Source organism: Sneathiella sp. (genome assembly GCF_041689005.1).
Taxonomy (GTDB): domain Bacteria; phylum Pseudomonadota; class Alphaproteobacteria; order Sneathiellales; family Sneathiellaceae; genus Sneathiella.
Genome location: NZ_JBDNHC010000145.1, coordinates 1 through 86,501, shown reverse-complemented (window position 1 = coordinate 86,501; position 86,501 = coordinate 1). Strand labels below are relative to the sequence as shown.

Sequence of the window (86,501 nt, the reverse complement as noted above, 5' to 3'; positions counted from 1 at the left end):
TGGATGAGAAACACGAATATTCCCCTCGACATGCTGTTTTTGGATGAAGCGGGCAAAATTTTCTATATTAAGGAGCAGGCGGAACCCGGTTCGCTCAAGGTGATTACGCCCGGTGGGTTGGTGAGGGCGGTTCTTGAGGTAAATGGGGGGTTTGCGAGGGAACATTCAGTGGAGGTCGGTGATACTGTGCATCACCGGCTTTTTGGTAACGACTAACAGTTAAATAGCGGATCAGTGATGACAAAAATAATAACCGGTCAGCGGCCTGTTCCTGAGGGGTTTGTCCAAGTCGAGAGATCCGCTCATTTTACCGCCAATAATGGGCCATTTTTTGAAAAAATTGTTGATGAACATACGATTATCCGGGCCTTCCGGGCAGAGAAAAAGCATCTGAACAGCATGAGGTTCGTTCATGGTGGCATGCTGATGACTTTTGCCGATAATGCCCTGGCCCGGGCCGCGATATACGGAACAGGCCGCTATAGCGTAACAATCAAGATGAATTCGGAGTTTCTATCGCCGGCGCGGGAAGGCGACTGGATTGAAGCTCACACCGATGTCATTCGGCGTACGAAATCAGTAATTTTTGTGAGAGGGGATCTCAAAGTCGGCCAGAAAACGGTTTTCAAGGCCGATGCTCTCTTTCATTTTGTGCGTGCGGGCCGATAATCGTTTCCCTGCCTCCCCGATCCGGTAGTCACAAAGCTGCATTTTTTTTCGATCATTCGCTTGCAGCCGCTGCTCCGATAGTATAGATCATCACCTCACTGGACGGGGCGTAGCACAGCCTGGTAGTGCGCTCGCTTTGGGAGCGAGAGGTCGCAAGTTCGAATCTTGCCGCCCCGACCACAATCGAAACCTTTGCATGTCAGTATCTTGCGCGTTTTTTCCCATGCAAATACTCCGCATAAGTGCCAGCGTTCCTCGCGATAAATGCCGGACAATTGCCGCTTTCATTTGCCGTTACCGTTTTTTTCATTAAAATACGCCTATATTTCATCTTAAACAGGCTATTGGGGGCGATGAACGATGATTTCCGGGACAAAATTATTTGCAAAACGACACTCGGCGGCAATTTTGCTCGCCGCAGGCGTATTCTTTTCTGCACTCACGGGACATGCCGCGCCCTTTACCGATTTGACCCCGGCTTCCCCGCAGCCGGAGGCTGGTGAATTGGAACCGGGCCTTGCCGTGAAATATTACGGCGCGGAAATCAACAAGATGAGTGAATTTGATGAATGGATGAATTACAAGAAGGGGTTTGACGGAAAACCCATCCCGATGCTGAACTACCAGGTCGGGGCCGGTAATGTCCTGACTTCGGACAGCAGTGATTTCGTTGCCGCGGATATTCACGGGTTTATCAATCTTGAGAAACCGGGTCGTTATACCTTCATGGTTCAATCAAACGACGGCGTTTGGCTTTCTATCGGGGATAAACTGATCTTTGAGGACCCGACGGTTCACGGGGACAGTTTTTCTGATGAATTAGTGCTTGAGATTACGGAGCCGGGCTGGTATCCGATCCATATAAAATATTTCGAGAAAAGAAACAGCTCAACGCTTGAACTCTACTGGGAGGCTCCCGGTGGTGGGGATATGGATTACGTGCCGGCAGATGTTTTCAAACATATGAGAAAGTAAAGGCGTGATGGCTCTAAAAGCGAGAATATTCAAACCGACTAAAAATGCTATGCAGTCGGGCCGCAAGGGCACTCGGCACTGGCGCCTCGAATTCGCCCCGGAATGTCAGCGGTATATTGAACCATTGATGGGCTGGACCGGCTCACGCGATACGAACGCGCAGGTGACCATTGATTTTGACGATAAGGAAGGTGCAATCGCCTTCTGCGAAGCCAACAATATTGACTACACTGTGTTCGAGCCGAAACAACGAAAGCTGCATCTGAAAGCCTATGCAGAAAACTTCTCCTATTCGCGCGTGCGCGGCTAAACCGCCCGCCGCCCAAGGAACGGCCCCGTAGCTCAGTTGGATAGAGCAATTGACTTCTAATCAATAGGTCGCACGTTCGAATCGTGCCGGGGTCACCATAATTTTATTATTTAGTATAAATGGTTAGATAAATTTCCCCATTCTAGGGGGGCGGAATTTATGAGCGCTTATTTATAAAGGCAACATCTAGGCAGCATATAAATCTTACTCTCCACTCATTAGCGCTGCTCTCCCTCGCAAGGATATTGAAAAGGCAAGAGACGGGGAATGGAGGGCTCTATGTATCTGTCTTGATCGCGCGCTGTCTCGGCCACAGGTGCTGTCAACTATGGACGCTAATGGATAGAATCTAATGTTAGCCTTTTCAGCATCATAATCTAAAGGCCCAAGATTTAAATCCTCCATACAATTCAATCTTCCAGACCGGTCCCATGTGATCACATGTTTCCGTCATCACTAAAACTGAGCCGGAGTCTACTTAAAGAGTGGTAGACAAATTTATTGCAGTATGTTGTACTGAGAGAATAGAATTCTTTATATAGAACAAACGGAGGGATATAATGATAAAGAAAATAAAAGCGGTTTCATGGTTAGCTATCTTAAGTGCGGGCGTTCTTGGTACAGTATTTTCTCCGGCGGCGTTTGCTGAAGAGAAGGTCGTGTTGAAGGTTGCGGATATATTTCCAACAACACACTACATAATGTTACAGGGAACACAGATATGGATGGACAAGGCCGTTGAACTGAGCGACGGGCGTATTGAGTTTCAATATTTTCCTGCTCAGCAACTTGGCAAAGCCAAAGATGTCATGAGCCTCACCAAAGCTGGTGTTGCCGATATCGGAGTCATTATCCCTGCGTATGTCCCGGAGAAGCTGCCCCTATCTGCTGTAGGTGAGCTACCGGGTATGTTCAATACGGCTTGTTCCGGATCAAAAGCGCTCGCAGATTTGACAGCTCCAGGTGGTATTCTTTACGAGCAAGAGTATAAACCACAAGGGTTTCATGTACTATTTACGAATATGCTGGCACCTTATTCAGTTATGACCTCTGAAAAGGAACTAAATTCATACAAGGACCTTGCAGGATTAAAGCTTTATGCATCGGGTGATGCGAAGCATGAAACACTGACGAAGCTTGGCGCGACACCAATCCGGCTCAGTGGCCCGGAAATTTTCGAGGCTGTTCAACGGGGTACGCTAGACGGTGCCATGCTTGCCTATATTGGGTTGCCGCCGTACGGACTTGATGAATTAATGAAATATGGTCTGACGGGGGTAAACTTGGGGGGTACAACGGTTACCTATGGTATTACCACTGAAAAATGGAACGCGTTTGATCCTGAAATCAAAAAAGCACTTACAGATGCGGCTATATATGCAGGTGATGCACTTTGCAGTTATAGTGACAAAATGAATTCCGAAGCTCTGGAAGCGCTAAAAAGCAACGGTGCAAAAATTCATGTAATCGAGGGTGATGAAGCCACGGCCCTACATGCTGAGCTAGAGCCCGTTATTGATAATTGGGCGAAAGTTCTAGAAGAAAGAGGAAAGCCTGCGAAGGACGCTATCAAACAGTTCCGTGATGCAGTTTCCAAATACGAATAATTTGATGGTCGGGGGCAGGATCTGAGTAAGACCCTGTTCTCGACCAATTAAATTTACACCAGCAGTGTCTCTACTTATAAGGCCTCTAAATCAGATGGGAAGGTACCGCCGATCGCGAACGTGATCTCGTCAGCAGTATTGCGCAAAGCGTCACCAGATTGCTGAAGCCGTTCGTTGCTTAATGTGGAGGTAGTTGCGGCACTTGCAATAACTCCGACAGGCACGCCCATTGCATCGAAAACTGGAGCAGCTATGGCATCAATGCCTTCTTGATTTTCTCCGTGGCCAACGGCAAACCCTCGCGCTCGGATCTTGACCAGATCAGCAATGATTTCTTTAGGCGTTGTAATTGTGCGGGGGGTTAAGCGCTGAACCGGAACAGCTTCTACAAGTTCTTTAGATTCTTTTGATGGCAAAAAAGCAAGGAGCGCTCTTCCAGACGCGCTATGCGTAATTGGAATTCTGGTGCCTATCGAAATGATTACCCGCACGTCGTCGGCACAGTCCTGTCTATCAATAACCAGAAGACGTGTGAGGTTAACACGCTGTCCTAGTATGACACTAAGGCCCGTATTCTCTACATATCCCAACAGAAATGGCCTTGAGGCATGTATTAAGCTTAAATCCCGTGTAATGGTTCGAACAAATTCAAGAAAAATTGGTCCTAAAGAGTATTTTTTAGATTCGAAATCAAATAAAATAAAACTGTGTGCCTGCAAGGTTTTTAGAATAGCGTAGCAATTACTTCTCGTTATATTCAAATCATTAGCAATGTCTGAGACGCTGGCCCGCCGATGGGACTTCAGGTAGTGAAATATCCGAATAGTACGTTCAACAGCCGGAACCGAATACCGTTTGGGATTCTCTGTATCTTTATGAACCATATTATTCTCCAGTAAGAGCTGATTTACGCATAACTTCGTCAAGCCCATTGGGCAACAAATTTGTCACCGCATTAAGTTGACAGGTTTTTTAAGCGATGATAGATGTAGTATATATAGAATACTGTTCTTTATATAGAACAAAATAGACGATTTGTAAATATTTGGGAGGATTTTGTGGAAACTCGCTCCGTTAAATTGAGCTCGGTCGACGTTGCTCTTGAGGGCTTGGAAGATGGCCAGACACTCATCATTGGTGGCTCACTTTTTCATAATAAGCCCATGCATCTGGTTCGGGAGATTGCCCGTCGTCAGGTGAAAGATCTAACCGTAGTTTCCGTCCCCCAAGCTTCCCTAGACGTAGATTTGCTCATATCTGCCGGATGTGTCGCAGAGGTGAGGGTCCCTTATATGGGATTTGAATATCTTGGATTGGCGCCCGGCTTTCGCAAAGCTGCCAGCGAAGGCACAATTCGCGTTTGGGAATGTGATGAAACACATCTTCTCGCGGCTTTAGAGGCAACATCACGGAAACTCCCGTCCGGTGTTGCCAAAGCGGGTGTGGGCACAGACTTACACAAATTAAACCCGGATCTCAAATTGGTAAAAGACCATATCACGGGTGAGCCAATTATGGCTGTTGGCGCGTTGAAGCCGGATTTGGCAATTATTCACGCCGCCGCCGGCGATAAATACGGCAATCTCAGATATGCCGGTTACTCATTTGGGGATTTGATTATCGCCGAGGCAACAAGACAGGGGGGAGGTAAAATCATTGCGACTGTTGATGAGGTTATGCCTAATGTCAGTTTTACAAGTGATCCTTTCCGTACAGATATTTCCTGCATTTTGGTCGATCACGTAATTGAGGCACCTTACGGTGCTTATCCTTGTTCTTCGCACGGGAATTATCAATTCGATGAAGCAGCAATACTCGAATATGTAAATGCCGCAAAAAGTGAGCAGAGTATGCGCGACTATATAGAAAACCATATCATGTCGGTGCCTGATCACGAGGCCTATCTGGAAAAACATGTAAAATTAATGTCGGTAGTTGCAGCGAGGGCGAAAATTTATGTCTAGTAAGAATACTTCCGTTGCCTGGCCGGAGTTAGCGGCTTTTGTTCTCAGCAAAGAGCTAAATGACGGCGAAATAGGATCTCCTGGCGGGGCGCGGAGCGAAATTCCCCTTGCCGCAGCCCGTTTGGCCCAATTGACGCATGCCCCTAACCTTATGATTATCACCAGTGCAGCTGGCTTCGTCACAAACAATGTGGGTAGACCACCAGCACCTCTATTTCACTCAACGACCGATTACCGGAATATATACGCCGGCGCAGAATCAGTGCTACATTTCATGTCTATTTTTCGTACTCCGCGAGATTGGTTTTTCGCGGGCGGGATGCAGGTTGATAGTTATGGCAATCTCAATATGACGGCAATAGGAGATGTAAAGGCACCAAAGCTGAAGGGCCCTGGTGGAGCGGGTTTGTCCTACGCCGGCTCAGTAGCCCGTCGATATTTTATTTATATGCAACAGCATTCTCGGAGGTCATTCGTCAACAAGCTCGATTACGTAACCGCGATGGGCTACGGCAGCGGGCCGGGCGAACGCGAAGCTCTTGGCTTAGTTGGGGGAGGGCCGGCACTGGTATTCAGTCCCCTTGCCGTAATGGATTTTTGCGATGCAACAAAGCGCCTGCGTTTGCGATCGGTACATCCGGGACATACCGTTGAAGAGGTGCTTGATAATACGGGTGCCGAAATGATCGTGCCAGAAAATGTGCCAACCACAGCATTGCCGGATAATGACGTTTTGGAAATTTTACGCACTCAGGTTGATCCATCTGGCGTTTTGCAGAATTTGAAAGGATCAAGAAATGATTGATGTCGCGGAGCAACCTCTGCATGGGATAAAGGTCCTTGATCTTGGACGCGCCTTGGCCGGCCCCCTATGTTCGTTAATGCTCGGCGATTTGGGCGCGGATATTATCAAAATCGAACCTCCGGGACTGGGGGATGACAGCCGCGCATGGCCACCATTCAAAAATGGTGAAAGTACCTATTTTGCCAGTGCCAACCGAAATAAAAGAAGTATTGTGCTGGATTTGGGAAAGCCGGAAGGTCAGGACATCTTCCGGAAAATGGTGAAGTCCGCAGATGTCGTGCTAGAAAATTACCGACACGGAGTTATGGATCGCTGGGGCATTGGGTATGAAGCTCTCTGCGAACTAAACCCGTCGCTTGTATATTGTTCAATCACGGGGTTTGGCAGGACCGGTCCTTATGCAACCAAACCTGCAACAGATATATATATGCAGGCCTTTAGTGGCCTAATGAGCGTAACCGGCGAAGTAGGCGGTGGCCCCATCCGTACGGGCGTTAGCATATGCGATTTAACAGCGGGGATGTTTGCCTCGTTAGGGATTACGGCCGCATTGCAGGCCCGACAGAAAACGGGGAGAGGGCAACTTGTTGACACGTCGTTATTGGACGGTCAACTGGCATACCTTTCTTATCTTCTGACTGCATTTGGGGCGACAAAGGAAGTGCCCGGCAAGTCGGGATCGGGTCATCCCAGCGTTGTACCGTATCAGGCCTTTCAGGCAAGCGATGGCTGGGTAACACTCGCCGCATTTAATGACCGCATTTGGCAACGCGCTGCGGTGGCTATGGAATTGGGGCACCTGACAAGTGACCCACTTTTCATTACCAATGTTGAGCGTGTGAAAAATCGCGATGAACTTATTCCAATTATGCAAGAACGTTTTTCAACCAAAACAGTGGATGAGTGGGTCTCCCTCATGGAAGACAACGACGTGCCACTCGCGCCGGTCAATACGATTGAGCAAATCATGAGTCATCCTCAAGTTCTCCATCGTGACATGATACAGGAAATTGATCACCCGGTTGCCGGTAAACTATCTGTTTTTGGTTTTCCAATGAAGTTTTCGGAAACACCCTGTTCCAACAGGTACCCCCCGCCCACATTAGGGCAACATACCAACGAAATTCTCAATGAATTTGGCTTTTCAGATAGCGAAATATCGGAGCTGAAAAACCTGTTCGTGGTTTCTAGTGGAAAAATATAATCGCTAAACCACGATGAAAAGGCAGCTTCATCAATTTTGGTGAAGTATGTGACCAGATGAGCCGAAGGAAATAGAAAAATTTCCGCGGTCTAACCGAGAGAGGGGAGTGTGATGGGACAGGTGAACAAGATATTTTCCAGTGTGGAACGATTGCTGATGATCGGTGCGGCCGCGAGCCTTATCGCAATCATGGGCATTATGGTGTCTGACGTCATTATGCGCTATCTCTTCAATTCACCAATCCACTGGGCTTTCGAAGTTCTGACCAGGTATCTGATGGTAGGGTCTTTTTTCTTTGCGGTTTCGCATACCTTAGAACGCAACGAGCATCTATATGTTGAAATTTTCCATCGAATGATGCCTGCCCGTATTGGCCATTTATTGCTTGGTGTGGCCTATGCTTTTACCGCCGTTGTGTTGGCCGGCGCAAGCTGGATGAGCTATCTTGTCGTGCGCTCAAACTGGGTGAACAGTGAATATACTGCTGGGGGAATCAGTTGGCCGCTCTGGACATCGACCATCATTGTCTCAATCGGATTAACCTTGCTAACGGCCCGCATGATCCTTGTTTCCATAATGCGCATCTATATAGCGTCTGGTGCCGATAAAAATAACATCGTCTCCGGTGAATTCGGGGATATGCAATGACGACGGCCATCACTGTTGCATTACTTGTAATCCTGCTCGTTATCGGATTACCCGTTGCTTTCGCCCTTCTTTTGTCTGCCGCTGTTGGCTTGTTCCTGATCGGCGGCCCTGGCCTGGTTTTGGGCATTCTTCAAACCACGCCCAGCACTGCTGTATCAAGTTATGAGCTCATCACAATACCCATGTTTATTTTGATGGCGGAGTTCATGATCGTAAGCCGGGTTGCTGACGAAATGTTTGAATTGATCGGCAGATGGGTTCGTCGGCTGCCAGGGGGGCTCGCGATTGCAACGGCAATCTCTGGTGCCGCCTTTGGGGCAGTTTCTGGCTCAAGTACAGCCGCTGCGGCCACGCTATCCGCCAGTTCCGTTCCAACAATGATCAAGCATGGCTATGATCCACGGTTCGCGTCTGGAGTTGTTGCAATCTCGGGAACTCTCGCAATGCTCATTCCACCGAGTATCGCCTTGATCCTTTACGGCCTTCTAAGCGGAGAAAGCATCGCGGTTCTCTTGATCGCCGGGATTGTCCCCGGGCTTATGGTGCTGGCGGTCATTATCCTGACGGTATTCACGCTGATATGGATTCGACCTTCGTGGGCACCCAGGATGGATGACGAGTTTTCAAAGGAAAGCCATTCTGTCGCGGCTCTCTTGTTTCTACTGCTTTTCCTAATTGTGACCGGTGCCATCTATCTCGGCGTCGCAACACCAACCGAGGCCTCTGCTATCGGTGCATTTGGCGCCCTGTTAATAGCTGTAGGTCGAGGAACCACAAATTTAGGTATGTTAAGGCAAGCGGTTTACCGCGCGTTGCGAACGACAGCTATGATTGGAGCAATTATCATAGGGGCGCAGGTATTCGGCTATTTTTTGACCATTACACAAATACCTAATCTGATCATTAGCCATATTGGCGATATGGATGTTCCCTCTTGGGTTATCCTGATAGGTATCATATGTATATATCTCGTCCTCGGAATGTTTCTGGATCAGATCGCTATTCTCATATTGACAGTCCCGATCATGCTGCCCCTCATTGTCCATCTAGGGTATGATCCGGTGTGGTTTGGTGTCTTGATCGTCGTTTTGGCGGAGATAGGGCTGGTGACGCCTCCGGTCGGCATAAACGCCTTTGTTGTCTCACGGTACACTGGTGTGCCGTTAGAAGATGTGTTTATTGGCGTAATACCTCACATACTGGCGCATTTCGTGGTTATTATCCTGCTGGTCTTATTTCCTGCCCTTGTCCTTTGGCTGCCCAATACAATGTAAAAAGAGCATTGTCACATTAACTTCCAATAGACTCAGATATGGCCGCTGGCTGCCGAGCCCTTATTAATTGGGTTTTTCTAGCTTTTAAGGGCAACCTCAACCGGGACATAGTCGAGTTTGAGATCATGCGCCACCGGTTCGCAGGTGATTTTGCCATTCCAGACATTAAGGCCGCCGGCGAGGTGGCGATCATCGGCGAGGGCCTGTTTCCAGCCCTTGTCGGCGATTTTCAGTGCATGGGGCAGGGTAACATTATTCAGCGCATAGGTAGAGGTGCGGGCGACGCCACCCGGCATGTTGGCGACACAATAATGAACTACACCGTCGACCATATAGGTCGGGTCGGTATGGGTTGTCGCCTTGGAGGTTTCGAAGCAGCCGCCCTGATCGATCGCGACATCGACAATCACCGAGCCCTCCTGCATGGTCGAGAGCATTTTCCGTGTCACCATTTTCGGCGCCGCCGCACCGGGGATAAGTACGGCACCGATCACCAAATCAGCCTCGGCAACCAGCCGCTCGAGCAGGGCGGTGGTGGAATAGATAACCTTGGCAGAGGATTCAAAATGGTTCTCCAGCCGTTCTAGCGTCATCGGATTACGATCGAGGATGGTCACATCCGCATGCAGGCCAATGGCCATCTGCGCCGCATTGAACCCGACCACGCCGCCGCCGATGATAACGACCTTGCCCGGCGCTACGCCGGGAACACCGCCAAGCAGGACACCGCGACCGCCATGGGATTTTTCAAGCGCGGTTGCGCCCGCCTGAACTGACATACGCCCGGCAACCTGGCTCATCGGTTTGAGAAGCGGGAGACCGCCTGCCGCGTCGGTGACTGTTTCATAGGCAATGCAGACAGCGCCGGACTTGATCAGGTCCTGGGTCTGCTCTGGGTCCGGGGCGAGATGGAGATAGGTATAGAGAATCTGGCCTTCGCGAAGCTGCGCACGCTCATCGGCCTGCGGCTCTTTTACCTTAACGATCATATCCGCGGTCGAAAAAATCTCCGTCGCGGTTGAAACAATTCTTGCGCCAACGGCAAGGTAATGTTCATCAAGAGCGCCAATACCGCGACCGGCGTCGGTTTCGACAAGGACCTCATGCCCATGACTTATCAGTTCCCCGGCGCTTTCGGGCGTCAATCCGACCCGGTATTCATGGTTTTTAATTTCTTTCGGTGTTCCGATAATCATAGCGAAGGCCCCCCAGCGTCTATTATAAAAATTTTATCATATAAAATTTAGCATGAAAGCGGCCACATAAATTCCGAAATTTGTTCAGTTTTCTGGAAAATATGATATATTTTCCCGATAAAGCAGAGAAAACGGGAATATTTCCAATGGATGAATTTGACCGGCGAATTTTATCGGAGCTTCAACAGGATTCGAACCGTTCCATTTCAGAGATTGCCGAAAAGGTGAGCCTGTCCCTTTCTGCCTGTCACCGGCGTATAAAAATACTGGAAGAGGCGCGGATCATCAATGGCTATGCCGCCCGCCTGAACAAGCATGCGCTTGGACTGGAGGTCGATGTCTTCGTCGAGATTTCACTTACCTCGCAAAGCCAGGAAACTCTCGAGTCTTTTGAACGGGCGGTGACAAACTATGATGAGATTCTCGAGTGCCACCTGACGACGGGCAATGCGGATTATATCATGCGGGTGACCGCGCGGGACGTGCCGGATTTTGAGCGGATCCATCGGCATTGTCTGGCCAAGCTCCCGCATGTGGCAGCCATGCACTCGACATTCGCGCTCCGCTCAATCAAGCCATGGAATGGATATCCGATAGCCCATTCGGTCCTGTAAACGAGGTTAGAACTGGCCGTGGCGACCGTCACCAGCAGCAAATCGTGCCGCCCCTGACTGGGCTTCTTTCTGCTTGGCTTCTTCGGCGCAAACGGTCTCAAAATGGATCGCCTCGGCCTCGGATTTACCTTCCTGATGGTACAGGCTCTGGCGATCCGACAGCATCGCCGTTTGTGGAAATTGTGAGATTTTAAGGGCGAGCTCCTCGGCTTCTTTACGCGCGTTTCCGGCAGAGACGACCCGGCTTACAAGACCCATGGTGAGGGCTTCGTCCGCCGTGACTGCCCGACCGGTCAACATCATGTCGAGCGCCGGCCCCCGTCCAACAATGCGCGGCAAACGGACTGTGGTCCCATCGCTCATCGGCACGCCCCAGCGCCGCGAAAAAATACCAAAAATGGCGGTTTCCTCGGCAATGCGAATATCGCAGTAAAGCGCCAGCCCCAAGCCACCGGCGCAGGCATGCCCTGCTACGGCGGCAATCAGCGGTTTTGACAGCGGTGCATGAAAGGGCCCTTCAGGATGTCCGGCCCAAGCCTTGTAGTCCACCCGTGTCGCGGCCTCCTTCAAATCGGCGCCAGCGCAAAACGAGCCGCCCGCGCCAGTAACGACTGCCACCCGCTGTTCATCGTCCGCATCGAACGCCTTGAAAGCGGCGGCAAGCATCTCGGTACTTTCCTGATCGAGAGCGTTTTTCACCGCCGGCCGGTTCAGGATGATCGTGGTTACAGGGCCGTTTCTTTCTGTAATTATTTTTATCGTTGCCATGGCTTCCGTCCCGTCATGTATCAAAGCTTAGCCCCTGGGGAGGCAAGTTCTTATGATCTTAAGGGATAATCCGGATCAGCACGAAAGGATTTTTTGGCACACCACCGCGCAGGTGCCCTGAGAGAAAATGACAGAAAACTGCGGCATCTCCCTTTGGATGGGGAAATGCGGTCCGGCCGATATTGGACAGGCGTTTTGAGCCCGCGTCAGTTTAGCCGTTTAGTAATAAAGCCGTCTTCCGCCGGGTATTTCCTCTTTATAGAGGCCTCGGCGGCTTTGACGTCCTGGGCTTCGATCTCGAATAAACAGGGGGCTGCCCAGCGTTCCGAAATGAGAGGATGTTCCCGGTTGTCCTGAACTGCGTCCCGAACATCGGCGTTGTAGACGGAAAATATATATGCACTCATGGTAAACTCAGCTTTTAGTTACGTTTTTATTTCCGATAGCGTCGGCGACCCCAACAACCCGGTTGCCGCCGGACACCGCCATCAGAATTACCCAATAATGATATAATGGCTTTTCAGCAAAAATTGTATATTTCCGACCTTTTTTACCGGCATTTCCGCCATTTTATCCCGAATTCTCTTTTTTTCAGGCTATGCCGTCTTTCTGCTTTGGTAATCGGCAGTGATTTTGAGGGCATGCTTTATAACTTTTTCGGTGACGGGGTTGTAGGGTTCGCTCAGAAACGAGGCTGTGAATTTAAGGCTTGGCGGGGTCCATTCGCACTGGATTTCCAGAAGCTCCCCCCGGGCCAGTTCCCCGGCAATCATTTTCCGGGGCAGGGCCGCAACCCCAATGCCATCGAGTGTCATCCTGAGAATTGCGGCAAGACTGCTGCAGGGGAAAAGGCGTGGCGGAAATTCCGCGCTCTTGCGAAGTTCCCGCCGAAGACTGACATAGGGCCGGGTATTCTCTGCATAGGTAAGCAGCGGATAAACGGATAATTCGTTCAAGGTTATCTTGTGTTTCGGCGGGATGCCAATCACCGGCGAAGCCACCCAGATCAATTCAAATTCAATGAGATCATAATTTTCAATCTGCATATCTGATAGCGGACCCATCAGAAAGGCAAAATCGAGAGATCTGTCCGTAAGCCGTTCCTGTAAATTAAGCGAGGTATCAACGACAATCGAAATATCGATTTCAGGGAACTTTCCATGGACACCCGAAATAAATTCCGGCAGCCATGTATGAACGATTGCTTCCGTCACACCAAGGCGCAACAGGCCGGACAACTCCTCGTTACGGCCAATGCGGTCTACCAACAGGGTTGAGCTGCGCAGAAGTTTTTCAGCATAGGGAATTAACTCGAGACCCTTCGGGGTTAAGCGGATGAAACTGGTGTCGCGCTCAAACAGGCGAACGCCAAGGGTCTTTTCCAGTTTTGCAACGCGCGAGGAGATAGCCGGCTGGGTTGTATGCAATTTCTCAGCAGTTTTCCGGAAGTTGCGTAAAGACGCAACCCAAAGGAATGTTTCGAGCTGGACCAAGCTGATGTTTTTTGAGGTCATAAGTAAAGCATATTACTTTACCAGATAATATAAAGAATAATTTATGGGAAACGGGTTGAAAGGCCTCCTAAGTGACAGCATTAATTCCAGTGGTAGAAAAACTATTTCTTTCGTTGATGAGTAGCTTTCGTTATGCTTGCGCGAAGAATTCAACCTATTCGACATCATAAAATCAAGAAGGAAATAGTAATGTCCGCAGCTCCTGCTCCTACTCGCGAAGACTGGCTGAAACTGGAAGGGGAAATTTCCATCCGCAACAAGGCCTTTATCAATGGAGACTACGTCGACGCCGCTTCGGGCAAGACATTTGACTGTATCAGTCCGGTAGACGGCCGAATTTTAACGCAAGTTGCGGCCTGCGATGTTGAAGATGTCAATCGGGCGGTAACCTCCGCGCGCGCGGTATTCGAGAGTGGCGCCTGGTCTCGTGCGGCCCCGGCCAAGCGCAAAGCTGTCCTGCAGAAATTTGCCGGACTGATCATGAAAAACCGCGACGAGCTTGCGTTGCTGGAATGCCTTGATATGGGCAAACCGGTGAAATGGGCCGGCGCCGTTGATGTCCCGGGAGCGGCAGGGTGTATCTCCTGGTATGCCGAAGCGATTGACAAGCTCTATGACGAGATTGCGCCAACGGATCGGCGGCGTTCGCTCGCCCTGATTACCCGCGAACCGATCGGCGTTGTCGCCTGTGTTGTTCCGTGGAATTTTCCGCTGTTGATGGGGTCATGGAAGTTTGCCCCGGCTCTTGCCGCTGGCAACAGCGTTATCCTGAAACCCGCCGAACAGTCGCCGCTGACCGCGCTGCGCATTGCCGAACTCGCCATTGAGGCGGGTATTCCCGCCGGTGTTTTCAATGTGCTTCCCGGATATGGCGAAACCGCTGGTCAGGCGCTTGGACGTCATATGGATGTTGATGCGATAGCCTTTACCGGCTCAACGGAGGTCGGCAAGTTCTTCATGCGCTATTCCGGCGAAAGCAACTTAAAAGCGGTTGGTCTCGAATGCGGGGGGAAAAGCCCGAGCCTGGTGCTGGCCGATGCCGACCTCGATCTCGCGGCGAAAAAGATCGCCATGGGCATTTTCTTCAATCAGGGCGAAGTCTGCACGGCAGCGTCCCGTCTCGTGGTGCAGGACAGCATCAAGGATGAATTGATGGAAAAGATCGCTAATGTTGCCAAGACCCTGCAACCTGCCGATCCCCTGAATGCCAAAACCGTTGTCGGCGCCATGGTTGACAAGTCGCAGACGGACCGGGTGATGGGGTATATCAATAAAGGTCAGGAAGAGGGGGCCAAACTCTATTACGGCGGCAAGCAGGTTCTGCAGGAAACCGGCGGCTTCTATATTGAGCCGACGATTTTCGATAATGTCTCCAATGACATGACCATTGCGCGCGAGGAAATTTTTGGCCCCGTTATCAGTGCCATCACCTTCAAGGATATGGAGGATGGCCTCAAGATCGCCAATGACAGCATCTATGGACTGGCGGCGTCGGTCTGGACGCGGGATATCTCCAAGGCGCATCAGATGGCGCAGGCGTTGCGCGCCGGAACCGTCTGGGTCAACACCTATGATGACGTGGATATGTCAACGCCGTTTGGCGGCTACAAGCAGTCCGGAAATGGCCGCGACCGGTCGATCCACGCGCTTGATAAATATACCCAGTTGAAAACAACCTGGATCAATATTGCCTGATCGATGGCTGAATAAAAAAACAAAAACAGGGAATTAGAAAATGAAGAGCTACCAATTCGAGGAGTATGGCGCAGCGCTGGTTGAAAATACCGGCGAGGCGCCCAGCCCGAGTGGTGATGAAGTTCTTATGAACGTCACCGCCTGCGGGGTTTGCCATAGCGATATTCATATATGGGAGGGGCATTTTAATCTCGGCAATGACAAGCAGCTTGATATCCGGGGTAGCCGTGAGTTGCCATTCACCCTTGGCCATGAAATCGTCGGTACGGTGGAGGCCGTTGGCGAGAATGTGACCGATGTCAAAGTCGGGGACAAGCGCGTTGTCTATCCGTGGATCGGCTGCGGAAAATGCGCGATCTGTGCCTCGGGAGAGGAGCAGCTTTGCAGTCGGCCCCGTCAGCTTGGCATCGATGTGGCGGGCGGATATTCCGACACCCTGATTGTGCCGCATTCGCGCTATTTGCTCGATTATGGGTCCCTTCCGAAGGAACTGGCCTGCACCTATACCTGTTCGGGACTGACGGCCTATAGCGCGCTCAATAAAGTGAAATCTCGTAGCGACGGCGGCAAGCTACTCATCATTGGGGCAGGAGGCGTCGGACTGGCGGCGATGGCAATTGCCAAATCTGTCACTGATGCGAAAATCTATATTGCCGATATTGATCCGGCAAAACGCGAGGCCGGCATAAAGGCGGGCGCGGTTGATGCCATTGACCCGTCTGATCCGGCGGCCTTCAAGTCCTTCATGGGCATGACCGGCGGCGGCGTAAATGCCACCATCGATTTTGTCGGCGCTGAAAGCACCGCCGGTTTCGGAGCCAAGGTTCTGGCCAAGGGCGGGAAGCTGGTGATTGTTGGCTTGTTCGGGGGCAGTTTCTCAATGCCGCTGCCGATGTTCCCGATTAAGGCGATGTCGGTGGAGGGAAGCTACGTGGGCAATCTTCAGGAAATGGCGGACCTGATGGAACTGGCGAAAGCGGGCAAACTGAGCGAGCTTTCGATTACCCCGCGCGAGATGAAGGAGGCCAATAATACCCTCGAGGATCTTCGTGCCGGAAAAATCGTTGGGCGGGTCGTGCTGCAAAGCTGACATGATCCTCTGCAGGCAATAAAAAGGCGGCCCGGAAGCCACCTTTTTGTTTTTAACTTTTATGAAGTCTAGTGGACCGGACCACCGATTTCCATGTCGATCAGCTCATTGACGACACGTAGCAATTCGATACAGGCATAGAGGTCTTCTTCGGCCTGACTGTTGTCGCGGAGCAGCTGCGCTTCATTGCGGAGCATATCAACCGCATTTTCTCCTTGCTGCATAAGCAGGCTATGGGCCGTGCTGTATAGATCAATAGCCGTATCCGGGTGCAATTCGATTACATTCATCATGGTGCTGTTTCCTGGGGGCCTATGCCCTACATTTCCGATAAGCGCCAATTTTAGATAAAATGTCTTAAAAGATGATTAAGGCCGCCCGGAACGGAGGAAATTCCCTAAAACGGCAAATCGACGGCGTGGGTGAGGAACCGCATGAACGGGGTCGCCTTTTGAAAGGCATCATCGACTTCCTCGATAAACCCGGGAGTGGTGATTTTTGACACCAACCGGATCTGGTGTGTGATGAAATGGGTTTTCCGTTTCAGATCCACAATATTCGGATGATCGGTCGAATATCCCTTGGGGGGGCGTTTAAGGGTGTCTCCGCGGATATTGACAAAAGTTTTCACAAAATCCGGATCCTGCTTAATCGCGTTCCAGCGTTCGGGATCATCATTAATTGCATGGCGGATCTTGGCTAATACGGGAGCGGGGGCAAGATACACGCCGCCGCCAAAGCGGACTTCATCGGGGGCAATATGGACGTAAAAGCCCGGCGCATGCGCATCCCGTCCGGCCTGATGACGAAACTGGCAGGCGAGATGCTCCTTATAGGGGCGGGGGTCGCGCGAGAAGCGAACGTCGCGATAGATACGAAACATAGACCCGCCGTTGGGCCGTGGATCGGCAACAAAGGCTGGCGCAATTGCATCGAGCCGTGGTCCCATTGCCTCAATAAAATCCGCCATCGGATAAACAACGACGTCCTTATAGCGCTGCTTGTTTTTGGCGAACCAGTCCCGGCTGTTATTGGCCTTCAACTCCTCATAAAAGCGGAGCAGGTCTTTTGGGAATCCCGGAAAATTTGACGTCATTATTCCATCTTCGGCAGAGGGTTAGATGTTTCGCAGGTCGACAACGCGCTTGGCCTTGCCGAGAGAGCGTTCGACCGAACCGGGCTCACATATGTCTATAGCGGCGCTGATGCCAAGAATGCCCTTTATCCGATGTTGTAGTTCGGTTGCTATCGCGGGGCTCGCCTCAGCGGTGATCGCTCGCTCCACCCGGACCGAGAGGCTATCAAGCGCCCCTTCGCGCCGAACCTCCAGAACATAATGAGCGGTCAGGCCCTTGGTCTGAACAACCAGCTCTTCGACTTGTGACGGAAAGAGGTTGACGCCGCGGATGATTAGCATGTCATCTGTGCGTCCGGTGATTTTTTCCATCCGCCGCATGGATCGGGCGGTCCCGGGGAGTAGGCGGGACAGGTCGCCGGTTCGATAACGGATGACAGGAAAGGCCTCCTTCGTGAGGGTAGTAAAGACAAGCTCACCTTTCTCCCCGTCGGGCAGAACCGCTCCCGTTTCGGGATCAATGATTTCGGGGTAAAAGTGATCCTCCCAAAGGACAGGGCCATCCTTTGCCTCAAGGCACTCGCTGGCAACCCCGGGGCCCATCACTTCCGACAGCCCGTAAATATCGAGTGCGTCAATATCAAAGCGCTCCTCGATCTCGCGGCGCATGGCTTCCGACCAGGGTTCGGCCCCAAAGATACCTGCTTTCAGCGGTGAGGTTCGGGGATCAAGGCCCTGACGCTCAAATTCGTCGGCAATCGCCATCATGTATGACGGCGTGACCATGATGATGTCAGCACCGAAATCGTTTATGACTTGCACCTGCCGTTCGGTCTGGCCGCCAGACATGGGAACGACGGTGCAGCCGAGCCGCTCGGCGCCATAATGGGCGCCAAGCCCGCCGGTGAACAGGCCATAGCCATAGGTGACATGGATGGTATGGCCGCGGCGTCCGCCCGCCGCACGGATGGAGCGCGCGACCAGATCTGCCCAATTGTTGATATCCTTTTGCGTATAGCCGACCACGGTCGCCCGGCCCGTGGTGCCGGAGGACGCATGAAGCCGGACGACGTCCGATTTAGGAACCGCAAACATCCCGAACGGGTAATTATCGCGAAGATCCTGCTTTTCGCAAAACGGGAATTTACCCAGATCGTCAAGGGACTTGAAATCATCAGGATGAACGCCTGCTGCCTCAAAACGGGAGCGAAACAGAGGCACATTGCCATAGGCATGGGCAAGGCTCCATTTCAGGCGTTCAATTTGCAAAGCCGTAATTTCATCGCGGCTGGCGATCTCGATGGGGTCAAGTTCGTCCCTTGACGGTGGGTTCAGGCGCATTTCACCTCCCTGGACTATACGCGCTCGATCACAGTTGCAATGCCTTGGCCGACGCCGATGCACATGGTGCAAAGGGCGTAACGCCCACCGCTCCGGTGGAGCTGGTACATGGCGGTTGTGATCAGCCGGGCACCGGACATGCCAAGCGGATGGCCAAGGGCGATGGCACCGCCGAGGGGATTGACACGCGGATCGTCATCTTTCAACCCAAGCTCGCGCATGACGGCAAGGCCTTGGGCGGCGAAGGCTTCGTTAAGCTCGATCACATCCATATCATCAATACTGAGCCCAAGGCGGGCAAGCAGCTTCTGGCTGGCGGGGGCGGGACCCATTCCCATAATACGCGGAGGTACGCCGGCCGTCGCCGCGCCAAGAACACGGGCCTTGGCCGTTAAGCCATATTCCGCGATCGCCTCCTCGGACGCCAGCAGGAGGGCGCAGGCGCCGTCATTGACGCCGGAGGCATTGCCAGCGGTCACAGATCCGCCAGCCCGGAAAGGGGCCTTCAAGGCCGCGAGCTTTTCAAGGCTGGTTGCCCTTGGGTGCTCATCCCGGTCAACAATGATAGGATCGCCTTTACGCTGGGGAATGCTGACGGGGATAATCTCATCATCGAAGGAGCCATTGGCTTGCGCGGCGGCGGCCTTCTCCTGACTGCGGAGCGCGAACAGGTCCTGGTCCTCGCGCCGTATCTGGTAGTCCTCGGCGACATTCTCGGCGGTTTCCGGCATTGAATCCGTACCATATTCCTCCCGCATTTTCTTGTTCACGAAACGCCAGCCGATGGTGGTGTCGAAAATCTCGGCTTTGCGGTCAAACGGCGTTGTTGCCTTGCCCATGACGAAGGGCGCGCGGCTCATGCTCTCAACCCCGCCGGAGATACCAAGCATGGCCTCCCCGATCATGATCTGACGGGCGACAGTGGCGGTCGCATCCATGCCCGAGCCACAAAGCCGGTTGATGGTGGCACCAGAAACGGTATCCGGCAGGCCTGCGAGCAGTGAACTCATCCGCGCCACGTTGCGATTGTCTTCTCCCGCCTGATTGGCATTGCCGAAAATAACGTCATCGACCTTTTCCCAGTTGACGGACGGATTGCGCTCCATCAGCGCCCTTATCGGGATGGCGCCAAGATCATCCGGGCGGACCGCAGACAAGCTGCCGCCGTAGCGTCCGATGGGGGTTCTGATGGCATCACAAATATACGCGTTTTTCATTCTTCTTCTTTCTGTGTTAGTCCGGGGATCATCTGTCCCTTGATTGTGTGAGAATTGCCGCGGAATAAGGCAACCTTTTGTCCGCTTTCATTCTCGAGGGTGATATCGTAAATACCGGTCCGACCGGTCCTTGATACTTCAACAGCCGTTGCCGTCAATAGGGAATCGGGGGCGGTGGCCGCCAAAAAGCTGATCTGTGCGGCTTGCGCGACCGTATTTTGATTATAGGCATTACAGGCGTAGGCGAAGGCCGTATCCGCCAGCGTGAAAATATACCCGCCATGGCATATCCGGTGCCCGTTGAGCATATAATCCATGACGCGCATGCTCATGACTGCCCACCCGGGTCCGATATCCTTTAACGCGATGCCAAGATGCTGTGCCGCTGTGTCCTTTCGGTACATGGTTTCGGCAACGGTTCTGGCAATATAATCGGCCGACAGGCCGTCATCGTTATCTGCCATGTCAACGGCCCTTGAACTGTGCTTTCCGCTTGCCAAAAAAGGCGGAAACGCCTTCGGCAAAATCCTCCGTGCGGCCAGCTTCCCGCTGAAGGTCTCGCTCGATATCGAGTTGCTCCTGTAAATTATTTTCGAGGCTGGCATTCATCGCCTTTTTTATCAGGCCATAACCTTTAGTTGGGCCCGCCGCCATCCTTGCCGCCAGACTTTCCGCCGCGGGCATCAGCTCTTCATCGGGATAAACTTTCCAGATCAGGCCCATCCGCTCGGCCTCTTCCGCAGGAATTTTATCGCCCAGCATCGCGAGACCCATCGCCTTTCCCATACCCGCAAGACGCGGCAGGAAAAAGGTGCTGCCCGCATCGGGCACGAGTCCGATATGGCAGAAGGCCTGAAGGAAACTAGCCGATTTTGCCGCGAGAACAATATCTGCCGCGAGCGCCAGGCTCATACTGGCCCCGGCGGCAATGCCGTTGACGGCACAGATGACCGGTTTATCGAGATTTCTGATGAAGGTGATCAGGGGATTATAATCCTTCTGTAGTGTCTCGCCCGCATCGAATTCACCGTCCGCTGACATGCTGTCAGCAGATAAATCGGCTCCCGCGCCGAACGCCCGGCCCGCGCCAGTAATCAATATGCAACGCACGTCATCTTTTTTAAGGATCGGCATAATGTCCCGTATTTCACGGTGCATTTCATCACTGAAGCTGTTCAGCTTTTCCGGACGATTGAGGATGATCTTTGCAACACCGTTCTCAACAACAAAGTCGATTGTCGTATAAGCCATTTTCCCCGTTCTTTCTTTTAATCATTGACGGCATATCATTGCCCAAGATTAGCGGAATAACAAACGGGATGTTTATTTTTTTTGAGCATACGCAAAAAACTGACAACCAGTCAGAGGTAACACTCATTGGCAGAACGAAATTTGAGGAGACTGGTTAAAGCTATCCGGTGGCTTCAAGGCTTGACTGCATATGCTTTACTCGGTTGCGCCCGCTATTTTTCGCCAAATATAACGCTTCGTCCGCTCGATTGATGAGGGATCCTGCATCTTCACAAGGTGCATACAGCGCCACACCGAAGGACATTGTAATTTTTCCGACAGCATCACCGGTGGAGCGTTTTACAAGCTTTTTAGCGGAAACTGCGACGCGCAGGTCATTTGCGATATCGACCGCTGTACTAAGCTCCGTATTGGGAAGGATAATGCCGAATTCCTCACCGCCATATCTTGCAGCCGTAGCCATCCTGCCAATACCGCCATTCAATGTGTTTGCAACCAGTTTGAGCACTTGATCGCCAAAGGGATGGCCATGCTTGTCATTGAAATTTTTAAAATGATCTATATCCGACATAATCAGACAAAGTTGGGTATCTGTCTCCTGCGATTTCGTGATCCCCTTCGTAAGTTCGGTATCAAAGGCCTTGCGATTGGCAATTCCTGTCAATGTGTCCGTAAGCGCTTCTTTCTGGACGTCCTGCAGCCGCCGCTTTAGGGCCGCAATCTCCCTGGAGGCAACGTCGAGACCATTTTTAAGCGCATTCGCGCTGTCCGCCATTGCACTTGTCCGGTTGATCACTGCGCCGATTTCCGTTTGCAGTTCCGTCACACTGAGGGTTGCGGCCTTCTCGGAAAAGCCAGATAAATGTTCGCTATATTCCAGGAAATCGGTGGTCGAAATATTGAGGTCACCAATGACATTATCCATAGATTTCTGGACGAGCCGGTTGGTTTCCTGGATGGCCTTGCCTTCTTTTTCAAACGTGAAGAATTCACTATAGATCTGGCGGGCAATTTTTTCGGTGAATGTACCGTTTTCTGCGACGAGCTTGTTTACAGCTCTCATTAAATCAGGATTGGTATCCGTTAGATATTCATACCAGATGGTATAATTCTGTGGAATTTGGCGAATGCGTCGATCTTTCAGCAATGCCATTGCTTTTTCGGCATTTACCTGCACTTTGGCAAAGTCGTTGCTCTGCGTCACGGCTCATTTTCCTCCGGCATAATCAGTACTATTTACAAAATCCTGTTTAAAAACAATAGATAGTAAATGTTACCATAGTGTTAAATTGGTAATGATTATGCTGACCGTAAAATGATGATTATACGCCTAAATATCTGCGTTTGATGTCCTCATTATCCGCGAGAGACGCAGAATCGCCGTTCCAGACGATAGTCCCTTTTTCGATAATGTAATGACGGTCGGCGATGGCGCTGAGAGCCTGTATATTCTTGTCGATCACCAGGATCGACTGGCCTTCGCGCTTCAGGCCGAGAAGGCAGGTCCAGATTTCCTGCCGGATGAGCGGGGCAAGTCCTTCCGTCGCCTCATCCAGAACAAGGAGTTCGGGGTTTGTCATAAGCGCACGGGCAATAGCGAGCATTTGCTGTTCCCCGCCGGAAAGCTGATTGCCCATGCTGTCTTTACGTTCTCTCAATTTAGGAAAAAGTGTCCAGATGGCGGGGAGGGTCCAGCGCGCTGTTCCGGCTGGGCCTCTCGTTGCCGTGGCGATGAGATTTTCCTCAACGCTTAAATTGGGGGAAATCATGCGTCCTTCGGGCACAAGGCCGATTCCCAATTTTGCAATCTTGTAGGGAGGGAGCGCAGTGATATTGATATTTTTGAACTGGATTTCGCCCGCTAGTGCCGGCGTTAGTCCCATGATTGAGCGGACTGTCGTCGTCTTGCCCATTCCGTTTCGCCCCATCAGCGTAACGACCTCGCCTTGCCCAACCGACAATGACATATCAAAGAGAACCTGGCTTTGGCCATAGCAGGTATCAACGGACTTAAGCTCCAGCATCGCCTAGCCCTCCTCGCCGAGATAGGCCTGACGGACGTCGGCATTATTGCGGATTTCCTCAGGCGTTCCGGTGGCGATTGCCCGACCATAGACGAGCACGGTAATGCGATCGGCAAGGCTGAACACAACATCCATATCATGCTCGATCAGCAGAATGGTATAGTGGTTTTTAAGATCACGCAGCGTCGCCATAAGCTCGGTGCTGTCCTCGGTGGACATCCCGGCCATGGGCTCATCAAGAAGTAACAGGCGCGGGCGGGTGGCCAGCGCGACCGCAATCTCGAGCTGCCTCTGTTCGCCGTGGCTGAGAGATGAGACGCGACGGTCCTTGCTCGTCTCTAGCCCCATTTGTAGCAGGATATCCAGCGCTGGGTGGGTCAAGGCATCGTTCTCTGCGGCTTTTTTCCAGAAACGGAAGGAATGGCCCTTATGGGCCTGAACCGCCAGCATGACGTTCTCCAAAGCCGTAAAATCCTGAAACAGGGAGGTTATCTGGAAAGAGCGGGCAAGACCGATACGGGAGCGTCCTGCCTCGGTCAGCCGGCGGAGGTTTCTGTTATCGAACGACATCGAACCGCCATCCGACGAAATCTCTCCGGTCAACTGCTTGATGAGGGTTGTTTTGCCCGCCCCGTTGGGACCGATAATCGCATGCAATTCCCCCGTGCGGATCGTCAGTGACAGCTCATCGCTTGCCAGTATACCGTCATAGCGCTTAACCAGATTTTCGACGATGAGGAGATCAGGCGCCGTCATGGTTTTTCCTTGCGCCGGGAAGAAAACTGTCGATCCCGTTCCGGGCGTAGAGCACGACGAAAATCAAAAGCGGACCGAAAATGAGTTGCCAATATTCCCCGACGCTTAAACCCCCAATGGTCAGAGGAATAGAAGACAGCAATTCCTCCAGCATGACAAAGGCTATAGCGCCATAGAGAGGGCCGAACAAATTTCCGATGCCGCCGAGCACGATCATGATGATCAGATCACCGGAGCGGGTCCAGTGCAGGATGCTTGGACTGACAAAATCGCTGAGGTTGGCCATCAGAAAGCCAGCATATCCGGCGATGGTGCCGGCGATAACGAAAGCGACAAGCCGGTATTTATAGGGCGAAAAGCCAATGGCGCGCATGCGGGCTTCGTTGGATCTGCTGCCGCGGATGACGGCGCCAAATTCGGAGCCGATGAGCCGGTGCATGAAATACAGCACGAAAACAAGGGAAAAGAAAATGAGGTAATAAAGGCTTTTTTCGTCGTTCAAGTCGATCAGGCCAAGCATATCGCTCCGGGCGTAAATAGTGAGACCGTCATCCGCGCCGTAGGTCTCAATGCCGACCGCCGTGAAATACAGCATCTGTGAAAAGGCCATAGTGATCATGATGAAATAGACGCCGTGGGTTCGAAGACTGATAGCTCCAATAATCAAGGCAATCAGCGCGGACGCCAGCAACGCCGCAATGAGTTGGACATAGCCGTTTAACATCCAGTCGATACCGTCCTCGAACGCATGAAAGGCTCCGATGCCGACGACATAGGCACCGATGCCGATATAGGCGGCATGACCAAAGCTGACCATACCGCCATAGCCGATTAACAGGTTCAGGCTGGTCGCTGCTATCGCCAGGATCAGGATGCGGGAGGTGAGGCCGGTATAAAAACTGTCGCCCATCCAATCAGTAAGAAAGGGGAGGGAGCCGAGAAACACAAACAGGATGGTGTTAATAATGCCCCGCGTCGTCAATTTCATCTGCCCACTCCCTTTGGCGGAAATAGACCTTGCGGTTTGATCGCCAGAACCAGCGCCATGAGCAGGTATATCAGCATGGAAGAAATCGCCGGGGCCGCCGTTGCGGCACTGTCATCGGACAGAATTAATCTCAGGATCTCCGGCAGAAAGGACCGTCCGACCGTATCGATAAGCCCGACAATAATGGCAGCGATAAAAGCACCCTTGATAGAGCCGATGCCGCCGATCACAATCACTACCAGCGTCAGGATCAAAATGCTCTCGCCCATCCCGATTTCAACGGAGAGGATCGGCCCGGCCATCAACCCGGCGAGCCCGGCGAGTGCTGCCCCAAGCCCGAATACCAGCGTGAACAGCAGCTTGATATTGATGCCAAGTGCGCCGATCATTTCGCGGTTGCTGGCCCCCGCGCGGATGAGCATCCCGAGCCGCGTCTTCGAGACGATGTAGTAGAGGAGCGCCGCGACAAGACAGCCAACAACGATGATGGCAAGCCTGAATGTCGGGTAGGGGGCGCCCGGAATGATTTCGACGGTCTGGTTCAAAAAGGCGGGGAGCGGGATGCTGAGCCCGATCGGACCCCAGATCAGGCGCGTGGCCTCGTTGAAAAACAGGATCAGGCCGAAAGTCGCCAGCACCTGATCAAGATGATCGCGGGCGTAAAGACTGCGGAGCGCGATAACCTCGACAACGATGCCGAGCAGGAAGACAGCCGGAAGCGTCAGCACCGCCCCGATCAGGAACGATCCGGTCCAGCCAGTAAACGTCGCACAGAAATACGCTCCCATCATATAGAGCGATCCATGGGCGAGATTTATCATGTCCATTATACCGAACACCAGGGTCAGCCCGGCGGCCAGCAAAAACAGCAACAGGCCAAGCTGGAACCCGTTAAGCACCTGTTCCAGCATCAACAACCAGTTCATGGGATCGCCCTAAAAATCATAAGGATACTTATGGAAAGGCGCGTAACACCCCCGGCATTACGCGCCATCTCCCTTTTATCGAAGCGTGACGGAGACGCCAATTACTTCATGTTGCATTCGCTGGCGTATGGATCCTGATGGTTCTCATAAACCGTTGAAACGATCCTGGTGGTGTAATCACCGTTTTCGTCTTTAACCACTTCCCTCAGGTAAAAATTCTGGATGGGAAAGTGATTATTGCCAAACTTGAAGTCACCCCGAATGCTTTTGAAGTCTGCTTCCTTAAGGGCAGCGCGCACGGCGTCATGATCGCTGAGGTCTCCCTTGACCTTCTCGACGGCACTGTTGATCAGCATGATGGAATCATAGGATTGTGCACCGTAATGGCTTGGGTAATGACCATATTTCTTACGGAAGTCGGCGACGAATTGCTTGTTCGTCGGGTTATCCAGATCCGGCGACCAGAACAGGGTCATCAAGCTGCCTTCTGCCATTTTTCCAATACGGGGCAGGCTTATGCTGTCAACGGTGAAGGTGGTATATAGTGGCACCGTTGCGGCCAGATCGGATTGCGCATACTGGGTTAGAAACTGCGCGCCATGCTTGCCCGGATAGAAAACAAAAAGGGCGTCCGGCTTGGCCGCGCGGACCTTGGCAAGTTCCGCCGAAAAATCCAGTTGTCCCGGAAATTTCGTCATATCCTTGCCGATGATCTTGCCTTTAAACGTCCGCTCCACGCCGGAAACCATGTTCTTTCCGGCCGCGTAGTTCGGCGCCATGATATAAAGATTCTTGATTCCACGCTGATTCAGGACTTCCCCCATGGCCATGGTTGTCTGGTCATTCTGCCAGGAAGTGGAAAAGAAATTCTCGTTACAGAGTTTCCCGGCAAGCGCGCTCGGCCCGGCATTGGAGCTGATCAGAAAGGTATCATTGTCGACCGCACTTTTATAGGAGGCCATGAGGACATGGCTCCAGATATACCCGGCGACGAAATCGACATTGTCCTTTTTGACGAGCTTGTCGGTTTTCTGCTTGCCGATTTCCGGCTTGAACGCGTCATCTTCATAGATGACTTCAATATCCTTGCCGGCCATTTTGCCGCCAAGGTGTTCAACCGCGAGATCCACGGATTCTCGCATGTCCTTGCCGATGGCGCCTGCGCCCGTCGTTAATGTAGTGACAAAGCCGATTTTTATCGTATCCGCGGCGGTGGCCATTGCCGGCACGCCCAGCAAGGCGACGGCGGAAACGAGACTGATTAGTTTCCTGTTCACAATTAATACTCCCTGTGCTGTATCGAAGCGATGTTCACTCGCTTCGTTTTCAAAAGCAGCCGACAGATTAGGGAATTTTGAAGCGGGAGCAAAGGATTAGTTTCGCGAAAGCGGCATGTTTCATGGAAAAAGGAGGTAGCTATCCGAAGGCTTTGAAGGTTATCATGGTAAATGTATCCTTGATGTTGCCCAGCGTCTGAATCTGTTCATTGACGAAATGGCCAATGTCCTGATCATCATCAAGATAACATTTCATCATCAGGTCATATTGCCCGGAGATTGAATAGACCTCGGACACATGCTCCACCGTCTCAACCGCCTGCGCCGCCACGTCATAGGCCTTGCCAAGCTCGCATTTCACCATGACAAAAATTGTTTTCATAGATGATCCTTTCTTTTGCGCCGGACAGTTTCAAAAATCCGGAACAACCATGAGTCTACGAATTTAAAGGTCGATTGGAAACAAAAAAGGCTTCTAAAAAAGAAGCCTTGATGCCGGGTTACTTTTCCGCCGATTTTCGGAATGGTATCTTGAAAAAGGCAGGCACATTATCGCCAAGTCCGACGACCTGTGAATTGTCATCATCATTGGTATGGCGGGCACGATGCGGCTTTTGCGCTGTTTGCCGTCGATTATTCTGTGGTTCTGGCGTTTCAGAGGTATCAGGAGTGGGAGCCGGCTTTTTCTTCGGCCGCGCCGCGCGAGGTTCTTCCGTGCGAGCTGCCTCCCTTTTGGGAGCACTGCTGCGTGACCGGTTTTGCCGGGACCGCGGGCTCTTTTTCTCTCTTTCCTCAATCTGAGAGGCTTCCTCGGCAATCTTGTCCATGCCCTCAAGGGTCAGCTCGGGGATTTTCATCCCGACCAGTTTGTATATAGCCTCCAGATACTTGGAATCGCTTTTCGTGGCAATGGTATAGGCATGGCCCTCCATTCCGGCGCGTCCGGTCCGGCCGATCCGATGGATATAATCCTCGGCATGGGAAGGAACATCATAGTTGAAGACATGGCTGACCGAACTTACATCGATACCGCGGGCCGCAACATCTGAGCAGACGAGCAGCTTGATGTCACCATTCTTGAATTTTTCAAGGGTTTCCATACGGTGGCTCTGGCTCAAATCGCCATGTAAGGCACCGGCATTAAAGCCGTGTTTCTCCAGCGAGCCTAGAAGAATATCAACATCTTTCTTGCGGTTACAGAAAATGAAGGCGGTTTTAACCTCTTCGCGTTTCAGCAACTGGCGCAAAGCCGGTCGTTTCTCAGCCTTTTGAACCGTAATCATTCCCTGAGTCACGGTCGCCGCCATCGATGTGGGCGGAGACACGGCAACTTCTTTCGGGTTGATCAGGAATTTGTCAGCGAGCTTGCGCATTTCCTTCGACATGGTGGCCGAAAAGAACAGGGTCTGCCGGAGAGGAGGCATGAGGGAGACGATCCGCTCGACATCGGGAATGAAGCCCATGTCCATCATCCGGTCGGCCTCGTCGATCACCAGCGTCTTTACACCGTTAAGCAGGACCTTGCCGCGCTCGACATGATCAAGCAGCCGTCCCGGAGTTGCGATCAGGACATCCACGCCCTTGTCGAGTTTAGCATCCTGGTCGGAAAAGGAGACGCCACCGATGAGCAGCGCCATCGAGAGCTTGCTGTATTTTCCGTAATTTTCAAAATTGTCGGCAACCTGTGCCGCCAGTTCCCGCGTCGGCTCGAGAATGAGCGAGCGGGGCATTCTGGATTTCGCCTGTCCGGAGGCGAGAATGTCAATCATCGGCAGGGTAAAGCCAGCCGTTTTGCCAGTGCCCGTCTGCGCAGTCCCGAGGACATCGCGGCCCATAAGGACATAAGGAATGGCTTTTTCTTGTATGGGAGTGGGGGTGTCGTATCCGGAGTCCCCAACCGCTTTTAATACTTCCGGGCTCAAGCCGAGATCTGCAAAATTCATATAAAAAGAACTACCGTTCATAAAAAGGATAAATAATGTCCGTAAAAACAAAGCGCAATTTATTGAATTAAAGCACCCTGTCAAATGTTTCCTGCGATTTTTCTAATAATCCAGGAAGCTATTGGCGTATTACACATAATTAAAAGGTTTTCAAGTTACCAGTTCTCAAACCGGCGGCGAACCTGTAGAAATAATTAAAGTGTCACATACGTCTTGGCCGGTATTTTACAACAAACTGGATTAAAATGACAGAAAAACATTCGCTCGTTCTGGTTCCCGGTCTTTTATGTACACAGGATCTCTGGCGGGACCAGATTACAGGCCTTGCTGATACCGCCAATATCACGGTTGCCGATCATACGCAGGATGACGCCATGCCCGCAATCGCCCGGCGGATACTGGAAACAGCGCCGCCAAAATTTGCCCTCGCGGGATTGTCCATGGGCGGCTGCGTCGTGCTTGAAATGATGCGTCAGGCGCCGGAGAGGGTAACGCATCTTGCCATCCTGGATTCCCGCGCTCTTTCGGATTCTGAGGCTGAGCGCCAAAAACGGCTTGATTTTATTAATCTTGTCGAGCGGGGATCGGCCTTCAAGGGCGTGACCCGGAGCTTACTGCCGATCCTGATTCATCCCTCGCGTCTGACGGATGAGGATCTGGTCACGCGGATTTTCAAGATGGCCGAAGAGACCGGCAAAGGGGCCTTTATCCGTCAGGAACGGGCTTTACTTACACGGGAAAATCTTTGGGAAACGCTAAAGGATATCACCTGCCCGACCCTGGTACTGACGGGCGCCGAAGACCTGCTGATCCCGGCGTCGATCCAGCGCGAAATGGCGGTGGAAATCCCGACGGCACAATATGTCGAGATACCGGAATGCGGCCATCTTTCAACAATGGAAGTGCCGGACAAAACCACCGAATACCTGCGTCATTGGCTACAAAGACGCTAACAGGCCGCTAAACGTCGATATCCTCGACAAAGCGGGCATTTTCCTGAATGAAGGAGAATCGGAGCTCCGGTCGCTTGCCCATCAGGCTTTCAACACGGTCGGCGGTTTCGCCAAACTCCTCCATCGGAACCTCAACTTTCAGCAGAACGCGCTTATCTGGGTTCATGGTCGTTTCCTTCAGCTGTGCTGGCGGCATCTCGCCGAGCCCCTTGAAACGGCTGATGTCGATCTTTCCACGCCCTGAAAATTCACTTTCCATCAGCCGGTCCTTATGGGCGTCATCCATGGCATAGTGGGTCTTTCCACCCTGCGACAGACGATAGAGCGGGGGCTGCGCAAGATAGAGATGCCCATCGGTGATGAGCTGGCGCATTTCACGGTAGAAGAAGGTCATCAGGAGTGAGGCGATATGCGCCCCGTCGACATCGGCGTCAGTCATGATGATCACCTTGTCGTAGCGTAAATCTTCGTTCCTGTATTTGTCGCGGAGGCCACAGCCAAGCGCCTGAACCAGATCCTTCAGCTCCTGATTGGCCTTGATCTTGTCAGCCCCGGCGGAGGCGACGTTGAGAATTTTACCGCGTAAAGGAAGAATGGCCTGGGTTTTCCGGTTGCGTCCCTGCTTGGCCGAGCCACCGGCGCTGTCGCCTTCGACGATAAAGATTTCTGTACCCTCGCGGCCATTCTGGCTGCAATCAGCGAGCTTTCCGGGAAGGCGGAGCCGGCTGGTCGCGGTTTTTCGGCTTGTTTCCTTTTCCTGCCGGCGGCGGAGTCTTTCCTCGGATTTGTCAATCACCCAGCCAAGCAGGTTATTGGCCTGATCCGGCGCTCCAGCAAGCCAGTTGTCAAAATGATCCTTGATGGCGAGATCGACAATGCGGCTCGCCTCAGTCGTTGTCAGCCGTTCCTTGGTCTGGCCCTGAAACTGTGGATCTGGGATAAAGACCGAGAGTACCGCTGAGGCGCCCGAGAGAACATCCTCCGCAGTAATCTGGGAGGCCTTCTTGTTATTGATCAACTCCCCATAGGCCTTCAAGCCGCGCAGCAGTGCCCCGCGAAATCCAATTTCATGGGTGCCGCCTTCCGGTGTTGGCACGGTGTTGCAATAGGAATTCAGGAAGGCGATATTATCCGCGGGCCAGGCAATCGCCCATTCGACACGGCCCCGATCGCCATCAATTTCCACACGCCCGGCAAAGGGTTCCTGTGTGACGGTCTGACGGGCTTCCAGCGTTGCATCGAGGAAATCCCGGAGGCCTCCCGGAAAATGCAGGGTGGCTTCTGACGGAGTTTCGTCCTTGATAAGCTCCTCATCACATTTCCAGCGGATTTCGACCCCGCGAAACAGATAGGCCTTGGAGCGGACCATCTTATAGAGCTTGGCCGGGCGCAGGGCGGTTCCAGCCTCAAAAATATCCGGATCGGGATGGAAGCGGATGGAGGTTCCTCGCCGGTTTGGGGCGGCGCCGACTTTTTCGAGCCGGGTTTGGGGAACGCCGCGGGAATATTCCTGCCGCCACAGCTCCTTGTCCCGTGCCACCTCGACCGTCAGGCGGTCCGACAGGGCATTCACCACGGAAACCCCGACGCCATGCAGTCCGCCGGCGGTATGATAAACCTTGTTCGAGAACTTGCCGCCAGAATGGAGGGTGGTCAGGATAACCTCCAGCGCTGATTTGTCTTTAAACTTCGGATGACTGTCGATGGGAATGCCGCGGCCATTATCACGAACGGCGAGCGAGCCGTCGGCCATCAGTTCAACATCGATCCGCGTGGCGAAACCAGCGACGGCCTCGTCCATGGAGTTATCGAGAACCTCGGCCGCAAGATGGTGGCGTGCACGCTCATCGGTGCCGCCGATATACATGCCCGGCCGCATGCGGACCGGCTCCAGTCCTTCGAGGACCTCGATGTCTTTGGCAGAATAATCATTGCTATCGGATTTTGGCTGTTGAAACAGGTCGGACATAAAAATTCACTGACTCAATGGTAACATTTCTGGATAAATTTGATTTTCAGCGGACTGAAAGTGTATAGATTATACTCTTAATTTGCATTGTTTAGAAAGCCCAAAGATTATGACATCTGAATTCCGTGATCCCGTTATCCGTACCGCTCCGATGCCGCGTGAATGCAATAACAATGGCGATATTTTCGGCGGATGGGTGCTGTCGCAAATGGACGTGGCTGGGGGCATCCTGGCGGCAAGGGAGGCACGCGGACGGGTCGCCACCGTCGCGGTCGAGGCGATGACTTTCCATCAGCCTATCAAGGTCGGGGATGTTGTCAGTATTTATGGCGAGATCCAGAAAGTGGGCCGCACTTCGATTTCGGTCAAGCTGACCACAATCGTCGCCCGCAAGCTGGATTCCGAGGAAATCACGGTCACCGAGGGAACCTATATCTTCGTCGCCATCGACGATTTTGGTCGTCCGCGACCTGTCCACCCGGAATCGGCTCAGCCGAAATGAGCTTGGAGCAGTAGAGGTATTAAAAAAGGCTGCCAGTTTCCCGGCAGCCTTTTTTAGTTTCAGCGGCGTTAGTTTAGACGCTGTAATACATGTCGAACTCGACTGGATGCGGTGTATGCTCGTATTTAAAGATATCTTCCCATTTCATGGCGATATAGGCATCGAGCATATCGTCAGTGAAAACACCGCCCTTTTTCAGGAAATCACGGTCCGCATCGAGAGATTCCAGTGCTTCGCGGAAAGAACCGCATACCGTTGGGATGTCCTTCAATTCCTCCGGCGGCAGATCATACAGATCCTTGTCCATAGCGTCGCCCGGATGGATCTTGTTCTGGATACCGTCGAGGCCCGCCATCATCATGGCAGCAAAGGCGAGATAGGGGTTCGCCGTGCAGTCAGGAAAGCGGATTTCAACGCGCTTGCCGTTCGGGCTCGGGGAGTAGGGGATGCGGCAGGAAGCTGACCGGTTGCGCGCTGAATAGGCGAGCAGGACAGGGGCTTCAAATCCCGGGATCAGGCGCTTGTAGGAATTGGTGCTGGCATTGGTGAAGGCGTTGATGGCCTTCGCATGCTTGATAATGCCGCCAATATAGAAGAGCGCTGTTTCCGACAAGTCCGCATAGCCGGAACCGGCGAAAACGGGCTTGCCGCCTTTCCAGATCGACTGATGCGTATGCATGCCAGACCCATTGTCACCGGAGACTGGTTTCGGCATGAAGGTTACCGTCTTGCCATAGGCATGAGCGACATTATGAACGACATATTTCTGTTTCTGCATTTCGTCCGCGGCGGTGACCAGGGTCGCAAATTTCATGCCCAGTTCATGCTGGCTCGGTGCTACTTCATGATGATGCTTCTCGACGGAGAGGCCCATTTCCTTGCAGACGGAGACCATTTCACTACGGATGTCGGCACCGCTGTCGATCGGCTGAACCGGAAAATACCCGCCCTTGACCCGCGGACGGTGGCCGCTGTTACCGCCTTCAATATCTTCCGCCGACATGTAAGGTGCCTCGATATCGCCAAGCTGAAAGAAGGTATGGTGGCTATTGATCGAGAATTTCACATCATCGAACATGAAGAATTCAGCTTCCGGTCCAATATAGACTGTGTCGCCAATCCCGGTGCTGGCAAGATACGCTTCTGCCTTCTTGGCAACGGAGCGCGGATCGCGTTCATAGCTCTCGCCACTGAGCGGATCGAGAATATCGCAGAACACTATTAATGTCGGACGGGCGGCGAAAGGGTCCATGACCGCCGTGCCCGTGTCGGGCATCAATGTCATATCTGACTCGTTGATCGCCTTCCATCCGGTGATGGACGAGCCGTCGAACATGATGCCATCTTCGAACATGTCTTCATCGACGACATCCACATGCATGGCAAGATGGTGCCATTTGCCTTTAGGGTCGGTAAAACGAAGGTCTACATATTCGACTTCATTTTCCTTGATCATTTTAAGAACTTTAGCAACCATGACTACGTCTCTCTGTTTAGCGATTGAATAAAAGGTTAGACACGACCCCGTTGGCAGGGGCTGCGCGGGTTAGATAGCTTCCTGTCCTTTTTCTCCGGTCCGGATCCGGATGACTTCCTCGACGGAGGAAACGAAAATCTTTCCGTCCCCGATCCGGCCGGTCCGGGCGGCTTGTTGAATGGCTTCCAGGGCGCGCTCAACCAGATTGTCTTCAAGAACGATTTCGATTTTCACCTTGGGCAGAAAATCGACGACATATTCGGCGCCTCGATAAAGCTCCGTATGTCCTTTCTGGCGCCCGAAACCCTTGGCCTCGGTGACAGTGATCCCTTGCAGCCCTACTTCGTGAAGAGCTTCCTTCACTTCGTCCAGCTTGAATGGCTTGATAATCGCTTCAATTTTTTTCATGGGCAGGTCTCAAGTAATTAAGATGTGGATACAAGGTCTATCTCCCTTTCTATAGCATGAGCTGTGCCAGATTTGAGAGGCAAATTTCAGAACGTTAATCGGCTTAAAAACTGCCGATTTCCAGCAGCTTACCAGATATCGAAACCAAATGGCTAAAATTTAGCCGCCTAATAAACAGGCATATGCCTATATTATAGTCACTTTTTGATGGCGCGGAGTTTATATAGGCCCTTGAAGTCGTTCGGATTGGCAATTTCGCCTTTGCGGATAATGAGCAGACGGTCATTGCGCGCAAGATGGATCGCCTGCTGGCGTACGGCGGTCATATATTTCCGCCAAACATCCTTGGGCGCGGTTTCCTTGGCTCGGTCAGAAGCGATAGCCCGCGCAATATCCCTTGGCGCCACATCCTTGCCCGTGCTGACCGCGTTCAGAATATAACTGATCACTGGATCTTCGGGCGCTTCATCGTTGTCGCCATTTTCCGAAATTTTGTCGTCGTCTGCCATAATGGGCCACCGCTGAAATATGAAAAATCAGGTTGTAGGAGGGACCGTCCGAAAATGCAAGGGGAGTATGGCAGGGAGGGGAATAACCTTAAGTCAATAATGCGGTGGTTTTTGGGCGTCGGAACCGTCCGGGACGGAATCCTCCAGGGTCAGGATGCGGTCGTGGGCGCGGGTAAGTTTGCGCTTGAGCTGCTCGATTTCCTGCCACTGGCGATTGACCATGTCGCTGAGGTCATTGATCGTCTGTTCTTGCTCGGCAAACTTGACTTCGAGGTCGGTGAGGCGCTGGTCTGACATCTGGATTTCCATCTCTATTTAAGAAACGCATCGAAGCGATCCATGGCCTGCTCGATATTCTCCAGCGAGTTGGCATAGGAGAAGCGCACATAGCCCTCGCCCTCGGCGCCGAAGCTGGTGCCGGCGATGACGGCAACGCCTTTTTCCGCGAGCAAGCGGTCCTGCATCTCTTTGGCGCTGAGGCCGGTCCCTGAAATATTGGGAAAGGCATAGAAGGCACCCTTCGGCATCACGCAGCGCACACCCGTTGCCGCATTCAGTCGATCGTGGATCAGCTTGCGGCGGGTATCAAAGGCCGTCATCATCATGTCGACCGGGGACTGGTCGCCGGTCAGCGCCTCGATCCCCGCATATTGGGCGGCGGCATTGACGCAGGAATGAAAATTGACGCAGAGCCGCTGCGCATGCGGGACAAGCTCGGTCGGCCAGAGGCCCCAGCCCATGCGCCAGCCGGTCATGGCATAGGTTTTCGACCAGCCGTCGAGGACGATCAACCGGTCGCGCAGGCCCTCGAATTCCAGCATGCTGCAATGATCCTCGCCATCATAGGTCATGCGGCTGTAAATCTCATCGGAGAGCACGTAAACCCCCGGGTGTTTTTCAAGCCCCTCAGCGAGCTTAGCAAGTTCCGCCTTCGGAACAATGCCGCCGGTCGGGTTGGCGGGGGTATTGAGGATGATCAGCCGCGTCTTTTCCGTCACTTGGGCAAGCACGGTGTCGGCATCGAAGGAAAATCCGTTCTCCTCAATCAGGCGGATAGGGACGGGGGTCGCGCCGGAATAGCGGATCATGCTCTCATATATGGGAAAGCCGGGATTGGGGTACATGATCTCGGCGCCGGCCTCGCCAAACATCTCGATGGCGAAGGCCATGGTCACCTTGCCACCGGGCACGACGATGATATTGGCAGGATCAACAGACACCTTGCGGTATTTCTTGATATCATCGGCCACCGCCTCGCGCAGTTCGGGGATGCCGTTCGCGGCGGTGTAGCCGTGATGGCCGTCGCGGAGCGCCTTGACTGCCGCCTCGACGATATTGTCCGGCGTCGGAAAATCCGGCTGGCCGATGCCGAGATTAATGACATCCATGCCGCCCGCCGCCAGTGCATTGGCCCGCGCCAGAACATCAAACGCCGTCTCGGTACCGAGACGTGACATCTTCGCTGAAATTCCCATTTACCGCCCCTAAATTGCCTGCCGTTTCTGGGCCTCAGATATGCCCGCCTTTCCGGGCCCGGGCAAGAAAAGAATGCGACGTGGTCCGCCGCTGCGCGGTTTCACTTGAAATAAGCGCCGGTCAATGCATAACTTGTCCGCCAAAATCGATACATAAAATAACAGGTAGTAATGTGAAAACAGCGAGTAACGTTCTTTCCGGCTTCGGAACAACGATTTTTGAAGTCATGTCCAAGCTCGCCATCGAGCATAAGGCGATCAATCTGGGTCAAGGCTTCCCCGATGAGGACGGTCCGGCCGATATCCGTGCCGTGGCGGCCCGGGCGCTGGAGGAGGGACCAAACCAGTATCCGCCAATGATGGGGGTGCCGGAGCTGCGGCAGGCCGTGGCCGACCATGACCACCGCTTTTACGGTATCAGTGTCAATTGGCAGACGGATACGCTCGTTACCTCCGGCGCGACGGAAGCTCTGGCCGCGAGCCTGCTCGGCCTGATCAATCCAGGCGATGAGGTTGTCCTGTTCGAGCCGCTTTATGACTGTTACCTGCCGATAGTCAAGCTGGCGGGGGGCATCCCGAAATTCGTCCGTCTCGACCCGCCGAACTGGGAGATTGACCCCGATAAGCTCCGCGCGGCCTTCAGCGACAAGACCAAGCTGGTTCTCATGAACAGCCCGATGAACCCGACGGGCAAGGTCTTCTCGGTGGCGGAGCTGCAACTGCTCGCCGATCTGGTGATTGAGCATGACGCCTATGCGGTCTGCGACGAGGTTTATGAGCATATCATCTTTGGCGACAAGAAGCATGTCTCGCTGCTCACCTTTCCGGGCATGGGGGAGCGGACGGTGCGGATTGCCTCGGCGGGAAAAACCTTTTCGCTGACCGGCTGGAAAGTCGGTTATCTCACGGCGGCGGCGGAGCTGATCGCGCGCATCGCCAAGGCGCACCAGTTCCTCATCTTCACGACGCCGCCAAACCTGCAAAAGGCGGTCGCCTATGGCCTTGCCAAGGAGGATGACTTTTATGACGACCTCCGCCAATCGATGCAGGCAAAACGGGATGTGTTCCGGAGCGGACTGGAGCGGATCGGCTTCGCGACAGCGCCCTGCGACGGCACCTATTTCCTCAATGCAGATATTAACTCCATTGGCTTCACCGGCACGGATGAGGAATTCTGCCGTCTGATCACCACAGAGGCCGGCGTCGCAGCGGTGCCGGTCAGCGCCTTTTACCAGTCGGCGGGTGCCCGGCAGAATTTCGCCCGTTTCTGTTTTAGCAAACGCGAGGAGGTGCTGGAGGCCGCAATCGAAAAACTTGCTGATTTTTTTAAGCCGGCAGGGTAAAGTCCTCTTGACCGCCCCCAACAGGGTCGCTAAACAGGGCGGCCTATGGCGAGCGTAGCTCAGTTGGTTAGAGCGCCTGACTGTGACTCAGGAGGTCGGGGGTTCAAGACCCCTCGCCCGCCCCAAATTTGAAAGCCCCGAAGTCGAAAGATTTCGGGGCTTTTTTTAGTTTTACACAGCTTTTTTATATATACAAATCTCTTATGAAAATAGCACTAAGCAGGAACTGTTAAATTAGCATGGTTTAGTTAGGAAAAGAGGTTAATGATCAATCCCGCTGTGAAATAGGCAGTTGTAGCCAGTCCTATTCCAAAAATTATTATGCAAACAGCCAATATCGCATTAGAGGGTTTTGGCTCAAAGGAAAACTCCCTTAGGTATGTTTCCCCATCTTCTGAAATAACTCTCACAATTTTAGGCGGGTCGCGACGTCCAAGTAATTCTAGGTTAAAGTTAGATTTTGGGCCTAGCCTATCAATATTAATAATGAATCTATTGTCGGGATTCAGAGTAGTTTCATATGCAATTGGTGGCCAAAACTCAAAATGCTCTGGTTTAAAATTGAAAATAATTTCGATATTCAATGCCGACGCTCTTCCTTTGTTGAGAAAAAAGAAGCCCATTGTTTGATAATGAATAAAATCCAAATTATCGGCTTCAACCTCGGAATTCTGTTCGGTATCGTTTGGGGTGTTTGCGTCGGATGCGGGGACTAAAAAAAAGAACTGATGGCGTGCCGTCCAAATTAGCGCTGGCTTTTTCTTTATGATGGATACCCAAATATGGGCGACTATGGGCGCGGCAATTGCCGCGAAAATTTGTATCCACTGAGCTAAAGACATCTGTGCTAAATCTTGATAGGTCATTGCCATCCCCTCAAGTTGGCCATAAATGAAGAATTTCTATATTTGCTAATCCATTTATGCAAGTGTGTATGATCAAAATTTCTTATAAACTATAGATTTTGGCTTTCGAATATCTTCGGCAGATTTGTGAGAAATTCAAACTTTAAGAAATCCGAAAATAGTAGCTATAGTAGCTTAGTTGGCTGCGGAAGCCGACGGTGACGGTGATTTCGGGAATTTTAGAAAAATTTTAATTTTAAAGTGGGGTGTCCTACTTTTTATGTACAAAAGGAAGTTTTTCCCATTTCCGGCCAAGCCAGACTTGCCCCCGGCGTCTCAGGCGGCGCATGAAGGGGGAGTCGACGGAGAGGAAGACCATGCCAAGCGGAATCATCCAGAATCCGACAACCGGAAGGAAGCCGACGATACCTCCGGCAATCAGAGCCCATCCAAGGATAAGCCGGAATATTCTGTTCTTCGGGATCGGGATACGGGGCTTTTGCATGGTATTTTTCTGGTCAAGGACAATCGTCTTGATATGGACTAAAAAAGCGGCGCGTCAAGGAATGACGGTTGCCGGACGATAGCGGAGCGCCTAATCTTGCGCCAGTGAATAAGTGAGGGAGGGGAAATCATGAGCGAAGACCTGGCTTATATGTCGGCAACGGATCTGCTGGCGGGATACCGGGACGGCTCGATCTCGCCGGTTGAGGCGACGGAAGCGGCTCTCAAGCAGATCGAGAAATATAACGGGGCGCTTAACGCCTTTGTGCTGGTGGATGAGGAATATGCGCTGGAAAAGGCGCGGGAGTCCGAGGCGCGCTGGGCGAGAGATGCTCCGATTGGCCTCGTCGATGGGGTGCCCACAACCATCAAGGATATCATTCTTACCGAAGGCTGGCCGACATTGCGCGGATCGATGAGTGTTGATGCGGCAGGGCCGTGGACGGAGGATGCACCCGTGGTTGCCCGCCTCAAGGAAAACGGCGCCGTACTCATCGGCAAGACAACCTCGCCGGAGTTTGGTTGGAAAGGGGTAACAGACAGCCCGCGCACCGGCATTACCCGCAATCCCTGGAATCCGGCAATGACCCCCGGCGGCTCCAGTGGCGGCGCGGCGGCGGCTTGTGCGGCGGGGATGGGGGCCTTGCATATCGGAACTGATGGTGGTGGTTCAATCCGTATTCCGGCGTCCTTTACCGGCATCTTCGGTATCAAGCCCAGCTTTGGTCGGGTGCCAGCCTGGCCGCTGTCTCCATTTGGCTCCGTCGCTCATATTGGCCCTATGACTCGCACCGTTGAGGATGCGGCCCTGATGCTGCGGGTTCTCGCGGCCCCGGATGTCAGGGACTGGACATCGCTGCCGCCCACCAATGAGGATTATCTTGCGGCCTTGTCGGCCTCCGTGAAGGGCAAGCGCATTGCTTACAGTCCGAACCTCGGTTATGCGACGGTTCATCCGGAGGTCGCCGCGGCGGTGAAAAAAGCGGCGGCGCTGTTTGAGGAACTCGGCGCCCATGTCGAGGAAACCGATCCCGGCTTTGACAATCCATTGCCGATCTTCAACACTCTCTGGTGGTCGGGCGCGCATTATGCGCTCCGGGATTTTACCGACAAACAGTTGTCCGAGCTTGATCCGGGTCTGCGGCAAGTGTTCGAGGAGGCGGCAAGCATAACCCTCACCGAATATATGGAGGCCACCCAAGCGCGCGGGGAACTCGGCGTCCGGATGCGCGAATTTCATCAGACATATGACCTGCTGCTGACGCCCGCACTCGCGATCCCGGCGTTCGAGGTTGGCAGGCTGGCCCCCGAAGAGTTGGAAACGGTCGGCGGCTGGGTTGACTGGACGCCATTTTCCTATCCTTTCAACCTGACCCAGCAACCAGCCTGTTCTATTCCTTGCGGACTCTCGGACGGGGGCTTGCCGATCGGTTTGCAGATTGTCGGTCCGATGCAAAATGATCAGGCGGTGCTCGATGCGGCAAGGGCGTTCGAGACTGTGTCTCCGGTTGCGACGGCTCGGCCAGATCTATCGAAGTTGCTGTAATATATAAGGTGTGACGGGTATCCCATGACAGCAGAAACAGAACTCTTGACGGTCGAGCAGATGTATCAGGTGGACCGCCTTGCAATTGAGGGCGGCATTTCCGGTGTTTCGCTGATGGAGGCAGCGGGGCAGGGGGTTGCCGACCAGATAATGCAAAAATGGCCGGTGGGCCGGTGCCTGGTTCTCTGCGGACCCGGCAACAATGGCGGCGATGGCTATGTGGTCGCCCGCTTGCTGCGAAAGGCAGGATGGCAGGTTGACCTCGTGTCCACTGTTGACCCTGAAGAGCTGACCGGGGATGCGGCCATTATGCAAGAGCGCTGGGACGGAGCCATCCTGCCGATTAGCGAGGCCCCGGTGGGGACAGCGGATATTGCCGTCGACGCCATTTTCGGCGCCGGATTTTCCCGCTATCTCGACAGCGGCATTTCGGCGTTGCTGCTGCATATCCGGGATACCGGCGTGCCGGTGGTGGCCGTGGATGTACCAAGTGGTATGAACGGAGATACCGGAATCATTGATGCCAACGCGATCCCGGCCTGTCTGACGGTGACTTTCTTTCGCGCGAAGCCCGGCCATTTCCTCTATCCCGGCCGCGGCCTGTGCGGTGAGCTGGCGGTGATTGATATCGGGATAGAGGCACAGTATTTGCGGGCCATCAAGCCCGCCGTTCGCCGTAATGAGGTGACCCTCTGGTGTGATGATCTGCCCCTGTTGCAGCCGGAAGACCACAAATACAGTCGCGGCCATGCGGCCATCAATGGCGGTGGCATCTCGGCAACGGGCGCGGCGCGTCTCGCGGCCCGGGCCGCCTTGCGGGCAGGGGCGGGGGCCGTAACTGTCATCAGCCCGCCCTCGGCATTGATGGTCTATGCGGGTGCGCTGGAGGCCGTGATGGTGACGTCCTGCGGTGGCGTCGAGGATTTCGACAACTGGATCACGGCGCGGCGGATCGGTGCGATATTGATCGGACCGGGTAACGGTGTCACTGAACGCACGAAAGCCTTCACACAGGCCGCGCTTGCAAGTCCGGCGACGGTCGTCCTCGACGCTGACGCGATTACCGTTTTCAAGGAAGACCCGGACGCCCTTTTCTCTTTCATAAAATCGAAACGGCAGGGGCGGTGCATTCTGACGCCGCATGAAGCGGAGTTTGAGCGGGTGTTCGGGGTTACCGGATCAAAACTGGACCGGGCCCTTGCCGCGGCGGCACAAAGCGGCGCCATCATGGTGCTGAAAGGGGCGGATACGGTGATTGCCAGTCCTGCCGGTCAGGCGGTTATAAATCACAATGCGCCCCCGTGGCTGGCCACTGCCGGCAGTGGAGACGTACTGGCCGGAATTATCACCGGCCTCATCTCGGGCGGCATGCCCGCTTTTTCTGCTGCTGCCGCGGGCTGCTGGATACATGGGGTGGCGGCCGGAAAGCTGGGGACGGGGATGATTTCAGAGGATATAGAGAGGGAAATTCCGGTGGTTTTCGCCGGACTGGAGAAAAAAATCGCAACTGCGTAAAATATGATAGATATTTCAACCGTTTGTTTACGATTTACCGGTATTGATAGGGACAACCAAACATGCCATTGAAAATGTCATACAGATATGCGGGTGTAAAACATGCTTTTTAAAAAACAGAATATACGCGATTCAATCGCCTGCGGCGATGTCTTCTACCGCCATATGATGCTCAGTCTGCAGGAACAGGCAAAAGTCTTGCGCATTGCCGACGATGATCAGGGTATCCCGCATGTGCATTACGAAAAAACGGTCGTGCGGACCGGATATCGTGAACACGCCGGACCCCATGTTCTCGCGCTGGCCATATTCACTCGGGATTTTCACGCCGCGGTTTGAGCGGCATCGGCAGATTGATCCTTTGACGACGGGCAATCCCGGCCCAAACCGCGCGTGTTTCGCAAGGTGACGCGATCGAAACCCCGGCGACAGATACCCCGCATGCCGCGGTTTTTACTTTTCTGACCTGATAATTGGTAATTCCCCTAGGCAATCCAAGAAATCCTATGCTATAGACAGCCGCTCCCTGTCTGGCGGACGGCCTGCTTTTGGCTGTCCGGTCCTGATAGGGGCAATGCGGGTGTGGCGGAATTGGTAGACGCGCTGGTTTTAGGTACCAGTTTCTCACGAAGTGGGGGTTCGAGTCCCTTCACCCGCACCATATAAATAACGGCCTTGCGGCCTGCGTTTCTGTCACATAACCGTGTCTGGAAACGTATGATGATTATAAAAAACTGACGGGCGATCGTTCATGCAAATTACTCAAACAAACTCTGACGGACTTAAGCGGGATTTCACTGTTGTCGTTGACGCGACCGAGATCGATACGAGAGTTACGGAAAGACTGACCACGGTCGGTGCGGATATCAAACTCCCCGGCTTTCGTCCGGGTAAGGTGCCGATGGGTATTCTCCGTCAGCGGTTCGGAAAATCCGTAATGGGTGAAGTTCTTGAACAGACCGTCAATGAAGTCAGTCAGAAAGCCCTGGACGACAATGACCTGCGTCCGGCACAGCAGCCGAAAATTGAAATCACCAAATTCGATGAAGGGTCCGATCTTGAGTTTACGCTCGAAGTCGAGATCATGCCGGACTTCAAGCCGATGGACTTTTCCAAGCTTAAGCTGACCAAGATGGTCGCCGAAGTGGAAGAGAGCAAGGTTGACGAAGCTCTTGAGCAGATCGCTGGTCAGCAGAAGAATTTTGAGGCCGTCAAGGGCACTCGTAAATCCAAGGAAGGCGATGCCCTCCTGATCGATTTTCTGGGCAAGGTTGATGGTGTTGCCTTTGAAGGCGGCGCGGCAGAGGGGCACCAGCTTGAACTAGGCTCCAATACTTTTATCCCTGGCTTTGAAGGGCAGCTTGTCGGCACTAAGGCCGGTGATGAGGTTGCTGTAAAAGTGACGTTCCCCGAAAACTACGGCCAGCCTGACCTGGCCGGCAAGGATGCGGTTTTTGACGTCAAGGTTCACGAAGTTCGTGAATCGGCGCCTGTGGAAATTAATGACGCGTTCGCCGAGAAGCTCGGCCTTGAAAATCTGGAGGCGCTGAAGGAAGCGGTTCGTGGAAAGATCACGGAAGAATATACACAGCTTTCCCGTCAGTCTCTGAAGCGCAGCATGCTGGACGCGTTGGCCGAGAATCATGACTTCGAAGTTCCGCCCGGCATGAAGCAGACTGAATTCGAGAGCATCTGGGCCGAGTTTGAAAAAGAACTGGAGCAGAGCGAGCAGAAAATTGAGGATCAGGATAAATCCGAGGAAGATCTGCGCAGCGAATATATGGATATTGCCGATCGCCGGGTCCGGCTTGGCCTCCTGCTGGCGGAAGTCGGACGGATCAACAATATCGAGGTGTCGCAGGAAGAAGTGAATATGGCCATGGTGAGCCAGGCCCGCAACTATCCCGGACAGGAACAGATGATCTTCGAAATGTTCCAGAAGCGCCCGGAAATGCAAAATCAGCTTCGCGCTCCGATTTTTGAGGACAAGGTTGTCGATTTTATCGCCGAACTTGCAACCGTCACTGAGAATAAGGTGTCGGTTGATGACTTGATGAAAGATCCGGACGAAGAGGACGCGGAGAAGCCAAAAAAGAAGGCTGCGCCCAAGAAGAAGGCCGCGGCAAAGGAAAAAACGGACACCAAGGACGCTCCCAAAAAGGCGCCGAAAAAAGCGGCAGCAAAAAAGCCGGCGGTAGACAAATAAACTGAATTCTGGATTTGTGGATTTAAAGTTGTCTTCCGAGAACATATATGCTGACGTGAAGCGTAGACGATAATTGAGGGAAGCCGAGAATGGTTGATGTAATCGACACCTATATGAATAATCTGGTTCCGATGGTTGTGGAGCAGACAGCCCGCGGGGAACGGTCATATGACATTTTTTCCCGCCTGTTGAAGGAACGGATTATTTTCGTGACTGGACAGGTCCAGGACAATATGGCGGGGCTGATCACTGCCCAGTTATTGTTTTTGGAAGCAGAAAATCCGAAAAAACCGATTTTCATGTATATTAATTCTCCGGGCGGTGTGGTGACGGCCGGATTGGCAATTTATGACACGATGCAATATATCAAACCGGATATAGCTACCGTCTGCATCGGCCAGGCGGCCTCCATGGGATCGTTTCTGTTGGCCGCTGGCGCAAAGGGTAAACGCTACAGCCTGCCAAATGCACGGATCATGATCCACCAGCCATCCGGCGGGGCACAGGGGCAGGCCACCGACATTGAGATTCAGGCTCGTGAAATTCTGAAAGTGCGGGCGAGGTTGAACAAGCTGTATGTTGAACATACCGGCCAGCCGCTTGATGTTATCGAGCGCTCCATGGAGCGGGATAATTTCATGACCGCTGAAGAGGCGCTTAAGTTCGGTCTGGTCGACGAGGTTGTCACGAAACGTCCGACTGAGCTTGAAAGTGGTGATAAAAAGTCCAAATAATGTCGACGTCTTAAGGAGACACCTGAAATTTTTTCTTAAATCGGGTGTGAAAGCCGTCCTGTTAACGAAAAGTTGAGTCAAATTTACATATTATATATCCTTGAGGCGATTTTGTGGCCGAGGATGGACATTGGGCAAACATTCTTGTTGTCGCCCGGGACCCCGATGGCTAATATGTAAAGTCGAACGGACTATTGGAGTTTTTATGACCAAATCGAGTGCTGGAGATTCGAAAAATACCCTGTATTGCTCCTTCTGCGGTAAAAGCCAGCATGAAGTGAGAAAGCTGATCGCGGGACCCACAGTGTTTATCTGCGATGAATGCGTTGAGCTATGCATGGATATTATACGCGAAGAACACAAAAGCACATTGGTAAAAGCCAATGACGGTGTCCCGACACCGATGGAAATCTGCAAAGTTCTGGATGATTATGTCATCGGCCAGTTCCATGCGAAGCGGGTTCTCTCAGTTGCTGTTCATAACCATTACAAGCGACTACACCATAGTTCCAAGCCGGCCGATGTCGAATTGGCGAAATCCAACATTCTTCTGGTTGGCCCGACGGGCTGTGGCAAGACCTTGTTGGCGCAGACGCTGGCCCGCATTCTTGACGTTCCCTTCACCATGGCCGACGCAACGACCCTGACCGAGGCCGGATATGTAGGTGAGGATGTCGAAAACATAATTCTTAAACTTCTGCAGTCGGCCGATTACAATGTCGAGCGGGCGCAGCGCGGCATCGTCTATATTGACGAGGTCGATAAGATCAGCCGCAAGTCGGACAATCCCTCCATCACGCGCGATGTGTCGGGTGAGGGTGTGCAACAGGCGCTTCTGAAAATCATGGAAGGGACGGTAGCATCCGTTCCTCCGCAGGGTGGCCGCAAGCATCCGCAGCAGGAATTCCTGCAGGTGGATACGACCAATATCCTGTTTATCTGCGGCGGCGCCTTTGCCGGGTTGGACAAGATCATCGGCGCGCGTGGCAAGGACACCTCCATCGGTTTCGGCGCTTCCGTCGAGGCGGAGGAAGACCGTAAAATTGGTGAGACACTGAAAGACGTTGAGCCGGAAGATTTGCTGAAATTCGGTCTTATCCCGGAATTTGTCGGACGGCTTCCTGTTGTCGCAACACTTGAAGACCTCGACGAACCCGCCCTTATCGAGATTTTGACATCGCCGAAGAATGCACTGGTGAAGCAGTACCAGCGGCTTTTCGACATGGAGAATGTCAATCTGAGTTTTACAGAAGATGCCCTGTCTTCCATCGCCAAGAAAGCGATTTTGAGAAAAACCGGTGCCCGCGGATTGCGATCGATCATGGAGGGAATTCTTCTGGATTCCATGTATGATCTGCCAGCCATGGAAGGCGTTGAGGAAATCGTAATTAATGCTGACGTGGTTGACGCTGGTACACAGCCGCTCCATATATATGCTGACCGTCACGATGCGACAGGTAGCGCGTGAGTGACGTTTGTCGGAAGAGATCCCCTCTCTCGATAGTTCTTTAGGCAGGATCCACAAATTTCGCCCGTTCTTTAACTGGGTAACGGCCCGTGGATCATAAAAGGCAATACAATGACTGATACTCCCAGAACACAGGTTTTTCCGGTTCTTCCGCTTCGCGATATTGTGGTCTTTCCGCATATGATCGTTCCACTGTTTGTTGGTCGGGACAAGTCTGTGCGGGCGCTGGAAGATGTAATGAAGGACGACAAGCAAATCCTTCTTGTTGCGCAAAAAAATGCGAGCCAGAACGATCCGGGCGAGGATGATATTCACCGCGTGGGCACGATTGCGTCGGTGTTGCAGCTGTTGAAGCTGCCCGATGGTACCGTGAAGGTGCTCGTCGAAGGTGGCGAACGCGCCAAAATCGATAAATTCATCAAGAACCCGGATTTTTTCCAGGCTCACGCGGAAATTATTGAAGAGAAAGATACCGATACGCCGGAGCTGGAAGCCCTTGCTCGCTCGGTGATTGCTCAGTTTGAGCAATATGTTAAATTGAACCGCAAGATCCCGCCGGAGGTACTTGTCTCCCTTAACCAGATTGATGAGCCGTCAAAGCTTGCTGATACAATGGCCTCACATATGGCGCTGAAGATTTCGGAAAAGCAGGAACTGCTGGAGATCGAGACGGCGGCTGAACGGCTTGAACGTGTTTATGCTCTGATGGAAGATGAAATCGGGGTTCTGCAGGTCGAGAAGAAAATCCGCAGCCGGGTCAAGCGGCAGATGGAGAAAACCCAGCGCGAATATTATCTGAACGAGCAGATGAAGGCTATTCAGAAAGAACTCGGCGAGGGTGAGGAAGGTCGTGATGAGCTTAGCGAGCTTGAGGAAAAAATTTCCAAGGTCAAGCTGACCAAAGAAGCGCGAGAGAAATGTAATCAGGAGATGAAGAAGCTCCGGAATATGAGCCCGATGTCCGCAGAGGCGACCGTCGTGCGAAATTATCTCGACTGGATATTAAGCCTTCCCTGGAACAAGCGGACCCGTATCAAGAAGGATCTGGTTCTCGCGGAAAAAATTCTGAACGACGATCACTATGGCCTCGAAAAGGTCAAGGAACGTATTCTCGAGTATCTTGCTGTTCAGCAGCGGATGAAGAAAATCCGTGGCTCTATCCTGTGTCTGGTTGGCCCTCCGGGTGTCGGCAAGACCTCGCTTGGTCAGTCTGTCGCGCGGGCGACAGGCCGGAACTTTGTCCGCGTTGCCTTGGGCGGCGTTCGTGATGAAGCGGAAATCCGGGGCCACCGGCGGACCTATATCGGTTCCATGCCGGGCAAGGTTGTACAGTCAATGAAAAAAGCGAAGTCCAGCAATCCGCTGTTCTTGTTTGACGAAATTGACAAGCTCGGAAATGATTTCCGAGGCGATCCGTCATCCGCCTTGCTTGAAGTGCTGGACCCGGAACAGAATACGACCTTTGCCGATCATTATCTGGAAGTTGAGTTTGACCTATCGGAAGTGATGTTTATCTGCACGGCAAACTCTCTGAACATGCCCGGGCCGCTTCGTGACCGTATGGAGATTATTCATCTTTCCGGCTATACCGAGGATGAAAAGGTTGAGATCGCCAAACGCCATCTTGTTCAGAAACAGATGAAGGCGCATGGGCTGAAAGCCAAGGAGTGGTCGATTACCGATGAAGCCATTCACGACCTGATCCGCTATTACTGCCGTGAAGCCGGTGTTCGAAGCCTGGAACGGGAACTTGCGAAGCTGGCCCGGAAATCGGTCAAGCAGATCATTACAGATGAAGCTATCACGTCGATCAAGATTACCTCCGATAATCTGGAGGACTATGCCGGCGTGCGGCGCCATCGCTTCGGTGAAGTGGAGGAAGAAGATCAGATCGGCCTTACGACCGGGCTTGCCTGGACCGAAGTTGGCGGCGAACTGCTGACGATTGAAGCGGTCAAGCTCTATGGCAAGGGCCGTATGCGGATCACCGGGAAGCTCGGTGATGTCATGCAGGAATCCGTTCAGGCGGCAAAAAGTTACGTTCAGGCGCGCTGTCTTGAAATGGGCGTCCGGCCCACGGATTTCGATCGTCATGATATTCATGTCCATGTGCCGGAAGGGGCAACCCCGAAGGACGGACCGTCTGCAGGCGTGGCAATGGTAACGTCGATTATTTCGGTTTTGACGGAAATACCGGTGCGAAAAGATGTTGCCATGACCGGCGAGGTGACATTGCGTGGTCGGGTGCTGCCCATCGGTGGCCTCAAGGAAAAACTGCTTGCCGCTTTGCGTGGTGGAATAAAAACGGTTCTGATCCCGAAGGATAATGAAAAGGACCTTGTGGAAATTCCTGACAACGTTAAGGAAGGTCTTGAAATTATTCCGGTTTCCGTGGTTTCAGAGGTGCTTAAACATGCATTGACCAAGCCGCTCGTACCGCTGGAATGGAGTGCAGAAGAGCTTGCCAAAGAGCTTGCGGGAGCCTCAGGGTCGCAAAAGGTCGAAGACGGTGTGACAACTCACTAAAATTTATCGAAAACACAGTCAACACCGCAGAAAAGTTGGGGATATCTTCACTTTTCCCTTTGACCCCGGGCGACCGACAAACTAGTATTCCAACGTCTTTAACGAATTCTTTGACAAGATATGTGCAAGTCTAAATTGAAGGGGGCTTATAGTGAATAAGAATGATCTCATTGCCGCAGTAGCTGATATTTCAGGTCTGGGGAAATCAGAGGCAGGGAAAAGTGTTGATGCGGTTCTCGAAGCTGTTTCCAGTGCATTAAGCGGCGGTGATGAAGTTCGCCTCGTGGGCTTCGGTACGTTCAGCGTTGCTGATCGGAAAGCTTCTGAAGGGCGTAATCCACGCACTGGCGAAACGATCAACATTCCGGCTTCCAAGCAGCCTAAATTCAAAGCTGGTAAAGCTTTAAAAGATTCCGTAAACGCTTAATAACTAACGTTTTCGGTTGAATAGGAAGCCAGATTCATTTTTTTGAATCTGGCTTCCCTTTTTATCTTTCAATTGCCGGTGCAGCTTGATATACACGGGCTCGTTTGAAAAATGGGTGATTAGCTCAGCTGGTTAGAGCATCTCGTTTACACCGAGAGGGTCGGGAGTTCGAATCTCTCATCACCCACCATTCAAACCCGACCAGATGGTCATGAATTTTTTCATTTTTTTGTCTTAAAGCCGTCTTCGGCCCGCTATTCTCTCGCGGTCCGTCGTTTTGGCAATTCCGCCGGAGCAGCGCCAAAAATCTGGCTTCTGCACGGAATATGCAGTTTTATAAATAGTTGCTCTCGCGCGGCGATTCTTACCGTTACCTTTCATCAGCCTGGTTCAAGGGCCGCAATGCCGTCCTGTTAATATTCAAACCCGCGCAATGGATCTACGTAATAAACTGAATAAAATCCACTAACATTTCCGGCGCCTAGAAATCCGCATTTATACGCCCGGGTCGGGGCGGATTGAGGGCGGGTAAGGAATTTTCCGAAAATTATATATTTCGAATAGAAAAATTCTTTTCTAAATCCGTTTATGTTGCTTGACAGGGGCAGGCAGGTCAAATAGAAAACGGCCTCACAGTGGGGGTGTAGCTCAGTTGGTTAGAGCGCCGGCCTGTCACGCCGGAGGCCGCGGGTTCGAGTCCCGTCACTCCCGCCATTTCCCCGCAAATATGTTGTATTGAACAGTCCTGTCGCCGGATGGCTGTGGCCATACCCAAAAATCCCCGTGAACAAAAATATGGCCGAATTTTGTTTGCGAAATCGGTTTTCTTCCTTATAACGCAACCCTATACTGCGTGCTGTATTTTCAGCCTGGAAGGAGTGCCGCAGACCAGCCCTTGACGGGGCGGGACGACTGCGACAAATTACGTCAATGGAAGCCTTGCTTTTAGAATATTTGCCGATTCTGATTTTTCTGGGATTGGCCGTCGGCCTCTCGGCGATTATCGTCATCGCGTCGATTGTCGTTGCGGCCCAGCATCCGGACGCAGAAAAACTGTCACCGTATGAATGCGGGTTCGAGCCGTTCGATGATGCCCGGAATCAGTTTGATGTGCGCTTTTATCTGGTGGCCATCCTGTTTATCATATTTGATCTGGAAGTCGCCTTCCTGTTTCCCTGGTCGATTTCTCTTGGGGCGGTAGGGTTATACGGATTCTGGTCGATGATGGTTTTTCTCGGGATTCTGACAATTGGCTTTGTCTATGAATGGAAGAAAGGAGCACTGGAATGGGAGTAAATCCTGATCCGGTAACGCCGGGAACTGTACCGGCCACTCAAAACCAGGACGACTTTTTCCGTCAGTTGGGCGGGGAACTTGATGACCGCGGGTTTGTTGTGACCCAGGTTGACAAGCTGGCCAATTGGGCACGGACCGGGTCTCTCTGGCCGATGACCTTCGGGCTTGCCTGCTGCGCGGTCGAGATGATGCATGCCTGGCAGCCACGCTACGATATGGAGCGTCTTGGTATCGTTCCGCGGGGATCTCCCCGCCAGTCCGATGTGATGATTGTCGCGGGCACGCTGACCAATAAAATGGCCCCGGCGCTTCGCAAGGTTTATGACCAGATGGCAGAGCCGCGCTATGTCATCTCCATGGGGTCCTGCGCCAACGGCGGTGGCTATTACCATTATTCATACTCGGTTGTCCGGGGATGTGACCGAATTGTTCCGGTGGATATCTATGTTCCCGGATGCCCTCCGACGGCTGAAGCTCTTATCTACGGGGTCTTCCAGTTACAGAAGAAAATTCGCCGCACCGGTACGTTCTCGCGCTAACCAGGGGATAGTAAGTAATGAATAAAGCGCTAAATGAACTGGGCGAGCTTGTCGCGGGCGAACTTTCCTCTGCAATCCTGTCAATCAACGTCGCATTCGGGGAACTGACCATTAACGCGCGGGCCGAGAGCATCGATACGGTGCTCGAATTCCTGCGGAATGATACGAACTGCAAGTTTGAAGTTCTCTGTGACGTTTGCGGTGTGGATTATCCGGGGCGGTTGAAACGGTTTGACGTAATTTATAACCTCCTCAGCCTCAAACATAACCAGCGGATCATCGTCAAGGTCGAGACGGATGCCCGGACGCCCGTGCCCTCTGTGGTGCCCCTGTTTCCGGGCGCCAACTGGTTCGAACGGGAAGCCTGGGACATGTATGGGATTATGTTCTCGGGCCATCCGGACCTGCGCCGTATGCTGACCGATTACGGATTTGAGGGGCATCCGCTCCGGAAGGATTTTCCGCTCACCGGCTATGTCGAGCAGCGCTATAGCGAAGATGAAAAGCGGGTGATGTATGAGCCGGTCAATTTGACCCAGGAATTTCGCAAATTCGATTTTGAGAGTCCGTGGGAGGGAACTGAGTATGTCCTTCCGGGCGATGAAAAGGCCGAAGGGCAGAGCTGATGGCAGAAATCCAGATCAAGAATTATACGCTCAATTTCGGTCCACAGCATCCGGCGGCCCATGGCGTGCTCCGGCTGGTGATGGAACTCGACGGGGAAATCGTCGAGCGGATCGACCCGCATATCGGCCTGCTGCATCGCGGCACCGAAAAACTGATCGAACATAAGACATATCTACAGGCAATGCCCTATTTCGACCGCCTTGACTATGTGGCGCCCCTGAATCAGGAGCATGCGTTTGTGCTGGCAGCGGAAAAGCTGCTGGGCTGTGAGGTGCCGGAGCGGGCGCAGTATATTCGCGTCCTGTTCTCGGAAATCTCGCGGGTCCTCAATCACATCATGAACGTCTGCGCTCAGGCGATGGATGTCGGTGCGGTCACGCCAATGCTTTGGGGCTTTGTCGAGCGGGAAACACTGATGGAGTTTTACGAACGGGTGAGCGGTGCGCGGATGCATGCCGCTTATTTCCGGATCGGCGGTGTCCATCAGGATATGACGCCTGAGCTGGAGCGGGATATCCGTGCCTTCGTCAAAAGCTTTCCGGCCGTAATTGCGGATATCGAGGAATTGCTTACGGAGAACCGGATTTTCAAGCAGCGCAACGTCGATATTGGGGTTGTCACCCAGGAGGAGGCGATGGCATGGGGTTTTTCTGGTGTCATGCTCCGCTCCACTGGACTTGCCTGGGATTTACGCAAAAGCCAGCCCTATGACGTCTATGACCGGATGGATTTCGATATTCCGGTCGGGCTCAACGGCGATTGCTTCGATCGCTATCTCATGCGGATGGAGGAAATGCGCCAGTCGTTACGGATTATGGAGCAATGCCTTGACCAGATAAAGCCAGGCCCGGTCATCTCGACCGATCCGAAGGTCGCGCCGCCGCGCCGGGCTGAAATGAAGACTTCCATGGAAGCGCTGATCAATCATTTCAAACATTATACCGAAGGCGTTAAAGTTCCCGCGGGAGAGACCTACACGGCGGTGGAGGCCCCAAAAGGAGAGTTCGGCGTCTATCTGGTGTCGGATGGATCGAACAAGCCTTATCGCTGCAAGATACGGGCGCCGGGATTTGCCCATTTACAGGGAATGGATTTTCTGACCAAGGGCCATATGCTGGCCGATGCATCGGCCATTCTGGGGAGTTTGGATATCGTTTTTGGTGAGGTGGACCGGTGAGTCAGGTGATTGAGACAGGTAAGGCCTTCGAGTTTACGCCTGAGAATGTTAAAAAGGCAAAAAGCTTCATTGCCAGATACCCCAAAGGCCGCCAGCAAAGTGCGGTGATGCCGCTTCTGGATTTGGCACAGCGCCAGAACGAAAACTGGTTGTCCCGCGAAGCGCTTGAATATGTGGGTAAGTTTCTGGACATATCCTATATGCGGGTGCTGGAAGTCGCGACCTTCTATACAATGTATAATCTGAAGCCCGTGGGTAAGTATTTCCTGCAGCTCTGCCGGACGACGCCATGCTGGCTGCGCGGCAGTGACGATCTGGAGGCAGTGTGCCGGACTAAGCTCGGGATTTCCAACGGCGAGACGACGGAGGACGGCAAGTTCAGCCTGCTTGAAGTCGAATGTCTGGGCGCCTGCGTTAATGCCCCGGTCGTGCAGATCAATGACGATTTTTACGAAGACCTGACCGCTGAGAATTTTGAGGCTGTTCTGGATAAACTCGCCGAGGGAGAGATCCCGCCCAAAGGCCCGCAGATCGATCGCATCAATTCCGCACCGGAAGGCGGACCAAAGACGCTTCTTGAAAAGACGGAGGGCGCGTGATGCTGAAAGATCAGGACCGGATTTTCACCAACTTATACGGCATTCACGACTGGAAGCTCGCTGGCGCGAAAAGCCGTGGGATATGGGATAACACCAAGGCCCTCATCGAGATGGGGGAGGATGGTATCATCGGCGCGATGAAGGAGAGCGGGTTGCGTGGCCGGGGCGGGGCTGGGTTCCCGACGGGCCTCAAATGGTCGTTCATGCCGAAAGAATCTGACGGCCGCCCCAGCTATCTGGTGGTCAATGCGGACGAATCCGAGCCGGGCACCTGCAAGGACCGGGAGATCATGCGCTTTGATCCCCATCGCCTTTTGGAGGGATGTCTGGTTGCGGGCTTCGCCATGCGTGCCATTGCCGCCTATATCTATATTCGTGGCGAATTCGTTCAGGAGGCGATCAATCTGGAGATTGCCATCAAGGAAGCCTATGACGACGGCCTGATCGGCAAAAATGCCTCAGGTTCCGGGTATAACTTTGATATTTACCTGCATCGCGGTGCCGGTGCCTATATCTGCGGCGAGGAAACGGCGCTGATTGAAAGCCTGGAGGGCAACAAGGGCCAGCCGCGGCTGAAACCGCCGTTCCCGGCCAATGTTGGCGTTTGGGGGTGTCCATCCACAGTCAATAATGTCGAGAGTATTGCGGTTGCGCCGGAAATCCTGCGCCGCGGCGAGGGTTGGTTCTCCGGTCTCGGGCGGCCCAACAATACCGGCACCAAGCTTTTCTGCATTTCGGGGCATGTGAACAACCCCTGTAATGTCGAAGAGGAAATGGGCATTCCGCTGCGTGAGCTGATCGAGAAGCATGCTGGTGGCGTGCGCGGCGGCTGGGACAATCTGCTGGCCATCATCCCGGGTGGCTCGTCGGTGCCATTGCTGCCCAAAAGCATATGCGATGATATCCTGATGGATTTTGACAGCCTGCGCGATGTGCAGAGCGGCCTCGGCACGGCGGCGGTGATTGTCATGGATAAATCGACGGATGTGATCCGGGCGATCGAGCGGCTGTCGCATTTCTACAAGCATGAAAGCTGCGGTCAATGCACTCCCTGTCGGGAGGGGACCGGCTGGATGTGGCGGGTGATGCAGCGGCTTGTGTCGGGAGAAGCTGAAATTGCTGAAATCGACATGCTGATTAATGTATCGAAGCGGATTGAAGGTCATACCATTTGCGCCCTCGGGGACGCGGCGGCCTGGCCAATTCAGGGATTGGTGCGGCATTTCCGCCCGGTTATCGAGGATCGAATTAAATCACGGAAGGCCGTCAAGGCAGCCTGAGGGCGGCTTTACGCGGGGAGCGAATTATGCCAACACTGACAGTAGATGGGGTAGAAGTTTCAGTTGATCCGGGAACAACGGTTCTGCAGGCTTGTGAAGAGGCGGGGGCGGAAATTCCGCGGTTTTGCTATCACGAGCGGCTGTCAATTGCCGGGAACTGCCGGATGTGCCTTGTCGAAATGGAAAAGGCCCCGAAACTGATTGCTTCCTGCGCCATGCCGGCGGGGGATGGCATGGTTATCCATACCAACACTGAAAAAGTCCGTCAGGGCCGTGAAGGCGCTATGGAATTCCTGCTGATCAACCATCCGCTGGATTGCCCGATCTGCGATCAGGGCGGGGAATGCGATTTGCAGGACCAGTCCATGGCCTATGGATCTGGTGTCAGCCGCTATCATGAGATGAAGCGGTCGGTTGTTGAAAAGAACATGGGACCGCTGATCAAGACGTCGATGACGCGCTGCATTCACTGCACCCGTTGTATCCGCTTCGCGACCGAAGTTGCCGGGGTCGAGGACCTTGGAGCGATAAATCGCGGTGAGAACATGGAAATCACTACCTATCTTGAGCAGGCGCTCGATAGTGAATTATCCGGAAATATTATTGACCTGTGTCCGGTTGGCGCGCTGACATCCAAGCCTTACGCCTTCTCGGCCCGTCCGTGGGAGCTGTCCAAGACGGAAAGCATCGATGCCCTCGATGCGGTTGGCGCCAATATCCGCGTTGACAGCCGCAGTCAGGAAGTGATGCGTATCCTGCCGCGCCTGAACGAGGATATAAATGAGGAATGGCTTGCGGACCGGTCGCGCTTTTCCTATGACGGCCTGAAAACCCAGCGCCTTGATACCCCCTATCTCCGTAAAGAGGGAACTTTGCAGCCGGTTGGCTGGAACGAGGCCTTTGACGCGATTGCCGCCAAACTCGATGGACTGGATGGTGCGAAGATCGGTGCCATTGCCGGCGATCTTGTTTGCGCGGAAAGCCAGAAGGCACTGAAAGACCTGATGGATCTCCTGGGCTCGCCAAATATTGATTGCCGTCAGGACGGCGCAGCGCTCTCCACGGAAAGCCGCAGTGCCTATCTGTTCAACAGCACCATTGCCGGAATAGAAGAGGCAGATGCCCTGTTAATTATCGGCAGCAATCCCCGTCATGAAGCGGCGCTGATCAATGCACGTATTCGTAAACGCTGGAAAATGGGAGACTTCCCGATTGCCCTTATTGGCGAGCAGGTCGATCTCGGCTACACTCATGATTATCTCGGCGCGGGCCCGGCAACGCTTGCCGAGATGGCGGACGGCAAGCATTCCTTTGCCAAAATCTTCAAGAAAGCCAAGCGTCCGATGATTATCGTCGGGCAGGGCGCGCTGTCGCGGCCCGATGGCGCTGCCGTTCTGGCAACGGCGAAGAAAATTGCGGATGACTTTGGATTGATATCGGAAGACTGGAACGGGTTCAACGTTCTGCATACCGCGGCCGCGCGGGTTGCCGGGCTTGATCTGGGACTGACGCCCGGGGAAAACGGCAAGACAACGATCGAGATGCTGGACGACAGCCTTGAGGTCCTGTTCCTGCTTGGCGCCGATGAGATTGACACCTCGAAGCTTGCGACCAGTTTCGTCATCTATCAGGGAAGCCATGGCGATGCCGGGGCTACGGCGGCGGATGTCATCCTGCCGGGCGCGGCCTATACGGAAAAGGATGCCATCTGGGTGAATACGGAAGGCCGGCCGCAACTGGGCCGCCGGGCGATCTTCCCCCCCGGTGAAGCACGCGAAGACTGGACTATTCTCCGGGCGCTGTCCGAGAAAATTGGGAAAACGCTTCCCTATAATACATTGCTTGAACTGCGCGAAAAGATGGTGGAAGCGGCCCCGCATCTGGCCGATATCGATGTTGTCACATCTGCCCCCTGGGCCGCGTTCGGCACGGAAGGCACGCTGGATGAAGACGCAGGCTTCGTCAATCCGATTACAAATTATTACCTGACCAATCCGATTTCCCGATCAAGCCGGATTATGGCGGAATGCAGCGCGACATTTTCTAAGGTAAAAAGCGAGGGAACTGGTACAAATGGTTGAGTTTTGGGATATTTATCTTCTCCCGGCCTTGATAATCATTGGCAAGATCCTGCTGATTGTCGTTCCCCTGCTGGTTGCTGTTGCCTACCTGACCCTGTATGAGCGCAAGGTCATGGCCGTAATGCAGCTGCGCAAGGGCCCGAATGTGGTTGGCCCGTTTGGACTGTTGCAGCCCATTGCCGACGGGGCAAAACTGTTTTTTAAAGAGACCGTTGTTCCCTCCGGTGCGAACAAGGTGCTGTTCCTGCTGGCGCCGATGTTGACCTTTATCCTCAGCCTGATTGCCTGGGCGGTGATTCCGTTCGGCGAGGGTATGGTCCTGTCAGACATCAACGTCGGCATATTGTATCTTTTCGCCGTTTCCTCCCTCGGGGTTTACGGGATTATCGTGGCCGGATGGGCTTCCAACTCCCGCTATCCGTTTCTGGGGGCGCTCCGCTCTGCGGCGCAGATGGTCTCCTACGAAGTCTCCATAGGCTTCGTGATCGTCACGGTACTGCTCTGCGCGGGAACGCTGAATATGTCGGGTATTGTCCTGTCGCAAAAAGGCGACCTTGGACTGTTGAACTGGTGGTTCGTTCCGTTATTTCCGATGTTCATCATTTTCTTCGTCTCGATGCTCGCGGAAACTAACCGGCTTCCGTTCGACCTGCCGGAAGCTGAGGCGGAACTGGTGGCCGGGTACCAGACGGAATATTCGTCAATGGCCTTTGCGCTCTTCTTCCTTGGTGAATATGCCAATATGATCCTGATGAGCGGGATTTGCACGGTGCTGTTTCTGGGCGGCTGGCTGCCGCCCGCAGATATCGCTATATTTACCTGGATCCCCGGCATCGTCTGGTTCGGAATCAAGATCGCGGTGTTGTTATTTGTTTTCATCTGGGTGCGGGCGACGTTACCGCGCTACCGATATGATCAGCTGATGCGTCTCGGCTGGAAGGTGTTTCTGCCCTTTTCGCTGATCTGGGTGGTGTTGACGGCGGGATTTCTTGTTTATTTTGACAAGGTCCCGGCATAAGAAAGTAGTTAGGCGGCGCGCGTGAATGCACGGCTGTCCTGAAAAATGAGAATGGATAAAAGGCTGTTTCGACATGGGCTTTATTGATAGACACGCACGTAGTCTGCTCCTGGTGGAGATCGTTACCGGCTTGGCAACGACCTTTCGCTATATGTTCAAGACCAAGGCGACGATCAATTATCCTTACGAAAAGGGACCGCTCAGCCCGCGGTTTCGCGGTGAGCATGTGTTGCGGCGGTATCCCAACGGAGAAGAACGCTGCATTGCCTGTAAGCTGTGTGAGGCGGCCTGTCCCGCACTCGCTATAACCATCGAGGCGGAACCCCGCGCAGATGGCAGCCGGCGGACCACGCGCTATGACATCGACATGACTAAATGCATTTATTGCGGCTTCTGCCAGGAGGCCTGCCCTGTGGATGCGATTGTTCAGGGACCCAACTTTGAATTTGCGACGGAGACCCGGGAAGAGCTTTTCTATGACAAGCAGAAACTGCTTGATAACGGCGATCGGTGGGAACAGGAAATAGTACAGAACCTGATTGCTGATGCGCCTTACAGATAAATGCGGAAGATGAGTGTGAAGCCCATGATATTGACGGACCTGATGTTGACCGAAAGATGGATGCGATGATTATTTCGACGATTGCCTTCTATCTATTTGCCGCCATGACGATTGCGTCGGCCTTTATGGTGATTGCGGCAAAGAACCCGGTGCATTCCGTTCTTTACCTGATTCTTGCCTTTTTCAATTCGGCAGCGTTGTTCGTTCTGCTCGGGGCTGAATTCCTGGCGATGATCCTGGTGGTGGTATATGTCGGCGCGGTTGCTGTCCTGTTCCTGTTTGTGGTGATGATGCTGGATATCAACTTTGCTGAACTCCGGCAGGGTTTTTTACAATATTTGCCGATTGGGGGATTGGTCGGCATTATCCTACTGATCGAATTGATTTTGGTGGTTAGCGGCTGGACCTTGTCTCCCGAGGCGCTAAAGCTGGCGGCGGGGGCGGGGCCTGCAGTTTCCAACGTTACCAATACGGAGCAGCTAGGCGCAATCATTTACACGGATTACGCCTTCCTGTTCCAGACCGCTGGCATGATCTTGCTGGTGGCGATGATCGGCGCGATTGTCCTCACCCTCCGTCATCGTCCGGGGGTCCGCAAACAGAGCGTCGCCAGCCAGACAGGCCGGCGGCCGGAAGACTCCATGGCGGTTCGTAAAGTCGAGCCAGGACAGGGAGTATAGGGGGAATTTTATGGAAATTGGTCTTGCACATTACCTGACAGTGTCCGCAATCCTGCTGACCCTCGGTATTTTTGGTATTTTCCTCAACCGGAAAAATGTCATTGTCATTCTCATGTCGGTAGAGCTGATATTGCTTGCCGTTAATATCAACCTGATTGCCTTTTCCGCGTTTCTTGGAAACCTGGTCGGTCAGGTTTTTGCGCTTTTTGTGCTCACCGTCGCCGCTGGGGAAGCGGCGATCGGGCTCGCGATTCTTGTTGTTTATTTCCGAAACCGCGGCACGATCGCGGTCGAGGACATTCATCATATGAAGGGTTAAGGCGGTATCATGATGTACGTCCTCATCGTTTTTCTGCCGCTTGGCGCGGCGCTGATCACAGGCTTTTTCCGCAAGTCACTGGGGGATCGTGGCAGCCAGATCGTTACCTGCACCGCGGTAATTATCAGCGCCATCCTCTCGTGGCTCGCGCTCTATGAGATTGCGTTCCTGCAGACTACCGAAACGGTTGAGCTGTTCACCTGGGTTAATTCTGGCGATTTTGACGTCACCTGGGCCCTCAAGATTGACAGCCTGACCGCCGTGATGCTGGTCGTCGTCAATACGGTCTCCGCGGTTGTTCATGTCTATTCAGTTGGCTACATGTCGCATGACCCGAACAAGCCGCGGTTCATGGCCTATCTGTCACTGTTTACCTTTGCCATGCTGATGCTGGTGACCTCGGATAATTTCGTGCAGCTGTATTTTGGCTGGGTAGGGGTGGGCCTCGCGAGTTATCTGCTCATCGGTTTCTGGTATGACCGGCCGTCGGCCAATGCAGCGGCCATCAAGGCCTTCGTGGTCAACCGGGTGGGCGACTTCGGCTTTGCCCTCGGCATCATGGCTATATTCCTGGTGTTTAATTCCGTAAGCTTCACCGATGTGTTCGCTGCGGCGCCGGAACAGGCCGGAAAAACCTTTGAATTTCTGGGCTACCAGATTGATATCCTGACAACTATTTGTCTGCTGTTGTTCGTCGGCGCCATGGGCAAGTCGGCACAGATTGGACTGCATACCTGGCTTCCGGATGCAATGGAGGGCCCGACACCGGTCTCGGCCCTGATCCATGCGGCGACGATGGTGACTGCGGGTGTGTTCATGGTCGCCCGCTGCTCGCCAATTTTCGAATATGCGCCGGTCGCCTTGATGGTGGTGACGGTCGTTGGCGCGACCACCTGCTTTTTCGCGGCGACCATCGGTCTGGTTCAGAATGATATCAAGCGCGTGATTGCCTATTCCACCTGCTCGCAACTCGGCTACATGTTCTTTGCCCTTGGCATCGGTGCCTACCCGGCCGCGATCTTCCATCTTTTCACCCATGCCTTCTTCAAGGCATTGTTGTTCCTTGGGGCGGGTTCGGTTATCCATGCCGTGTCAGATGAGCAGGACATGCGCAAGATGGGCGGCTTGTGGCGTCATATCAAGGTGACCTATGCGATGATGTGGATTGGCTCGCTTGCGCTTGCGGGTATTCCCCTGTTCGCCGGATATTATTCGAAGGATTTGATCATCGAGAGTGCCTTCGCCGCTGGAACGCCCGTTGGTGAATATGCGTTCTGGGCCGGGGTTATCGCGGCCTTGCTGACGGCATTTTATTCCGGTCGGCTGATTTTCATGACCTTCCACGGCAAGCCGCGGGCAAGCGCGGAGGTTATGGCGCATGTTCACGAAAGCCCGAAGATAATGCTTATACCCCTTGGCGTTCTGGCACTTGGCGCGGTTTTCGCCGGTATGCTGTTTGTCGGGCCCATGACCGGTGAGGACTACAAGGACTTCTGGGGCGCCTCAATCCTGATGCTGGGGAACGATATTGCGATGCTGGACTCCCATCATGTGCCGCTCTGAGTCAAGCTGTCGCCGCTGGTCGTTGGTGTTGTCGGCTTTGCGCTGACCTATCAGATGTACATCCGGCGGACCGATATTCCAGCGGCCCTGGCGAAAACACATTCGGCTCTTTACCAGTTCCTGCTCAACAAATGGTACTTTGACGAGCTGTATGACTTCATCTTCGTGCGGCCGGCAAAGGCGATCGGGAAATTTCTCTGGACCGTGGGTGATGGTAAAATCATCGACGGGCTGGGGCCGGATGGAATCTCGGGACAGGTTGTAGTATTGGCCCGCCGGGCGTCGCAGCTGCAAAGTGGGTATCTATATCATTATGCCTTTGCCATATTGCTGGGCGTGGCAGGGTTTGTTTCTTATTTTTTCTTCGCGGGTGGACAGTAAGTCATGCTTGATTGGCCTATCTTATCAACGGTGACAGTTCTGCCGCTCGTCGGGGTTCTACTGATCCTGCTGACCAGCGGGAAAGAAGAATCAGCAGCGGGAAACGCCCGCTGGGTGGCGCTCTGGACTACCTTGTTCACGTTCCTCGTTTCACTGTTTATCTGGTTGAATTTTAATAATGAGACCGCTGCCTTCCAGTTTACGGAAAAAGCCGAGTGGCTGGGGGGTGGCATTAACTACCATATGGGCATTGACGGCATCTCGATGCTGTTCATCATTCTGACGACCTTCCTCATGCCGATCTGTATTCTGGCAAGCTGGACGGCAATCACGGTGCGGGTGCGGGAATATATGATCGCCTTCCTGATCATGGAGACCCTGATGCTCGGGGTTTTTTCGGCCCTCGACATGGTTTTGTTCTATCTGTTCTTCGAGGCCGGCCTGATCCCGATGTTCCTGATCATCGGCATCTGGGGCGGGGCCCGGCGGGTCTATGCCAGTTTCAAGTTTTTCCTTTATACGCTGATCGGGTCTGTTCTGATGCTGGTGGCGATGATCACCATGTATTTTATCGCCGGAACGACAGATATTCCGACATTGATCGCGTTTAATTTCGATCCCGATCTGCAGCTCTGGCTATGGCTGGCGTTTTTTGCCTCGTTTGCCGTGAAGGTGCCGATGTGGCCGGTTCATACCTGGCTGCCCGACGCCCATGTTCAGGCGCCGACGGCGGGCTCGGTCATCCTGGCCGGCGTGCTGCTGAAGATGGGTGGATATGGCTTCCTGAGGTTCTCAATCCCGATGTTTCCCCATGGCTCGGACTATTTCGCGCCACTGGTCTTCGCTCTCAGTGTCGTTGCGATTATCTATACCTCGCTCGTCGCACTGATGCAGAAGGACATGAAGAAGCTGATCGCCTATTCTTCGGTCGCGCATATGGGATTTATCACCATCGGTATCTTTACCTTCACGACACAAGGCCTTGAGGGCGGCATCCTGCAGATGATCAGCCACGGTATCGTGTCCGGTGCCCTGTTCCTTTGCGTTGGCGTCATCTATGACCGTATGCATACACGCGAGATTTCGCGCTATGGCGGCCTTGTTCACCGGATGCCCCGCTATGCGGTCATTTTTATGATCTTTACCATGGCGACTATTGGACTGCCGGGAACAAGCGGGTTCGTTGGCGAATTCTTGATCCTGGTCGGCGCCTATCAGGTGAGCAGTACCGTGGCCTTTTTTGCCACCATCGGCGTTATCCTTGGCGCGGCCTACAGCCTGTGGCTCTATCGCCGTGTGGTCTTTGGCAAGCTGGTCAAGGATGACCTGAAAAACATCACGGACGTAAATCGGCGCGAGATCATCATTTTCACGCCGCTGATTTTGGTTGCTTTCTGGATCGGGATCTATCCGGCGGCGTTCCTGGATGTGATGCATGCCTCTGTTGCCAACCTGCTGGACAGTCATCAGACGGCGATGCAAGCCACCCAAACAATACTCAACGCGGCTAAGTAGATAGGTTCAGATATGGGTTTGCCAGATTTTTCAATCGCACTTCCGGAAATTTTCCTGGCCTGTGCCGCACTGGCCCTGCTGATGGTCGGGGCATTCAGGGGCAATTCTTCAGCCAAGCTGATTTCATGGCTGTCCGTTGTCGTGCTTGCTATTGTCGCGCTGCTGCTGGCATACGGTCCGCCGGATACGAAGGTGTCGTTTAACGGACTTTTCCGCGATGATGCTTTTGGTATATTCATGAAGACGCTTTGCCTTGGCGCGTCGGCGCTCGCCATAATCATGTCGATCGATTACAACAGGCGCGAAAAGATCGCCCGGTTCGAGTTTCCGATCCTGATCCTGATCGCCACCTTGGGCATGATGATTATGATCTCGGCGAATGACCTGATGACGCTGTATCTTGGTCTTGAGCTGATGAGTTTGTCGTTGTATGTAACCGCCGCATTTCGGCGCGACAGCGTCCGCTCGACCGAGGCAGGGCTCAAATACTTTGTTCTCGGGGCGCTATCGTCGGGGCTGCTATTGTATGGCGTTTCGTTGATTTATGGCTTTAGCGGAACCACAAATTTTGACGGGCTTGCCTCTATTTTTACGGGCGAGGAGGCACGTGCCGAAATTGGTTTGCTCATCGGACTTGTGTTTTTGATTGCAGGGCTCGCTTTCAAGGTTTCGGCCGTTCCGTTTCACATGTGGACCCCGGATGTGTATGAGGGCGTTCCGACACCGGTTACCGCATTTTTTGCCACTGCGCCGAAGGTGGCCGCGATCGCCCTATTCCTACGTGTTTTCGTTGGCCCGTTTGGCGAATTGGTGGGTCAATGGCAGCAAATCATCGTCTTTATCTCGATTGCCTCCATGATTTTGGGTGCCTTTGCGGCAATATACCAGAAGAATTTTAAGCGCCTGATGGCCTATTCCGCGATTGGACACATCGGCTACGCCCTCATTGGCCTGGCCGCGGGTACAGAAGAGGGCGCGCGCGGTATCCTGATTTACATGACGATCTATGTGATTATGAATATCGGAACGTTTGCCGTTATCCTGTCGATGCGCCAGCGCGACGGTATGGTTGAGGATATTTCGGAATTGTCGGGCCTCAGCAAGTCACAGCCCTGGATGGCATTTTTCCTGTTGATCTTTATGTTCAGTCTTGCGGGCATTCCCCCGCTTGCCGGTTTTTTCGGGAAATTCTATATTTTTGTGGCGGCGGTGAATGCAGGGCTTATTCCGCTTGCGGTGATTGGCGTGGTCACCTCGGTTATCGGGGCCTATTATTATCTACGAATCGTCAAGATCATGTATTTTGACGATGCAAGTGAAGGGTTTGAGCCGCAGAGCCGGACGTTATCCATTATTATGGCGGTATCAGGGATCTTCGTTGCCTTCTTTGTTGTCTTCCCGGCACCGCTCCTGGATAGCGCCAAAGCAGCGGCGGCTGTCCTCTTCTCGTGATTCCGTCTGGCAGTGGTGGCATTGATCTTCCGCCGTTCTTTAGTCTTACGGCGTTAGAGACCGTCGGCAGTACAAATGTCGAGGCGCGGAAAAGGGCGGAGGCGGGTGATCCGGAAGGCCGTATCGTTTGGGCACGGCGGCAGGAACAAGGCGTTGGTCGCCGCGGTCGGAACTGGGTCAGCCCGGAAGGGAACCTGTATTGCTCGCTGGTGTTGCGCCCCGCTTGCAGCCCGCTTGCGGGCGCCTGTCTTTCATTCCTGGTTGCCGTCGCACTACATAAGGCGATTGCGCCGCGCCTAAAGCCGGGCATGGATATCAAGCTAAAATGGCCGAATGATATTTTGATCGACGGCCGCAAAACTGCCGGCATATTGCTGGAAAGCAAGACCGGACCCACTGGCAACCTTGACTATATCATTGTCGGGACCGGCATTAACATCACGGCCTTTCCGGAGGTCACTGACGGATTGTCGGCAATCTCCCTCAAACAGGCGGGCGCCTTCGTCAAAGTCGAGGAGCTTCTCTCGGCCTATGCCTATAATCTGCTCGAATCCTATATGCTGTGGAAACGGGACGGCTTTGGCCCCATTCGCGAGCAGTGGCTGCTCCGCGCTACCGGTCTTGGCGGGCGGATTACGGTAAAACTGGCGGATAGGGTGCTCGAAGGCGTATTCTCCGGTCTTGATGAGCAGGGCGCCCTGATCCTTATTCTGGATACGGGTGAAAGAAAGCTGATTACGGCCGGAGAAGTGTTTATAGTTCCCGGCACGCAATAATCGTGGGAGAAGAGAATGTTACTGGCGATCGATGTCGGCAATACCAACATAACCTGCGCCGCGTATAAGGGGCGCAAGCTTGTCAATGAATGGCGAATTGCAACCTCTGGCTCGCGGACCGCAGAAGAATACGGTGTCTGGCTCAGCCAGGCGATGATGCTGGATGGCCTGAAGCTCGGCGACATCAAGGATGTGATCGTCGCAACTGTCGTGCCCGAGGCGCTTTTCAACATCAAGGGATTCTGTCGCCGCTATTTTGGTGTCTCCCCGATGGTTATCGGTGAACCCGGTGTGGACCTCGGTATGGAACCGTTGATTGATAATCCGGCCGAAGCCGGGGCAGACCGGCTGGTCGATGCGGTCGCAGCCCATGCGCTCTATGGCGGTCCGTTAATTGTCGTCGACTTCGGAACGGGCACGACGCTTGATGTGGTCAATGCCGAGGGCAACTATATCGGCGGTGTGATCGCGCCGGGCGTCAACCTCAGCCTCGATGCGCTGCATAAGGCGGCGGCCAAGCTGCCGCGGATCGCCGTCGAACGCCCCGCGCGCGTGATCGGCAAGAATACCCTTGAATGTATGCAGGCAGGGATCTACTGGGGCTATATCGCGATGATTGAGGGGTTGATCACGCGTATTCGCGCTGAGTATGGAGCGCCGCTGAAGATAATCGCGACCGGGGGCCTTGCGGTGTTGTTTGATAAGGGAACCGATGTGATTGATCATGTCAGCCCGGATTTGACACTGACGGGGCTCGTTGAAATTTTCTATAAAAATAACTGAAAGCCTTTATGTCCGATATTGATCCCAAATTTAAAGACTCCCTGATTTTCCTGCCCCTGGGGGGCAGCGGCGAGATTGGCATGAATCTCAACCTATACTGCTGCAACGGCAAATGGTTGATGATTGATTGCGGGATTTCCTTCGCCGATGATAGGGCCCCGGGGATCGATGTCATCGTTCCCGATGCCACCTGGATCGCCGACCGCAAAGAAGACCTGATCGGCCTTATCGTTACCCATGCCCATGAGGATCATGTCGGCGCGGTTGCACGGCTGTGGCCGCTGTTCCAATGCCCGGTCTATACCAGCCCGTTCACGGCGGAGATTCTCGCACTGAAACTCGCGGAAGAGGGACTTGCTGACAAGGTTGAAGTGAATGTGATCTCGGCCGGAAGCTCCATGGCACTTGGGGAATTTCATATTGATTTTGTCGACCTGACCCATTCCATCCCCGAGATGCAGGCGCTGATGATCACCACGCCGTATGGCCGGGTCCTGCATAGCGGCGACTGGAAGCTAGATCCGGATCCGGTAGTCGGTCCTTCAAGCAACCTTGTTAAAATGCAAAAGGTCTCTGAAAAAGGGGTCCTTGCCATGATCTGCGATTCCACCAATGTCTTCAAGGAAGGCGTATCGGGATCGGAGCTTGCGGTGCAGGACAGCCTTGACGATATCCTCGGCGATATCCCGACGGGGCGCATCGCCGTTACGACCTTTGCCTCCAACATTGCCCGCCTGCAGACTATCGCCGCTATTGCGGAGCGCCATGACCGCCATGTGGTGCTGGTCGGCCGCTCGCTTCACCGAATGACGAAGGCGGCTAAAAAAGTTGGATACCTCAATGACTTGCCGCCCTTTCTTGATGAAAGAGATGCGGGACATCTTCCGCGCGACAAGGTATTGCTCCTTTGTACGGGAAGCCAGGGGGAGCCCCGTGGGGCAATGGCCCGGATCGCCCGCGGTGAACATGCACATATTAATCTCTCACCCGGGGATACGGTCATCTTTTCATCGAAAGTGATCCCGGGAAACGAAAAAACTCTCTATGGCCTGCATAACCAGCTGACCGAAGGCGGGGTTAATGTCATTACCGAAGCTGACAAGTTCGTGCATGTTTCCGGTCATCCGGCGCGGGCGGAACTGACCGATATGTATGGCATCGTTAAGCCCAAAATCGCCGTTCCAGTCCATGGTGAAGCGCGGCATATCCGCGCACATTGTGAGCTTGCCTTATCGCTCGGCGTCGAACAGGCGATCGAGATTACCAATGGCAATTTGCTGAAACTTGCTCCGGGAGATGCCGAGATTATCGGGACTGTGCCTTCCGGTCGGCTAGCCGTCGATGCGGGGGGACTAACGCCGCTGGATGGCGATTTCCTCAGTACAAGGCGCCGTCTCGTCTACAACGGGTCAATCAGCGGGGTTGTCATCGTCGATGAGAAGGGGCAAATTACGGAGGATCCAATGATCCGCCTGCGCGGTGTGGTTGACGAAAACCTGTTTCCGGACCTTCAGAAAATGATGCGACAGGAGATCGTCTCCCGCCATGGCAAGCTGAGCAAGGCTGAAAAGCAGGACGACGCGATTATTGAGGAAACGGCCCATAACGCGGTTCGTAAGGTTTTCAGGCGGATTGCCGGTCGGCGGCCGATAACGGATATATATGTCATCAGGTTCGATGACGAGTAAGGAAAAACAGGAAGATGATTGGACGTTTAAATCATGTCGCCATTGCGGTTCCCGATCTTGAGGCCGCCGCCGCCATGTACCGTGATACTCTCGGCGCAAAAGTTAGCGCGCCGCAGGATGAGCCGGATAACGGTGTCACGGTGGTCTTTGTCGAGCTTGAGAATACTAAAATTGAATTGCTTCATCCCTTGGGAGAGAATTCACCAATTGCCCGATTTCTGGAAAAAAACGTCTCTGGCGGGATGCATCATGTCTGCTATGAGGTTGAGGATATCATCGCGGCCCGCGATCATCTGAAAGCTAAGGGTGCTCGTATTCTTGGCGATGGAGAGCCGAAGATCGGGGCGCATAAGAAACCGGTTTTGTTCTTACATCCCAAGGATTTCAATGGCACTCTTGTGGAATTAGAACAGGTTTAGGAGTAAGCAATTATGTCTATCGCTGGCGGCGTTGTCATATTTTTCATCTCATGGTTTCTGGTTCTGTTTATGGTTCTGCCCTGGGGCGTTCGCACGCAGGCGGAAATGGGGGGTGAAATTGAGCCGGGAACAGTCGAAAGCGCGCCTGCCAAGTCGCATATTTGGTTAAAATTTGGCATTACTACTCTCATTTCGCTGGTCATACTGGGGATTTTCTGGGTGGTTCTGGATATGCAGTTATTCGATATCAGGGCATATTTTCAGAATCAGTAACGGAAGGAGCAGGGCCGTGAAATTGCGTCTGCATGTGATTTGTCTTTGCGGCATACTGGCGACATCGGTCGCCGGAGCAGAGGATTTCAGGCTCGAAGTTTCAAAAGACAGTTGCGACCGTATCGTTAAATATGTCGCCGATCCGGATGTCACCTATAAACCGGGGGTGGATGTCCATGGAAATGCGGTTCCTCCGGCGGACATTGACGCCAACTCCATTGTCCTTCCCGATAATATTTATGTTGATTTATCTTTACCGATTAAAGACTTGCTGAAAAATTATAATCCAAAACTCAAGAATGCTGATGTCTATGTGGGTGCCATCGTTTTTGATATCCAGTCCGGGCGACTACTTTATAACGGCCAGGAATTATCCGACCCAGCGCAGAATGCCATCGCGGTGGAATGCCGGAAACGCTACCAATAACGGGCAAAGCCTTGCAATCTGTGCGAATCCCGTTAAAAGTCTGGCAAATGCCGGTGAGTGTACTTACCTGCGACTGGTGAAATAACGTTAGCTGATTTAACTTTCCCGAGGCCCCCATGCGTTTGTCCCGTTACTTTTTACCCACGTTGAAGGAAGACCCCAAGGAAGCACAGATCGTGTCTCACCGCCTGATGTTGCGGGCAGGCATGATCCAGCAGTCTTCTGCGGGGATTTACAGCTGGCTGCCGCTCGGGCAGCGGGTGCTCAGAAATATCGAACAGGTCGTCCGTGAGGAACAGGACCGAGCCGGGGCGCTTGAAATCCTGATGCCGACCCTGCAACCTGCGGACCTGTGGCGGGAATCGGGGCGCTATGATGATTATGGCAAGGAAATGCTGCGCATTACCGACCGTCATGACCGCCAGATGCTATATGGCCCGACGAATGAGGAGCAGGTGACGGATATTTTCCGCTCCCATGTGAACAGCTACAAAAACCTGCCGCTCAATCTTTATCATATTCAGTGGAAATTCCGGGACGAGGTGCGCCCGCGCTTTGGAATCATGCGCGGACGGGAATTCCTGATGAAGGATGCCTATTCCTTTGATCTCGATTTCGATGGTGCGAAAATTGCCTATAACAATATGTTCGTGGCCTATTTAAAGACCTTTGCCCGCCTTGGGCTGAAGGCTATTCCGTTACGCGCCGCGACCGGACCGATCGGTGGCGACCTGTCCCATGAATTTATTGTGCTTGCGGATACTGGTGAGAGCGAGGTTTTCTACCATAAGGATCTCCTGTCTCTCGAAACGCCGGATCAGGCGTCCTATTCCGCCGATGAATTGCAGGCGATCGTCGATAAATGGACGGGCTATTACGCGGCCGCGGACGATATGCATGATGCCGCCGCCTGCGATGTGGCCGCTGACGATCTGGTGACCCGGCGCGGGATTGAGGTCGGCCATATCTTCCATTTCGGCGATAAATATTCCAAAATCATGGGCGCTACGGTTGCCGGGCCGGACGGCAAGGACGTTACGGTTTCCATGGGCTCATACGGGATTGGCGTTTCGCGTCTGGTTGGCGGCATAATCGAGGCAAGCCATGACTATGACGGCATCATATGGCCGGAAAGCGTGGCGCCGTTTAAGGCGGGGCTGATCAACCTGAAAAGCGGCGATGAACCCTGCGATCAGGCCTGTGATGAATTTTACGGAAAACTTCAAGGCGCGGGCGTCGAGGTGCTTTATGACGACACTTCGGGCCGGGCCGGAGAGAAATTTGCCAAGATGGATCTGATCGGGCTGCCTTGGCAGGCAACCATCGGCCCGCGCGGCGTTAAATCTGGCATTGTTGAGATAAAGAACAGGGCGACTGGCGAGAAACAGGAACTCTCGGCGGATGATGCGCTGCAGCTTCTGGCCGGGCGGCGCTAGTGTTTTCACGCTTTGAATGGACCATGGCATTACGGTACCTGCGGGCGCGGCGGCAAGAGGGCTTTATTTCCGTCATTGCAACCTTCTCCTTTCTCGGGATCGGTCTTGGGGTTGCGACCCTGATCATCGTGATGTCCGTGATGAATGGCTTTCGGGCGGAGTTGCTTGACCGTATCCTCGGGCTCAACGGCCATTATGAAATCCGGGCGCCGGCGGATGAGCCGCTACTGAATTATGGCGATGTGGTTGCCCGGCTGTCGGCGGTCACCGACGTCGTTCGTGTCACCCCGCTGGTCGAGGGACAGGTAATGGCCTCCGGCAAGCAAGCAAGTGGGGCTCTGGTGCGCGGTATCTCCCCGAACCAGATGGCGTCACTCACAGTTCTTTCCTCGAACATCGTTGATGGATCGCTTAAGAATTTCGGGGATAACAGCTCGATTATTCTTGGCTACCGGCTGGCCCGTACGCTCGGGGTTGAGGCGGGCGACAAGGTCAAGCTGATCTCGTCTGAGGGAACGGCGACTGCCTTCGGCACCATGCCGCGGGTCAAGACATTTACCGTCGATGCGCTGTTCGATACGGGCATGTATGAGTATGACAGCGGCTATATCTATATGTCGCTGAAGGCGGCGCAGCAATATTTCCGGCTCGGGGAGGGGATCACCGCGCTCGATGTGTTCGCGACCGATCCGGATCAGGCATTGGCCATGCGCCGGGAAATTATCAACGCCGTGAATATCCGTGCCTTTATTTATGACTGGCAGCAGTCGCGGGCGAGCTTTTTCAATGCGTTGGAGGTGGAACGGAATGTCATGTTCCTCATCCTCACCCTCATCATTCTGGTGGCCGCGTTCAATATCATCTCCAGCCTGATCATGCTGGTAAAGGACAAAGGCCGGGATGTGGCGATCTTGCGCACCATGGGGGCGACCCGGGGCATGATCATGCGGGTATTCTTTATTGCCGGGGCCAGCATCGGGGTCGTCGGGACAATCCTCGGGGTTCTGCTTGGCCTCGGGTTTTGCGCTAATATCGACAAGATAAAAAGCGCGATCGAGGGGATTACCGGCGCCGAGTTGTTTTCAGCCGAAATATATTTCCTCTCGCATCTGCCGGCAAAGGTTGACCCTTCCGAGGTGTTGACGGTGGTCTTGATGGCTTTGATCATCTCTCTGCTGGCGACGATCTATCCGTCCTGGCGGGCGGCCCGGCTCGATCCAGTGGAGGCACTTCGCTATGAATGAGCCGGTTCTCGTTCTCGAAAATGTCGGCCGCGTCTTCCTGCAGGGGCAGGAGAAATTGATGGTGCTGGACCGGGTGGATCTCCGGCTGATGCCGGGGGAGATTGTGGGCCTGCTCGGGCCGTCCGGGTCGGGCAAATCGACGCTGCTGCAAATTGCCGGATTACTGGAACCCCCGACGAGCGGGACGGTGAAGATCACCGATGTCGATTGCAGCAAGGCACGGGATGCGAAACGCACTGAAATCCGCCGCGATAAAATCGGCTTTGTGTACCAGTTTCATCATTTGCTTCCTGAATTTTCAGCGCTTGAAAATGTCATGATGCCAAATCTTATTTCGGGAATTAACAAAGGGGTTGCGCGCGCGCGCGCGACAGAGCTGCTGACCCGCATGGGGCTCGAGGGGCGCCTCTCGCACCGGCCCGCAAAACTCTCCGGCGGGGAGCAGCAGCGCGTTGCCATTGCCCGTGCCCTTGCTAATGATCCGGTTTTGTTGCTCGCCGATGAACCGACCGGCAACCTTGATGAGCAGACGGCAGAACTGGTTTTCGAGCAGTTCCTGAAAGCTGTGCGCGAGGAGAATGTCGCGGCACTTGTCGCTACCCACAACATCGAACTCGCCCGTCGCATGGACCGGGTTTTCCAGGTGCGTGACCATCATTTAATTGAGATGTGACGACGCTTTAAACACCTGAAAACAGCAAAATTCGGTTTGACTATATTGAATGACAGCGCCATGTATTGCGTATAGCATCTTTTTGAAGGCCCTTGACCGCACGACGGCTATCAAGGGAAGTAGCGGCGCTTGGCCGTTGGTTGTTTGGATTGCGGGCGTTGGTATCTTTCTGAATTGGCTGGAAACCAGGACCCGCTGTAACATATGAAAGGTTATTAAACATGAGTCGTAACGCTCTCTATTTCATAATCGGTGCACTTCTCGTTATTGCCATTGTTGTGGGCTATATGTTTTATCAGGAAAAAGAGTCCGGCGTGGACATCAAAATCGGAGATGCCAGCGTTTCCTATAACGTCGTTGGCTAGGCTGTGTGCGATCCAAAAAACAAAGATATATCGGTAGGTTAGAGTGATTTGTGTGATTAGATAGTCGGCTTGCAAGGGCCTTAACCAGAGGGAAAAAGTTATGTCGCTCGGAATAATTCTCATCATTGTACTTGTCATTCTTCTGTTGGGGGGCTTTAGCGGGCGCTTCGGCGGATATGGATACGGCTTCGGCCATGGCGGTGTCGGCGTTCTCGGCATTGTTCTGATCGTCATTATTGTTCTGGCTCTCATGGGCCGGATTTGACCCCTTAGGCGCAGCTAATCTAAGTTGGGGAAGGGTCTTTTATCTTCTTTTGGCATCCCTCCATATAAATGCCATCGACCTGAACGCCCGCGGGATGCCTCGCGGGCGTTAGTTTTTCGTCTTCAGAGCAGGGCATCATTTACACTCGCGACATTCAGGTTCCATTCAACCCTGCCAAAAGATCTCACTAGAATACATTGCGGTGATCTTGCCTCGGGGATGCGGAAATTTGCGATCAGGACAATACGGCTTGCTGTCCCAGGAGTGCCTGCCATTTTATTTATTTGACAAAAGAACAAAACAAGAACATTATCCGATTCAACAAATAAAGGAGCGGGTTATGTATCTCAATCAAATGATCAAGAGTGGCTTTGAATGTGCGGCATTTGCCGGGGCGTTGGGGATGATGGTGTTCTGGGCCGATATTGTGTCAGGCTTCACCGGATAGCGCTGCTTAAGCATCTGGGGACAGGCAAGGGGAGTTATCCACAAGAAATATGAGGCGAGGGGCTGTCAAGTCCTTACGTTTGCAAGAGGATGTGCAATAGTGGGACGGCTAAAATCACAATTGGAGGATTTGCCGTTGTCCCGCGCCGTCCGCGACCCTCGCTTTGTTCATTTGCGGTTGCATTCCGCCTATTCCCTGTCGGAGGGGGCGGTACCGGTCAAGGATATTGCTGAACTGTGCCGGCACAACCGGATGCCGGCTGTGGCGATTACCGATACCAGCAATATGTTCGGGGCTCTCGAATTTTCTCTCGCCCTGCAGGCGGGCGGCGTACAACCGATCATCGGCTGCCAGATTGCGGTCTCCCGAACTGATGGTGTCGATCGCAGTGGAAGGCGGCCCGAGCCGGACCCTGTGGTCCTGTTGGCGCAGGATGAGATTGGGTACAACAACCTACTCAAACTCACCTCCCATGCCTTCCTGAAAACCGATGCTGGGGAAACAGCGCAGGTTCCCTTTGATATACTTGAAATCCATGGGCAGGGCCTGATTTGCCTGACAGGAGGCGTTGAGGGACCTGTTGGCCGGTTGATCGCCAATGATCAGCTGGAGGCGGCCGAGGCCATGACCGCCCGGCTTGCCGGTATTTTCAAGGACAGGCTTTATATTGAGCTGCAGCGCCATAATTTGCCGCTGGAGCAGAAAACCGAACCCGGATTTCTGTCTCTCGCGTATAAGCTGAACATTCCCCTCGTCGCCACCAACGAGGTGTTTTTCGCGAAAAAGGAGATGTATCAGGCGCATGATGCTCTGCTCTGCATTGCCGCCGGGAAATACGTCGGGGACGCGAATCGCGTCAAGCGCACGCCAGACCATTACTTCAAGTCGGCAGACGAAATGGGGGCTCTGTTCTCTGATCTGCCCGAAGCCATCGACAACACTTTGTTGATTGCAACGCGCTGCGCGGTAGCAGCGAAGCGCCATGATCCGATTTTGCCAACCTTTTCGTCTGCGGAAGGGCGGGACGAAGCGGCGGAATTGAAAGCTGAGGCGACGGAAGGCCTTAAACTCCGCCTTGAGAATGAGGTCTTTACCGAAAGCATGTCGGCCGAGGAACGAACGGCCAAAACGACGGAATATTTTGATCGTCTCAATTATGAAATCGATGTCATTAATGAGATGGGCTTTCCCGGCTATTTCCTCATCGTGTCAGATTTCATTCAATGGTCGAAAGAGCATGACGTGCCGGTGGGGCCGGGCCGCGGGTCCGGCGCGGGCTCTGTGGTTGCCTGGGCGCTGACGATTACTGATCTCGACCCGCTCCGCTTCGGCCTCCTGTTCGAGCGGTTCCTTAATCCCGAACGTGTCTCTATGCCTGACTTTGACATTGATTTCTGCCAGGACAAGCGGGAAAAAGTCATCCGCTATGTCCAGGAAAAATACGGTCATGACCAGGTGGCGCAGATCATCACTTTCGGAAAGCTGCAGGCGAAGGCGGCGGTGCGGGATGTCGGCCGGGTGTTGCAGATGCCCTACGGTCAGGTTGACCGGATCAGCAAGATGATTCCGGCCAATCCCGCCAATCCTGTGACCTTGCAGCAGGCGCTCGATACCGAGCCGCGCCTCCGCGAGGAACGGGCAAATGATCCGGAAGTCGCCCGCCTGCTTGAAATTGCCCTTCAACTTGAAGGCTTGTACCGTCATGCCTCCACCCATGCGGCGGGTGTGGTGATCGGCGATCGCCCGCTCGATCAACTCGTGCCGCTCTATCGCGATCCGCGCTCTGATATGCCGGTGACGCAGTTTTCGATGAAATATGCGGAAGCGGCCGGACTGGTAAAGTTCGATTTTCTCGGCCTCAAGACCCTGACAGTTCTCGACCGGGCGAAAGCGCTTCTTGCCCGGCGCGGCATTGAGATTGATTACGCGAAAGTCCCCCTCGATGATCCGGCGGTGTTTGATCTTCTGTCCAGCGGCAACACGATCGGCGTCTTCCAACTTGAAAGTTCCGGTATGCGCGACATGCTTCGCAAGATGCGCCCGGATGCCTTTGAGGACATTATCGCCATCGTCGCGCTCTACCGGCCGGGACCGATGGAGAATATTCCGACCTATATCCGCCGCAAGCACGGCGAGGAGAAGCCAGACTATCTGCATCCGAACCTGAAATCGGTTCTGGCGGAAACCTACGGCGTTATTATCTATCAGGAACAGGTGATGGAAATCGCCCGGACCCTCGCGGGCTACAGTCTCGGTGATGCGGATTTGCTGCGCCGGGCCATGGGCAAGAAAATCCAGTCGGAGATGGACCAGCAGCGGGAAATATTCGCCAAGGGGGCTAAGGAAAAGGGTGTGTCTGTCAAGGACGCGAGCCATATCTTTGATCTTGTGGCGAAATTCGCCAATTACGGCTTCAATAAATCTCATGCGGCCGCCTATGCGCTCGTCTCCTACCATACGGCCTATCTAAAGGCCAATTACCCGGTGGAGTTTATGGCGGCATCCATGAGCCTCGACATGAACAATACGGACAAGCTAAATCTTTTCCGTCAGGATCTCGACCGGATGAAAATTCCGGTCCATCCGCCCTGTCTGAACGCGTCGGAGGTGGAATTTTCCGTTGAGTTCGAGGGCGAGCAAGGGGCCGTACGTTATGCGCTCTCGGCGGTCAAAAATGTTGGGCGCGAGGCAATGGCGGGGCTCGTGCGCGAGCGCGTTGAAAACGGCCGGTTCAAGGACCTGTTCGATTTTGCCCATCGGCTCAACCCGAAATTCATGAATAAACGGCAGGCGGAGAATTTGGTGCGGGCGGGGGCGTTTGACGCCTTGCAGAATGATCGGGCGCAGGTCTTTGCGGCGATTGAAGTCCTGCTGCGGCAGGCCCAGCAATCGGAAGAGGAGCGGGGCTCTGGTCAGGTCAACCTGTTTGGCGGCGAGGCGGAAAACCTGGCAACCCGGCCAGCGTTGCCCACGGTCAGTCGCTGGACCGCAATGGAGCAATTGAAGCAGGAATTCGATGCCATCGGCTTTTATCTTTCGGGCCATCCACTTGATGCCTGGTCAAAAACTCTCGACAAGGCGGGGGTTCGTGCCTCGGCAACTTACCTCGCCAGTCTCGGCAATACAGAAAGTCATGCCCTGCTGGCAGGGACGGTCATGGGCAAGCGCGAATTACGCACCCGTAAAGGCAAGCCGCTCGCGTTCGTTCAGTTTTCCGACGCGACCGGCGCCTTCGAAATCACGATGTTCGCCGAAACGCTGGAGCAATGCCGGGACATTCTGACCGTGGGACAGTCGCTGGTGGTCAGTGTGGGCGGAAACCTGGAGAGTGACCAGCCGCGCCTGACGGCCCGAAGCGTACAGAGACTTGAAACCCTCGCCGCCAGCATTACCGATGGTGTCCGCATTTTTGTTGATGATGACAAACCGATTGCACAGGTGGCTTCGATCCTGAAGGAAGGGGGGCGGGGGCGGGGCCGCGTTGCCCTTGTCCTCAATATGGAGACCGAGGCGAAAGAGGTTGAGATTGATCTCTCCAGCCATTGCAACATCACCCCGGAAGTGCGCCAGGCGCTTAAATCCGCGTCCGGGGTCATCGATGTTCATGATATCTAGGCAATGATGCTGAATTTGTGCCTAAATGGCGCTTTTTCCCTTGCGTCCTGCGGCGGAGAGGCTTATGTAGCCCACTGTTAAATTCGCACGTGGGTTTTGGGGACGGTTGTGTTGATCTTTCCCATCCGGTGTCCTGGCAATGATGTCAACGGATCACAGCTCACGGAGGCTCAACCGGAAAAGGAGATTGCAGAATGGCTCTGCCAACTTTTACTATGCGTCAGCTGTTAGAAGCCGGTGTTCACTTTGGACATCAATCCCGCCGTTGGAACCCGAAAATGGGTCCTTATATCTTCGGCGCCCGTAACAAAATTCACATTCTCGACCTGCAGCAGACCGTTCCCCTGTTGTATCAGGCCCTTAAAGTGGTCCGTGATACCGTTGCCGGTGGTGGCCGGGTTCTGTTCGTTGGCACGAAACGTCAGGCATCTGAAGTTGTCGCCGACAGCGCCAAGCAATGTGCGCAGTTTTACGTCAACCATCGCTGGCTCGGCGGTATGCTGACCAACTGGAAAACCGTTTCCGGGTCGATCAAGCAGCTCCACAAACTTGAAGAGCAGCTATCTGCCGACCATATTGGGCTGACCAAGAAGGAAATTCTTCGTATGACCCGTCAGCGCGACAAGCTGGAACGGGCGCTTGGCGGAATCAAGGAAATGGGCGGCCTGCCCAATATTATTGTCGTTATCGACACGAACAAGGAAGAACTTGCCGTTCAGGAAGCGAACAAGCTGGGTATTCCTGTTGTCGCCATTCTCGACAGTAACTCCGATCCTGATGGCATTACCTATCCGGTGCCGGGAAATGATGACGCGCTGCGGGCGATCAACCTGTATTGTGAATTGTTCAAGCAGGCGGTGATTGACGGTATTTCCGTTGAAATGGCCGATCAGGGCACGGACCTTGGGGCCGCCGAAACACCGGTAATGGCGGAAGATATCCCGACAGATGATGCGGTGGTCGAGGAACCGGCCGCAGCAGAAAAGCCTGCCGCGGAAGAGCCTGCAGCAGAAAAGCCGGCGGAAGGCGCGACGGCTGTTGAAGAAACTGCTAGCGATCTTGCCGACACGGCCGCAAAGGAAGAAGAAAGCGCAAAAGCGTCTTAAAATCAGAGATCCCGCCCTGCGCTGCAGAGGCGTATGGCGGGCTCCTTTTTCAGATATCGAAATGCGAGGATAAACTATGACTGCTATTACAGCTGGGCTGGTAAAGGAACTCCGCACCAGGTCTGGTGCCGGCATGATGGATTGCAAGAAGGCCCTAACCGAAACAGACGGCGATATTGACGCCGCGATTGACTGGCTACGGACAAAAGGACTTGCGAACGCGGCGAAGAAATCCGGCCGTGTTGCCGCTGAAGGACTTGTCGCAGTCAGCGCAAATGGTACTTCCGGCGCGGTTGTCGAAGTAAATGCGGAAACTGACTTTGTTGGACGGAATGAGGATTTCCAGAAGCTTGTCAGTGGCATCGCTTCGGTTGCTGCCGAAACCGGCAAAGATGTCGATGGTATCAAGGCATCCCTCTTTCCCGGCGCCTCGGTGACGGTCGAGGAAAAGCTGACGGCCGCCATCTCCACCATTGGCGAAAACATGAATCTCCGGCGGGCAACAAGCCTTTCTGTCGAGAAGGGTGTCGTTGCCTCCTACATGCATAATGCTGTTGCCGAGGGACTTGGAAAAATTGGTATTCTCGTGGCTTTGAAAAGTGATGGAGATACGGAAGCTTTGGCGACGCTTGGTAAACAGATCGCCATGCATATCGCGGCGACCAGCCCGCAGTCGATCAGTGTTGCCGACCTCGATCCGGAAGCCGTTGAGCGGGAGCGCGGGATTTTGTCCCAGCAGGCCCGGGAATCAGGCAAGCCGGAAGAAATCATTGGTAAAATGGTTGAAGGGCGTCTCAGCAAATTTTACAAGGATGTTGTCCTTTTGGAACAGACCTTTGTTATTGACGGCGAAAATACAGTGAAGGCAGCAATCGACGTCGTTGCCAAGCAGATCGGTAGTCCGATTGAGGTTACCGGCATGGCCCGCTATGCCGTCGGTGAAGGTATCGAGAAGGAAGAAACTGATTTCGCCGCCGAGGTCGCAGCGGCAGTCAGTTAGGATGAAGCCTTAGAACTTTAATATGGCGGCCCCGGAACGGAGGCCGCCATATTTTTATGTGCCAGGTCGCACTGCTTTTCAAATCAAACTTTTTCTGTATGCTGTCTTTCCGACAGAGGATCACCGTCAGTATCATATTTGGGGAATAAAATGTCGAACGAGATTCAGTATCGCAGGGTCCTGCTGAAATGTTCCGGGGAAGCACTTTTAGGAAACCAGCAATATGGTATTGATGTCGAGACAGTATCCCGTATTGCAAAGGATATAGCCGCGGCCCAGAATATGGGCGTCGAAGTCTGCGTTGTGGTTGGCGGCGGTAATATATTTCGTGGAATTTCCGGGACAGCCAAGGGAATGGATCGCTCCAGCGCTGATTACATGGGTATGCTTGCGACTGTCATGAACGCCCTTGCCTTGCAGAATGCCATTGAGGCGGAAGGAATGGACAGCCGCGTCCTGTCCGCCATCCCGATGTCCGCGGTTTGCGAGCCCTATATCCGGCGCCGGGCGGAACGGCATCTTGAAAAGGGCCGGATCGTGATTTTCGCTGCCGGAACCGGCAATCCTTATTTCACAACCGATACGGCTGCGGCCTTGAGAGCGGCGGAAATGAAATGCGACGCGCTTCTCAAGGGCACGAATGTCGACGGGGTCTATGACATGGATCCGCGAACAAATCCCGATGCCAAACGATATGAGACCTTGTCCCATCTCGATGTTCTGGCTAAGGACCTCAAAGTCATGGATGCAGCGGCGATCTCGCTCGCCCGCGAGAACAATATTCCCATCCTTGTTTTCTCAATTCAGGAAGCGGGGGCGTTTGCCCGCGTACTGAAAAAAGAAGGATGTTTCACAGAAGTGGTCTGAGGGTATAGGATCATTCAAGTAAATTAGCGAAAGATGCCGTGGCCCGGGCCCGGCTTTGAAGGAGAAGAAAATGGCAGCGCCAGATATGAAAGACCTTGAAAAACGAATGCAGGGGGCCCTTGAGGCACTCAAGCACGAGTTTGCGGGACTGAGAACGGGCCGCGCGCATGTCAGCCTGCTCGACTCCGTCATGGTGGATAGTTACGGGACATCGATGCCGATTTTGCAGGTTGCAACTGTCAGTGCCCCGGAGCCAAGGTCAATCAGCGTTCAGGTCTGGGACAAGTCTAACGTAAAAGCAGTGGAAAAGGGCATTCGGAATTCGGGCCTCGGCCTGAACCCGGTTGTCGATGGCGCCGTTGTCCGGGTTCCGATCCCGGAACTCACAGAGGAACGCCGGGCCGAACTCGCGAAAGTTGGATCCAGTTATTCGGAAAATGCCAAGATCGCCATCCGCAATATTCGTCGCCATGGAATGGATGATGCCAAGGCCGCCGAAAAGGACGGAGATTTTTCCGAAGATGACCGCAAGAAAGCTGAAGATAGAATTCAAAAGCTGACGGACAGCTATGTTGAAAAAGTAGATGTGATGCTGTCGGAGAAGCAGCAGGAAATCATGCAGGTTTGATGCATGGTTGTCGCTCCCTCCCAGAGTATGACTGAAACCGGAATCCCCAACCATATTGCTATTATTATGGACGGGAACGGACGATGGGCGAAAAAGCGATCTCTGCAGCGGTTGCGCGGCCATGAGAAGGGCGCGGACGCGGTACGTGACGCCGTGAAGGGGTGCGCCGAAATTGGTGTGAGATACTTGACCCTCTATGCCTTTTCCTCGGAGAACTGGAACCGTCCGATAGAGGAAATTAATCATCTGATGGGGCTGTTTCGTTTCTTTTTTAAGAAAGAGATGAAGGCTCTTTGTGATGCGGGTGTAAATGTTAAATTTATTGGTAATATCAATAAATTACCAGATGATATTCAGGTATTAATTAAGGAAGTCTGTGAGGCGACGAAGGGGAATTCTAAGCTGATTTTGACGATCGCCCTCAGCTATGGAAGCCAGTCGGAAATCGTCGGTGCCATGAAATCCCTGGGGGAGAAAATCAAGGCGGGCGAGTTGGAGCCAAACGAAATCGATGAGGATATGATCTCCCGCTATCTGGAGACAGACGGTATTCCCGATCCTGACCTGCTTATCCGCACCAGCGGCGAGAAGCGGCTTAGCAATTTTCTGCTCTGGCAGTGCGCCTATACGGAATTTGTCTTTCTCGATGTCTTGTGGCCAGATTTCCAGAAGGCGGATCTTCAGGTGGCGGTTGAAGAATATGCGAGCCGGCAACGGCGTTACGGGGCGCTTTAGGTGGTGCTTTCCTCATTTTCCTCTCTTCAGCAACGGGTTATTTCAGCTTGCATTCTTGGTCCAATCGCAATTGCAGCGCTGTATCTCGGTGGGATATATTTTACTCTTTTTCTGGGGGCTGCCGCTGCTGTCATGTGCTTTGAATGGAGCCGGGCGTCGTTTACGAAACGATCACCGTTATTTACGGGTCTGATTGGTCTGGCGGTTCTGCTTCCGCTCATTTTTATAAATAAATATAATTTAGAACAACTTGTTATTGGAATTTTCTGTTCTTCTATCTTAATTGCAGGAATTGCCTTGATTTTGAAACAGACAGCAGATGCCCTCTGGGCATTTCTCGGGCCGGTCTGTATTGGTTTTCCCGTTCTGTCGCTGGCGATCTTGCGGACGATACCGGAAATAGGGCTCGCGGTGACGCTCAGCCTATTCCTGGTCATCTGGGCCACGGACATCGGCGCTTATTTCTCGGGCAAGTCTATCGGTGGCCCCAAGATTGCCCCCCGGATCAGCCCGAACAAGACCTGGGCAGGATTAATCGGTGGGATGATCGCGGCAATGATTGTTGCCTATGCCGCCTACACTCTCCTGATGGGTGGGAATGTTTCGCCAATTCGGATACTGGGTCTCGGGGCCATCTGTGCTATACTGGCGCAGACGAGTGATTTCGCGGAATCTGCGTGGAAGCGAAACTTTGGGATCAAGGATGCCAGCAACCTGATTCCCGGTCACGGCGGCGTACTGGACCGACTGGACGGCATTTTTCTCGTGGCGCCAAGCCTGCTGGTTATTTTATTATACGCGGATAGGAACTGATATGGGGAGCATTGGTCTGGCAAAGGATATATCTGCCAACCCGCAGTCACAGCGCCGTCGTGTCAGCATATTCGGATCCACCGGATCAGTCGGGGTTAGTACGCTGGACCTGATTTCCGCAGCGCCGGAAAAATTTCAGGTTGAGGTTCTGACGGCCCATCAAAATGTTGATTTGCTCGCTGAACAGGCCCGGAAATTTAGTGTCCGGCTGGCCGTAATCGCGGATGAATCCCTGCGTGCGGATCTGGAACAACGGCTTGCGGATACAAAAATTGAGGTTGCCGCCGGCCGCAATGCGCTGATCGAGGCGGCGGAGATTAAGGTCGATTGGGTGATGGCTGCCATTGTCGGTGCTGCCGGGCTTGCGCCCACGCTGGCGGCCATTCGTACCGGTGCCATCATAGCCGTCGCCAATAAGGAGGCACTTGTCTGTGGGGGCGATCTCGTGCTGGCGGAGCTTAAGAAATACGGCGCGACGCTGCTGCCGGTCGACAGCGAACATAACGCAATTTTCCAGGTTCTCGACTTCGACCAGATTGATGCCGTAAGAAGGCTTGTCCTGACCGCTTCGGGGGGGCCGTTCCTTCGCCTTACTTATGATGAAATGACCCATGTCAGCAAGGACCAGGCGCTCGCTCATCCGAATTGGGACATGGGGGCGAAAATCTCCATCGACAGTGCAACAATGATGAACAAAGGCCTAGAACTTATTGAAGCCTATCATCTTTTCCCTCTTTCGGCTGACCGGATTGATATCCTTGTTCATCCTCAATCGGTCATCCACAGCATGGTGGAATACCAGGATGGATCAGTGTTGGCGCAGATGGGGGCACCGGATATGCGGACGCCGATTTCGTATACCCTGGGCTGGCCGGAGCGTCACACTTTTGATGCCGACCGGCTGGATCTTGCCAGGATTGGCAGTTTGACATTTCTTGAGCCGGATCCGCAGCGTTTCCCCGCCCTCAGATTGGCGCGCGAGGCGTTAAAAGCTGGTAAATCAGCCCCAACGACATTAAATGCCTCTAATGAGATCGCGGTGGAAGGCTTCCTTGCCGGATCGATAAAGTTTCTCGACATTATTTCCGTTGTTGAGGAAAGCCTTAACCGGGCATCGATATCGGAACTTGTCTCCATCGAGGATATTTATGAAAATGACCGGAAGGCGCGCGAGATTGCCCGTTCCATCATGAAATCTTTTGGCTGAAAACGTAACAACGGTAAAGCAGCATGAACTTTTTGATCGATAACTGGATATATATTCCTGCCTTCATCGTCGTCATCACGGTGCTGGTTTTTGTGCACGAATATGGACATTACAAGGTTGCCCGCATTTGCGGAGTCAAGATCGATACTTTCTCCATCGGCTTTGGTCCTGAACTCTGGGGCCGTTATGATAAAGCCGGATGCCGTTGGAAAGTCTGTGCGGTGCCCTTCGGCGGGTATGTGAAATTTCACGGCGATGCTGGCGTTGCCAGTGAAAGCTCCGCCGAGCTTGACAATATGTCCGAGGAGGAAAAACGGGTCAGTTTTCATCACAAACCGCTATATCAACGCGCAGCTGTCGTCGTTGCCGGGCCTGCCGCCAATTTTCTTTTTGCCATCGTTGCCATGGCAATATTATTCATGGCCCTTGGTCAGGCGCGGACCCCGCCTGTTGCCGGGGAAGTCAGGCCCGACAGTGCAGCGGCGGAGGCGGGGATAGTGCCGGGGGATCGCGTCCTGTCCGTTGACGGGACCAGCATTGATAGTTTCGAGGAGTTACGCCGGATCGTACTGGTGGGGCTTGATGATCCGCTGGTCATGAAGATTGATCGCGGCGGACGCTCAATTGAACTTGCGGTTACCCCGCATATCGTGGAGGAAACTGACGCGGACGGGAATATTCAGAAAATCGGCCAACTGGGTATCGTCTCTACAGGACGGGAATTTGTCAAAGTCGGCCCGATTGACGCTATCAAGGGGGCGGTTGACCAGACATGGTTTATCACCACCGCGACCCTGACCGGTGTCGGGCAAATGTTTTCCGGCGCGCGCGATGTCGGGGAGTTGAGCGGGCCGCTCGGTATCCTCAAGATGTCCGGGGACGCGGCAAAGCGGGGAGAAGACTTCACGGACAATGCCTTGTCCCTGTTCAATTTCATGATATTTGTCTCTATCAGTCTTGGCCTGATAAATCTGTTCCCGGTTCCAATGCTGGATGGCGGGCATCTGGCGTTTTACGCGTATGAAGCGGTGCGCGGCAAACCGGCTTCCCCAAAAGCGATGGAATTTGGTTTCAGAATTGGACTATCTCTCGTTCTGATGCTAATGGTATTCGCGACGTGGAATGATATAAATAAACCTTGGGTAAAAGATTTTTTCACCGGTCTGTTTTCCTGACGGAAAAGGTCTGGTAGAACTGTTCCGGGGAATTACTGAGGATCCGCTCAGGGGGTGGGAATTTGCGCGTATTTTTGTTACTGGCTCTGTTCGCGATGGGCATGACCTCGGCGACCCTGTCAATCACTGACGTCGCTCACGCGCAATCAGCAACCATCATTTCGGAAATCAGGGTCGAGGGTAATCAGCGAATTGAAGACCAGACCGTCAAATCTTACCTTTTGGTGACTGAAGGGGCGCCCTACGACCGCGCCCGTGTCGACAAATCTCTCAAGGCGCTATTTAACACAGGCTTGTTTGCGGACGTATCCATCCGTCAGGAAGGCACCGTCCTGATCGTCAACATCGTGGAGAACCCGATTATAAACCGCCTCGCCTTTGAGGGGAACCGGCGAATTGACGATGAGACGCTGACGTCCGAAATTCAGCTGCGGCCACGCATTGTCTATACACGCGCCCGTGTGCAAAGCGATGTACAGAGGATCATCACTGTTTACAGAAGAAGCGGCCGCTTTGCCGCAACGGTCGAGCCAAAAGTTATTTTGCTCCCGGAAAACCGCGTTGATCTGGTGTTCGAAATTAATGAGGGCCAGCAAACCGGAATCAAGAAGATCCGCTTTTATGGGAATAAATCCTTTAGCGACAGTAAGCTGGCAAGCGAAATTTCAACCGAAGAGACGCATTGGTATAATTTCTTTTCCGATTCAGATACTTATGATCCGGATCGGTTGACATTCGATCGGGAATTGCTGCGAAAATTCTATCTGTCTAAGGGATATGCGGATTTTCGTGTCGTCTCCGCTATTGCCGAACTGACGCAGGACCGGGACGGGTTCTTTATCACTTTTGCGGTGGAGGAGGGCCCGAAATACAAATTCGGTACCGTCGGTGTCGAAAGCGAGATAAAGGACGTCTCGGCTGATAACCTGAAGGAACTGGTTACGACCATCGAAGGCGAGACTTATAACGCCGACAAGATCGAAGACAGTATCCAGAAAATAACGTTTGAGCTTGGAAAGCTGGGATACGCCTTTGTTAATGTGCGTCCCGAAATAAAGCGGGATCGGAAGAACCTCATTATTTCGCTCGTTTATAAAATTAACAAGGGTCCGAGGGTCTATGTGGAACGGATCAATATAACCGGCAACGTTCGCACCCTTGATTATGTTATTCGCCGGGAATTTAAGCTCGGCGAGGGCGACGCCTTTAATACCGCCTTGCTGCGGCTGTCTCGGTCACGTATCCGCGCCCTCGATTTCTTTGAGAAGGTCGAGGTGACACAGGATGAGGGAACAGCGCCGGACAAGACAATTATCAATGTTGATGTTCAGGAAAAATCAACAGGGGAACTAAGTGTCGGGGCCGGGTTCTCAACAACGGAATCGGTATCGGCAGATTTGCAGATCCGGGAACGGAACCTTCTCGGGCGGGGTCAGGACCTGCGGTTCGGGGTGTCCATCGGCCAGGACAGACAGCAGGTCGATCTCGGGTTTACGGAACCCTACTTTCTCGGTCGGGATCTGGCCGCTGGTTTTGATATCTTCAGAACGCGCCGGGATCTGCAGGATGAAAGTGGATATGATCTTGATCGGACCGGGTTTGTCCTGCGCGCGGGCTTCCCGGTGAAGGAACATGTGCGGGCCGATGTAAATTACAGCTTGGTGAGTGAAAAAATCGATAACGTGGCCTCAACCGCCTCGACCGGCATTCAGAAATCGGCGGGTGATTATTTAATCTCCTCGGTTGGCTATCTGATCACCGTCAGTGACCTTGATGACACATTATTACCAACAACCGGAAGTAAATATACTTTTGGGCAAACTCTTTCCGGGCTTGGGGGTGATGTGCGGTCTCTGGCGACAACGGCGAGTTACATTCACTTCTTTCCGGTTTATGAAAATGATGTTGTATTAAGCTTGGGTGGTAGTGGT

General features: G+C 53.3%; 85 protein-coding genes, 6 tRNA genes and 1 pseudogene. 65 read left to right on the top strand and 27 right to left on the bottom strand.

The window, feature by feature from the left end; genetic code table 11:
* From ACESNI_RS16585 to dctP, 7 genes are all read left to right on the top strand, one after another.
* The coding region (locus ACESNI_RS16585; RefSeq protein ID WP_373089021.1) for a DUF192 domain-containing protein at positions 1–216 on the top strand (216 nt) is incomplete at its 5' end.
* A 21-nt stretch (positions 217–237) separates the two neighbouring features.
* The gene (locus ACESNI_RS16580; protein WP_373089019.1) at positions 238–669 is read left to right on the top strand and encodes a PaaI family thioesterase; all 432 of its coding nucleotides are present in this window, start codon (positions 238–240) and stop codon (positions 667–669) included.
* 103 nt (positions 670–772) lie between these two features.
* Positions 773–849: transfer RNA gene (locus ACESNI_RS16575), tRNA-Pro, on the top strand.
* Between the two features lie 180 nt (positions 850–1,029).
* Positions 1,030–1,644, top strand: a complete 615-nt coding sequence (locus ACESNI_RS16570) for a PA14 domain-containing protein (RefSeq protein WP_373089017.1) — start codon at positions 1,030–1,032, stop codon at positions 1,642–1,644.
* 7 nt (positions 1,645–1,651) lie between these two features.
* A complete protein-coding gene (locus tag ACESNI_RS16565; protein ID WP_373089029.1) occupies positions 1,652–1,954 on the top strand; it encodes an ETC complex I subunit in 303 nt (100 codons plus the stop codon).
* A gap of 21 nt (positions 1,955–1,975) precedes the next feature.
* Positions 1,976–2,052, top strand: a tRNA-Arg gene (locus ACESNI_RS16560).
* 462 nt (positions 2,053–2,514) lie between these two features.
* A complete protein-coding gene (gene dctP / locus ACESNI_RS16555; RefSeq protein ID WP_373089015.1) occupies positions 2,515–3,561 on the top strand; it encodes a TRAP transporter substrate-binding protein DctP in 1,047 nt (348 codons plus the stop codon).
* 74 nt (positions 3,562–3,635) lie between these two features.
* On the opposite strand, the gene ACESNI_RS16550 is transcribed toward dctP, so the two are convergent.
* Complete coding sequence (locus ACESNI_RS16550; RefSeq protein ID WP_373089013.1) at positions 3,636–4,445, bottom strand: IclR family transcriptional regulator; 810 nt, start codon at positions 4,443–4,445, stop codon at positions 3,636–3,638.
* 174 nt (positions 4,446–4,619) lie between these two features.
* Between ACESNI_RS16550 and ACESNI_RS16545 the strand changes: the two genes are divergently transcribed.
* The 5 genes from ACESNI_RS16545 to ACESNI_RS16525 all read left to right on the top strand — a co-directional run bounded on the left by ACESNI_RS16545 (position 4,620) and on the right by ACESNI_RS16525 (position 9,456).
* Positions 4,620–5,525: a CoA transferase subunit A gene (locus tag ACESNI_RS16545; protein WP_373089011.1), complete on the top strand. Its 906-nt coding sequence runs from the start codon at positions 4,620–4,622 to the stop codon at positions 5,523–5,525.
* Positions 5,518–6,330, top strand: coding sequence for a CoA-transferase subunit beta (locus tag ACESNI_RS16540; protein WP_373089009.1), 813 nt, complete (start codon positions 5,518–5,520; stop codon positions 6,328–6,330). Before ACESNI_RS16545 ends, ACESNI_RS16540 begins: the two co-directional genes overlap by 8 nt.
* On the top strand, positions 6,323–7,534 hold the full coding sequence (locus tag ACESNI_RS16535; protein ID WP_373089007.1) for a CaiB/BaiF CoA transferase family protein: 1,212 nt from the start codon (positions 6,323–6,325) through the stop codon (positions 7,532–7,534). The genes ACESNI_RS16540 and ACESNI_RS16535 overlap by 8 nt, the downstream gene beginning before the upstream one ends.
* Before the next feature lie 111 nt (positions 7,535–7,645).
* Positions 7,646–8,182, top strand: coding sequence for a TRAP transporter small permease (locus ACESNI_RS16530; RefSeq protein WP_373089005.1), 537 nt, complete (start codon positions 7,646–7,648; stop codon positions 8,180–8,182).
* Complete coding sequence (locus ACESNI_RS16525) at positions 8,179–9,456, top strand: TRAP transporter large permease (protein WP_373089003.1); 1,278 nt, start codon at positions 8,179–8,181, stop codon at positions 9,454–9,456. The genes ACESNI_RS16530 and ACESNI_RS16525 overlap by 4 nt, the downstream gene beginning before the upstream one ends.
* A 77-nt stretch (positions 9,457–9,533) precedes the next feature.
* Here ACESNI_RS16525 and ald read toward each other — a convergent pair whose 3' ends face one another.
* On the bottom strand, positions 9,534–10,652 hold the full coding sequence (gene ald, locus ACESNI_RS16520; protein ID WP_373089001.1) for an alanine dehydrogenase: 1,119 nt from the start codon (positions 10,650–10,652) through the stop codon (positions 9,534–9,536).
* A 146-nt stretch (positions 10,653–10,798) separates the two neighbouring features.
* Here ald and ACESNI_RS16515 point away from each other — a divergent pair, with 146 nt between their 5' ends.
* Positions 10,799–11,266 carry an Lrp/AsnC family transcriptional regulator gene (locus ACESNI_RS16515; RefSeq protein WP_373088999.1) on the top strand — a complete coding sequence of 156 codons (468 nt, stop codon included), beginning with the start codon at positions 10,799–10,801 and terminating at the stop codon, positions 11,264–11,266.
* A gap of 6 nt (positions 11,267–11,272) precedes the next feature.
* Here ACESNI_RS16515 and ACESNI_RS16510 read toward each other — a convergent pair whose 3' ends face one another.
* The 3 genes from ACESNI_RS16510 to ACESNI_RS16500 form a co-directional block, all read right to left on the bottom strand.
* Entirely contained in the window at positions 11,273–12,025 is a 753-nt protein-coding gene (locus tag ACESNI_RS16510) for a crotonase/enoyl-CoA hydratase family protein (protein WP_373089027.1), read from the bottom strand.
* Positions 12,026–12,240: 215 nt separating this feature from the next.
* Positions 12,241–12,441 carry a hypothetical protein gene (locus ACESNI_RS16505; protein WP_373088997.1) on the bottom strand — a complete coding sequence of 67 codons (201 nt, stop codon included), beginning with the start codon at positions 12,439–12,441 and terminating at the stop codon, positions 12,241–12,243.
* Positions 12,442–12,630: 189 nt separating this feature from the next.
* Positions 12,631–13,548 (bottom strand): LysR family transcriptional regulator, encoded by a 918-nt coding sequence (locus ACESNI_RS16500; RefSeq protein ID WP_373088995.1) that lies wholly within the window; start codon positions 13,546–13,548, stop codon positions 12,631–12,633.
* A 189-nt stretch (positions 13,549–13,737) separates the two neighbouring features.
* On the opposite strand from ACESNI_RS16500, the gene ACESNI_RS16495 reads away from it, so the two are divergent.
* Together ACESNI_RS16495 and ACESNI_RS16490 are read left to right on the top strand one after the other, a co-directional pair.
* A complete protein-coding gene (locus ACESNI_RS16495; RefSeq protein ID WP_373088993.1) occupies positions 13,738–15,243 on the top strand; it encodes an aldehyde dehydrogenase in 1,506 nt (501 codons plus the stop codon).
* Positions 15,244–15,283: 40 nt separating this feature from the next.
* The gene (locus ACESNI_RS16490) at positions 15,284–16,333 is read left to right on the top strand and encodes an alcohol dehydrogenase (RefSeq protein WP_373088991.1); all 1,050 of its coding nucleotides are present in this window, start codon (positions 15,284–15,286) and stop codon (positions 16,331–16,333) included.
* 68 nt (positions 16,334–16,401) lie between these two features.
* On the opposite strand, the gene ACESNI_RS16485 is transcribed toward ACESNI_RS16490, so the two are convergent.
* The 14 genes from ACESNI_RS16485 to ACESNI_RS16420 form a co-directional block, all read right to left on the bottom strand.
* Positions 16,402–16,626, bottom strand: a complete 225-nt coding sequence (locus ACESNI_RS16485) for a hypothetical protein (protein WP_373088989.1) — start codon at positions 16,624–16,626, stop codon at positions 16,402–16,404.
* A gap of 104 nt (positions 16,627–16,730) precedes the next feature.
* Positions 16,731–17,429, bottom strand: a complete 699-nt coding sequence (locus ACESNI_RS16480; RefSeq protein WP_373088987.1) for a DUF2461 domain-containing protein — start codon at positions 17,427–17,429, stop codon at positions 16,731–16,733.
* A 21-nt stretch (positions 17,430–17,450) separates the two neighbouring features.
* On the bottom strand, positions 17,451–18,749 hold the full coding sequence (gene paaK / locus ACESNI_RS16475) for a phenylacetate--CoA ligase PaaK (RefSeq protein WP_373088985.1): 1,299 nt from the start codon (positions 18,747–18,749) through the stop codon (positions 17,451–17,453).
* 14 nt (positions 18,750–18,763) lie between these two features.
* The gene (gene pcaF, locus ACESNI_RS16470) at positions 18,764–19,966 is read right to left on the bottom strand and encodes a 3-oxoadipyl-CoA thiolase (RefSeq protein WP_373088982.1); all 1,203 of its coding nucleotides are present in this window, start codon (positions 19,964–19,966) and stop codon (positions 18,764–18,766) included.
* Positions 19,963–20,430, bottom strand: coding sequence for a hydroxyphenylacetyl-CoA thioesterase PaaI (paaI, locus tag ACESNI_RS16465; RefSeq protein ID WP_373088980.1), 468 nt, complete (start codon positions 20,428–20,430; stop codon positions 19,963–19,965). The genes pcaF and paaI overlap by 4 nt, the downstream gene beginning before the upstream one ends.
* A gap of 1 nt (position 20,431) precedes the next feature.
* Positions 20,432–21,217, bottom strand: a complete 786-nt coding sequence (gene paaG, locus ACESNI_RS16460; protein WP_373088978.1) for a 2-(1,2-epoxy-1,2-dihydrophenyl)acetyl-CoA isomerase PaaG — start codon at positions 21,215–21,217, stop codon at positions 20,432–20,434.
* A gap of 160 nt (positions 21,218–21,377) precedes the next feature.
* Complete coding sequence (locus ACESNI_RS16455; protein WP_373088976.1) at positions 21,378–22,421, bottom strand: GGDEF domain-containing protein; 1,044 nt, start codon at positions 22,419–22,421, stop codon at positions 21,378–21,380.
* Between the two features lie 118 nt (positions 22,422–22,539).
* A complete protein-coding gene (locus ACESNI_RS16450; protein WP_373088974.1) occupies positions 22,540–23,241 on the bottom strand; it encodes an ABC transporter ATP-binding protein in 702 nt (233 codons plus the stop codon).
* A gap of 3 nt (positions 23,242–23,244) precedes the next feature.
* Positions 23,245–23,997 (bottom strand): ABC transporter ATP-binding protein, encoded by a 753-nt coding sequence (locus ACESNI_RS16445; protein ID WP_373088972.1) that lies wholly within the window; start codon positions 23,995–23,997, stop codon positions 23,245–23,247.
* On the bottom strand, positions 23,984–24,985 hold the full coding sequence (locus ACESNI_RS16440; protein ID WP_373088970.1) for a branched-chain amino acid ABC transporter permease: 1,002 nt from the start codon (positions 24,983–24,985) through the stop codon (positions 23,984–23,986). Before ACESNI_RS16440 ends, ACESNI_RS16445 begins: the two co-directional genes overlap by 14 nt.
* Positions 24,982–25,911, bottom strand: a complete 930-nt coding sequence (locus ACESNI_RS16435) for a branched-chain amino acid ABC transporter permease (protein ID WP_373088968.1) — start codon at positions 25,909–25,911, stop codon at positions 24,982–24,984. The genes ACESNI_RS16440 and ACESNI_RS16435 overlap by 4 nt, the downstream gene beginning before the upstream one ends.
* A 101-nt stretch (positions 25,912–26,012) precedes the next feature.
* Positions 26,013–27,131, bottom strand: coding sequence for an ABC transporter substrate-binding protein (locus tag ACESNI_RS16430; RefSeq protein WP_373089025.1), 1,119 nt, complete (start codon positions 27,129–27,131; stop codon positions 26,013–26,015).
* A 196-nt stretch (positions 27,132–27,327) separates the two neighbouring features.
* The gene (locus tag ACESNI_RS16425; RefSeq protein ID WP_373088966.1) at positions 27,328–27,570 is read right to left on the bottom strand and encodes an Lrp/AsnC ligand binding domain-containing protein; all 243 of its coding nucleotides are present in this window, start codon (positions 27,568–27,570) and stop codon (positions 27,328–27,330) included.
* A gap of 118 nt (positions 27,571–27,688) precedes the next feature.
* On the bottom strand, positions 27,689–29,131 hold the full coding sequence (locus ACESNI_RS16420) for a DEAD/DEAH box helicase (RefSeq protein WP_373088964.1): 1,443 nt from the start codon (positions 29,129–29,131) through the stop codon (positions 27,689–27,691).
* A gap of 245 nt (positions 29,132–29,376) precedes the next feature.
* Between ACESNI_RS16420 and ACESNI_RS16415 the strand changes: the two genes are divergently transcribed.
* Complete coding sequence (locus ACESNI_RS16415) at positions 29,377–30,084, top strand: alpha/beta fold hydrolase (RefSeq protein WP_373088962.1); 708 nt, start codon at positions 29,377–29,379, stop codon at positions 30,082–30,084.
* Positions 30,085–30,091: 7 nt separating this feature from the next.
* Here the strand turns inward: ACESNI_RS16415 and parE are convergent, their stop codons facing one another.
* A complete protein-coding gene (parE, locus tag ACESNI_RS16410; RefSeq protein ID WP_373088960.1) occupies positions 30,092–32,053 on the bottom strand; it encodes a DNA topoisomerase IV subunit B in 1,962 nt (653 codons plus the stop codon).
* 109 nt (positions 32,054–32,162) lie between these two features.
* Here parE and ACESNI_RS16405 point away from each other — a divergent pair, with 109 nt between their 5' ends.
* Positions 32,163–32,555: an acyl-CoA thioesterase gene (locus ACESNI_RS16405; RefSeq protein WP_373088958.1), complete on the top strand. Its 393-nt coding sequence runs from the start codon at positions 32,163–32,165 to the stop codon at positions 32,553–32,555.
* A 73-nt stretch (positions 32,556–32,628) separates the two neighbouring features.
* Here the strand turns inward: ACESNI_RS16405 and glnA are convergent, their stop codons facing one another.
* From glnA to ACESNI_RS16380, 5 genes are all read right to left on the bottom strand, one after another.
* Positions 32,629–34,032 (bottom strand): type I glutamate--ammonia ligase, encoded by a 1,404-nt coding sequence (gene glnA / locus ACESNI_RS16400; protein WP_373088956.1) that lies wholly within the window; start codon positions 34,030–34,032, stop codon positions 32,629–32,631.
* A 69-nt stretch (positions 34,033–34,101) separates the two neighbouring features.
* Positions 34,102–34,440 carry a P-II family nitrogen regulator gene (locus ACESNI_RS16395; RefSeq protein WP_373088954.1) on the bottom strand — a complete coding sequence of 113 codons (339 nt, stop codon included), beginning with the start codon at positions 34,438–34,440 and terminating at the stop codon, positions 34,102–34,104.
* 197 nt (positions 34,441–34,637) lie between these two features.
* A complete protein-coding gene (locus ACESNI_RS16390) occupies positions 34,638–34,949 on the bottom strand; it encodes a DUF3253 domain-containing protein (RefSeq protein WP_373088952.1) in 312 nt (103 codons plus the stop codon).
* 93 nt (positions 34,950–35,042) lie between these two features.
* Positions 35,043–35,246, bottom strand: a complete 204-nt coding sequence (locus ACESNI_RS16385; RefSeq protein ID WP_373088950.1) for a SlyX family protein — start codon at positions 35,244–35,246, stop codon at positions 35,043–35,045.
* 14 nt (positions 35,247–35,260) lie between these two features.
* Positions 35,261–36,424, bottom strand: coding sequence for a pyridoxal phosphate-dependent aminotransferase (locus ACESNI_RS16380; RefSeq protein ID WP_373088949.1), 1,164 nt, complete (start codon positions 36,422–36,424; stop codon positions 35,261–35,263).
* Positions 36,425–36,597: 173 nt separating this feature from the next.
* Between ACESNI_RS16380 and ACESNI_RS16375 the strand changes: the two genes are divergently transcribed.
* On the top strand, positions 36,598–37,767 hold the full coding sequence (locus tag ACESNI_RS16375) for an aminotransferase (protein WP_373088947.1): 1,170 nt from the start codon (positions 36,598–36,600) through the stop codon (positions 37,765–37,767).
* A 48-nt stretch (positions 37,768–37,815) separates the two neighbouring features.
* Positions 37,816–37,892: transfer RNA gene (locus ACESNI_RS16370), tRNA-His, on the top strand.
* 123 nt (positions 37,893–38,015) lie between these two features.
* On the opposite strand, the gene ACESNI_RS16365 is transcribed toward ACESNI_RS16370, so the two are convergent.
* Positions 38,016–38,633 (bottom strand): hypothetical protein, encoded by a 618-nt coding sequence (locus ACESNI_RS16365; RefSeq protein WP_373088945.1) that lies wholly within the window; start codon positions 38,631–38,633, stop codon positions 38,016–38,018.
* 250 nt (positions 38,634–38,883) lie between these two features.
* Positions 38,884–39,117 carry a PGPGW domain-containing protein gene (locus ACESNI_RS16360; protein WP_373088943.1) on the bottom strand — a complete coding sequence of 78 codons (234 nt, stop codon included), beginning with the start codon at positions 39,115–39,117 and terminating at the stop codon, positions 38,884–38,886.
* A gap of 129 nt (positions 39,118–39,246) precedes the next feature.
* On the opposite strand from ACESNI_RS16360, the gene ACESNI_RS16355 reads away from it, so the two are divergent.
* The 46 genes and pseudogenes from ACESNI_RS16355 to bamA all read left to right on the top strand — a co-directional run.
* Complete coding sequence (locus ACESNI_RS16355; protein ID WP_373088941.1) at positions 39,247–40,662, top strand: amidase; 1,416 nt, start codon at positions 39,247–39,249, stop codon at positions 40,660–40,662.
* Between the two features lie 24 nt (positions 40,663–40,686).
* Entirely contained in the window at positions 40,687–42,177 is a 1,491-nt protein-coding gene (locus ACESNI_RS16350) for an NAD(P)H-hydrate dehydratase (protein ID WP_373088939.1), read from the top strand.
* A 102-nt stretch (positions 42,178–42,279) separates the two neighbouring features.
* The gene (locus ACESNI_RS16345) at positions 42,280–42,516 is read left to right on the top strand and encodes a hypothetical protein (protein ID WP_373088937.1); all 237 of its coding nucleotides are present in this window, start codon (positions 42,280–42,282) and stop codon (positions 42,514–42,516) included.
* Between the two features lie 237 nt (positions 42,517–42,753).
* Positions 42,754–42,838, top strand: a tRNA-Leu gene (locus ACESNI_RS16340).
* 90 nt (positions 42,839–42,928) lie between these two features.
* Complete coding sequence (gene tig, locus ACESNI_RS16335) at positions 42,929–44,383, top strand: trigger factor (RefSeq protein ID WP_373088935.1); 1,455 nt, start codon at positions 42,929–42,931, stop codon at positions 44,381–44,383.
* Positions 44,384–44,472: 89 nt separating this feature from the next.
* A complete protein-coding gene (gene clpP, locus ACESNI_RS16330) occupies positions 44,473–45,117 on the top strand; it encodes an ATP-dependent Clp endopeptidase proteolytic subunit ClpP (RefSeq protein WP_373088933.1) in 645 nt (214 codons plus the stop codon).
* 205 nt (positions 45,118–45,322) lie between these two features.
* The gene (gene clpX, locus ACESNI_RS16325) at positions 45,323–46,585 is read left to right on the top strand and encodes an ATP-dependent Clp protease ATP-binding subunit ClpX (RefSeq protein ID WP_373088931.1); all 1,263 of its coding nucleotides are present in this window, start codon (positions 45,323–45,325) and stop codon (positions 46,583–46,585) included.
* A gap of 111 nt (positions 46,586–46,696) precedes the next feature.
* Positions 46,697–49,111: an endopeptidase La gene (gene lon, locus ACESNI_RS16320; protein ID WP_373088929.1), complete on the top strand. Its 2,415-nt coding sequence runs from the start codon at positions 46,697–46,699 to the stop codon at positions 49,109–49,111.
* A gap of 151 nt (positions 49,112–49,262) precedes the next feature.
* Positions 49,263–49,538, top strand: a complete 276-nt coding sequence (locus tag ACESNI_RS16315; RefSeq protein WP_373088927.1) for an HU family DNA-binding protein — start codon at positions 49,263–49,265, stop codon at positions 49,536–49,538.
* A 113-nt stretch (positions 49,539–49,651) separates the two neighbouring features.
* Positions 49,652–49,728 (top strand) — tRNA-Val (locus ACESNI_RS16310).
* 447 nt (positions 49,729–50,175) lie between these two features.
* Positions 50,176–50,252: transfer RNA gene (locus ACESNI_RS16305), tRNA-Asp, on the top strand.
* A 216-nt stretch (positions 50,253–50,468) separates the two neighbouring features.
* The gene (locus tag ACESNI_RS16300) at positions 50,469–50,834 is read left to right on the top strand and encodes an NADH-quinone oxidoreductase subunit A (protein WP_373088925.1); all 366 of its coding nucleotides are present in this window, start codon (positions 50,469–50,471) and stop codon (positions 50,832–50,834) included.
* The gene (locus ACESNI_RS16295; RefSeq protein ID WP_373088923.1) at positions 50,825–51,373 is read left to right on the top strand and encodes an NADH-quinone oxidoreductase subunit B family protein; all 549 of its coding nucleotides are present in this window, start codon (positions 50,825–50,827) and stop codon (positions 51,371–51,373) included. Before ACESNI_RS16300 ends, ACESNI_RS16295 begins: the two co-directional genes overlap by 10 nt.
* Before the next feature lie 17 nt (positions 51,374–51,390).
* Positions 51,391–51,999, top strand: a complete 609-nt coding sequence (locus tag ACESNI_RS16290; RefSeq protein ID WP_373088921.1) for an NADH-quinone oxidoreductase subunit C — start codon at positions 51,391–51,393, stop codon at positions 51,997–51,999.
* The gene (locus tag ACESNI_RS16285; RefSeq protein WP_373088919.1) at positions 51,999–53,177 is read left to right on the top strand and encodes an NADH-quinone oxidoreductase subunit D; all 1,179 of its coding nucleotides are present in this window, start codon (positions 51,999–52,001) and stop codon (positions 53,175–53,177) included. The genes ACESNI_RS16290 and ACESNI_RS16285 overlap by 1 nt, the downstream gene beginning before the upstream one ends.
* The gene (gene nuoE / locus ACESNI_RS16280; protein ID WP_373088917.1) at positions 53,174–53,776 is read left to right on the top strand and encodes an NADH-quinone oxidoreductase subunit NuoE; all 603 of its coding nucleotides are present in this window, start codon (positions 53,174–53,176) and stop codon (positions 53,774–53,776) included. The genes ACESNI_RS16285 and nuoE overlap by 4 nt, the downstream gene beginning before the upstream one ends.
* Positions 53,776–55,056 carry an NADH-quinone oxidoreductase subunit NuoF gene (gene nuoF, locus ACESNI_RS16275; protein WP_373088915.1) on the top strand — a complete coding sequence of 427 codons (1,281 nt, stop codon included), beginning with the start codon at positions 53,776–53,778 and terminating at the stop codon, positions 55,054–55,056. Before nuoE ends, nuoF begins: the two co-directional genes overlap by 1 nt.
* Before the next feature lie 26 nt (positions 55,057–55,082).
* Positions 55,083–57,137, top strand: coding sequence for an NADH-quinone oxidoreductase subunit NuoG (gene nuoG, locus ACESNI_RS16270; RefSeq protein WP_373088913.1), 2,055 nt, complete (start codon positions 55,083–55,085; stop codon positions 57,135–57,137).
* Entirely contained in the window at positions 57,130–58,155 is a 1,026-nt protein-coding gene (gene nuoH, locus ACESNI_RS16265; protein WP_373088911.1) for an NADH-quinone oxidoreductase subunit NuoH, read from the top strand. Before nuoG ends, nuoH begins: the two co-directional genes overlap by 8 nt.
* A gap of 73 nt (positions 58,156–58,228) precedes the next feature.
* The gene (gene nuoI, locus ACESNI_RS16260) at positions 58,229–58,717 is read left to right on the top strand and encodes an NADH-quinone oxidoreductase subunit NuoI (protein WP_373088909.1); all 489 of its coding nucleotides are present in this window, start codon (positions 58,229–58,231) and stop codon (positions 58,715–58,717) included.
* A 65-nt stretch (positions 58,718–58,782) separates the two neighbouring features.
* A complete protein-coding gene (locus tag ACESNI_RS16255) occupies positions 58,783–59,397 on the top strand; it encodes an NADH-quinone oxidoreductase subunit J (protein WP_373088907.1) in 615 nt (204 codons plus the stop codon).
* Between the two features lie 10 nt (positions 59,398–59,407).
* The gene (nuoK, locus tag ACESNI_RS16250; RefSeq protein WP_373088905.1) at positions 59,408–59,716 is read left to right on the top strand and encodes an NADH-quinone oxidoreductase subunit NuoK; all 309 of its coding nucleotides are present in this window, start codon (positions 59,408–59,410) and stop codon (positions 59,714–59,716) included.
* Positions 59,717–59,728: 12 nt separating this feature from the next.
* Positions 59,729–61,660: pseudogene (gene nuoL / locus ACESNI_RS16245) on the top strand (NADH-quinone oxidoreductase subunit L).
* 3 nt (positions 61,661–61,663) lie between these two features.
* Complete coding sequence (locus ACESNI_RS16240) at positions 61,664–63,175, top strand: NADH-quinone oxidoreductase subunit M (protein ID WP_373088903.1); 1,512 nt, start codon at positions 61,664–61,666, stop codon at positions 63,173–63,175.
* A 12-nt stretch (positions 63,176–63,187) separates the two neighbouring features.
* Entirely contained in the window at positions 63,188–64,627 is a 1,440-nt protein-coding gene (gene nuoN, locus ACESNI_RS16235) for an NADH-quinone oxidoreductase subunit NuoN (RefSeq protein ID WP_373088901.1), read from the top strand.
* Positions 64,624–65,403: a biotin--[acetyl-CoA-carboxylase] ligase gene (locus tag ACESNI_RS16230; protein WP_373088899.1), complete on the top strand. Its 780-nt coding sequence runs from the start codon at positions 64,624–64,626 to the stop codon at positions 65,401–65,403. Before nuoN ends, ACESNI_RS16230 begins: the two co-directional genes overlap by 4 nt.
* Before the next feature lie 15 nt (positions 65,404–65,418).
* The gene (locus ACESNI_RS16225; RefSeq protein ID WP_373088897.1) at positions 65,419–66,186 is read left to right on the top strand and encodes a type III pantothenate kinase; all 768 of its coding nucleotides are present in this window, start codon (positions 65,419–65,421) and stop codon (positions 66,184–66,186) included.
* 8 nt (positions 66,187–66,194) lie between these two features.
* Complete coding sequence (locus tag ACESNI_RS16220) at positions 66,195–67,874, top strand: ribonuclease J (RefSeq protein WP_373088895.1); 1,680 nt, start codon at positions 66,195–66,197, stop codon at positions 67,872–67,874.
* 14 nt (positions 67,875–67,888) lie between these two features.
* Positions 67,889–68,293 carry a methylmalonyl-CoA epimerase gene (mce, locus tag ACESNI_RS16215; RefSeq protein ID WP_373088893.1) on the top strand — a complete coding sequence of 135 codons (405 nt, stop codon included), beginning with the start codon at positions 67,889–67,891 and terminating at the stop codon, positions 68,291–68,293.
* 12 nt (positions 68,294–68,305) lie between these two features.
* Entirely contained in the window at positions 68,306–68,566 is a 261-nt protein-coding gene (locus ACESNI_RS16210; protein ID WP_373088891.1) for a DUF1467 family protein, read from the top strand.
* Positions 68,567–68,582: 16 nt separating this feature from the next.
* The gene (locus ACESNI_RS16205; RefSeq protein WP_373088889.1) at positions 68,583–68,993 is read left to right on the top strand and encodes a hypothetical protein; all 411 of its coding nucleotides are present in this window, start codon (positions 68,583–68,585) and stop codon (positions 68,991–68,993) included.
* Positions 68,994–69,109: 116 nt separating this feature from the next.
* Complete coding sequence (gene proS / locus ACESNI_RS16200) at positions 69,110–70,429, top strand: proline--tRNA ligase (protein ID WP_373088887.1); 1,320 nt, start codon at positions 69,110–69,112, stop codon at positions 70,427–70,429.
* Positions 70,430–70,452: 23 nt separating this feature from the next.
* The gene (locus ACESNI_RS16195) at positions 70,453–71,673 is read left to right on the top strand and encodes a lipoprotein-releasing ABC transporter permease subunit (RefSeq protein WP_373088885.1); all 1,221 of its coding nucleotides are present in this window, start codon (positions 70,453–70,455) and stop codon (positions 71,671–71,673) included.
* Positions 71,666–72,346: an ABC transporter ATP-binding protein gene (locus tag ACESNI_RS16190; protein ID WP_373088883.1), complete on the top strand. Its 681-nt coding sequence runs from the start codon at positions 71,666–71,668 to the stop codon at positions 72,344–72,346. The genes ACESNI_RS16195 and ACESNI_RS16190 overlap by 8 nt, the downstream gene beginning before the upstream one ends.
* 221 nt (positions 72,347–72,567) lie before the next feature.
* Positions 72,568–72,711, top strand: coding sequence for a hypothetical protein (locus tag ACESNI_RS16185; protein WP_373088881.1), 144 nt, complete (start codon positions 72,568–72,570; stop codon positions 72,709–72,711).
* A gap of 100 nt (positions 72,712–72,811) precedes the next feature.
* Entirely contained in the window at positions 72,812–72,976 is a 165-nt protein-coding gene (locus ACESNI_RS16180) for a DUF3309 family protein (RefSeq protein ID WP_373088879.1), read from the top strand.
* A gap of 583 nt (positions 72,977–73,559) precedes the next feature.
* Complete coding sequence (dnaE, locus tag ACESNI_RS16175) at positions 73,560–77,039, top strand: DNA polymerase III subunit alpha (RefSeq protein WP_373089023.1); 3,480 nt, start codon at positions 73,560–73,562, stop codon at positions 77,037–77,039.
* 194 nt (positions 77,040–77,233) lie between these two features.
* Positions 77,234–78,145 (top strand): 30S ribosomal protein S2, encoded by a 912-nt coding sequence (rpsB, locus tag ACESNI_RS16170; RefSeq protein WP_373088877.1) that lies wholly within the window; start codon positions 77,234–77,236, stop codon positions 78,143–78,145.
* Positions 78,146–78,221: 76 nt separating this feature from the next.
* Complete coding sequence (gene tsf, locus ACESNI_RS16165) at positions 78,222–79,145, top strand: translation elongation factor Ts (protein WP_373088875.1); 924 nt, start codon at positions 78,222–78,224, stop codon at positions 79,143–79,145.
* Positions 79,146–79,295: 150 nt separating this feature from the next.
* Positions 79,296–80,012 (top strand): UMP kinase, encoded by a 717-nt coding sequence (gene pyrH, locus ACESNI_RS16160; protein ID WP_373088873.1) that lies wholly within the window; start codon positions 79,296–79,298, stop codon positions 80,010–80,012.
* A gap of 70 nt (positions 80,013–80,082) precedes the next feature.
* Positions 80,083–80,640 carry a ribosome recycling factor gene (frr, locus tag ACESNI_RS16155; protein WP_373088871.1) on the top strand — a complete coding sequence of 186 codons (558 nt, stop codon included), beginning with the start codon at positions 80,083–80,085 and terminating at the stop codon, positions 80,638–80,640.
* 27 nt (positions 80,641–80,667) lie between these two features.
* Positions 80,668–81,375 carry an isoprenyl transferase gene (locus ACESNI_RS16150; RefSeq protein ID WP_373088869.1) on the top strand — a complete coding sequence of 236 codons (708 nt, stop codon included), beginning with the start codon at positions 80,668–80,670 and terminating at the stop codon, positions 81,373–81,375.
* Positions 81,376–82,188 carry a phosphatidate cytidylyltransferase gene (locus ACESNI_RS16145; protein WP_373088867.1) on the top strand — a complete coding sequence of 271 codons (813 nt, stop codon included), beginning with the start codon at positions 81,376–81,378 and terminating at the stop codon, positions 82,186–82,188.
* A gap of 1 nt (position 82,189) precedes the next feature.
* Positions 82,190–83,395, top strand: a complete 1,206-nt coding sequence (gene dxr / locus ACESNI_RS16140; protein ID WP_373088865.1) for a 1-deoxy-D-xylulose-5-phosphate reductoisomerase — start codon at positions 82,190–82,192, stop codon at positions 83,393–83,395.
* 23 nt (positions 83,396–83,418) lie between these two features.
* Positions 83,419–84,570 carry an RIP metalloprotease RseP gene (gene rseP / locus ACESNI_RS16135; RefSeq protein WP_373088863.1) on the top strand — a complete coding sequence of 384 codons (1,152 nt, stop codon included), beginning with the start codon at positions 83,419–83,421 and terminating at the stop codon, positions 84,568–84,570.
* Positions 84,571–84,632: 62 nt separating this feature from the next.
* Positions 84,633–86,501 (top strand): outer membrane protein assembly factor BamA (gene bamA, locus ACESNI_RS16130; RefSeq protein ID WP_373088861.1); only part of this gene is annotated, 1,869 nt, incomplete at its 3' end.

Coding starts and splice junctions, on each gene's coding strand:
- ACESNI_RS16185 (WP_373088881.1), top strand. CDS start 72,568: ATGAGTCGTAACGCTCTCTATTTCATAATCGGTGCACTTCTCGTTATT.
- parE (WP_373088960.1), bottom strand. CDS start 32,053: ATGTCCGACCTGTTTCAACAGCCAAAATCCGATAGCAATGATTATTCT.
- ACESNI_RS16220 (WP_373088895.1), top strand. CDS start 66,195: ATGTCCGATATTGATCCCAAATTTAAAGACTCCCTGATTTTCCTGCCC.
- ACESNI_RS16505 (WP_373088997.1), bottom strand. CDS start 12,441: ATGAGTGCATATATATTTTCCGTCTACAACGCCGATGTTCGGGACGCA.
- ACESNI_RS16385 (WP_373088950.1), bottom strand. CDS start 35,246: ATGTCAGACCAGCGCCTCACCGACCTCGAAGTCAAGTTTGCCGAGCAA.
- ACESNI_RS16420 (WP_373088964.1), bottom strand. CDS start 29,131: ATGAATTTTGCAGATCTCGGCTTGAGCCCGGAAGTATTAAAAGCGGTT.
- ACESNI_RS16380 (WP_373088949.1), bottom strand. CDS start 36,424: ATGGGAATTTCAGCGAAGATGTCACGTCTCGGTACCGAGACGGCGTTT.
- frr (WP_373088871.1), top strand. CDS start 80,083: ATGGCAGCGCCAGATATGAAAGACCTTGAAAAACGAATGCAGGGGGCC.
- ACESNI_RS16195 (WP_373088885.1), top strand. CDS start 70,453: ATGGCATTACGGTACCTGCGGGCGCGGCGGCAAGAGGGCTTTATTTCC.
- ACESNI_RS16225 (WP_373088897.1), top strand. CDS start 65,419: ATGTTACTGGCGATCGATGTCGGCAATACCAACATAACCTGCGCCGCG.
- dctP (WP_373089015.1), top strand. CDS start 2,515: ATGATAAAGAAAATAAAAGCGGTTTCATGGTTAGCTATCTTAAGTGCG.
- proS (WP_373088887.1), top strand. CDS start 69,110: ATGCGTTTGTCCCGTTACTTTTTACCCACGTTGAAGGAAGACCCCAAG.
- ACESNI_RS16495 (WP_373088993.1), top strand. CDS start 13,738: ATGTCCGCAGCTCCTGCTCCTACTCGCGAAGACTGGCTGAAACTGGAA.
- clpX (WP_373088931.1), top strand. CDS start 45,323: ATGACCAAATCGAGTGCTGGAGATTCGAAAAATACCCTGTATTGCTCC.
- ACESNI_RS16365 (WP_373088945.1), bottom strand. CDS start 38,633: ATGACCTATCAAGATTTAGCACAGATGTCTTTAGCTCAGTGGATACAA.
- ACESNI_RS16240 (WP_373088903.1), top strand. CDS start 61,664: ATGCTTGATTGGCCTATCTTATCAACGGTGACAGTTCTGCCGCTCGTC.
- pyrH (WP_373088873.1), top strand. CDS start 79,296: ATGTCGAACGAGATTCAGTATCGCAGGGTCCTGCTGAAATGTTCCGGG.
- ACESNI_RS16285 (WP_373088919.1), top strand. CDS start 51,999: ATGGCAGAAATCCAGATCAAGAATTATACGCTCAATTTCGGTCCACAG.
- lon (WP_373088929.1), top strand. CDS start 46,697: ATGACTGATACTCCCAGAACACAGGTTTTTCCGGTTCTTCCGCTTCGC.
- ACESNI_RS16540 (WP_373089009.1), top strand. CDS start 5,518: ATGTCTAGTAAGAATACTTCCGTTGCCTGGCCGGAGTTAGCGGCTTTT.
- nuoN (WP_373088901.1), top strand. CDS start 63,188: ATGGGTTTGCCAGATTTTTCAATCGCACTTCCGGAAATTTTCCTGGCC.
- glnA (WP_373088956.1), bottom strand. CDS start 34,032: ATGGTTGCTAAAGTTCTTAAAATGATCAAGGAAAATGAAGTCGAATAT.
- ACESNI_RS16550 (WP_373089013.1), bottom strand. CDS start 4,445: ATGGTTCATAAAGATACAGAGAATCCCAAACGGTATTCGGTTCCGGCT.
- ald (WP_373089001.1), bottom strand. CDS start 10,652: ATGATTATCGGAACACCGAAAGAAATTAAAAACCATGAATACCGGGTC.
- nuoG (WP_373088913.1), top strand. CDS start 55,083: ATGCCAACACTGACAGTAGATGGGGTAGAAGTTTCAGTTGATCCGGGA.
- ACESNI_RS16255 (WP_373088907.1), top strand. CDS start 58,783: ATGATTATTTCGACGATTGCCTTCTATCTATTTGCCGCCATGACGATT.
- paaG (WP_373088978.1), bottom strand. CDS start 21,217: ATGGCTTATACGACAATCGACTTTGTTGTTGAGAACGGTGTTGCAAAG.
- ACESNI_RS16525 (WP_373089003.1), top strand. CDS start 8,179: ATGACGACGGCCATCACTGTTGCATTACTTGTAATCCTGCTCGTTATC.
- ACESNI_RS16150 (WP_373088869.1), top strand. CDS start 80,668: ATGACTGAAACCGGAATCCCCAACCATATTGCTATTATTATGGACGGG.
- ACESNI_RS16485 (WP_373088989.1), bottom strand. CDS start 16,626: ATGATGAATGTAATCGAATTGCACCCGGATACGGCTATTGATCTATAC.
- ACESNI_RS16350 (WP_373088939.1), top strand. CDS start 40,687: ATGACAGCAGAAACAGAACTCTTGACGGTCGAGCAGATGTATCAGGTG.
- ACESNI_RS16430 (WP_373089025.1), bottom strand. CDS start 27,131: ATGGCCACCGCCGCGGATACGATAAAAATCGGCTTTGTCACTACATTA.
- pcaF (WP_373088982.1), bottom strand. CDS start 19,966: ATGAAAAACGCGTATATTTGTGATGCCATCAGAACCCCCATCGGACGC.
- ACESNI_RS16450 (WP_373088974.1), bottom strand. CDS start 23,241: ATGCTGGAGCTTAAGTCCGTTGATACCTGCTATGGCCAAAGCCAGGTT.
- rseP (WP_373088863.1), top strand. CDS start 83,419: ATGAACTTTTTGATCGATAACTGGATATATATTCCTGCCTTCATCGTC.
- ACESNI_RS16390 (WP_373088952.1), bottom strand. CDS start 34,949: ATGGCAGACGACGACAAAATTTCGGAAAATGGCGACAACGATGAAGCG.
- nuoI (WP_373088909.1), top strand. CDS start 58,229: ATGGGCTTTATTGATAGACACGCACGTAGTCTGCTCCTGGTGGAGATC.
- dxr (WP_373088865.1), top strand. CDS start 82,190: ATGGGGAGCATTGGTCTGGCAAAGGATATATCTGCCAACCCGCAGTCA.
- ACESNI_RS16565 (WP_373089029.1), top strand. CDS start 1,652: ATGGCTCTAAAAGCGAGAATATTCAAACCGACTAAAAATGCTATGCAG.
- ACESNI_RS16490 (WP_373088991.1), top strand. CDS start 15,284: ATGAAGAGCTACCAATTCGAGGAGTATGGCGCAGCGCTGGTTGAAAAT.
- ACESNI_RS16570 (WP_373089017.1), top strand. CDS start 1,030: ATGATTTCCGGGACAAAATTATTTGCAAAACGACACTCGGCGGCAATT.
- ACESNI_RS16190 (WP_373088883.1), top strand. CDS start 71,666: ATGAATGAGCCGGTTCTCGTTCTCGAAAATGTCGGCCGCGTCTTCCTG.
- ACESNI_RS16530 (WP_373089005.1), top strand. CDS start 7,646: ATGGGACAGGTGAACAAGATATTTTCCAGTGTGGAACGATTGCTGATG.
- ACESNI_RS16405 (WP_373088958.1), top strand. CDS start 32,163: ATGACATCTGAATTCCGTGATCCCGTTATCCGTACCGCTCCGATGCCG.
- ACESNI_RS16295 (WP_373088923.1), top strand. CDS start 50,825: ATGGGAGTAAATCCTGATCCGGTAACGCCGGGAACTGTACCGGCCACT.
- tsf (WP_373088875.1), top strand. CDS start 78,222: ATGACTGCTATTACAGCTGGGCTGGTAAAGGAACTCCGCACCAGGTCT.
- ACESNI_RS16435 (WP_373088968.1), bottom strand. CDS start 25,911: ATGAACTGGTTGTTGATGCTGGAACAGGTGCTTAACGGGTTCCAGCTT.
- paaI (WP_373088980.1), bottom strand. CDS start 20,430: ATGGCAGATAACGATGACGGCCTGTCGGCCGATTATATTGCCAGAACC.
- ACESNI_RS16415 (WP_373088962.1), top strand. CDS start 29,377: ATGACAGAAAAACATTCGCTCGTTCTGGTTCCCGGTCTTTTATGTACA.
- ACESNI_RS16535 (WP_373089007.1), top strand. CDS start 6,323: ATGATTGATGTCGCGGAGCAACCTCTGCATGGGATAAAGGTCCTTGAT.
- tig (WP_373088935.1), top strand. CDS start 42,929: ATGCAAATTACTCAAACAAACTCTGACGGACTTAAGCGGGATTTCACT.
- ACESNI_RS16440 (WP_373088970.1), bottom strand. CDS start 24,985: ATGAAATTGACGACGCGGGGCATTATTAACACCATCCTGTTTGTGTTT.
- ACESNI_RS16425 (WP_373088966.1), bottom strand. CDS start 27,570: ATGAAAACAATTTTTGTCATGGTGAAATGCGAGCTTGGCAAGGCCTAT.
- ACESNI_RS16355 (WP_373088941.1), top strand. CDS start 39,247: ATGAGCGAAGACCTGGCTTATATGTCGGCAACGGATCTGCTGGCGGGA.
- ACESNI_RS16210 (WP_373088891.1), top strand. CDS start 68,306: ATGTCTATCGCTGGCGGCGTTGTCATATTTTTCATCTCATGGTTTCTG.
- ACESNI_RS16345 (WP_373088937.1), top strand. CDS start 42,280: ATGCTTTTTAAAAAACAGAATATACGCGATTCAATCGCCTGCGGCGAT.
- ACESNI_RS16180 (WP_373088879.1), top strand. CDS start 72,812: ATGTCGCTCGGAATAATTCTCATCATTGTACTTGTCATTCTTCTGTTG.
- ACESNI_RS16445 (WP_373088972.1), bottom strand. CDS start 23,997: ATGACGGCGCCTGATCTCCTCATCGTCGAAAATCTGGTTAAGCGCTAT.
- paaK (WP_373088985.1), bottom strand. CDS start 18,749: ATGCGCCTGAACCCACCGTCAAGGGACGAACTTGACCCCATCGAGATC.
- ACESNI_RS16360 (WP_373088943.1), bottom strand. CDS start 39,117: ATGCAAAAGCCCCGTATCCCGATCCCGAAGAACAGAATATTCCGGCTT.
- ACESNI_RS16290 (WP_373088921.1), top strand. CDS start 51,391: ATGAATAAAGCGCTAAATGAACTGGGCGAGCTTGTCGCGGGCGAACTT.
- rpsB (WP_373088877.1), top strand. CDS start 77,234: ATGGCTCTGCCAACTTTTACTATGCGTCAGCTGTTAGAAGCCGGTGTT.
- nuoF (WP_373088915.1), top strand. CDS start 53,776: ATGCTGAAAGATCAGGACCGGATTTTCACCAACTTATACGGCATTCAC.
- clpP (WP_373088933.1), top strand. CDS start 44,473: ATGGTTGATGTAATCGACACCTATATGAATAATCTGGTTCCGATGGTT.
- ACESNI_RS16500 (WP_373088995.1), bottom strand. CDS start 13,548: ATGACCTCAAAAAACATCAGCTTGGTCCAGCTCGAAACATTCCTTTGG.
- nuoH (WP_373088911.1), top strand. CDS start 57,130: ATGGTTGAGTTTTGGGATATTTATCTTCTCCCGGCCTTGATAATCATT.
- mce (WP_373088893.1), top strand. CDS start 67,889: ATGATTGGACGTTTAAATCATGTCGCCATTGCGGTTCCCGATCTTGAG.
- ACESNI_RS16480 (WP_373088987.1), bottom strand. CDS start 17,429: ATGACGTCAAATTTTCCGGGATTCCCAAAAGACCTGCTCCGCTTTTAT.
- nuoK (WP_373088905.1), top strand. CDS start 59,408: ATGGAAATTGGTCTTGCACATTACCTGACAGTGTCCGCAATCCTGCTG.
- ACESNI_RS16300 (WP_373088925.1), top strand. CDS start 50,469: ATGGAAGCCTTGCTTTTAGAATATTTGCCGATTCTGATTTTTCTGGGA.
- ACESNI_RS16515 (WP_373088999.1), top strand. CDS start 10,799: ATGGATGAATTTGACCGGCGAATTTTATCGGAGCTTCAACAGGATTCG.
- ACESNI_RS16395 (WP_373088954.1), bottom strand. CDS start 34,440: ATGAAAAAAATTGAAGCGATTATCAAGCCATTCAAGCTGGACGAAGTG.
- ACESNI_RS16580 (WP_373089019.1), top strand. CDS start 238: ATGACAAAAATAATAACCGGTCAGCGGCCTGTTCCTGAGGGGTTTGTC.